The sequence below is a fragment of the Pseudarthrobacter sp. 902506025 genome (genome assembly GCF_040702325.1).
Classification (GTDB): Bacteria; Actinomycetota; Actinomycetes; order Actinomycetales; family Micrococcaceae; genus Arthrobacter.
Window position 1 is genome coordinate 281,971 of the sequence record NZ_JBFBKW010000002.1, and the last position, 109,009, is coordinate 390,979.

A 109,009-nucleotide genomic window follows, 5' to 3' on the forward strand; every position below is an offset into this window, starting at 1 on the left:
GAAGCCCTGGATAAGCCGCAGGAGCACCAGGAGGATGGGAGCCATGACCCCGATCTGGGCAAACGTGGGCAAAAGACCCATTCCCAGAGTGGCGATCCCCATCATTCCCACGGTTATGACCAGGACGGATTTCCGCCCGTATTTATCCCCAAGGTAGCCGAAATAGACCCCGCCCAGGGGCCGGACGAGGAATCCGGAACCAAAAGCGGCAAAGCTGGCGAGCAAGGCCATGGCAGGGTCTGTATTGGGGAAGAACAGCGGCCCGAAAACGAGCGCCGCCGCCAGGGTATAAAGCGTGAAGTCCATGTATTCCAACGCGGAACCAAGGAAGGACGAAACTGAGGTGCGGCGCAGTTCAGCAGGCGACACCTTCAGTTCCGACGCGGGCCCCTGGAGGCCAGCGTCGACGTATTTCAGGTTTGAGTTTTCTGTGCTCATGGGGTTTCTCCCTCGGAAAGGGCCTGCAGGCAGGCCCAGCCGTAACGTCGTTGTTCGGATGGTGGTGCAAGGTCTTCAGGAGCAGCTCAGCTCGGGAGCAGGGAGACAGTCTCCGCTATGCAGGCAGGCTTTCGCGAGCCTTCCAGCTCGATCAGGTGATGGAACTGCAGCTGCCGTCCGCTGGCTGTCTCGCTCACTGAGGCCAGCGTCAGCCGGTCCCTGATGCGTGAGTTGACCCTGGCCGGGGCAGGGAACCGTACCTTGTTCAGGCCGTAGTTGATGATCATCGCAGCCCCATCAACGCGATACACCTGGCCAGCCAGGTACGGCAGCATCGACAAGCTGAGGTAACCGTGCGCGACGGTGGTGCCGAACGGTCCGTCGGCGGCCCGCTCCGGGTCCGTGTGTATCCACTGTTGGTCCAGTGTGGCGTTGGCGAAGGCCTGAATCTGGGATTGGTCCAGAGTGTGCCACCCACTGACCCCGATTTCCTGTCCCGTCATGCTGGCCAGCTCGGCGGCGTCCTTGAACAGTCTCATTTAGACCCTCTCCAGCAGCATGGCGACGCCCTGGCCCAGGCCGACGCACATGGTGGCCAGGCCGCGGTTGGCGTCTTCGCGTTCCATCCGCCCCAGCAGCGTGACGACGATCCGTGAACCGGAGGAACCCAGGGGATGCCCCAAGGCGATTGCACCGCCGTCGTTGTTGACAGTTCCTGCATCCATACCAAGCAGCCGCATGCAGGCCAGCGCCTGCGCTGCGAACGCCTCATTGAGCTCGACGGCGCCCACGTCCGCCAGGCCCCAGCCAGCCTTGGCCAGTGCCTTTTGAGTCGCAGGCACCGGGCCGATGCCCATCACTTCCGGCGCCACACCGGCCGCTTGGCTGGTGACGATGCGGGCCCGCGGGGTGAGCCCGTAGCGCTCCACGGCCTCGCCGCTGGCGACTACTACTGCGGATGCACCGTCGTTGAGGGAGCTTGAGTTGCCGGCGGTGACCACTCCACCGGGCGCCACGATGGGCCGGAGGGCGGCGAGGGCATCAGCGCTTGACCCCCGCCTGGGCCCTTCATCGGTCTCCACCAGCGAGACTTCCCCCCGCCTGCCCTTGACCGGAACAGGGACTATCTCATCTTTGAAACGGCCCGCGTCGATCGCCGCCACAGCCGAGTTGTGCGAGCGCAGTGCAAAGCTGTCCGCGTCCGCACGCGAAATGTTCTCCCGGCCAGCCACTTCTTCTGCCGTTTCGGGCATGGAAAACAGCGCCCCGGACTCCATCCGCGGGTTAGTGAACCGTGCACCGATTGAGGTGTCCGCGACTTCACCCGGTTTGCCGTACGGCTTCTCCGGTTTGGCCATGACCCACGGCGCGCGGGTCATGGATTCCACGCCGCCAGCCACTACAAGGTCGGCGTCACCGTTGCGCACCGATTGCGCCGCCATGCCGATGGCGGTTAGCCCGGAGGCACACAGCCGGTTGACCGTCACGGCCGGAACGGCATGCGGGAAGCCGGCCAGCAGCGCGGCCATCCGGGCAACGTTTCGGTTGTCCTCCCCGGCCTGGTTGACGCAGCCGAGGATTACTTCGTCGACGGCGGCAGGATCGACGCTGGCGCGGTCCACGGCGGCCTGCAGCACCAGGGCGGCCAAGTCGTCGGGGCGGACCGTCGCGAGCGCGCCGCCGTGACGGCCCACGGGCGTGCGGACACCTCCGACGAGGAATGCCTCGGGCATCAGCGCGCCCCGCCGTTGATGTAGAGGGTCTGACCGGAGATGTAGGAGGAGTCGTCACCGGCGAAGAAAGCGACTGCAGCGGCGACTTCCTCCGGTTGGCCGACGCGTCCCAGCGGGGTGCGCTCCGCGACCGCCTGCTGGTGTTCGGCCGGGCTGGCCCCGACACGCTCGGCAGTGGCGGCAGTCATCGACGTGGCGATGTAACCCGGTGCCACGGCGTTGACCGTGATGTTGAACGGACCAAGTTCGATGGCGAGCGTCGCCGTCAGACCCTGGATGCCGGCTTTTGCCGCAGCGTAGTTGGCTTGGCCACGATTGCCCAGTGCGCTGCGGCTGCTGAGCGAGACGATCTTTCCGTACTTGGCCGGAACCATGTACCGCTGGGCAGCGCGCGAGCAGAGGTAGGCGCTGGTGAGGTTGGTGGTCAGGACGGAGTCCCAGTCCGGCCGCTCCATCTTGAAGAACATATTGTCGCGGGTAATGCCGGCGTTGTTTACCAGGATGTCCAGGCGGCCGAACTCCCTGTGGATGTCATCGAACACCCGGTCCACGGCTTCCTCATCCGTGACATCGCAGCAGGCGGCAACGGCTTTTCCACCTGCCGCCAGGACGTCCGGGTGGTCCGAGATGCGCTGTGCGGTGTCCTTGGCGCGGTCCTCATTGAGGTCAAGGACGACGACGGTGGCACCCCCTGCGGCCAGTTTCAGCGCGGTGGCAGCACCGATGCCCTGCGCCCCTCCGGTGACCGCGGCCACCCGGTTCGTGAAGTTGCTCATGACTATTCCTTTGCGTATATGGATTTCGTTAATGTCGTGCTGCCGAAGCCCAGCGGGCATCTAGCTGAAGGCGGAGAGGCCGGTGATCTCCCGGCCTACGAGCAGGGACTGGATGGAGTCTGTGCCTTCGTAAGTGGAGACAACCTCCATGTCGGTCATGTGCCTCGCCACGTGGTTCTCCAGCAGTACGCCGTTGCCGCCGAGCATGTCCCGCGCTTCGGAACAGATCCAGCGGGCTTTCCGTGCCGTATGCATCTTGGCGAGTGACGCCATGGGCCCGGTCATCCGGTCGTCTTCGGCGAGTTCGGCCAGCCGGAAGCAGATCAGCTGCATGGCGGTCAGTTCGGCGAGCATGTTGGCCAGTTTGTTCTGCACGAGCTGGAAACTGCCGATGGGTTTGCCGAACTGCTGGCGGGTCTTCGCGTAGTCCAGTGCGATCTCGTAGGCAGCCATTGCGTGGCCGTAGGACTCCCAGGACGCGCCGCTTCGCGTTGAGGTCAGTACGCGGGTGACGTCCTTGAACGAGTGGCATTCCGGGAGCCGGTTGGCGGCCGGGATCCGGAGGTTATCGAGGGTGATATCCGGCTGGAGGATCGCCCGCTTGCCGATCTTGCCGGTGATGACTTCGGTGGAGTATCCGTCCGGAAAGCTGCCGTCCCCGTTCCGCTCCATCACGAACGCCTTTACCTTCGCGTCTGCTTCGTCGCGGGCAAAGATGATGACGACGTCGGCCATGCTGGCGTTGCCGATCCAGCGCTTGCGTCCATTGATGATGTAGCTGTCCCCATCCCGGCGCGCGCTGGTTTCGAGTGCCACCGAATCAGATCCGTGCTCGGGTTCGGTCAGGGCGAAGGCGCCGATCTTGCCAAGGGCTGCCATGCCGGGGAGCCACCGCTGTTTTTGCTCCTCGCTGCCGAGCATGTTGATGGTTCCCATCGCCAGTCCGGACTGGACGCCGAGGAAGGTGTTAACGGAACCATCGCCGCGGGAGATCTCCGCGGCAACAATCCCGGCGGCAAGCCGGCTTAGCCCAGGACATCCGTAACCCTGAATGGTTGTTCCGACGATGCCGAGCCCGGCAAGCTTGGGAACAAGGTCGACGGGAAATTCGGCACGTTCCCAGTAGCCATTAATGACGGGCAGCAGGTCTTTGTCCACGAAGGCGCGGACTTTGAGCCGGAGCGCCCGGTCCTCAGCGCTGAGGAAATCGTCCATAAGGTAAAAATCGGTGCCGTTCGCGGCGGTTTCCGGTGTCATCGAGAGAACTCCAGTGGTGTGTGATCGGGAACCCGCTTACGCTGCGGGTCCGTGTTTCCTTGTGAAGGTTGGAAAAGGGTGAGCCAGTGGCGCTCGTGTTCGGCCAACGGCCGGGACTTGCCAGTGTCCCGATGGACTGAAACCAGCACGGTCCGGCCGTCTACGGCGACTGCGCCGTGTTGGCTGCCCCTGAATTCCAGGCTGAATGAACTCGTGCCGATCCTGATCACGGTCAGTTCAACCTCCAGGTCTTCGCCGTGATGCACCGGCCGCCGGTAGTTCACGTCGAGGCTGGCCACCACCGTGGGGGTTGCCTCGGCTTGACGTATTCCTGGCATCGAGGATCGCCACTTGATTCTTGACTCCTCCAGGAGGGTGACGACGGCGGCGTGGTTGACGTGCCCATTGAGGTCCTGGTCGGACCACCGGGGGCAGACGCGGGTCCGGTAGGTTTCAGGCATCGACCAGGGCTTTCCGGTTCAGCAGCCAGTCCCGCACCAGCCCGGAGCTTGCGTTCAACTCGGGCGGTGCGAGTGAGTAGTCCACCGGGGTGAGGGAATACTCGACAGGGTGTCGGACCGTGGGGATCTTCCGTTCCCCTTCGCCCGCCATCACTACCGGGCTTAGCCCCAGCTGTTCAGCCAGCTCGACGCCGCCGCGGACATCCTGGATCGGAGCGCAGGGCAGCCCTGCCGACGAGAGCTCGCGGAACCATTCGTCAGCTGATTGGGCAGCCAACTGGGCGTGGAGGATGCCCCGCAGCTCGTCGCGGTTGGCGTTGCGCTGCAGCGTCGTCGCAAACTTCGGATCCCTCGCTACGTCGGGAATCCCCAGCGCCCCGCACAGCCGGACGAACTGGGCGTCATTGCCCGTCGCGATGATGATGGTGCCGTCTCCGGTCTGCATCGGGGCGTATGGATACATGCTGGGGTGTTCGTTACCCATCCTGGTGGGTACTACACCGCCCGATACGTAGGCCGCAGATTGGTTCACCATGCCGGACAGGGCCGAGGTCAGCAGGTTGAGCTCTACCAGCTGACCTTCGCCGGTCCGGTCCTTGTGGTGCAGCGCCCCCAGGATGCCGATGGCAGCATGCAGGCCTGTGATGACATCGAATAGTGCGATGCCTGCCCGGTACGGCTGGGTGTCCTGGTCCCCGGTCAGGCTCATCATTCCCGATGCGGCCTGCACCAAAAGGTCGTACCCCGGAATGTGGGCGCCGGCTCCGGTACCGAATCCTGTGATGGAAGCGTAGATGATGTCCGGGTTCAATTCGGCCGCGGCCGCGTAATCCAAGCCCAGCCGTGCCATGTTGCCGGGCTTGAAGTTCTCGATCATGACGTCGGCCGTGCTGATCAGGGAACGTGCTACGTCGAGGTCTTCCGGGTCTTTCAGGTCCAGGGCAATGGAATGTTTGTTGCGGTTGACCGCGAGGAAAAACGTGGCCTCGCCGTCCCGGACGGGGGGCATGTACGTACGGGTGTCGTCACCCTCGGGTCCCTCCACCTTGATCACTGTGGCGCCCATGTCAGCCAGGAGCATGGTGGCGTATGGGCCGGCCAGCACCCTGCTGAAATCTGCGACCACGATGCCGGCGAGGGGCCCGGCGCTTGCCCTGCCCAGGGCATCAAAGCCGTGGTTATCGTTGCCTCCTGCGGGCTGGTCCTGCCGCCTGGAGACCGATTCGTCGATCGGTTGTGTCATCTGAAATCCTCCGCAATGTGGTCTGCATCACCAACCTTTGCAAGCGGACTGATTCACGTCCAATACGTATTTGGTGCTGGACTGATACCCGTCCGTCATCAGCGTCGGCGCGTTCCTTGGGTATCTTGGGCGTATGGACAATGACGTTTACCCGGGCAGGAGCTGAGCGCTGGAGTGGAAATACATCAGATCCGGGCCTTCCTTGCCGTGGCGGAGGAATTGCATTTCGGCCGGGCCGCCCGCCGGCTTCATATGGCCCAGCCGCCGTTGAGCCGTTCCATCCAGCGGCTTGAGCATGAATTGAAGGCGCCCCTCTTTATCCGCAGCACGCGGACAGTCCAGTTGACCGCGGAAGGGCAGGCGTTGGTTGGCCCGGCACGTGACATACTCGAAGGGTGCCGGCGGGGCCGCCTGGCGGTGGCCTCGGTGGGCCGTGGCGAAACCGGGCGCGTGCGCGTCGCCTTTGCCGGTGTTTCCTCGCATGTGATGGTTGGCAGGCTCGCCAAGCGTGTCAGGGAAGTGCACCCCGGAATCGACTTTGAGCTCTCCAGTTCCAACTTCGCGCTACCGGCCATGGACAAGGTCATGGGCGGGGCCATGGAAGTCGGCCTGGGCCGCTGGAACTTCATTCCCGCTGTCCTCGACTCCCGGATCGTGGCCAACGAGCGGCTCGTTGTGGCGCTGTATGAAAGCCACCCGTTGAGTGGACAGGCTTCGCTGCGCATGGCTGACCTTGCGGGGCAGCCCTTCGTTACGTTGCCTGAGCATCCTGGCGCCATCCTCCATGACCACCTTCGGCGGCTCTCCAGTGCCGCGGGGTACGTCGTGGAGATTGCCCAGGTGGCGCCGGATTCACAGACGCTCATGGCGCTGGTGGCGGCGGAAATCGGCGTCGCGCTGACGGTTTCTTCAGTGCCTGAAAACTTCAGCCACCCGGGCGTCGTCTTTCTCCCCCTGGAAGACCCGGCAGATGCCATCCAACTGCGGCTGGTTTGGCGGAAGGACAACGCCAGTCCGGCCCTGCGGGAAGTCCTTCGGCTCTCGGAAGAGGTCCTCCCGTCACCGGCCTGAACCGCACATTGATGCAGTTGGAGCATCAGCGGATTCACTATTAGGTATTGGATCTGACGGCAATCTGACTGGCACAGTGGTGGAGATCACGGCGGACGCACACCACGCCACCGCCGCCGCCAACCTGTCCCCTTACCTGCCAGGAGAACCACCGTGACCGTAACCGCAACCGCACCCGCCCGGGTCTTCGACGACGTTCTCAACCTCGATACCCTCCTGACCCCCGGGGAACTGGAACTGCGCAGCACTGTCCGGGACTTTGTGGATGAACGGATCAGGCCCAACATTGCGGGCTGGTACGAAGATGCCCACTTCCCGCTCGAGCTTGTTCCCGAGCTTGGCAAGCTTGGGGTCCTCGGGATGCACCTGAAGGGCTACGGATGCCCCGGCCGCAGCGCCGTCGAGTACGGCCTCGCCGCCATGGAACTGGAAGCCGGCGACTCAGGGCTTCGGACCTTTGTCAGCGTCCAGGGTTCCCTGGCCATGACCGCCATTCACAAGTGGGGGTCCGAGGAGCAGCGGAACGAGCACCTGCCGGCCATGGCGCGGGGTGAAAAGATCGGCTGCTTCGGGCTTACCGAGCCGACCGCCGGCTCCGACCCTTCCAGCATGGCGACTTTTGCGGCACCTGACGGAGCCGGCGGGTGGGTCATTAACGGGGCAAAGCGCTGGATCGGGCTTGCTTCCGTGGCGCAGATCGCGGTCATCTGGGCCAACACCGCCGAAGGGATCCGCGGGTTCATCGTGCCGACGGACACCCCCGGCTTCACCGCGACGCCCATCAGTGCAAAGCTCTCCATGCGCGCCTCCATCCAGTGCGACATCACTCTTGATGACGTCCGGTTGCCTGCCAACGCACTCCTGCCGGGCGCGCACGGACTCAGGGGTCCGTTCTCCTGCCTCAACGAAGCCCGCTACGGAATCATCTGGGGCGCCATGGGTGCTGCCCGGGACTCCTACGAAGCCGCGCTGGCCTATGCCGGGGACCGTCTCCAGTTCGGCAAGCCCCTTGCCGGCTACCAGCTCACGCAGGAAAAGCTGGTAAATATGCTGCTGGAAATCCAGAAGGGAACGCTGTTGGCGCTCCATACGGGGCGCCTCAAGGACGCCGGGACGCTGGAGCCGGTACAGATCTCCGTGGGAAAACTGAACAATGTACGGGAGGCTATTGCCATCTGCCGCGAAGCGCGCACAATCCTGGGGGGAAACGGAATCACCTTGGACTACTCGCCGCTGCGGCATGCCAACAACCTTGAATCAGTGCGCACGTATGAAGGTACTGACGAGGTCCACACCCTTATCCTGGGCCAGCGGATCACCGGCATCTCGGCGTTCCGCCAGGAGTAACGGTATGGCGCCGTCTATGCCGATGTGTGCCATACCTTTCACCCGTCCTTAGGGCCCTCTCGACGGCGGGAGCCGCCCACCGTCACCCGGTCCGCCAGCAGGCCGCCTGCCAGTAAGCCAGTGCCAGTGCCGGAAGTCTGCGGGAACTCCGCTGTCCCCGTGGACAGCAGGAACGAAGATGCGATGGCAAATCGGTCCGCAGAAGCGGCGGTCAACGGCCGACGCGGGTGTGTTGCGGCGCCGAACTCAAAATGTCAGACCCCCGTGACAGGCTTTGGGTATGGAAACCGGAGCGGTTGTGGATGCGAAAGGTACGGCCGGACTCGCCGGTGCCGTCGCATCCCTGACCGGGCTGGTGGACGAACTAACAGGAGCCCTGAGCGGTTCGTCGGATGCTGCGGATAATGCTCACGGCGTCGACAGTCATGATCCGCTTCGGGACGTTGCCGAGTCCTGTCTGGACGGCCTCGGCCTCGTGGCCCGAATCGAAGCTGCTACTGCAGCCGTGAAAGTGCGGCTGCTCGCAGAGTATTCGGGGGCCGCAGCCGCCATGGAAGCGCCGGCGGAAAGCGCGTCTGAATCATCGGCGCGGGACATGAGTGTCGTCGCCGAAGTCGCCTGCGCGCTCACCATCGGCGAAGGAGCCGCATCCGCGCTGCTGCAGGACGCCCATGCGATCACCACTTCTCTTCCGGCGACGCTCAAAGCCATGGAGGCCGGCGCCGTCTCCTGGCGGCATGCCCAGATCATGGTCGACGAAACCAGCAGCCTGGACGCTGCAGCTGCAACAGCCTTGGAAGCTCACTTCCTGGACCCGGAAGCGCCTAACGCCGCCAGGGGTGCATCTGCCGGAGAGCTGGTCCCGGGCCGTTTCCGTCGGAAAGTGCGCGCCTGGCGGGAACGCCATCACCCCGAGTCCTTGACAATCAGGCATGTGAAGTCCGTCGCGGATCGGCGGATGGAGTACTCGCCGGACCGGGACGGTATGGCCTGGGTTTCGCTTTACATGGCTGCGGACAAGGCCTGTGCTGTCTGGAACAGGACGTCTGCCCTGGCCCGCGGGTTGCAGGGACCTGAGGAGCCGAGAACCCTTACCCAGCTCAGGGCAGACCTGGCCGCAAAGTTGCTGCTCGGTGACACCGGGGACCTCGCCGGGCCTGGGCCGTCCCTCAAAGCTGACGTGCTGGTCACGGTACCGGTCTGTTCCCTCCTCGGTGCCACGGACGAGCCCGGAGACCTGGACAATTACGGACCCATCCCCGCATCGATGGCGCGAAAACTCGTCGCGGAAGGTGCCAACTCGTTCTACCGGGTTTTGGTGGACCCACGCGACGGAGCCCCGCTTGAACTTGGCCGGACCAGCTACCGGCTCCCGGAATCGCTAAAGCGGTGGTTGCGGATGCGGGATGGAAAGTGCACCTTTCCCGGCTGCAGCAACCACAGCCAGGACAATGAGGCGGACCACCTCACGGCCTGGGAGCGCGGAGGCAGCACCGGAATCAGCAACCTGGGACAGTTGTGCCCCAAACATCACCGGCTCAAGCACCGAACCGGCTGGAGGCCTGGTCCGGCTTCCAGGAATGAGCCGCCGGGCTGGACTTCTCCACGTGGCCGTCAGTACAACGCAGAGCAGCCGGACCGGGCACCCACACTCTGGCCGCCGGGCTGCCTTCCGGAAGAGGCCAGCGTGCTGGAGGCATTGGTTGTGGATTATCTCGCGGTCTCCTAACCAGCGGTTAGTTGGGCTGCCCGCAGGACACACGCCCCAGCTCCATCACGGCTGCGGAACTCACGCCAGCCCCGATGTTGATGTTCCCCGCCGTTCACCACGATGCAACCAAGACGCCCTGAACCGTTTCGCCAGGCCAAGCAGTCTTTTCACGCACCCTCACGCCCGGAACACCCCATCACCGGGCGGACATCCCCGAGGTACCAGGAGTACTCCCGTGTTCGTGAAAAGCACCCTCGCCGCCGTCGCTGTCTTCGCCTCCCTGGCCGGGACAGCCGTAGCCCCCGCCCAAGCCGGGGCCGAGGCACCCAATCCGACGCCCGTCGTCGTCGGCCAACCCCTTGCCGGCACCCATGCCCACAACGACTACGAGCACGACCGCCCCCTGTTCGACGCACTGGAGCACGGTTTCACCAGCGTCGAGGCGGACGTATGGCTGGTCGACGGTGAACTGCGCGTGGCCCACGACCTCGCTGACGCCAAACAGGGCGTCACGCTCGAGAGCCTCTACCTCGACCCACTCCAGGACCTGGTCCGCAGCCAGCCCGGCCACAGCGTCTACCCCAAGTGGGACGGCAGCCTGCAGCTTCTGATCGACATCAAGAGCGAGGGCGAGGCCACCTACGCCGCCATCGAGCAGGAATTGGCCGAACACCGCGACATCATGAGCCGCTACACCAACGGCAACGTCAAGACCGGCCCGGTCACCGCAGTCGTCAGCGGCAACCGCCCGCTGGCCACCATGCTGGCCCAGGACAAGCGCTTCAGCTTCTACGACGGCCGCTCCACCGACCTCGCCTCCGGCCTGCCCGCCGCCCTGATGCCGCTGGTCAGCGACAACTGGACCAAGCTCTTCACCTGGCAGGGCGTTGGCCCCATGCCGGAGGCCGAGCGCGCCAAGCTGCGCGCCTTCGTGGCCACCGCACACGCCAACGGCTACCGCGTCCGCTTCTGGGCCACCCCGGACCAGCCCGGTACCGCCCGCGACGCCGTCTGGACCGAACTCGCCGACGCCGGCGTGGACCACATCAACACCGACGACCTCGCCGGCCTCCAGCAGTTCCTCACCGCCCGCGGCGCCTGAGCCCCCACTCCAGCCCACAACAGAAGCAGGACCCCCATGCCTTCAAAGACTTTGACAATCACGACGGCGGCGCTCACCTTGGCATTCGGCCTCCTGGCGTCCCAGCCCGCCTTCGCCGAAACAGCCCAGGCGGACAGCACCAGCGACGGCAACCAGGCCTTCACCTTCGCCGCCATCGGCGACATCCCCTACGGCGCCGCCGAGATCGCCAAGTTTCCGTCCCACATCCAGGATCTCAACGCGGACAAGGAACTGAAGTTTGTAGCACACGTGGGCGATATAAAGAACGGTTCGTCCGTCTGCTCGGACGAGTATTTCTCCTACATCCGCACCCAGTTCGACACCTTCGCCCACCCGCTGGTCTACACGCCCGGCGACAACGAATGGGTGGACTGCCACCGCACCAACAACGGGGCCTACAACCCGCTGGAGCGCCTGGACAAGATCCGGGAGGTCTTCTTCAACCAGCCCGGCAAGACCCTGGGCGCCACCATGCCGGTGAAGTCGCAGGAGAACCTGGGCCTCCCGGAGGACGTCCGCTTCGAGAAGAACCGGGTGGCCTTCTCGGTGCTGAACGTCCAGGGCAGCAACAACTCCCTCCTGCCGTGGACCGGACTGGGCAAGACGGCCGCCACGCCCGAGCAGCTCGCCGAGGTGGAACACCGCACGGACGCGGTCATCGCCCAGATCCACCAGACCTTCGCCGAGGCCAGGCGCAGTAACGACCGCGCCGTGGTGCTCATGCAGCAGGCCGACATGTTCGATCCGTCGCTCCTGGCCGACGCCACCGCAAACCCGGCGACCGTCTCCGGCTTCCGCGGGATCGTCCAGGCCATCGTCGAGGAAACCAACAACTTCGACGCCCCGGTCTACCTGGTCAACGGCGACAGCCACGTCTTCGCCGCAAACCAGCCCCTCGCCGCGGGCGCACCCTGGCTGGACATCTACGGTTCACCCGCCGCGGACAACCTGCAGCGGGTCACGGTGGACGGCGCCAACAACGCAGTGGATTACGTCCGCTTCACGGTGGCCGGCAACAGCGCCAAAGGCGCCGACGTGCTGAGCTGGGAAAAGGTCCCCTTCAGCCAGTAGCAGCGCAGAAGAAGCGGACGACGGCGGGCGCCCACCCGTCGTCGTCCGCTTTCGTTTTAGGTCTGGACACGGGTAGTCGCCGGATTTATCGTGCAAAGGTGGCGGCTGCCCGACTGGCAGGATGGCCCATGCTGCCAGTCCGCCATTGCGGCCGTCCGTCATGAGGAGGAAGCAGATGGCACACGTTGAAGAGGTTGAAGAGACGGTGGAAGTCGCTGTTCCGGTGCGGACCGCGTACAACCAGTGGACCCAGTTCGAATCGTTTCCGCAGTTCATGTCCGGCGTCGAGTCGGTGACGCAGCTGACCGACACCACCAACCACTGGGTTACCAAGGTGGGCGGCGTCCAGAGGGAGTTCGACACCGAAATCGTTGATCAGGCGCCTGATGACCGGATCGCCTGGCGCAGCACCGACGGCAAGTCGCATGCCGGCATCATCAGGTTCACGCCCCTGGATGCCACCCACACCAAGGTCAAAGTCCATTTCGAATGGGCACCGGAAACCGCAACTGAAAAGGCCGGCGCCGCGCTGAAGATCGACAACATGCAGGTCAAGGCCGACATGCGGAAGTTCAAGGACTTCATCGAATCGCGCGGCAGCGAGACCGGCGGCTGGCGCGGCGAGGTTTAGGACAGCGGCACGGTCCTTCACGAACAAACAGGAGCGGACGACGGCGGGGGCCCACCCGCCGTCGACCGCTTTCCTTGTGTGGGACTACAGGCGGTGCTGCTGCCCGGACGTTTCACTCCCGTCCCAGCCGGACCGTCCTCTTCCAGTTGGTCCCGTACTTTTGCATGTGCACCCGGGTGCGGTCGGCGCGGAAAAAGTCACGGGCATACTCCACGGGCGCGCCCTGCACGTCCCAAGCGAGCCGCCGGATCTCCAGGAGGGCCGCCGCGGCTGGAACGCCGAGGACGTCCGCCTGCTCGGCGGAGGCGGGAACGGCTTCCACTGTTTCGTCGGCGCGGTCCAGCTCGAGCCCGTACTCCGAGGTCAGGAGGTGGTACAGCGAACCCTCCAGCGGATGGTTCAGCAGGCCGGAGAACCGGGCGGCAGGCAGCACGGACAAATCCAGCGACCAAGACAGGCCGTCCACAAGCCGTAATCTTTGGATGCGCAGCACCGCGTCTCCGCCGTCCAGGCGCAGGTTGCGCCGCTCGTCCGGCTGCGGGAGCCCCATCTCTGCGCGCAGGACGTGGGTGGCGATGGCCCGCCCCTGGTGGAGGACCATTTGGGGAACCCCCTCCACCGTGTTCAGGTGGCGCTGGATGCGTCCGTCATTGAAGAACACGCCCCCGGAACGGCCCAGCACACGGCGGACCGTGCCCTCCGCCTCCATCCGCTCAATCGCCTGCCGCAGCACCGCCCGGCCAATCCCCAGCCGTTCGGCCAACGCCCGTTCGCTCCCCATCAGCTCGCCCGGGTTGAACCTCTCCATCCTGGCGTACCGGGTGAGAGCGGCATGGGCGGCGTCTGCCGGAGTCGATGCCGAGGGCTGCCCGTCTGTTCCTGTTGCCATGGATCAAATGTACGGATTACGCGCCCAATGCTGTCAGTGAGTCATCCAGGGCACCCACGAGCCAATCGATATCGGACGCCTGGAAGGCCAGCGGCGGGCGCAGTTTCAGGACATTCCCGTGCGGGCCCGCCACCGAGGTCAGCACGCCGCGTTCGCGCAGCTGCTCCAGCACGGCGAGCGCGAGGTCACGATCCGGTTCCCGGGTGCCGCGGTCCTTCACGAGCTCGAAGCCGATGAACAGTCCTGCACCGCGGACATCGCCCACCGACCCGTGCGTGGCACTAAGACCGGACAGGGCGGAAAGCAGCGCCGCCCCAACACGCCGGCTATGCTCCTGCAGGCCTTCCGCGCGGATGGTGGAAAGCACTGCCTGCGCCGCTGCCATGGAGACGGGATTGCCGCCGAAGGTGTTGAAGTAGGGGATGGTGTCACTGAAGGTGGCCAGGACGTCGGCCTTGGCCACCAGCCCGGACACCGGAATTCCGTTGCCCATCGGCTTGCCCAGGGTGACAACGTCGGGGACGATCCCGTGGCGCTGGAATCCCCAAAACGCCTCGCCGGTACGGCCGAAACCGGGCTGGACCTCGTCGGCAATGATGATGCCGCCGGCGCGGTGGATGACGTCCGCAGCCTCGCGCAGGTACCCTGCGGGGCCCGGGAGGACGCCGTCGGAGGAGAAGATCGAGTCCGCGATGAAGCCGGCGAAGCGTATGCCGTTCGCCTCCATGTCCGCGATGGCCGCGCGGATCCGGTTGGCGAACCAGGTGCCCAGGCCGGCACCGTCGGGCCCGGCTTCGGCGCCGAGCCTGTAGGCGTCGGGCGCGTCCACCAGGCGTGCGGTGGGTGCCAGCGGCTGTCCGGTGCCCAGTGCCGGCGATACCCCGGAGGTCAGTTCACTGGTGCCGTGGTACGCCTCCCTGGTGGCGATGATGCCTTCGCCTCCGCTGTATGCCTTGGCTACCCGGATGGCGAGGTCGTTCGCTTCGGAGCCCGTGCACATGTACATGGCCTTGTTCAGCCCGGCCGGCATGGTGGACAGGAGGTCGTCCGTGTAGTTCAGGATGTTCTCGTGCAAGTACCGGGTGTGCGTATTAAGCTGCTGCATCTGGGCCGTCACCGCCGCGGTAACAGCAGGATGGCAATGACCCAGGCTGGCCACATTGTTGTACGCGTCCAGGTATTTCCGCCCGGCAGCGTCCCACAGGTACTGTCCTTCGCCGCGGACCAGGTGGACGGGGTTCCGGTAGAAGAGCCGGTAGGAGGCTCCCAGCACGGTGTCGCGGCGCTCGGTCAGCCGGCGGGTTTCAGGGTCCAATCCATCGGCATGCTCTGCGCGAAAGCTGTTGGTGTCCATGATGGTGGAACGGATGACCATGGTGGGTTCCTTGCTGTTTGTGGCGTTTCGACGATGTCCGGACGGGCCCAACCCTCGGATCAATTTCGGTACTTCAAGTATGTTTGGGCGCGCTTGGCCTGATCGGCCCGGACGTGAATCCGGCGTTACGAAAAGCCTGCCAAATTTGAACGGTTTGTTTCCGTGTCGCGGGTTTGTTTCGGGACCGTAAATTCCTCCGGACGGAGGCGGCCTGCGGCGGCCGCCCATGCCATACTCGCTACCGGAGCCCAACCCTCCTCGCCCTCCGAGGAGCATCCATGAACACCATGACAGATACTTCCCCGCTCGCCGTCTTCAATAATCTTCGACGCGGGGAGCCGGCACCTGAGTGGATTGCCGGTGAAGTTACTTCAGCCTGGGGCCTGGATCCCCAGCGCACCGTCATCACCCTGATTGCCGTATCCGAGAACGCCACCTTCCGGATAACAGTCGACGGCGTCCCCGTCTCCGTTCTGCGGGTACACCGCCCCGGGCATGTGGGGGATGCCCGCCAGATCGCCGGTGAGCTGACCTGGGTCCGGCGTCTTGCCGAAGAAGCGGAAGTGCGGGTGCCCGACGTCGTTCCTACCGCCGACGGCCAGCTCCTGCATACCTTCACGGACGGGGGCGGCTCCCAATGGCACTGTGTCGCGTTTGCCTTCGTTTCGGGGGACATCCTGGAGGATTTCGCCGACCCGAGGCCCTATTACGCGGAAATCGGCGCCACCACAGCCCGTCTGCATCAGCAGGTGAAGCGCTGGCAGTTGCCGGATGGATTCACCCGCTTTTCCTGGCAGCTGACAGACATGCTGGGCGCGTCCAGCAGATGGGGTGACTGGCGGGGTGCGAACCTCACCCCTGAACAGGCCTCACTTCTGGCGCAGGCAGAATTCGCCGCAGTTGCGGCGCTCGACGGTCTTCCGGTGTCAGGTGACGCCTGGGGCCTGGTGCACGCCGACCTGAGGCCCTCCAACATCATGATCCACGGCGGCGCGCTCACCGTGATCGACTTCGACGATTGCGGCTTCTCCTGGCTGCTCTACGACTTCGCCTCGGCACTGTCCTTCATCGAACACGAGACATACGCGCCGGACATCGCCAAGAGCTGGGTGGCGGGCTACCGCACCGTCCGCAGGCTCTCGGAGTCCGACCTGAAGCACGCCGCGGCGCTCAGCATGATCCGCCGCCTGACGATGCTCGGCTGGACCACTACCCACCGCTCCGATGCATTGCCTGCTGACCTGTGGGCCGCCCAGATCCCCGGCACGGTGGCTGTCGCCGAGCGCTACCTCGCGTCGCCCACCTGGCTGTTCGACTGACCTGCCCAAGCCGTCCGTTTCGCGCCATTTCCGGCTGCAGCCACCCTCTTCCTCTACTTTCCTGGAGACTCCCATGACTCAAACCCTTCCGGCCGCGGACCAGCGGGCCGTGGACAAGGCCTATTTTGAACAGCGGTCCCTCAGGCGGGGCGCCGCAGGCTGGCTGCTCCTTGCCGGCCTTGGCATTTCGTACGTGATTTCCGGCGATTTTTCGGGCTGGAACTTCGGCCTGGAGGCCGGGGGATGGGGCGGCCTGCTGATCGCCTTCGTCCTGATGGGCGTCATGTACGCCTGCATGGTCTTCGGTCTTGCAGAAATGTCCTCTGCGCTGCCCGTGGCCGGTGCCGGGTACGGCTTTGCCCGCCGCGCGGTCGGCCGTTTGGGCGGATTCGCCACCGGGCTCGCCATCCTCATCGAGTATTCGATAGCGCCTGCGGCGATTGCTGTCTTTATCGGCGGCTATGTGGAAAGCCTGGGACTGTTCGGCATCACGGACGGCTGGCCGGTGTACCTCGTGTGCTTCGCGCTGTTCATCGGTATCCACCTGGTTGGCGTCGGCGAGGCGCTTAAGGCAATGTTCGCCATCACGGGAATCGCCGTGGTGGCGCTGATCGCCTTCGTCATCGGCATGGTGCCGCACTTTGATCCCGCAAAGCTGTTCGATATTCCGGTCACTGACGCCGCCGGTGCCAGCGCGTTCCTGCCCAATGGTGCCGGCGGCATCCTCGGCGCGCTGGTCTTCGCCATCTGGTTCTTCCTGGCTGTTGAGGGCGTGCCCCTGGCGGCCGAGGAGGCCGAAAATCCGCAGCGGGACATGCCCCGCGCCATCATCGTCGCAATGGCCGTACTGGCGTTCACCGGCCTGTCCGTCCTGGTTCTTGCTCCGGGCGGAGCCGGGGCGGCGGCGATGAGCACGTCCTCGAGCCCGCTCCCTGACGCCCTGCGCGCTGTCGGCAATGACGGCCTGGCCGTGTTCGTCAACTACGCAGGCCTCGCCGGACTCGTGGCCAGCTTCTTCTCCATCGTCTACGCCTACTCCCGCCAGCTCTTCGCACTGTCCCGCGCAGGCTACCTTCCCACCTGGCTCAGCCGCACCAGCTCACGAAAAACACCCACCTGGGCGCTGATCGTCCCCGGCGCCATCGGCTTCATCCTCGCGGCCGCCGTCGCCGACGGAGACAAACTCATCAACATCGCAGTGTTCGGCGCAGCCGTGTCCTACGTGCTGCTCAACCTCTCCCACATCGTGCTCCGCAGGCGTGAACCGGAGCTGCACCGCCCCTACCGGACCCCTGGCGGCACACTGACCACCGCCGTCGGACTCGTCCTCGCAGTCATCGCGGTCGTGGCCACCTTCGTCGTGGACGTCCAGGCCGCCGCGATCACTGCGGCAATATTCGTCATCGGCCTGCTCTACTTCGCCTTCTACAGCCGCCACCGCCTGGTGGCCGGTGCCCCGGAGGAGGAATTCGCCCGGCTTCGGGCGTCGGAGGCAGAGCTTCGGTGACCGGAGGCGGAAGCTGAATCGAGCGCTGCTTCAGGAGCGGACGACGGCGGGGGCCCACCCGCCGTCGTCCGCTTTCCTTGTGTGGGACTACAGGCGGAGTTCCATAAACACGCTGTGGGGGTCCAGCACGTAGTCGGCGAACGGCGGGCACTCCGTGAACCCGTGCCGGGCGTAGAGCCGCCGCGCGGGCGCAAAGTAGTCCTCCGTTCCGGTTTCCAGGCAGACGCGCTCGAGGTTCCGCGTCCGGGCGGCATCAAGGATGTGCCCGAGCAGGAGGGTGGCCACGCCGCGTCCCCGGGCGGTTGCTGTAGTGCGCATGGACTTGATCTCGCCATGCCTCGCCGGGCCGGCGGGGGAGTCCAGCAGCTTAAGCGCGCCGCACCCCAAAAGGGCTCCGTCCTCGCGGGCCGTCCAGAACGTAATGGACGGGGTGGACAGGGCGGAGTGGTCCAGGGCGTGCACGCTTTCGGCGGGCGAGGTGGCGAACATGTCGGCCAGGTGTTCGCTCAGGAGCATGTGGACGTCATCGCGCGTGGGGCTGTCCCGGTCAATCGAAATCATCGCTTCAAATTTACCCGTTGCGAATATCAGCGGCCGTGTGACAGGATTCCCCTGATCGTGACCCGGCTCCAGGAGGTGAGACCCATGAATGCTGTATCCGTAATGGGTGCTCCCCCGCAGTCGACGATCAGCGGCTGACCCAGCCGCCACCGGGAGCGCCGCACAGGCACATTCGCGAAAGGCGACTCCCATGAACACAACACCTTCTTCCGTCCCGCACGCCGCTCCGACGGGAAGATCCAAACGTGCCCTGGTCCTTGGAGGCGGTGGCTCCACCGGCAACGCGTGGCTGATCGGCGTCCTCGCCGGGCTGGCAGACGCCGGGGTGGACGTGACCGGCGCCGACCGGGTCATAGGAACATCGGCGGGGTCCACGGCAGCCGCGCAGATTGCCGGCGCCCGGGCCGCCGAACTCTATGCCGCCGTCCTTGACGCTCCGCTTCCGCAGCGGACGCGTCCCACGGGAACGTCCGGCAGTCCGGTGTCCGGCCATCTGGAGCGGACCAGCAGGATCATCGCCGCCTCCGTGGATGCGCCGGACATGCGCCGCAGGATGGGCGCAACGGCACTGGACCTGGCGGCGGCCTACGACGCCTCGGAGCGGTGGCGGGCCACGGTCGCGGCCCGGCTGCCCACGGAAGAATGGCCAGAGCATGAACTGCTGATCACAGCCGTCGATGCGGCTACCGGGGACCCGGCAGTGTTCGACCGCACCAGCGGCATCGACCTGGTTGACGCCGTCGCCGCCAGTTGCTCCAGCGGCTCGGCGTACCGGATTGGGGACAGGAGCTATATCGACGGCGGCTACCGGCGCAACGAGAACGCCGACCTGGCGGCCGGGTGCGGGTGTGTCCTGGTTCTGTCGCCTTTCGGTGGCAGAACGCGGATGCCACTGGAATGGGGCATGCAGTTGGCGGCGCAGGTGGAAGAGCTGCGGGCAGGGGGCAGCAGGGTCGAAGTCATCTTCCCGGACAGCGGGGCCGGGCACATGTTCGGAGCCAACGCAATGGATGTGTCACTCCGTCCCGCAGCAGCCCAGTCCGGATACAACGAAGGAAAAACCCGCGCCGCGATGCTCACAGAATTCTGGCGGCAATGAAATAAGCGAATTTGCGGTTGTTTTCCTGGTGCGCGCAAAGTTTCCGGCTGCTTTCTTGAGGCAAAGCAAAAGAAACGCAAATCCCTGGGGCCCGGCAAAATTTGAAAAACCCTCCCCGCTCCGACCCATCCTGCGCACCCGGCAGTGTGCGCCATCAGCCGCGTTCTGACGGGCATCCGCAGGACTGGATAAAAAAATAAAAGTAGGTATGGTATCGGGTAACGCAAAGCAAAGAAAGGCGTGATTCCGATGTCCGGAAAATCCCCCAAAAGCGGCGCCGCGAAAAAAGCCGGCAAGTCCATCCTGGAAAAACGCGCCGACAAAAGAGCGAAAAACGAAAATAACGAACTGAATTTTGTAAAACCGCGCAAAAACCAGCGCTGATCATGCCGGCGCGCGGCCGCCCGGGACTCCTAGCCCGCGGCCGCCCGCGCCAACCCGGCAAGCTCCACCGCGCCCAAAGCCGGGCGATCAGCCGAAGGACACCACCGTGATGACCTCCCACAACGCTTTAGTCGTCCCCACCCGACTCACCCAGCCAGTCCACCTCCGGCCGATCGACCTTGATGAGACGGCCTTCCAGAAGATCGCCGCCGGCGGCATCGGCCACATCGCCGGCATCGATTGGCGCGCCTATCTGGACAGCGCCACCCATACGCTGGCCACGAATCCCCGCGCCGAGGTGCTCATCCGCGAGGCCGGAATCGATCTCGACGGAACCATCCAGGGGACGGCCCTGTTCCTGGGCCGCCGCCCGTTGGACGGAGAGTGCGACGCTCCCCGCCACCTCATCAGGCTTGCTGAGCAGTTGTTCGACCTGCCGCTCGCGGCTTAGCCGGCCCGGCACTCAATGATGCGTGCCGGGCCACATTGTTGGAGGGAGCGGACGACGGCGGACAAGTATCCGCCGTCGTCCGCTTCACACGGCCTGTCAGGCCTCGATGGTGACGCCTCGCCAGAACGCAACCCGATCCTCAATATGCTTCGCACGCGGCTTGGGCTCCGGGTAGTACCAGGCCGCGGCCTCGTTCAGCTCGCCGTCAACATCCAGCGTGTGGTAGCTGGCCGTGCCCTTCCACGGGCAAAAGGTGTTCTTGTCGCTGTCCCGCAAATACGCGGCATTGACGGCTTCCCGCGGAAAATAGTGGTTCCCCTCCACCACCACCGTGTCCGCGGATTCGGCGATGACTTTTCCGTTCCAGACAGCCCTGACCATGAAATCCCTTCCGTCGCTCCCACCGCATCGGGATGCGGTACGTGTACGGATGCCAACGGGCCGCGCACCGGGCTTGTTCCCGGGATGCCGGGGCCCGTCCTACCGTGGACTCTTGTCAATGACGCAGAACCGGTTCCCGTCCGGATCCTCCAGGACCACGAAGTCGGGGTCCTCCGGGTACGAGTCCCAGTCCACGCGCCGGGCGCCGAGCGCGACCAGGCGCTCCACCTCCGCCGACTGGTCGTCCGCATACAGGTCCAGGTGGATCCGCGGGTGGTCCTGGACCGGGGTTTCGCTGAGCATGAGGGACAGTTCCGCGCCCGGGCCCGACGACGGCACAAGGGTCACCCACGTCTCGTCGCCGGCCTCCCGGGGGACATAGCTGATGGCGTCGTTCCAGAACTTGGTAGCGGCGGCGACGTCGTTGACGCCGAGGACAATGGTTCCTATAGTCAACATCCGGCCAGCCTAGACCCGATCCGCCGGGCCCGGTAGGTACCGGAAAGCGGGGCACCGCTAGACTCGCGGGCATGGGGGAAGACAACACACCTGAAGAAGACCGGCCGTCAAAGCACGCCAAAGTTCCTGCCGCCGCGATGCCTTTGCTGGGAATTGCGGCAGTGCTGGCGGGCGTCCTGATCGCCTACCTGAACCGCGACTTCAATGGCTGGTTCGCCTACGCGCCGCTCAGCAATAAGCCGTTCGTTGCCAACGGGGCCGCCTTCGTCACGCAAGGCACTCAGATCGGGTTGGCTGTCATGGTGGCCGGACTGCTGGTGCTCGCGTTCTGGGCGGGGTACAGGCTGGGCCGCAAGGGAAGATCCGGCCAGGAGTGAGGGGCCGGGGCTAGGCGGCGGGGATGCCCAGCGCCCGGATTCCCGGCAGGGCCTCGAATTCCGGTTTGGCGAACCAGTAGCCCTGGAACAAGCGGACTCCACCGGCTTTCAGGACCCGGAACTCCTCCTCGGTTTCCACGCCCTCCGCAAGCACCGTGATTCCCAGCTCCTTTGCGATGCCGCCGATGCCGGCCACAACTGCCTGCCGTGCCGGGCTGGCGTCAATGCCACGGATCAGCTTCATGTCGATCTTCAACAAGTCCGGCTGGAAGTCCACCAACAGACCCAGCCCCGCATGGCCGGCACCGAAATCGTCGATGGCTGTGGTGAAGCCCTGTTTACGGTACTCGGTGATGATGCTGGTCAGGTGGGCGGTGTCGGTGACTTCTTCGTTTTCCGTGAACTCGAACAGGATGGACGATGTCGGAAAGCCACAGCGCTTTGCGGCATGGAGGGTGGCGCGGAGGCAGGCCGCTGGCTCATAGACCGCATTGGGCATGAAGTTGATGGACAGCACCAGCTCCTCATCCGCCGGGAACAGCCGTGATGCCAGCTCGATGGCCTTAACCCGGCAGTCCTGGTCGAAACGGTACCGCTGCTCCGGCAGCACTTTTCCCAGGACCTCGTAGGCGCCCTCGCCGGACAAGCCCCTGACCAGGGCCTCATAACCCCAGACGCGGTGCGCCCCAGCGTCGAAAATCGGCTGGAAGGCCATGCTGAAGTCAAAGTCCAGTCGTGAAGAAGTGGTGCAGCCGTCACACGCCAATGTCGGGTCCTCTCTCGGGTTTCTCAAGAGTAGGTCACCACGCCACCTGCTGGGAGAGATCCCGGACAGGGAGGAGCGGAGGTCAGGGACTGGGTTTGTTGATGGGCTTGTCGAGCGCCAGGCTGATGGTCTGGCCCGGTAACAATTCGCCGCTGGGCAGGTCGGCGAAGTCATACCAAGCCCCGGCCGTGCCCGTGCTCGGACGGTTGGCCGAGCGCAGCTGGTCGACGCCGAAGCGGAAGGCAACTTGCCGCTCGATGTCGCCCGGCGCGGTGGTGTAAGTCAGCGGAATCCCGTTGGCGTCTGCGGTGAACGTTCCCTGGGCACCCTCGATCTTCAGCTCGCCCGGAATCAGGCGAACCTTCGTACCCGCAGGAATGGGCTGGTCCGCCGCCATGGACGGGTTGTACAGCAGGATCTGTGCCGTGGTTGAGCGGAACTTGTAGCCAAGGCTGTCGAACGAGTCGCCGTCCACCGTGGTGTAGAAGACCGTCTGGCCGAACGAGTTGTTGACCTCTGCGCCGGACCCCGAGCGGCTGTCCACTGGGTTTTTTTGCAGGCGGATGGCCCTTCCGGCCTGGATGAAGAAGACGTTTCCCTTTTCGTAGGCGAACGGAACCTTATTGGCTTCCGCCAACTGCTCCTCGGTCAGGTTGAACCGGTAGGTGATGCCAGCCAGGCTGTCGTCGGGTTCCACTGTGTAGTCCATTGGAATGCCGTTTACGTCGCCCGTGGCAGCGCCCATTGCGCCCCGCGTTGGACCGGCCGGCATCAGCCGGAGCTTCGTGCCCGCAGGGATGACGGCTCCGGGCTGGAGTCCGTTGAACCCGGCTACCTTCGCCTCCGAAAGCTTATAGGCCTTCGCCACTGCTGCGAGCGTGTCGCCCGCTGCCGTGGTGTAGAAGTCCACATTGCCAAACGAGTCCCGCACGGTTTCCCCGCTGAGGCCGGGCTTGGCGGCGGAGGACGTGGTGGGGACGGATGTGGACTGGACAGCGGCCGCCGGCTCTGCCGCGTGATCGGCGTAGGTACATCCCGCCAACCCGGCCAGCAGCAGGACAATTACCCCGGTATGCGGCCAGGCCACGCGCTTGGACGGCGTCTTTGATGTAGTGCCAGTTCCCACCATGGATATGTCCCCCAATACTTCCGGCGCAGCCGGTCAAGGTCCACAACGGACCAAAAGCGAGCCTAGTGGATGAACCGTGGGCGTGCCGCAGCAGCCGTCAAAAAAGCCAAGCGGACGACGGCGCGACCCGGCCGCCGTCGTCCGCTCAGCCCAGTGCGCGGCTGATTCAGTCCTCGTAGACCGCGATAAAGCGGCCCACCACGCCGCCCTTGCGCAGCTTGTCGATGGCGCCGGGGATATCGGCCTGCTGGATGAGGTTCATCGGCGGGTTCAGTTCGCCCGACTTCATGAGGGCGTAGAGGTTCTCGAGGTCCTCCTTGGTGCCCGACTTGGATCCCTTGATGGACAGCTGGTTGATGATCAGCGGGTAGGTGTTGATGGTCGCCTCAAGGCGTCCCATGCCCACCTGGACCAGCGTGCCGAACTCGGCGAGGGTCTCAAGTGCCGCGGAGGTGGTGGTGCCGAACCCGGCGTAATCAACGATCAGGTCCAGGTTCTTGTCCTTGAATTCGGTGATGGAGTCAGCCACTCCGGCCAGGCCGATCTCATCCGCGAGCTTCTGCGTCTCGGGGTTCACCTCGGCGCCATATACTTCTGCGCCTGACAGTGCTGCGACGCGGGCGCCGATGTAGCCCAGTCCGCCCAGCCCGATCACGCCAACCTTCATGCCCGCCTTGGCCCCGCCCACGGCCATGATGGCGTGGTAGGCGGTAAGTCCGGCATCGGTGGCCATCGCACCCAGCTCGAAGGAGACCTCATCGGGCAGCTTCACCAGGTTGTCGTCGGTGGCGAGCAGTTGGGGGCCGAAACCGCCGTCCCATTTGCCGTAACCCAACGCGTCGCCGTCCTTCATGACGGGGGAGAGGCCAACCCGGTCGCCAACTTTCCAGTGCTCCATGCCGGGGCCCACTTCGGTGATGACGCCGGCATTTTCGTGGCCCATGGTGCGGGGGAGTTCCGGGAACAGCGGCATCCAGCCGGCGTCGTCGAGGGCGGTCACGTCCGAGTGGCACACCCCGGCGGCTTTGACGCTGACCACTACCTGGCCCGGACCGGCACTGGGTTCAGCCACTTCGTTGAGGGTGAGGGGGTTGTTGGTGCCGGTGAACTGCCATGCCTTCATGGGGCATTTTCCTTCGGTCCGTTAGGTAAGTTCATGCATTTGCATGCAATTACAGCGTACGCTCGTTTCGGCCCAGCGTAGCCCTGATGTGACGGGGGGAACATGGGCCCCTTCTGCCCTTTTCGGATAGGTCGGAAATTTCCGACGTATACTGAAAATGTGCTTCCCGATATCTTCGCCGCCGTGTCCAACCCGGCGCGGCGGATAATCCTGGACGAGCTGCGCCAGGGACCCAGGACCGCTGGTGAACTCACCGGACTGCTGGACCTCAGCCGTCCGGCAGCGTCGGAGCACCTCGCCGTGCTCCGGGATGCAGGGCTGGTGCGGGAGGAACGGCAGGGGCGGAACAGGGTGTACCACCTCCAGCCGGCGCCCCTCGCCGAGGTTGGCACCTGGGTGAAGCACTTCGAGCACTACTGGAACCAGCGGCTGGATGCGCTGGCAGACCTTCTGGACGAGGAGAAACCGACATGACCGACAACGCGATCAGGCTGGAACGCCGCTACCCGCACCCCGCCGCCGCCGTCTGGGCCGCCCTGACAACCCCGGAACTGCTGGCCCGCTGGTGGGCGCCAGGCAACATCGCACCCGTTGCAGGGCACCGCTTCACCATGGACATGGACGCCTGGGGCCAGCAGCAGTGCGAGGTCCTTGCCGTAGACCCCGGAAAGTCCATCAGCTTCCTGTTCTCCGAAGGCCAGCTGGACACCACCATCGCCTGGCGCCTTGAGCCCGTCGAGGGCGGCACCGTCCTCCACTTTGAACACGCCGGCTTCCAGCTCGACACACCCATGGGCCGCCACGCCATTGAAGGCATGGGCAACGGCTGGCCGGGGCTGCTGACCCGCATCGACGGGCTTCTCGCCGAAGCAGCCTGACGTTGCAGGGGAGCGGACGACGGCGGGACGCGGCCGCCGTCGTCCCTTCCCCTGGGATCCTTCCGCCCGTTTACTGCCGGGAGGAGAAGGGTAACGATGGAGTATGACTGATTCCGGAGCGGGCGGCGCCAACGATCCCTTTGACGGCAACGACGGGATTGTGGCCGGCAGCGGACACGTTGAGACGCCTGAGAGCATTGCCGAGGATGTCCGCCACGACATCCAACTGGGCCAGGTCCAGGACGACGTAGCCCACGTCCTTGAAGAACGGTTCGAGGAAGCGGGCATTGAGGCGCGCCCCGAAGAAGTGGATGACCTCGCCGAGGAAATCGAGCGGGACGCGTCCAGCTGAACATCAGCCGGGCGGGCCTGAAACGGCGGGTAACAACCTGGACCAGTGCGCTGGCCGTGTTGGGCGCATGGCTCTGAGGAGTCATACCGGTGGTCCAGGTGGCCCGTCCCGTCAGCCCGGCAAGCGAGGTTAGGGCCAGTCTGCCCGGGTGAACCTGACGGGGCTGTGCAACGTCAGGAGACAGTCAGACGTCCATTCCGCCAGCTTCTGCTGTACGTCCAGTGAATCCGCCACAGCGACCTGCTGCGCATCCTGGTCCGTGGCGTCCTGAAGACCTTCGACTGAGCTTTTCACTTATCCCCCTTGCAAGCGTGTGCCCACACTAGGCACCCCCGAATGCCAAGGGAAGAGGGTTAATCCACCAGCCGGATAAACTGCGCAAATCTTGAGGAAGGCTGCCAGCGGAGATGGACCGGTGGCACATTCACTTTCCTGCACGGGAGAAAACAGCGTCGAAGAAAGATGCCAGTGCGTCGGCCCTGGACTGTGCCTCGGCCTGGGAAGCCGTACCGCTGGCCGCCTCGATGGACAGTGTTCCCCGGCGCGCCCCGCACCGCACGTGCCATTGGCCTGTGCCGTCGCTGAGCTGATAGGCCACGGCGTAGCTCGAATCAGCGGTGATGGCGGTGGCCAATGCGGCAACAGGGGACCACGTCCGGCTCGTGCCCTCGAACAGGATTTCCTGCACAGAGGTACAGCTGCGGAGCCGTTCCGCTCTGGCGTCGAACGGGTAGGGCGGCTGCGCAGTCGACGGCATATTGACGGCGGTGAAGTCGGTGTAGTCCATCTTGGTCGCACCCTGGATCTGCCCCTGCCCGGAGACGGAACCAGCCAGCGACGCGGTGTACGCCTGGTCATCGAAGGTGCAGGGGGAGTCGGCCGGCGGCGTCAGGACTGTGGGCGTGGAGCCTTGGGGAGGCCCAATGATCCCCGCCTGCGGCAGGCTCACCGTTTCCCCGCCGGGGGCGGTCATGCCCTTGAACAGCGCCACCATCTGTTCAGGCGTCATTGAGTTTGGAGCGCTTGGTTCCGCTGGTGCTTGGGGGCCGCCCGCTTCGCTGATGAGCTCCTTCGCCAGTTCCGCCATCGAATCCAGGGCCGGTTTGGCGTCGGCTTCAGAGTTCCGGGTGGCAACAGAAAGCGCCAACGTGATGGACAGGGTGCCGTCCAGGACACGCAGCCCCACTGAACCGAAGTCTCCCGGGCCCTTCGGGCTGGTGACCTGCGTGAACGCATGCTGCCTGTCGGCGATGGGGGGAGCGGCCAGCAACTGGAGGGCGTAGGTGGAGGTCCGGCCCGACTCGGTGTAGGCCAGATCGAACTGGCTGCAGCGGGACAATAGGTCGTCCGTATAGCCAAAATCGGCCTTTGCGAGGACGTCCTGGTCCGCAGACCGCAACACGATCATGATGGTGCTGGTGGGGCCGGACTGCCCGCCGGCCGGCGGCATCGCGCCCTCGGCAAAATTGATGTCCTTGTCCGCCCAGCGGGTGAACGGGTCCTGGGGAACCAAGGCAGCGCAGTCAGCCGGGGTGGTCTCCGTCCGGGTTTGCGGGAGGGACCCGCTTGCCGCACCCGAGCGCAGGCGGGTTGAGTCCTGGGCCGTAGGATGCGGCAGGTTGCGCGACCGTCCCACGCCGTCGATGATGGCTGCAAGTTCCGCGTCCGAGAAGGGCTTGGACGGTGACACTGCCGGCCCCGGGATGGAAGGGGAGGCGGTGGGGGGAGACGCCGAACTGGCGGATGGGCCGTTTGGTGGGGGCGTACCGCCGGGTGAGCACGCGGCCAAGGCGAGGAGGACGGCCGCCAGGCATCCGAGGCCGCGCCTGCTGTTCCGTCCCGGGGTGGCACCACCATGCTTCACGGGTCCACGAACAGCCATCGCCGGCCTCCTTTGCCATCACGCTAGGCTCCGGCTTTCGCGCCAGCTAGGGCCGTAGGACCCGGCCAGGCGCGTGGCCATCAAGGGCGGGACGGCCGTCAAGGACTGCAGCGCCACCAACGCCGACCAACGGGATGACCTCCAGCCGGTTCCCCGGGCCTGCAACGACCAGGATCTGCTGCGTTGTGGCGCCCTCCAGTGCCGCCGTCACCTGCCGGATGAGATCCCCGGCCACGGGTGAAGGCTCAGTCGACGGCGGAAGTCCGGGGCCGCCGTCGTCCGCCCGCAGCCAGGTGGTCACCTTGGCGCCGGTGCCGTCAGCGATGCCGCGGGCCAATGCCTCGGGATCCACGGAACCTGCCGGGTATCCGCTGACCAGGGTGACCCGCTCAACGACGCGCTTGTGCGCGGGCGCCGCGGCGGCAAGGAGTGCGCGGTCATGCCGCCAGAGCGCGAAGTGGTATCCCGCAACGAGACCTGCCGCCACGAGGAGGCCGAGGGGTGCGCGGATGCGGTCCAGGAGGCTTCCGCCGGTGACGTCGCCCAGCAGGAATTCGAAGAGCCGGTAGCCGATGACCAGCAGCGTAATCAGGGCCACCACGGCACTGACGCCGAAGAATGCCACCAGGTAGACGCGCCGGCCGGGCGGAATGTCCCCAGCGGTGCGCGGCTGGTGCCTCGGCTTCCAGGCCAGCCACCAGACCGGTGCCCCCACCGCCAGCGAACTGATGCCGCCCAGAAGCAGTGTGCGGGTGGCGCCGCCGGCCAAGGGTGAGACGGCGGCGGCCAGCAGGGCATTGACCACAACGCCGATGCCGGAAGCTGCCGCAGCGAGGGCTACAGCGGACGTCACCAGGACGCTGGCGCGGCGGGTCCTTGTGGAACGGGTGACGGACGTGGTGCGGTGGTAGCGCCAGACCAGGGCCCCGATGACAGCGGACGCGGTGGCTGGGGCGAGTGGCTCGAGCAGGTCGTTGAGGGGGTCGCTCCGGTCGAACGCCAGCCGCAGGAGGACGAACAGGATGACCCCGAGGCCGCCCAGGGCGGTGATGCCGGCGACGAAGATGCCCACGGCGATGATGGTGACGTCCACCAGCCCTGTCTGGAACCGCCGGCCCCCCTCCCGGAACCAGTGCCACCACCAGACCACAGCCCCACCGGCGGCCCATACCAGGGACCGCAGGACAGGAAACCACCACGGCTCAAAGGCTGCCGCTGCCGTGAAACCGCGAATTGCCACGTCCAGCAGGGTGCCCAGCGCGGCGATGGCGGCTCCGGCGCCCAGCAGCAACCCAAAAACGGAGCCGGCGACGGCCCGCACGTCCTCGAGATGTGATGACGGTTTGCGGGGGTGCTTCCACATCCACCGGTGCCACCACCAGATAGCCGACCACACGATCCCGTTGGCCAGCGGGGACGGCCATTGGCTTTCCTGCGTATCAATGAAGGAGGTGGCCAGGTTCAACAGTGACGTGGTGGCGATGATCAGCGAGACCGCGTACATCCCGGTCAGGTAGAGGCCCCACCCGGGCGCCCGGCGTTCCAACTCGTCGTCAAGGCGCCTCCACACGAACCACCACAGCAGCAGCGCCAGCGGGCCGCCGATCAGGGTGAAGGCCAGGGACAGCGCCAGGCCGGCCACATCACCGGAGACCAGGGTGGATGCCGTCCTGAAAAGCCGCTCCAGCAGCCCCTGGAGCCCGGAGGCTGCGATCACCATCAGGGCAAACAGCAGGACGTACAGGATCAGCCGGCGCAGGGTTGCCAGCCCACCCGCCGGGGCAGGGACTGTGGTTGCTGCCGGCGCCGTCATGGCTTCACCGGCACAACGGTGCAGTCCACCAGTGGGTACGGTGGCTGGTCGATCAGCCATTTCCCGTTCACCTTGAGGAGCGAGAAGGCGTCCTCCATTTCGTACTCCGACGGGCCAAACGGTCCACCCTGGGACGATCGGACAATCGAAACTTTCACCGTGGCTGAATCGGTGCGTTCCGTCGTCGAAACCAAGACAACCCGGGCGGGGGCCGGCTCGCTGACGTAGGCGCCCCGGCACCGGCTCTTGGCACCCTCGGTGAGGTACGACTGGGCAGCGGTGCTGTCGCCGTCGATCACTGCCTTGCTGTACCGCTGGACCACCCCGGCCGGGCTCACCTCATCAAGGGGAGCGGGCTCACTGCGGGTGAAGACCACTGCGAGCGCAACCACCACCAGCAGAACCACCACCCCCACCAGCGCGAGCAGGATCCGGTCCGGTCTTCGCGCAGTGCGCTCCCTGGCGGCAGTCTCGTCCATGGCGCCAGTATGGGGCAGGTCAGGGCGATTCACTCGTGTCTTTTGGCCCGCCTTTGCCGCGCCGAGGCGAAATGCCGTGCAGACAGTGGGTGCAGCTTACTCGAGGATCACCCGCAGATTCCCCCCCCAAAGTCAACTAGGTTGTTGGTGATGCAACAGATATCCAGATGGGTCTCGGTTTCCAGTCGACTACGTAAGCCCCTGATTAGCAAAATATCGCTGCGTAATGCTTGGGAAACCCTTGACTGTGCTGCGCGTCACGGCCTATCTTGAAACAACCACGTTGCAAGCAATGCAACTCTAACTTTCATTGGTGGTTTCATGAGTACCCAACAAAACTCACCCGAGGCAGGGATGGTTGCCGCTGACGCCAACGCTCCTGCCGGGGCTGGTGGCGGCATGGACAACGCCGTTGCCAGCAAGGACGTTCGACGCCGGGTGGTCACTGCGAGCTTCATCGGCAACTTTGTCGAATGGTTCGACTACGCGGTGTACGGCTATCTGGCCGCAGTAATTTCCTCAGTGTTCTTCCCTGAGGCCGATCGGCAGACCGCGCTGCTGGCTACCTTCGCCGTCTTTGCCATCTCGTTCTTCGTCCGTCCCCTGGGTGGCTTCTTCTGGGGTCACATCGGCGACAAGCTCGGCCGGCGCAAGGCGCTGTCCCTGTCCATCGTCATCATGTCCGTCTCCACGTTCTGCATCGCCCTCATCCCGGGCTACGGAACCATCGGACTGCTGGCCCCGCTCCTTCTGCTCCTGGTCCGCGTGGTTCAGGGCTTCTCGGCGGCCGGCGAATACGCCGGAGCATCAGCCTTCCTGGTGGAATACGCGCCGGCCAACCGCCGCGGACTCTATGCCGCCGTCGTTCCCGCCAGTACCGCCGCCGGCCTGCTCCTGGGGTCACTGATCGCGGCGCTCCTCAGCTCGGTACTCAGCACTGACCAGCTGCACGAATGGGGATGGCGGCTGCCGTTCCTGCTGGCCGCCCCCATGGGACTGATCGGCCGCTACATCCGCACCAAGCTGGAGGACACCCCGGCCTTCCGCGCACTGGCCGACCAGGAGGAATCCGCCCCCAAAGCCCCGGCCCTGGACATGTTCCGCACCTATCGCAAGCAGCTCATCATCGCCTGCGGGGCAGTGCTGCTCAACGCCGTCGGCTTCTACGTCATCCTCAGCTACATGCCCACCTACCTGTCCGAGGAACTGGGCTTCGGCCCCACCGAGTCCTTCCTGGCCACCACCATCGCCCTGGCCAGCTACATCGGCTTCATTTTCCTGACAGGACTCGCCTCGGACCGGTTCGGCCGCAAGCGCATGCTGATCACCGCGTCTGTCCTGTTCATGCTCCTGACCGTCCCCGCGTTCATGCTGCTGGATACCGGCAACTTCCTGGTGATTGTCCTGGTCCAGATCCTGCTGGGCGGCATGCTCACGCTGAACGACGGAACGCTCCCCAGTTTCCTGGCCGAACTGTTCCCCACCAAGGTCCGCTACAGCGGCTTCGCCGTCAGCTTCAACCTCTCCAATGCCCTGTTCGGCGGCACCGCCCCGTTCATGGCCACCCTGCTCATCGGCATGACGCAAAGCAAGCTGGCGCCGGGCTGGTACCTCGTGGCCGCATCCGCCGTGTCCCTCATGGCCGTGCTGTTCGCCACCGAAACCTCGCGGAAGCCCCTCAAGCACCTCTGACCAACCAGAGGCCCCTGACCCATCCGGGTCCACAGACCAACCTCATTACGCACACCAACACCAACTGCGCCAACAGCAGCTGGCACCCACTAGAAAGGCACCACCCGTGACTATCACTGCCGACAACGCCTCCTCCATCGCCGAACTCGAGCGCCTCAAGGTCCTGCACAACGGCACCAAGGGCAAGCTCACGTTCTCCGACGCAGAGTTCGAGCGCCGCCTTGGCGGCCTCCGCAAGATCATGGCCGCCAAGGAGCTGGACGCGGTTATCCTCACCAGCTACCACGGCATCAAGTACTACTCCGACTTCCTGTACACCACGTTCGGCCGCAACTACGCCCTGGTGGTCACCGCCAACGACTCCGTCACCGTCACCGCCAACATCGACGCCGGCATGCCGTGGCGCACCTCCTACGGCGAGAACATCGTCTACACCGACTGGCGCCGCGACAACTTCTACTTCGGCCTCCAGGAAGCCCTGCGCCAGCGCGGCGTCAAGGCCACCCGGCTGGGCGTCGAGGACGACTTCCTCCCGGGCCTGACCCGCGAAAAGATCGCCGCCGCGTTCCCCGGCGCCCAGCTCCTGGACGTCTCCCAGGACGCCATGCGCCAGCGCATGATCAAGTCCGCCGAGGAAATCGAAGTCATCAAGCACGGCGCCCGCATCGGCGACCTGGGCGGCGAAGCCATCCGCAACGCCATCCGCGAAGGCATCTCCGAGTACGAAGTGGCCCTGATCGGCACCGAGGCCATGGTGCACGAGATCGCCAGGACCTTCCCGGACCGCGAGGTCCGAGACACCTGGGTGTGGTTCCAGTCCGGCATCAACACCGACGGCGCCCACAACTGGGCCACCACCCGCAAGCTGCAGCAGGGCGACATCCTCTCGCTCAACTGCTTCCCCATGACCTCCGGTTACTACACCGCCCTGGAGCGCACCCTCTTCCTGGGCCAGCCGGACGAGCGCTCGCTGGAGCTGTGGAACATCAACGTCGAGGTGCACGAGCGCGGCCTGGAATTGATCAAGCCCGGCGCCGTCTGCAAGGACATCGCCGCCGAGCTCAATGAGATCTACATCAGCCACGGCCTGCTGGCTAACCGCACCTTCGGTTACGGCCACTCCTTCGGCGTCCTGAGCCACTACTACGGCCGCGAAGCCGGGCTGGAGCTGCGCGAGGACATCGACACCGTCCTCGAGCCGGGCATGGTGGTTTCCATGGAGCCGATGATCACGGTGGCGGACGGCCTGCCGGGCGCGGGCGGCTACCGCGAGCACGACATCCTGGTGATCGGCGAGGACAACACGGTGGAAAACATCACCAAGTTCCCGTTCGGCCCGGAACACAACATCGTCCAGGGATAACCATCTGAACAGCAGAAGCGGCGCCGTGCACCACGGCGCCGCTTTCGGCGTCCAGCCCCGACCATAGGGAAAGATGGTGTCCACCATGACTCCTGCGAAAACCCCAGACAGCAACGGCAGCGGAACCGGCACCAACGGCGGGACGGACGCCAAAGGAGCCTCCGTCGTCGTCAATGCCATCGCCGTCCTGCGCACCTTCACCGCGGACGAACCCCTGCTGGGCGTCACGGAAATCGCCAACCGCGTGGGCATGCACAAATCCAGCGTGTCCCGGATCCTGGCCACCTTCGAGCAGGAAAACCTGGTGGAACGCGACCCGGAAACAAAGCGGTTCCGGCTGGGCCTGGGGCTCATCGCCGTCGCCGGACCGCTGCTGGCCGAGATGGAGGAACGGCGCGTTGCCTACCCCGTCCTGCGGCAGCTGACCGAGCAGACCGGCGAAACCAGTGCCCTCATGCTGTGGAACGGTGACGAGGCCATCTGCGTGGAGCAGATCGCGAGCCACCACCAGATCAAGCACACCACGCCCCTGGGCGCCCGCTACCGTGACGCGATGAGCGCCTCCGTCCAGGTGTTCCTGTCCACGCTGCCGGCCGAACGGGTGCGTGAACTGTTGCGCAGCGGAACCATCACCTTTCCGGGACTGGACGACGACGGACTGGCAGCGTACGAAGCCCGGCTCCAGGATGTTGCGCAGCGGGGATGGGCGGGGAACTATGGCGAATCGTCCATGGACGAGGTGGGCGTGGCCGCGCCCGTCCGCGACCACCGCGGCGACGTTGTGGCGGCCGTCCTGATTCCGGCGCCGCGGTTCCGGGTGTCTAAGGAACAGTTCGAGAGCCTGGGGGAGGCCTGCGTCGCCGCCGCCGCCAAGGTGACCACCCGGCTGGGTGGCCGCCCGGGAAGCTGACGCTGCCTGGTCAGGCCCGTGCCGGCGGCGTGCCGGTTTGCTCCGTGACCGCGCTGACCGCGACCACACCGCCCCAGGGGTCGCTGATCACGGCGCTCCTGAACCCGGGGGTATCCATGGGTGCCATGACAATGCCGCCGCCCAGGGCCACGGCCCGGTCGGCGGTCCTGTCTGCATCGGTGACCCCGAAGTTCACACTCCAATGGGGAGGAACAGTCACGCCGTCGGTGGGCGTAACCACGGCCACCAGTTGGTCTTCGAGGAGCCACAGTGAAAACGGGGCGTCCGGCGGCGACGTCAGTTCCCAGTTGAACAATGCCCTGTAGAACTCCTGGGCCTTTCCAAGATCCGGGGTGTGCAGCGAACTCATGGCCCAGCTATTGGGCTGGTCTGCCAGCTCAACGCCGTCATTGACGCCCGCCTGCCGCAGGCCGAACAGCACGCCGGAGGAATCGGCAACCAGTTGCGAACGGGTCCCGGCGCCGATGGCCCCGAGCTGCCGGCCGCCCGCCTGTTCCGCCAGCGCTGAAGCCTTCCCGGCGTCGCCCACCCGGATATGGGTCAGCCATCCCGCTGGTGACCCCGGCGGGGCCTGCCCCACGCCGCCTACGGAGCGGCCGTCAAGGCGCGCCAGACAGTACCCGCCCTCGAATCCCGGCACCTGTATCGGCTCGTCGAACGTCCAGCCGAACAGTCCGCCATAGAACTCTTTGGCACCCTGGGGGTCCGGTTGCCAGGTGTCGACCCAGCACGGCGCACCCACTAAGGAAGTATTCCGCTTTGCCATCCGCCGCGCCCTTTCCATCCGAGCTGCCCGGACCTGGGGGCCGGCCACAGGGCAATGCCAGGCAAGCATACGTCCGGAAGCAGGGGCCCCGCAGGAGGTCAGGGCAGCCCGGCCATCCTCGCCGCCAGGTGCAGCGCCGCGAGCCGCCCCGTCCCGCGCGGATCCCCTCCGCAGAGCTCGAAAATCCGCTGCAGCCGGTGGTGCATCGACTGCCGCTCCAGGTGCAGTTCGCGCGCCGACTGCGCGGTATTGCAGCCGGAGTCCAGCCACACCTGCAGGGTCTCCAGCAGCTGGGACTGCCGCTGCGCATCATGCTCCAGGACCGCCCGCAACTGCCGGCTCACGAACGCCTCCCTGGACGAGGCATCCAGGCAGGTCAGGGCGAGGCTTTCCACGGCGGTGTCCTGGGCGTCAACCACAACCAGGCCCCGGGACGGGGGCCGCCTGCGGGCGGACGCATTCCGTCGGCGGATCTGCCGTACCTCCAGGGCGCGCCGGGCTTCCGCCAGTGACCAGGCTGCGTCCGCCACCCCGTCTGCCAGCGGCCCGACGGCGATCACGGCATCGTGGTCCCCCTCCAGTCCCTGCAGTGATTCCAGGAGCTGCCGCCGCTCGCCGGCCGTCTCGGTGCACGGCAGGCCGATCATCACCACCAGCTCGGTGTCATCCAGGTACGCGGCACAGGGAATCCGCTGCGAGCTCAGGAAGTTTTCGACGGCGCCGCGCAGCTCCTGCGGCGCCGCCGCGTGGATCGCGGCCACCACGGCGGGGGAGTCCGTTGGAAAGCCGGCGCCGGGGGCCAGCTGCTCGAGGCGCCACTCCGGTGCGGAATTCAGCACGGCGCGCATCAGTTCAGCACCGGCCAGGGCGTGCAGTCCCGGAGGCGTGTGCTGCAGCAGCGCCAGGCCCAGGATGTCCACGGCGCGCTCGCCCGCCACCTGGGCCAGCGCCGTGTCCGCGACATCCGGCACGTGCACCTCGAGCCGCCCCATGAGGACCCCGCGCACGGGGATGTCCACGGTGATGACCGTTCCGCCGGCCACCGGGTAAAAGCCGCCGTGCCCGCCTGGCCCCGTGCCGTCGTCGTCCGCCGTTCCATCTCCGGCTTCCGCGTCCACCCCGTTGCTCCAACCCTCCGGCGCCGCGCTGCCCATGGTCACTCCCCACGGGGAGGTGAGCTTCACGGCCGAGCCGGTAATGCCTGCCAGCACGCCCAGGATCTTGTCCAGTGAAGCGCCATGCGCCAGCTCGGCAGCCATGGCGCGCGTGGCGGCATCCGCCTGCTGCAGGTGCCCCACCGACTCGCTGACCAGCATGGAGTTGATGGCCTGCATGACGCCGACGAACGGCACCACCTTGCGCAGTTCCACCACGGGAAGGCCGTATTCCTCAGCCTTCTGCAGCATGTCGGCAGGAATCTCCGGGAGTGCACCGCCGGTCTCGATGGCCAGCGCAGCGACGCCGCGCTGCGCCAGCTCACGGACGTAGTCCCCGCGTCTGGCCGGGGTGGCGGTGGCCAGCGTGATCCCGCCGCAGAGCAGCAGTTCACCGCCACGGAGCAGGGGAGCGATGTCCAACACCTCACTGGAGTGGACCCAGCGGACCGGCTGCGCATCAGCCACCACGCCCTGGGGGTGGACCACGGGATCGGCGGCGGCGAGGGCGGGGTGGGCGAGTATTTCGCCAAGAAACACTGACACGACAGTCCGTAACGTAGCAGGAGGATTTGTTCGACACATTGTATCTTGTTGCTTGTGATGGGGGCCACATAGCCTAGTTGGTACTTATCCACCTCACGGAGGCCCCCATGCAAGAAAAGCTTTCTACAGCCACGCACGGCCAACCTGACCAGGCCACGCAGGACCACAGCGCCGTGGACCACGAAGCCTGGCTGCAGCCCATCCCCGAATCAGCACGAACACGCAAAGTATCCGGCCAGTTCTGGATCTGGGCGGGCGCCAACCTGGCACCCATCAACTGGGTGCTGGGGGCACTCGGTATCCAGCTGGGACTCGGAGTCGCGGACACCATCACCGTCCTGGTGCTGGGCAACCTGATCGGCATGCTGCTCTTTGGCTGCTTTGTCCTTTTGGGCCAGAAGACCGGAGCCACCGGCATGGTCCTGGCCCGGGCGGCATTCGGACGGCGCGGCAACTACCTGCCGGCCGCCATCCAGGCCCTGCTGGTCATCGGCTGGTGCGCGGTGAACACCTGGATCATCCTGGACCTGGTCATGGCGCTCTTCGGAACCCTTGGCTGGGTTGACCCGGAAGCGCCCAACTACGGCTGGAAGATCGGCGTCGCCACGTTCATCATGGCCCTCCAGGTTGCCATCGCCTGGTTCGGCTACAAGGCCATCGCCGCCTTCGAGAAATGGACCGTGCCGCCCACCATCCTCATCCTGGCCGTCATGTCCGCGGTGGCCTGGTTCGGCATGGACATCAACTGGAGCTACGCCGGTCCCGCCGGCGCCGTCCTGGAAGGCTCAGAGCGGATCGCGGCCATGAGCGCCGTCATGACCGCCATCGGCATTGGCTGGGGCATCACCTGGTTCACCTACGCCGCGGACTACTCCCGGTTCGTCAGCACCAGCGTCCCCAAGAAGAAGGTCTACCTCGCCTCGGTGCTGGGCCAGTTCATCCCCGTAGTGTGGCTCGGCGTCCTGGGTGCCAGCCTGGCCACCAACAGTGGCGAGATCGATCCCGGCAAGCTCATCGTCATGAACTTCGGCGCCATGGCCCTGCCCGTACTGCTCATGGTGCTCCATGGCCCCATCGCCACCAACATCCTGAACATCTACACCTTCTCCGTGGCCACCCAGGCCCTGGACATCTCCATCAGCCGCCGCAAACTCAACCTGTTCGTCGGCGTCTTCTCGCTCGGCGCCGTCGTCTTCTTCATCTTCCAGGAGGACTTCGCAGCGGTACTCGACGCCTGGCTGATCGGCCTGGTGGCCTGGGTGGCGGCCTGGGGCGGCATCATGCTGGTGCACTACTTCTGGCTGGAGAAGCGCTGGCCGGGCGGCACCGACCGTCTGTTCGACGGGGTGGGCACCAAGCGGCTGCCCGGCGTCAACTGGGCCGGGGTCATCTCCCTCCTGGCCGGCATCTTCGCCACCTGGCTGTTCATGTACGGCCTGATCCCCATCATGCAGGGCCCCATCGCCGTGGCCCTGGGCGGCTGGGACCTGTCCTGGCTGGCCGGCGGACTGACCAGCGCCGGGGTGTACGCCATCCTCGGCCCGCGCCAGCACATCCGCTACCTGGCCCTCGAGCCCCGCGCCGCACAGAAGGTGGACGCCACCCCTGGAGCGACCGCCCCTGAAGCAGGGAGCGCGGAGAGCACGCCCGCCCTTCCCGCCCTCTAAGCTCACGATCCCGTAGAACCTGGCGGGAGCCCACAGGGCCCGCCGAAAGGATTTCCCGTGAACAACCCCGCCATCGCGGACCCCCTGCACCCCATCACCTGGCCCGAAGGCTTCAAAGCTGCAGCTTCCTTCACTTTCGACGTGGACGCCGAATCCTGCACCATCGCCCACGATCCCACCAGCACCCGGCGCATGTCGCTGATGAGCCACCAGTCCTACGGCCCCAAGATCGCGGTGCCCCGGCTCCTGGCCATCCTGGCCCGCCAGGACATCCAGGCCACCTTCTTCATCCCGGGTTTCACCGCCGAGTCCTACCCGGACGTGGTCCGGCAGATCGTTGACGGCGGCCACGAAGTGGCGCACCACGGCTACCTGCACGAACCCATGCAGGGCATCGACGCCGCCACCGAGGCCAGTTACATTGACCGCGGCCTGGAGGCGCTGGCCAAAGTCGCAGGCGTCCGACCCGTGGGCTACCGCGCACCGTGGTGGGAACTGAACTGGCACTCCCCGGGCCTCCTGGCGGACCGCGGCTTCCTCTACGATTCCAGCCTGCTCGACGGCGATGCCCCCTACCGCTTCGCCGTCGCCGCCGATGATCCCCGGGACATCGTTGAGATCCCGGTGGACTGGACCCTGGACGACTGGGAGCAGTACGCCTTCTACCCGGGCGTTACGGGCAGCGGCGTGATCGAGAGCCCGGCCAAGGTCCTGGAAATGTGGACGCTTGAAGCCGAGGCCCACCATTCCCAGGGCAGCTGCTTCGTCCTCACCAACCACCCGTTCATCTCCGGGCGGCCATCCAAGGCCGTGGCGCTGGAGCAGATCATGGAGCGGGTGAAGGCAATGGACGGCATGTGGGTGACCACCATGGAGAACATTGCCCGGCACACCAAGGCCACGGTCACCGAGGTCCACACCCACGCGCGGATCGAGGTGCCGGTATTCCCGGGCGCGGGTGCACAGTTCAAGCCCGCCGTGGTGCGGCAGGGGGTGCTGGCTTAGCGTCCGTGGGCAAGAAGCGGCCGGCGGCGGGATTTCCCGCCGCCGGCCGCTTTTTTGGTTGCCCATGGACACCATCCGTTGGTGCTGCCTATGGTGGCCGGAAAGGCCGGCGCCACCGGCCGGGAGGAGCCTTCGATGGATTTTGCGAACAGCGCTGCGGACGGGATCGAGCAGGAGCTGGCCTGGCAGGTCCCGCTCTACGAACAGCTCCACCGGAATCCGGAGCTCGGCCTCGCCGAACACCAGACCTCCGCTGCTGTTACGGCGAAGCTGGCGGCCTGGGGCTTCGTCGTCCGGCACTTTGGCGGCACCGGCGTAGTGGGCGTCCTGGCCAACGGACCCGGCCCAGGCGTCCTGGCCCGGGCCGACATGGACGCCCTCCCGGTCACCGAGGCAACCGGGGCACGCTACGCCTCCGCCGTCCCGGGGGTGATGCACGCGTGCGCTCACGACATGCACGTGGTGGCGCTGCTGGGCGCGGCAAAGTACCTGGCAGACCACCGGGATGCCTGGCGGGGAACCTACACCGCCCTGTTCCAGCCGGCAGAGGAGACTGCGGCGGGCTCGCAGGCAATGCTCGACGACGGCCTGGCCGCCGGGATCCCGCAGCCGGACGTAGCGCTGGCCCAGCACGTCATGCCCACCGAGGCGGGAACCATCGGCACCACGCCGGGCCCGGTGCTCTCGGCCGGCGACTCTGTACGGATTACCGTCCACGGCCGCGGCGCCCACGGCTCCATGCCGCACAAGTCCGTGGATCCGGTGGTGCTCGCCGCCTCGATCGTCCTCCGCCTGCAGACCGTGGTGTCCCGCGAAACGATTCCAGGGGAGTTCGCAGTGCTGACTGTTGGCTCGGTGAGCGCCGGAGCCACGGCCAACATCATCCCGGACCGGGCGGAGCTGCTGCTCAACCTCCGCACGTACGACCTTGCCGTCCGGGCCGCCATGGTGGCCGCCATCGAGCGGATCGTTCGGGGCGAGTGCGCAGCCGCCGGCTCGCCGCAGGAACCGGAGTTTGAGTATTACGACCAGTACCCGCTGACCAGCAACGATGCGGAGGCCAACGCCCGGGTCACTGCAGCCTTCACCAGGACCTTCGGCGCGGACGCTGTGTACCGCACCGCCCCGCAGACGGCGTCAGAGGACTTCAGCCGCATCCCTGACGCTTTCGGCATCCCGTACGTCTACTGGATCGTCGGCTCCGTGCCCCCGGAAACCTACCGGCGGGCCGTGGCGAATGGCACGGTGGACGCCGACATCCCTGCCAACCACTCGCCGTCGTTCCTGCCCGCCGTCGACCCCACCCTCCGCGTGGCCACCCGGGCCCAGGCGGCCGCCGCGCTCGCCTACCTCGGCGCCGACGAAGCCTAGCCGGCCACGGACAGCAGGGACTTCATCTGCGCTGCGGCGTCGCTGCCCGGGGCCGGTGTGTACACCACGAGGTGCAGGTCCGGCCGGTCCGACGGGGACACCTGGTGGTGTTCCAGTTGCAGCACCCCCACGGCCGGATGGTGGAAGAGGCGCTCGCGGGACTCGAAACCCAGGATGTCGTACAGGTCCCAGCCCTGCCGGAACTCCGGGCTTGCTTCCTTGAGCCGTTCCACCTGGTACTGGATGTCCGGATCGCCCAGCCGCTGCCCGGTTTCGGCCCGGAACTCCGCAAGGAACCGCTTGCTGGTGGTGTCCCAGTCCGGCAGCAGGTTCCGGACGTAGGGATCCGTGAACACCAGCCACAGCAGGTTCCGGTCCGCCGCCGGCACCGTGGCAATGTTGGGGTACAGCGCCGCGTAGGCCCTGTTCCACCCTGCCACGCCCCAGTCCGGAAACAGGGCGAAGGACGGATTGGGGTCCAGGGCATCCAGGAGGCGCTGGATGTGGGGCGGGGCGGTATCGGCTGCCGGCCCAGCAGGGGCTGCTGAGGCGTAGCCGCCCAGCGACAGGACGTAGCCCAGGCCGGTGCTGGACAGATGCAGTGCGCGGCTGATGGCCTCCAGAACCTGCCGGGACGGGCTGATATCCCGGCCCTGCTCCAGCCACGTGTACCAGGTGACGCTGACGCCGGAAAGGAACGCCACCTCCTCGCGGCGGAGCCCCCGCTCCCGCGTGCGGCCCACGGGCGGCAGGCCGTAATCGGCCCGCAGCGCCTGGTCGCGCCGGGCCCGGAGGAAGAGCCCCAGTTCTTTGCGGCGGCCGGGATTGTTCACCTCAAAATACTATTACTCTGGTACTCCTACTACTAGTAGCAGCGCTGTCTTCCACCCAGCCCTGCAAGGCAAGAGGATGGTAAGCATGCCTGCACTCCGCTCTAAAACAGTCACCCATGGCCGCAACATGGCCGGCGCCCGCGCACTGCTGCGCGCCTCCGGCGTCGCCAACTCCGATATCGGCAAGCCGATCATCGCGGTGGCCAACTCCTTCACCGAATTCGTCCCGGGGCACACCCACCTGGCCCCGGTGGGTCGGATCGTCTCGGACGCGATCCTCGCCGCCGGCGCCGTGCCGCGCGAGTTCAACACCATCGCCGTGGATGACGGCATCGCCATGGGCCACTCCGGCATGCTCTACTCGCTGCCGTCCCGCGACCTGATCGCCGACTCCGTGGAGTACATGGTCAACGCCCACTGCGCCGACGCCCTGGTGTGCATTTCCAACTGCGACAAGATCACCCCGGGCATGCTCATGGCAGCCCTGCGCCTGAACATCCCCGTGGTCTTTGTCTCCGGCGGCCCCATGGAAGCCGGCCGCGTGACCCTGACCGACGGCTCCGTCCGCTCCCTGGACCTGGTCAACGCGATCGCCGACGCCGTGGATGAGTCCATCTCCGACGCGGACATCAACCTCATCGAAGAGAACGCCTGCCCCACCTGCGGTTCCTGCTCTGGCATGTTCACCGCCAACTCCATGAACTGCCTCACCGAGGCCATCGGCCTCTCCCTGCCGGGCAACGGCTCCGTGCTGGCCACCCACACCGCCCGCAAGGCGCTGTACGAGAAGGCGGGCGCCACCGTCGTCGAGCTGGTGAAGCGCTACTACGACGGCGACGACGACTCCGTGCTGCCCCGCTCCATCGCCACCGCCAAGGCCTTCGACAACGCCATGGCGCTGGACATCTCCATGGGCGGCTCCACCAACACCATCCTGCACCTGTTGGCCGCGGCCCAGGAGGCCGGCGTGGACTACGGCCTGGCCGAGATGGACGCCAAGTCCCGCCAGGTGCCCTGCCTGGCCAAGGTGGCCCCGAACGTGGCCAAGGACAAGACCTACTACATGGAGGACGTGCACCGCGCCGGCGGCATCCCTGCCCTGCTGGGCGAACTGAACCGCGGCGGCCTCCTGCACAAGGACGTCCACTCCGTGCACTCCAACGACCTGGACGGCTGGCTGGATGACTGGGACATCCGCGGCGGCAAGGCCACCGACGAGGCGCAGGCCCTGTGGCACGCGGCTCCCGGCGGCGTCCGGTCCTCCACCGCGTTCTCGCAGTCGAACGAGTGGACCTCCCTGGACACCGACGCTGAAGGTGGCTGCATCCGCTCCGTGGAGCACGCCTACTCCAAGGACGGCGGCCTGGCCGTGCTGCGCGGCAACATTGCCGTGGACGGCGCCGTGGTGAAGACCGCCGGCGTGGACGAATCCATCTGGACCTTCTCCGGCCCGGCTGTGGTCTGCGAATCCCAGGACGAAGCCGTGGAGAAGATCCTGAACAAGCAGATCAAGGAAGGCGACGTGGTGGTGATCCGCTACGAAGGCCCCAAGGGTGGTCCGGGCATGCAGGAGATGCTCTACCCCACGTCCTTCCTCAAGGGCCGCGGCCTGGGCAAGAAGTGCGCGCTCATCACGGACGGCCGCTTCTCCGGCGGGACCTCCGGCCTGTCGATCGGCCACATCTCCCCGGAGGCTGCGTCAGGGGGAACCATCGCGCTGGTGGAGGACGGCGACATCGTCAGCATCAACATCTCCCAGCGCTCCATGGAGCTGGAGGTCTCTGACGAAATCCTGGCCGAACGCCGCGAGAAACTGCTGGTCAACGGCGGGTACAAGCCCAAGGACCGGGACCGCCAGGTTTCCGCTGCCCTGCGCGCCTACGCCGCAATGGCCACCTCTGCGGACAAGGGCGCCGTCCGGGACGTGTCCCTCCTGGAGCGCTGACGCCCACACCCGGGCAGGGGAGGAGGCAGGACAGGTCCTGCGGCCCTCCTCTGCCCGGGCACAACGGGCCAAAGGGCCCGTCCTGATGTCCTGCCCCTCCGGTACCCTGTTCACATGGTGCAGGGAGAGGCCGATTTCCGGGCTGAAGGCATCCTGCTCGCCGGGGCAGGACGGGCCATTCTGCTGCAGCTTGCCAACCCCGCGATCGGCCGCGGCGTGGCGGCGCACAGCACGTTCACCCAACGCCCGGTAAACCGTCTCAAGGGCACTCTCACGTACGTCTACGGCATCGTGTACGGAACGGAGGAGCAGGCCAAGGAAGTCCGGCGCAGGGTGAACCATGCGCACGTTCCGGTACGCCGCACGGCGGCCGAACCGTCCGCCGGCTACAACGCCTTCGATCCGGCACTGCAGCTCTGGGTGGCAGCAACGCTCTATGACACCGCGCTGACCATCGTCGAGAAGATCCGCGGCCCGCTCGGCGACGAGGCGGCCGACGCAATGTACCGTGACTACGCACGGATTGGGACCGCCCTGCAGCTTCCACCGGACATGTGGCCGAAGGACCGGGCGGCGTTCAGACGCTACTGGGATGAGCAGCTTTCAACCCTCCGTGCCGAGGAGGAAGGCGTGCGCGTGGGGCGCGGCCTGCTGTTCCCCAAGCACACCGCACTCTGGTACCGCGCCATCATGCCGTCCGCGAGGTTCCTCACCGCCGGGCTCCTCCCGGAGCAACTGCGGAAGGACTACGGCCTCGCATGGAGCGACCGCCACCAGCACCGCTTCGACCGGACATGGCGCGTCCTTGCGGTGGCCTACCCCATGCTGCCGCTGCGCATCAGGCACTGGTTCAAGGACTACTGCCTGGCAGAACTGGAAAAAGACCTGCGGAAGAGCCCGCACAACATGCAGCGGCAAGGAACCTCTGCATAGTTCCACGGCAGCCTTGCCCTAAAGGGGGTCTGCCAGAACCGGTTTCAGCAGGGCCCTCGCTAGGGCTCCGGGAGCACGGTTTGATGGAAGGCATGGCCCCCGAAACAACTGTCACCAGCACCCGTGCGCCCCAAGAACCAGGCGTGCAGCACCACGCGCACTGGGGAGGCGTCTTCGCGATGTCCCTGTGCGTCTTCGCCCTGATCGCCTCCGAATTCATGCCGGTCAGCCTGCTCACCCCAATGGCCGCCGAACTCCGGGTTTCCGAGGGGATGGTGGGGCAGGGCATCGCCATCTCCGGCCTGTTCGCCGTCGCCACCAGCCTGTCGGTGTCCACGCTGGCCGGCAGCATGAACCGCAAGACCCTGCTGCTGGGCCTGACCACGGTGATGGCTGTCTCCGGTGCCCTGGTCGCCATGGCCCCGGGCTACCTGCTCTTCATGGTGGGCCGTGCCCTCATTGGCGTGGTCATCGGCGGTTTCTGGTCCATGTCCGCAGCCACCGCCATGCGGCTGGTGCCGGCCTACCAGGTGCCGCGCGCCCTGGCGGTCTTCAATGGCGGCAACGCCCTGGCCACCGTGCTGGCTGCGCCGCTGGGCAGCTACCTGGGCTCATTTATCGGGTGGCGTGGAGCGTTCTTCTGCCTGGTTCCCGTGGCGGTGCTCGCCCTGGTCTGGCAGTGGATCAGCCTTCCTTCCATGCCGGTGGAAAAGCGGGCGTCCGGAAACATCCTCGGAATTTTCGCCGCCTTCAAGAGCCCGGCTGTCGCCTGGGGGATGGCCGCCTGCGGCACCTTCTTCATGGGCCAGTTCGTCCTGTTCACCTACGTCCGTCCGTTCTTGGAGCGGGTGACCGGCGTGGAGGTGGCCACTGTGTCGCTCGTACTGCTGGTGATGGGTGTGGCAGGGTTTGCCGGCACCATGCTGATTGGCCGGTTCCTGGGGAAGAGCCTGTACCGGACACTGGTCACCATCCCGGCCCTTATGGCGCTCATCGCCGCCGCCTTGGTCCCCACCGGCGGCTGGCTCGCCGTCGTCATGGTCCTCCTGGGCGTTTGGGGGCTGCTGTCCACGGCCGCCCCGGTGGGCTGGTGGAGCTGGATCGCAGAGGCCATGCCCCACGACGCCGAGGGCGGTGGGGGCCTGATGGTGGCCGTCGTCCAGACCTCGATCGCCGTCGGATCAACGCTGGGTGGCGTCCTGTTCGACTCCGCCGGCCACGGCGGCGCCTTCCTGGTGGCCGCCGCTGCCCTCGCGGTCTCGTCGGTCCTGGCGTTCGTGACGGCACGGATCACAAGCCGGACCGCCTGACCCGCCAACAAACTTTCCAGTCAACCGAACTCACAGGAGGAGAACATGAAGTACACCAAGAGCGGCGGCCAGACAGGAGCCGGACCGAAGGAATGGTTCACCGGCACCGTGCAGATTGACGGCATCCGCAACCCCGATGAACAGTCAGCGGTCGGGTGCGCCCATGTCCGATTCGCCCCCGGGGCCCGCACCGCCTGGCACCACCACCCCAAGGGCCAGACCCTTTATGTCACGGACGGCATCGGGCTGGTGGCGCGGCGCGGCGGGCAGGTCCAGGAAATCCGTCCCGGCGACGTGGTCTTCATCGAGCCGGGGGAGGAGCACTGGCACGGTGCGACCCCGGAGCGCTTCATGGCCCACGTCGCCATGCAGGAAGCGGACGAAAACGGGCAGGTGGTTACCTGGCTCCAGCATGTCACCGATGAGGAATACGGGGCCTAAGAACCCTTAACGACGGTGGGCGGACGACGGCGGGAAGTCCCGCCGTCGTCCGCCCACTACCTTGCGGGGCAGCTTAGTCCTCGTAGGTGTTCGCGATGTAGACGTCGCACGGGGCGTTGTGCGCCACGCTGTTGGCGACGCTGCCCAGGAGCCGGCCGATGCCGCGCATCCTCCGGTTACCCACCACGATCACCCGGGCATCCAGCCGGATGGCTTCCTTGATCAGCGAATCCGCCGGCTTGCCGCGGGCGGCGAAGTGGGTGATCTGCACTCCCGGCCGCGATGCGCCCAGGGATTTTGCCACCATCTCCGAGCTGTCCGCGTTGGAGATCCTCACCTTGTCCGAGCCCACCCCAAAGGTTTCGGCGTTCTCGATCTCAAAGGCGGTCACTACGTGGAGGGACGCTCCCAGTGACTCCGCCAGGTCCAGCGCCACTTCTGCGGCCTTCCGTGCGGACGGGCTGGCATCCACACCTACTACAACTACTCCACTCATCGTTTCGCTCCTTCGTCATTCCCGGCATACAACGTCCATTGGCCAGTCTAAGGACTACCCGCCCGGAGCCCGCCTAACCGTAGACTCTGCAGGGGAGGTCATGACTGGGTTGATGGGGGAACATGGACGAGCTTTCCAAGCAGGCTGCACAGGATCGGACGGGCCTGGCACCCGTCTATGTGGACGTGCCGGATAAGTCAGGAATGCCCGGTGCAGGTACCAGCAGACTCCTGAACACCGGCCTGACCGAGGCTGAGGCAACCGTGGCCGCGGAACCGGCACCGGTCCTCCACCCCTCCAGGAAACAGGAACGCCGGACCACTGTCGTGCGCGCCACCTGGATCCTGGGGTGCATCACCGCGGGAGTGATGCTGGGACTCTACAAGGATGCGGTCCAGGACCGGGATGCCGGACAAGCTGGCTGGGTGTTGACAGCGCTGGCCGTCCTCGTCCCGTGCCTCCTCGTGCTGGGCGCCTACCCGACGTGGAAGAGACGGAAGTTCCTCAAGGACTATAAGCAGCGGCACCAGGCATGGGTGGCCCGTTTCATTGGCAACTGGCCGCTCCGGGAGCGGCTGACCGATGTGGATGCCATCGCCGATGTCTGGCAGCGGGTCAGCACCCGGACCATGGCGGACACTTTGGAAGCAGGCCGGGACACCATCCTGGCCCAAGGGTCCCCGGGGGACCGTCCCGCCAGGCTGTTGGCCGAGGCACTCGCGGCCGTGGATGCCTGGGCGCGGGCACCCTGGCCGGATCCGGCCCTGTACCGTGCTGCCCAGGATGCCGTCGACCGGTTCGGCGAACTGGCAGGCCGGCGGCGTGCGGACGCCGTGCCGCCCGCACCGCCGCCGAACTTTCCCTGACAATCACCGCCGCCGGTCAAACCGAGGCGGCGTCCAGTTGCCTGCCGTTCCGGGTTTCGGGCCGCGCCAACCCATAGTGCTCCCGCAGGGTCCGTCCGGTGTACTCGGTGCGGAACAGTCCGCGTTCCTGCAGGATGGGCACCACCTGGTCCACGAACGCCTCCAGCCCGGAGGGGAGCACCGGCGGCATGATGTTGAAGCCGTCCGCGGCCCCGCCGTCGAACCATTCCTGGATGGCATCCGCCACCTGCACGGGCGTGCCGGTGAAGGTGCGGTGCCCGCGGCCGCCGCCAAGCCTGCCGATCAGCTGGCGAACGGTGAGCTGTTCGCGCCGGGCCAGTTGCACGATCAGGGTGTAGCGGCTCTTGGCGCCTTCGATTTCGTCCTCGCTGGGCAGGTTGTCCGGCAGTTGGCGGTCCAGCGGCAGGTCCACGGGGTCCACGCGGAGGGTCCGGGCCAGCTGGATCCGGGCGTATTCGGGCTTGATCAGCCGGTCCAGTTCGCGCTCCAGCTCCAGCGCCTCTTCCTCGGTGGCACCGATCACGGGGACGATGCCCGGGAGGATCTTGATGGTTTCCGGATCCCGGCCGGCAGCCGCGGTGCGGGCCTTCAGGTCGCGGTAGAACTCCTGCGCGTCGGCCAGGGTCTGGTGCGCGGTGAAGACGGCATCCGCGTACCGGGCGGCGAGGTCCTTCCCGTCCTCCGAAGAACCTGCCTGGACGATCAGCGGGTGCCCCTGCGGCGAACGCGGAACATTGAGCGGGCCGCGGACCTTGAAATGCCTGCCCTGATGGTCAATAGTCCGGATCCTGTCCGCATCACCCCACACGCCTCCGGCCTTGTCCGCCAGTACGGCGTCGTCCTGCCAGCTGTCCCACAGCTTCTGGGCCACTTCGATGAATTCCGCGGCGCGCTCGTAGCGGACGGCGTGGGCGGGCTGGTCGTCGACGCCGAAGTTCCGCGCGGCGTCCGGGCCTGCCGTGGTCACCACGTTCCAACCGGCGCGCCCGCCGCTGGCCCAGTCCACCGAGGCGAAGCGGCGGGCCAGGTTGAACGGTTCGTTGTAGGTTGTGGAGGCCGTGGCGATCAACCCGATGCGCTCGGTGGCGCCCGCGATGGCGGTGAGCAGCACCGTGGGCTCCAGCTTGCCGGCGGGGCGGCGGCCCACCTCGCCGAACAGGACAGGGGAGTCGGCGAAGAAGATGGAGTCCAGCTTGCCGCGCTCTGCAGTGCGGGCGAGCTGCTGGTAATGCTCCACCTTGGTTCCCGCATAGGGATCGCTTTCCGGCAGTCGCCACGACGCCTCGTGGTGGCCGGTGCTCATGAGGAAGGCGTTGAGGTGGAGTTGGCGCTGGGATGGGTACTTCGATGTCATGACGTGCTCCTTGCAGCTTGGGTTAGCGGCCGACGGCGGCCGGTTCAGTAGTGCGCGCGGCCTCGACGCCCAGCGCCGTGAGGAGGTCGCGGCGCAGGGATTCGTGCCCCGCGGCATCGGCGGAAGAGCGGATTGCGGGTGGCACCGGGCGGACGGTGGCGATGCGCCCGCGGTCCAGGACCACGATCCGGTCCGCCAGCGCGATGGCCTCGTCCACGTCGTGGGTGACCAGCAGGACGGCTGGCCGGTGGGCCGCCACCAGGTCCTGGAGCAGCCCGTGCATCCTGATCCGGGTCAGGGCGTCCAGCGCGCCGAACGGCTCGTCGGCCAGCAGCAGCTGCGGTTCCCGGACCAGCGACCGGGCCAGCGCCAAGCGTTGCTGCTCACCGCCGGAAAGCTGGTGCGGCCACGCCTTTTCACGTCCGGCGAGTCCCACTTCGGCGAGGGCCTTGCGGGCCCGGGCATCGGCGTCGTGCTCCCGGACGCCCAGGGTGACGTTGCCCAGGACCGTGTCCCACGGCAGCAGCCGGGAATCCTGGAAGACCACGGACACGCGGTCCGGAACGCTGATCACGCCGCCGCCGCGGACCTCGTGGTCCAGGCCGGCCAAAGCCCGCAGCAGGGTGCTTTTGCCGCAGCCGCTGGGGCCAAGCAGCGCCACGAATTCGCCGGGCGCGATGTCCAGGTCCACACCGTCCAGGACACTCTTGGTGCCGAAGCTGCGGACCAGCTTTCGCACGGAAACGGCGGACGGTGCTGCTGGTGCAGATGCGGCGGCGGTCAGGCCGCCAGGGTGCGCTGCCATGACAGGGCCTTTCGTTCGATGAAGCGGACAATCCCGTCGGAGAGGAGGCCCAGGATGCCGTAGACGGCCAGGCCCAGGACGATGATGTTGGTCTGGCCGTAGGTGCGCGCGAGCTCCATCATGTAGCCGATGCCGCTGGTGGCGTTGATCTGCTCCACCACCACCAGGGACACCCAGGCGCCGGTGACCGCGAAGCGCAGGCCCAGGAAGAACCCGGGCAGTGCGCCGGGGAGGACGACCTTGCGGATGAAGCCGGCCCGGCTTAGCCCTACGGTCTGGGCGAGTTCCACGAAGCGCAGGTCGATGCCGCGCAGCCCTGCGTGTGTCTGCAGGTAGACGGGAACGAAGACGCCAAGGGTGATGGTGAGGACCTTCATGGTCTCGTCGATGCCGAACCAGAGGATCAGCAGCGGGATCAACGCCAGGCCCGGTATGGCGCGCTTGATCTGCACCGGGCCGTCGATCAGCGCCTCGCCCACCCGGCTCAGTCCGGACAGGAGCGCCAGCACGGCGCCCACCACGATTCCGAAGAACAGCCCCAGGCCTGCGCGCTGGGCCGAGATGGCGAGGTTCTCCTGGAGGCGGCCGTCCGTGATGAGCTCACCGGCGGTGGCCACCACGGTCCACGGCTCGGACAGGATCCGCGGGTCAAGCAGCCCTGTGGCGGAAGAGGCGGTCCAGAGCAGGAGCAGGGCCAGCGGGCCCACCCAGGCGAGCCGCCGGCGTCGTCCGGGCCCAAGCCTCTTCCCTGTGGGCCGCACGTCGGGCTGTTCAGCCAGTGCCGGGTCCGGGCGTGCCGCCGCCACGGGACGTTCCAGCACGGCGCTCATGCGGCACCCGCCTTTCCGGCGGAAGCGAAGGCAGTGCCTGCGATGGCTTCGAAGCGGGTGTCGTAGAGGTCGGCCGCCGTCAGCTGCGGCTTCTTCTGTTCACGGGCCAGGAGATCGATGGTTTCCTGGTGCCGGGCGATGGCTTCCGTCCAGGACGTTGGGATGTCCCGCTTGCCGGTGGCGTCGATCAGGTACTGGCCGTCCTCGCGGGACAGGCCCTGGTCCTTGACGTAGTAGCCCTCCAGCCACTCGGCCGGGTGGTCTTCGATCCAGCGCTGGGCCTTGCCCCAGACCTTCACGTAGGTGGCCAGTGCGGCGGCCTTCGCGGGATCCGCCAGGACTTTGGCGGGGGAGTAGAGGAGGCTGGGATCGTCCCGCAGCCCGTGGCGGATGGTGGTCCCGCCGTCGGCCTTGTACTTGGCCAGGTACCGCTTGATCTGGACGCCGCCCAGGGGAGCTGCGTCCACCTGCCTGCTGGCCAGCGCCGTGGCATAGGCATCCCCGGTGCTGGGCAGTTCAACGAGCTTGACGTCCTCCTGCTTGAGCCCGGCCTTGTCCATGATTCGCAGGACCAACGCGCCCTGGGCCTGGCCGGGGCTGTAGGCAATCTTCCTGCCGCGGAGGTCCTCGAGCCGGGTGATGCCTGCTCCCGGGGCCACGCCGAGTTCATAGATGGGATGGCCCACGGCGTCCTGCCGGTACCCGGCGGCGATGATGCGGACGTCCAATCCGGTCCAGGTGGCGTGGATGGGCGGGATGTCCGCCACGGAACCGGTGTCCAGCGCATTGGCCCGGAACGCCTCGGTGGTTTGCGGGCCGCCGGAGATGTTGGCGAACTCCACGGTGAAGCCGTCCAGTTCCTTGATCAGGCCGGACAGTTCCAGCGCCACCTTGATGCTGGGGTCGCCCACCTTGATGGTCGTGCCGGCAGGGACGCTGGCCGCCAGTGGCTCCAGGGCGCCCTGGCTGATCCGCTCACTGCCGGCCGTCGCCGCTCCGCCGCAGGCTGAGAGCAGCCCGACGGCGGGCACCGCCAGGAGCGCGCCCAGGGCACGGCGGCGGGAAAAGGCGGGGATGCCCAGGGCGGGATTGGGTGGTGATGCTGGGAAGGACATGGTGTTCCTTTCGGGAAGTTTCCGGGTACGACGACGGCGCCCGGGGTGGGTGCCCGGCGGGCGTAAAGGGGTGGATGGGTCCGCCCGTGCGGCGGGATGAGGGTGCTTGAAGAGCTGCGTTTGGGTGATGTTCCTGAATGCTGCGTTCGGCCTGGCCGGTGCCGTGCAAACACCTAAACATGGCCCGGAGGGTGTTGGCCAGCGTCAAGCAACGCAGGCTAAACGCGGCGAAACGGCGCTACTCATGGCGCCATCCTTGAGACAAAACAGGCAATGCTGCGCCACGAACCGAAACCTGCGTTAAGGAAACCGCAACGGCAGTTCATGTGACTGGACGTGGATTCCGGGCCGCCGGATGGTGCGGCGGGTGCCGCCCCAGGCAGGCTTCTAGCCGCCCACCTTCGCCTGCACCGTTTCCACGATGTTCTCGGTGACGGCCCAGGAGGCCAGGAGCTTGAGGGCTTCCTCGGACGGGCTGCCGGGGGTGGCGGGATAAACGGTGAGGGTATGCCCCGGGTCCTCTTCCAGGCCCAGCACCTGGTAGTTCAGCTCGAGGAGCCCCACCACGGGATGCTGGAAGAACTTGGTGCCCGCGTAGTGGCGGCGGACGTTGTGCGCTGCCCACAGCGTGCGGAATTCGTCGCTGCGCATCGAGAGTTCACCAATGAGTTCGGCAATGCCCTTGTCATGGGGATTGCGGCCGGCCTCCCGTCGCAGGATGGCCACGTTGGTGTTGGCCGCCCGGTCCCAGTCCGTGTAGAAGTTGTGCGCGCGGGGGTCCAGGAAGATGAACCGGGAGTGGTTGGCCGGCCGTGACGGAGTGCGGTACATGTCCGAATACAGGGCATAGCCCAGGGTGTTGGCGGCCACGATGTCCAGGCGGTTGTTGCCGATGAAAGCCGGCGCCTCCGTGATGGCATCCAGCAGGTATTGCAGCTCCGGCCGGACCTTGGACGGGGCGGAACCGCCGGTACCCGCAGCCCGCTTGCGGCCCGAGGTGTTGGCTGCCCGGGCCAGGTCATAGAGGTGGTCATGCTCGGCGCGGTCCAGTTCCAGGGCACCGGCGATGGCATCAAGGACGCTGTCAGAAACGCCGTGCAGGTTTCCCCGTTCCAGCCGCGTGTAGTAGTCCACGCTGACTCCGGCCAGCCGCGCCACTTCCTCGCGCCGGAGCCCAGGTACACGGCGGCGGCCGCCATAGGGTTCGATGCCGGCCTGCTCGGGGGTAATCCGCCCACGGCGTGAAGACAGGAACTGCCGTACCTCGGCTCGGTTATCCATAGGGAACACGTTACGACGGATGGCAGGACCCTAAGGAGGTTCTGCCAGAACCAGTTACAGCAGGGCCCTCGCCAACGGTGCCGGGGCCGGGTTTGATGGGACTGTCCTATTCAGCCGTTTCACCATGTGGAGGACCCAGCATGCGCGCAACCATCATGCACGCGCCCGGAGACGTCCGGGTCGAGGATCGTGACAAACCAGCCGTCCGGCAGCCCACGGATGCGGTCATCAAACTCGTTGCCGCCTGCGTCTGCGGATCGGACCTGTGGCCCTACCGGGGCGCCGACAAAATTTCCAAGCCCGCGCCGATGGGCCACGAGTACGTCGGAATCGTCGAGGAAGTCGGTGCCGGGGTCAGGAATGTCCGCCCTGGACAGTTCGTCGTCGGGTCATTTTTCGCCTCGGACAACACCTGCGACATCTGCCGCTCCGGCTACCAGAGCGCGTGTGTCCACCGCCAGGGCGTGGGCGGTGCACAGGCGGAATACATGCGCGTCCCGCTCGCAGACGGCACCCTGGTGGCAACACCCGGCATGCCCGACGCCGCCAAGGTTCCGTCGCTGCTTGCAGCCTCCGACGTCCTGGGGACAGGATGGTTCGCCGCGAAGGCGGCCGAGGTGGGCCCGGGCAAGACAGTGGCAGTAGTGGGCGACGGCGCCGTGGGACTTTTGGGGGTCCTCGCAGCGCAGCAGATGGGCGCTGAACGGATCATCGCCATGTCCCGCCACGCGGACCGGCAGGCGCTGGCACGCGAGTTTGGCGCCACGGACATCGTGGAGGAGCGCGGGGACGAGGGCGTGAAGAAGATCAAGGAACTCACCGGCGGCCTCGGCGCGCACTCCGTCCTCGAAGCCGTGGGCACGCAGGAATCGATGCTGCAGGCCATCCACGCCACCAGGGCAGGCGGCCATGTGGGCTTTGTGGGAGTCTCCCACGATGTGGCGCTGCCCGGGCGGGACCTGTTCTACTCGCATGTGCACCTGCACGGCGGCCCTGCTCCGGTCCGGCAATACCTGCCCGAGCTGATCGACCTGATCCTCGGCGGCACGATCAATCCCGGAAAAGTGTTTGACCTGGAACTCCCGCTCGAGCAGGCCGCGGACGCGTATAAGGCCATGGACGAACGCCGCGCCATCAAGGTGCTGCTGCGCCCCTAGCGCATCCTTGCCCCGATGGCCCACACGGGCCCAAAGGGTAGGACTCTCAAGACCAGTCACAACAGGGCCACCTTGGTGCCCCCTTTTCCCGGGTTTGCTCCGAACAACCCCGGTAGCATTTATACGTCCCCCCAACAGATCACAGGAGAACCATGACTACCGTCAAGGCTTATGCATCCCCGTCCGCCACGGAGGACCTGGTGGCTACCACCATTGAGCGCCGCGAAGTGGGTCCTCACGACGTCCTGATCGACATTAAGTTCGCCGGCATCTGCCACTCGGACATCCACACCGTCCGCGGTGACTGGGGCCCGCAGCAGTACCCGCTGGTGCCCGGCCACGAGATTGCCGGCATCGTCACCGAGGTGGGGGCCGAGGTGACCAAGCACAAAGTGGGCGACCGCGTTGGTGTTGGCTGCATGGTCAACTCCTGCCGGGAATGCGTCAACTGCCAGAAGGGCGAGGAGCAGTACTGCCTCAAGGGCAACACCGGCACCTACGGCGCCGTTGACCGCGATGGCACCATCACGCAGGGTGGCTACTCCACCCACGTTGTGGTCACCGAAGACTTCGTCGTCACCATCCCCGAGGGCATCGACCTCGACGTCGCCGCACCGCTGCTGTGCGCCGGCATCACCACCTACTCACCGCTGCGGCACTGGGGTGCCGGCCCCGGCAAGAACGTTGCCGTCGTCGGCCTCGGCGGCCTGGGCCACATGGCCGTCAAGCTGGCCCACGCCATGGGAGCCGAGGTGACCGTCCTGTCACAGTCGCTGAAGAAGCAGGAGGACGGCCTGAAGCTCGGCGCCGACCACTACTTCGCCACGAGCGACGAGAACACCTTCTCCGAACTCGCCGGCTCCTTCGACCTGATCATCAACACGGTCAGCGCCTCGATCGACATCAGCTCCTACCTGGGCCTGCTGAAGCTCGACGGCGCCCTGGTCAACGTGGGTGCCCCCGCGGAACCGCTTCCCGTCAACGCCTTCGCGCTGATCGGCGGACGCCGTTCCTTCGCCGGTTCCATGATCGGCGGCATCCGCGAGACCCAGGAGATGTTGAACTTCTGCGCCGAGCACGGGCTTGGTGCCGAGATCGAAGTTATCCCGGCTGAGAAGATCAACGACGCCTACGAGCGCGTGCTGGCATCGGATGTCCGGTACCGCTTCGTGATCGACACCGCCACCTTCTAAAGCACCACCCCCGCTTTCACGGCGCGCGGCGGGCCGGCTCCCACAAGGGGCCGGGCCGCCGTCGGGCTTTAAACAGCGGACGACGGCGGCCCAAGCCTTACGGCGCGAGGCTTTCCAGGATGGCAACCGCGGAGCCTTCCCTCGTGTCCCGGTAATTGATGCCGGCCCACAGGTTCAGCCACTCCGGCTCCCCTGCTGCCGCGGCAGCGGCGCGCAGGGGAGTGGTGAGGTGGTGGATCTCGGGGTAGCCGTACGGGGCGTCGCCGTCGTGGCGGCGCATGAATCCGTTGTAGAGGCCGCGCGCGTTGCGGCCGGAAAAGGCACGTGTGACGGCGGTGGTGGTGAAATGGTCCGACGCCGACAAGGCAGCCCGGTGCGTGGGCTTGGTCCCCGCTTCATCAGCGCGGAGGAACGCGGTGCCGGCCTGGACTGCAACCGCTCCGACGGCCAGCGCAGCCCGGGTGTGCTCCGACGAGGCAATGCCACCCGCCGCGATGAGGGGCACCTCCAGATCAGACAGCCCGCCCAGGATCCCGTGGAGGGGAACCAGGGGAGCAGGCGCGTCAGGTTTGAATGTTCCGCGGTGGCCTCCGGCTTCCGGACCCTGGACGCACACGGCGTCGGCGCCTGCCGCGAGCGCCTGCAGCGCTTCTTCACGGTCCGTGACCGTGGCAATGACGTACATCCCGCGGTGCTGCAGTGCTTCCACCACGCTGGTTTCCGGAATATCGAAGGTGAATGAAACCACCGCCGGTGCCAGGTCCAGCAAGGCCTCGAGCTTTTGGTCCCAGTCGTCATCGTCATGCCGGGGCTCGCCGAGGCTCACGCCGAAGCGCTCAGCATCCGGGGCCAGCGAATCGGCGTATTGCTGCAGGGACGCAGGACTGATGACGGACGCCTGGGGTACAAAGAGGTTCACGCCGAACGGCTTGTCCGTTTGGCTCCTGACGGCCTCGATCTCGGCGCGCATGGCCGCGGCAGTCTTGTAGCCAGCCGCAACGAAGCCCAGGCCGCCGGCCCCGCTGACGGCCGCTGCCAGCTGCGGGGTGGACGGTCCCCCGGCCATGGGCGCCTGGATGACGGGCAGCGCCAGCGACTCGAGCCTGAACCTGGTGCTTTTCCGGTGCGCAGCCATATGCCCTTCCCGTCGTTTGGGTGTACCTGACGAATGCTACGCCGGTTGGTGACTGGACGCGGTCAGCCCTCCCGGCCTGCCGGGCGGCGGACCGGCCGCGATGCGTACCACCGTGACCTGGACGGCGACGTTGCCCGGCGCCAAATGGCTCCGAACGGCGGCAGCCACGGCGCGGACCACCTCCGGCGTCCGGGCATCCGCGCTGACGCCGATCCGGACAGTTGCCTCGATGCGGCCGCCGTCTTCCCGGACCTCGACCAGGGGAGGGGCATCGGCGTTGTTCCGCTGCAGCAGGGATGCCGCCTGGCCGGGAAGCCGCTGCCACAGGGTCCGGGCGGGAAAGACTTCCGTGACGCCGTCGACCGCCATGATGGCCTGCTGCAGAGCGGTGGTCACGATTCCTCCCGTGGTGCGTCGATGACGTCGGTAATGGTGATGTCGATGGCCGAAATGTTCAGCTCGGTGTGGCGGGCCAGCGCCTCGGCCAGATCCTGCCGGAGCGACGCCGCGCTGGCCATGAGCGCATGGCCGAACAGGACCGCCAGGTCCAGCCGGACCGCCACAGGGCTGCCCGGAACGGTGACGTCTCCCTCCAGCCGGACCTTGCCGGCCACTGCTCCCGGCTGGCTGTCCGCCACGGACCGGACCAGGGCAACGATGGAACCCTCGGTTTCGGACAAGGTGTCCGCGGGATCGTCAGAGCGCAGCGGGATGCTCCGTCCCGGCCGCAGTTCCAGCGCCAGGTTTGCCAGGATGTCCTTCAGCCAGTCGTCGGTGCCGCTGCCGGCAGCTGCCAGGTCACTGGCGAAGAGTTCGTCGCCGGCCGCGGAGAGCCGCCGGAGGGAGTCGAGGCCGTTGCGGCACTCCGGGCAGGATTCCAGGTGGGGCGGATCGGGGAATTCACCGGTGTCCAGGTAGAGGCTGAGTTCCTCGAGCGTGTGGCCGCACTCGAACGTGTCGTTGGGCATGCTCATCGCCAATCTTCCATTTCGCGGACCAGTGTAATCCGGGCCCGGGCGAGCCGCCCCCGGACACTGGCTGGGCTGATGTTCAGGGTCCGGGCAATCTCTTCGTAGCTTTGGCCGTTGATTTCCTTCAGGATCCAGCAGCGCCGCTGCTCTTCGGGCAACGCAGCCAGGGCAGCCTTAAGGGAGTCAATGCCGGCACCGGCCACGACCGCTGTCTCCGGCCCTGCGCCCGGGGACACAGTATCCACCGGCGCCTCCCCGTCCGCCGTGGTGAGGCTGGCGTGGTTCCGGCGCCTGCGCAGCAGGTCGATGCTGCGGCTGCCGGTGAGCCGCAGCAGCCAGCCCTTCACTGCGGCGGGTTCGCGCAGTGTGTCCAGCTGCTGCCACGCCTGGACCAGCACTTCCTGCACCACGTCATCCGCGTCCGCATACGAACCCGTCAGGCGCCGGGCGGCTGCCCGCATGTGTGGACCATAGCGGCGGGCCAGGGACTCGAAAGCCGCCGTGTCGCCGTCGGCTGCCCTGCCTGCCAGAATGGCATCGGGGACCACGTCCAACTGGTCCCGCACCAAGGGTAAACCTGTCACCGGTTTCTGCTTTCACTATCGGCGCGAGCGCCTGACGGGCGGCAGGACGGCCCACCCACCTCGGAGGTGGAGCGGGCCTGCCGCAGGGGGACTGCCTACTCTTTGCTGAAGCCCTCTTTGACCTTGGCCGCCGCGTCCTTGAGGTTGCTGCCGATGCCCTTGGCGGCGTCCTTGACCTTTTCGCCGGCCTCCTGCAGCTTGGCCTGGGCCTGGTCCCGCTGGCGCTCCCGCTGCAGTTCCTCGTTGCCGGTCAGCTTCCCTGCACCTTCCTTGGCTACGCCGAGGTGGTTGGTGGCTGCGTTGTTGAGCTTGTCGTCGAGTCCCATGGTGATTCCTTCCGTTGTGTTTCCTGTTTCTGCTCAGCCGGCGCGGTGTGCGCGGGCCAGCTTTGTCCTGGTTCCACTTCCTATTCGGACCAGAACAGTGGGGTGATGACCCAGGAGCGCGTCAATCGCGCCAACCAGGTCCTCCGCCAGGTCCGCGACCTCCCGGGGGGAGGCGCCGTTGCGGGCCTGCAGGGTGAGCCGGAGGGCAGGGGCTGTGTTCCGTTTGGTGCGGCCCCGCCAGGCTGTCAGGGAGCTTCCGACGACGGCCCGGTTGCCTTTCAGGGCCTCGTCCACCGCTGCGGCCAGGTAGGAGACGTCCACTGCCGTGTCCCCGGACTCCGGATCCTGTTCGCTGGCGGCAGTGCCGGTGCGGCCGCCGCCCTGCCGCGTCAACCAGAAGATGCTTGCCGCCGCACCCAGGAGCAGCAGCGCGGGCAGGGCAAGGGACCACCAACTGCCCAGGGGCTCCGGTGCCGGTGCGGTGGGAAGCAAGGCCTGCCACCGTTCCAGCAGGCCAGTGGCAACGGCATTCCACTGTTCCCGGACAGCAGGAACCAGTCCCGCTCCCGCGGCCAGCAGGCCCGCCGCCAGCAGCACCAGCCCGGCGGTGGCCAGGAGGAGCCTGTTCATGGCCCTGTTGGTGCTGTTCATCGCCCCACCGCTCCTTCCGTGGCAACCCGGACCTGTGCCGGGATGGTTTTGCGAAGGCGCAGGGATGCCAGTTCCTCGGCTGCCGCCGCCGTGAGGACGGCCGGGTCCAGGGTCATGCCCGACGTCGGGTGGACGTGGACCATAGCGCGGTTGCGGGTCACGGTGGTGGCCACCTGGCCGGGGGCCAGGTTGGCGGCCAGCCGCACCTTGCGTGAGATGGCGGCAGCGATTGTTTCGTCGTCCACCACCAAGGCGCTGCGGCCGCTGAGCATGGCACGGCGGCCGCGGCGCCCGCCCCTGACCGCCGCGAGCAGCAGGGCGGCACCGGCCAGGGCAACGACGGTTCCGCCGGCCACCAGGCCCGCGGGCAGGACGGCCTCTGGAACAGCTGGCACGAGCGATGCGAGATGGCCTGGGGAGGCCAGCAGCGCAGGTTGCCCCAGCAGCGACAGGACGCTTTCGGTTCCCAGCCACAGGCAGGCCACCAGCAGCAGGACTGCGGTAAGGACGGATAATCCGGTGCGCGATGAGTGCGTTTCCCGGCGGATGATCCGGTTGGTGATGCGTCCCTGGTTCACGGTTTCCTCCTGTCCAATCTGCGGTCTGAACGGTCTGAACGGTCTGAACGGTCTGCCTGGTCCACCCGCTGGTCCACCCGGTCCTCGCGGACGGCCCGGCCTCCCGCTCCAAGGCGGATGTTGATGCGGCCGCACTGCAGCCCGGTGATCTGCTGGCCCAGGGAGGAAATCCTCAGCCGGGCGATGCTTGCGCGCTCCAGCACTGGGAGCTGTCCCTGTTCCGGCGGTCCCTGCAGTGCGGACGGTCCGGGCAACGGGGGCGGCGGGAGCCGCACCAGGAGGTCCACACCCAGCTTTCCCGCATCGTCCTGCAGTGTGGCTGACACGTCCTCCGGCCGGACCCTGAAGGCACCGGCCGCCACCGCTTCCAGGGCGTGGCGCAGCGCTGCCTGCTCAATCCGGGTGTGGCCCCGGCGGGTGTGCGCCTGCGTGGTCACGTTGACGAGCGGCGGCCGCGCAGGGCATCCAGCACGGCGCCGAGGTCCAGCCGGCCTTCAGCGGCCCTTCCCAGTACGGCTCCTGTTCCCATAAAGAGCGCCGTCAGCAGGAAGCCCCAGAATCCGAAGGCCAGGGCGGCCAGCGCCAGGACGGCTCCGGCGGCCGTCCCGGCAACCACCGGGGTCATGCAACCCTCGGTTCGCGGTCGGCGTCGTCCGTGTCCTCACCATCGGACGGAACATGGATGTCCGTGATGGTGATGTTGACTTCGGTGACCTCCATGCCCACAAGGTCCTCCACGGCGGAGTAGACGGCGTCGCGGGCGTTGTCCGCCACCTGCTGGAGGGGGTGCGGGTACTCCACCACGAGGGTCACATCAACGGCAACCTGGGTCTGGCCCACCTCGACGTTGACGCCCTGGGTCAGGTCCTTCTGGCCAACCTTTTCGCGAAGGTTGCCCAGGGCCCGGGCTGCGCCGCCGCCCAGGGCGTGCACACCGTCAATCTCCTGGATGGCGATGCCGGCGATCTTGGCCACCACGCCGTCCGCCACCGTGGTGCGTCCGCGTCCGTCTTGGCCGGCGGCGGAGGAAAGTTCATGGGCAGGGGCGGCAGCCGTCTTCTTCTGCTGGACAGTTGCGGGGGTTTGCGTCTGCGTGGTCATTGCGTCGCTCCTTCTTGTTCTGGAACTGGATTCCAGGCGCCTCGTGCGCCCTCACAAGTAAGACGCAGCGGGAGCGGAAAACCTCACGCAGGTTCTGGTGTGATCGTCGTCACTTTCGGATCCGGGCAGCAAAAAGGGCGTTGACGACGGCGGGTGGGGCCCGCCGTCGTCAACGCCCTGTGCGGGTGGGCCGCTTAGAGGGCCAGTGCCGGCTCGTTCCCGCGGACGCTCAAGGTGAAGGTGTTGGGTCCGCTGCAGGTGACGGCGATGCGGCAGGTGGTGGTGTTGTGGCGCGCGGAGAGGTCGGAGACCGCGGAATCGAGGGTCTCGTGGAGGGAAGTCCGGTCCCAGATCTTCAGCGTCACGGATTCGGCAGTGTTAAACGTCATTGTTCAGTACTTTCCTGTGTCAAGCCGGTTGTGTCCCCGGCAATGGCCTGTCCGCGCTCGGAGGGTCGGCGGCCTGCGCTCACCGGTGGGCCTCGTTGCGTCACCAGGATGTCAAGGGCGGATGTTTCCGGCCCTGCCCATCCATAGTGCCCATGGCGGACGGGCCTGCTCAACCAAATCACGCATTTGTTGCGAGTGAATCTCATCACGTGTGACCGGCGCCACAGCTACTCGTCGAAGTAGGCGGTAATCCTCTCTTCCCCTGAAATCGAGGTAATGACCGTGGCGGCCACGTCCCGCAGCTTGATGTTCCTGGTGCTCGAGGCCCGCGTGAGGATGCTGAAGGCGGTATCCCGGTCGCAGCGGTTCTGGGCCATGATCGCGCCTACGGCCATGTCGATCACGGTGCGTGACTGCATTGCGGCGGTGAGGTCATTCCTGGCTTCCCTGAGCTGCGAAATCCGCAGGATCAGCCGCAGGGAACTGGCTGCCTGGGCCGCGAACGACTCCACGGTGGCGACGTCCTCGCCGGAGAACCCGTTGCTGCGGCCCGAGTAGAGGTTCAGCACCGCTTCTGCATCCCCGCCAGGTCCAGCGGGACGGCGAGGATGGAGGACACGCCGTGCGCTGCAGCCGTCCGGATATAGGGTCGCCAGCGGTCCTCGGCGGACAGGTCCGGCACAAGGAGGGTGGTTCCCTGCCGGAGCGCGGTGAGGCAGGGGCCCTGGCCGAATCCGTTCTGCAGCTCGTCGAGGGCCCGTGCCGCAGCGTCACTTGCCGCTACGGCCTGGGGCCGCTTGTGCCGCAGCACCGTGACGCCGCTGTGGATCGTGTTCCCGGGGCCGGACAGCCGGGTACTGGCCAGGATTGCCAGTTCAGTGAGGAACGCCTTGATGTCCGGGCTTTCCAGCACCAGTTTCTGCAAGGACAGCTCTGCTGCCTCCAGCGGCAGTTCGTCGGGGTCCGGGAAGGGCTGCTCGTCACTGCCGGTCATTGGTCCTCGTCCGCTGACAGTTCCCTCATGGCCGTGGCAATCAATCCCACTTGGGACGCCGGAAGGTGGAGCGCTTCGTTGAGGTAGGCGTCGAATGACATTTCGTCAGCGTCGCCGCCGAGGCCGTAGTAGTACGTCCACAGTTTCAGCATCGGTAGCTGCGTCTCGCGGAAACGCCGGGCCACATCCCTTCGCTGCTCGTCGGCTTCCAGCAGTTGGTCAGGGTCCCCGGTCCAGTCGGCGTTCATGCTTGCGGTCCCATTGGCCCGGCGGTGGTCAGCGCATTGTTCCCGGCCATCTGGCCTCGATCCATAGTTGCGCCAGGTATTGCTTTTCCTGGCTGGCGGCCGCCCGCTCTTGGCGCGTTCGGCCCGTGCATTCAACCTCCGGATCCTGGTGCCCATCCCGAAATCTCCTACGTTTGACACTACGCCCTTGGGGGTCCTTCTGGTATAGCGGCCGGTTGCCTTCGCGCGACCCGGCCGCCTATGGGCCGGGTGTCGTCGTCCCCGGCCCCGCGCCGCCGTCGCTGTCGTGTTCTGCGTCCGGCAGGAAGCTGCGGCCGTTCCCATCTCCCCGGCCGGAGGCATCCTCTGCCTGGCCTGTGTCCGATGACTGGCCTGTGTCCGATGACTGGCCCGTATCTGACCGCCCGGCAGGGGAACCACCTGGTTGGCGGGAGAAGTCATCGGAATACGGGGCGCGGGGGCGTGGCAGGTCCTCTATGAGTTCGTTCGCTGCCAGTGCCAGGAGGTCGCGCTGGCTTGCCGGCAACGAGAGGAGCCCCTGCAGATAGGCCTCCACTTCATATTCGCCCGCGTCCCCGGACAAGCCAAAGTACTTCAGCCACAACGCCGAAATGGAGATGTCGGCGGCTTTCATGGCCGCCCGGAGCCGGCGCCGTTGTTCCGGCTCGTTTGGATCGAAGCCCACAGGCTGGTTCCTAGTTCGGGCCTGCCGGCGACCCGGCAGGCGTCGAGGCGCTGGCGGACTGCAGCGGGCTGCCCGTTTGGCGTGCCTTCCCCATAAGTTGCTGAAGCCTTTCGTCGTGCGTAAGTCCAAGCGGATCCCTGAGACTTCAGCTTAAGCCCCCGTAAATGCCCGCTCCGCTGCCGCGCGGGGGCCGGGCGACCGTAAGATGAACCCCATGCTGAATCCTGCCGACGATGTGACCGTCCAGAACCTCCAGGAGGTCCTGGTGGGTGCTGAAAATGCCGTGGAGTTCCTGTCCGGACTCTCGGGAATGGCGGCAGCGGCAGTATCCGCGGCTGCCGGTGACGACATTGAGTGCGCGGTGACCCTGAAGCTCCGGCGCCGGCCCACCACTGCGGCCGGCAGCAGTGCCCGGGCCCTGGAACTGGACCTCATCGAGCAGGCGCTGGGGGACGGTCCGTGTATCCGTGCGTTGCGTGAGATGGCACCTGTGCTGATCGACGACGTCGCGCGGGACCCCCGGTGGACCAAGTACAACCAGGAACTGGCAGGCCGGGGCGTACAGAGCACCCTGGGCGTGCCACTGGAAATCAGCAGCGAAGCCAGTGCTGCCTTGAACTTCTTCGCCACCAAGCCGGGCGTGTTCACGGCAGACGTCTACGACAAAGCGGCGGGATTCGCCGCCGCCGCCCACAACACATTGCACCTCTCGGTCCGCATCCACACCGCGCAGAACCGGGCAGACGACCTCGAAGCTGCCCTGGAGAGCAGGACCGCCATCAACCTGGCCTGCGGCGTCATCATGGCGCAGAACCGTTGTTCCCAGGAAGAAGCGATGGAGATCCTCACCAAGGTCTCCAGCAACCGCAACCGGAAGCTGCGGGACGTGGCCAAGGAACTGATTGAACAGCTGTCCGGAAGCAGCATCCAGACGCACTTCGAGGCCTAGGCCGGCGCCCCAGGCTCCCTGCCGTCCACCAGCGGTCCCCGTCCGGTCAACGGGCGGTCCGCACGGACACCGCCGCCCCGCCTTCTGCCGTGCGGATGTCCCAGCAGTTGCCGCTGCCAATGACCTCGTAGTCCCTGGCTCCGACTGATTCCAGCACCACTGCCGTGCCCTCATCGATGGCAACCGCCCATTCCACCAGGCCTGCTGCCACGGCGCCCACCGCGCGGCTCAATGTCCCGGCCTGGGCGGCGTGGACGTCCACCGCGAACGGGACCAGCCCCAGGCCCTCCCGAACGTCCACTGCGTCCAGGCCCTCCGAGCACTCCTCCCCGCACACATCCACCCCGTTGATCCGGCAGCCACCAATCAGCGCGCGGGCTGGTGCCACCATGGCTCCGGCGGAGAACCCCAGATAGGGGGCGCCCCCTGCCACCAGCCCGGAGATGGCGGTGGCCGCCGGGAAGAGGCCACTCCAGTACGCCGGCGTCAATCCGCCGCCCACCACCACGCCGTCCACACTGCTGAACCCGGCCGGATCCGCCGTCCTGCCTTCTGCCAGCGGCACCGCCACCACCTCACAGTCAAGCCTGGGCCGGAGCGGGCCTGCGCAGGCCTCCACCAGATCCTGCAGGCTTCCGCCGTGATGATGCACGGCAACGGCGACCCGGGCAGCCCGGCCCGGCGCGGCATGCCGCCGGATATCCTCCACGAACCGGTCAAAGACGTCCGGAAAACCCAGCGGATCCGGGCCGGCCCCGGCAAGGAAAATGCTCATGGGCTCCAAGGTACCGGCCGGCGCTGCCGGGCTGCCGGAGGAAGGAAAAACGCTTGACCTGCCGTCAGTGCGGGACTAACGTACAACCAAATGGTTGTAGAAAAGCTAAGCGAGACCGAAACGGACCGCCTCTTCCAGGCATTCGCCGACTCCACCCGGCGGGACATCGTCCGCCGGGTCACCGTGCGCGAGTACTCCGTGTCCGGTCTGGCAGCCCTGTACGCCATGAGTTTCGCCGCCGTCCAAAAACATGTGGCGGTGCTGGAACGCGCATCACTGGTCACCAAGGAAAAGCGCGGAAGGGAGCAGATCGTGCGGGGCGATCACGAAGGACTGCACAACGCCCGGCGGCTGCTCGATGACTTTGAACAGATCTGGCGGCAGCGGGCCGCCCGGATGGCCGACATTCTCGCTGAAGGTTAGGAAGGCATTGCCATGACAGTCATCAGTACGGATAAGAACCCGGAGGCCCTGAGCCTCACCCTCGTCGCCGAGTTCGACGCCGGCGTGGAGCGGGTCTGGCAGCTCTTCGAGGATCCGCGCCGGCTGGAGCGCTGGTGGGGACCGCCCACCTATCCCGCCACTTTCTACAAGCATGACTTTGTTCCCGGCGGCCGGGCCAGCTACTACATGACAGGACCTGGCGGGGACAAGGCGCACGGCTGGTGGGAGTTCACCAACATCGAGTCCCCGCGGGAGCTGCAGTTCGACGACGGGTTCGCGGACAGCGACGGCAACCCCACGGGGGAGTTCGGCATCAGCCACGCCACGGTGACCCTGGAGCCGCTGGGGGAGCGGACCCGGATGACCATGCTGTCCACCTTCGAGTCCGAGGAACAGCTGGAGCAGATGATGCAGATGGGGATGGAGGAAGGACTCAAGGAGGCGGTCGGCCAGATGGACGGCATCCTCGCCGAGCACGCCAACGCCTGACAGCGCACCTACCACCACCCTTTGCCACAGCGCCGGGTGGGCGGACGACGGCGGGACGCGCCGCCGTCGTCCGCCCACCTTGGGCGTTGAACGCCCAAGCCCACCGTTGAATACTGGAAGATGGGGGCCAAGCGAGGAGAGGCGGTGGTGGCAATGAGCGGCGGCGCAGGGGATTTCCGCAAGCGCTTGGAGCGTGCGGCCGAAGCCCGGTCATACCGTGGTGCCGGCATCAGTGCCGAGGAGGAAGCCGCGCTGGACGCCCTCGACGCGCAGGAGCGGGAGAAGCGCAAAAAAGTCAGCGATGCTGCCCGGGCGGAATACCTGGTCCGCGACGCCATGGCGCAAGGCAAGTTCGACAACCTGAAGTACGCGGGCAAGCCGATCCCGGGCCTGGGCGAATCGTACGATCCCGACTGGTGGGTGAAGGGGCTGATCCAGCGGGAGAACATCAGCGGCCTGGGCCCGGCGGCCATCCTGCTCCGCACTGAGGACGCCGAACTCGACGCCAGGCTGGACGCCCAGTACACCGAGCAGCAGGTCCGCGACATCCTGCAGGATTTCAACCGGCGCGTGATCGACGCCCGCCGCCAGCTCCAGGGCGGCCCGCCGGTGGTCACCAGGACCCGGGACGTGGAGGACGAAGTGGAGCGCTGGCGCAGCCGCCGGACCGCGCGCGCGGTGGAGGCGCCTGCTGAGCCGGAGCCGGAGCGGTCCTGGTGGAAGCGCCTCTGGAAGGGCACGGGCTAGGCGAAAGGGTTTGTGCTCCCGAACAGCTCGCACAAGGCGTTGTAGTACTTGCCGGTCTGGCCCCGGTGGGCCAGGCCAATCCTTCTGCACACCTGCTGCGACGCGGCATTGGCCGGGTGCGTCACTGCCACCACCTCCGGCAGGCCGCTTGCGAACGCGTAGTTGAGAACCGTCCGGGCTGCCTCCGTGGCGTAGCCGTTGCCCCAGTGGTCCGGATGGAAGTGCCACCCGATCTCCGTATCACCTGAGGGCTGCAGCGGCAGTTCAGCGCCCGACGCCGGGATGGACTTCAGGAGCAAAGTTCCAACAGGTGGGGCCGCAGCCTGGTGATCGTCCGGGCCTGCCGTCTTGGGCTGGACTGCCCAAACCCCGTGGACGGGATGGTCCATGGCCCGCCACGTGGCGATGCGCTCCCGGGCCTCCGCCATGCTGGTCATGATCCGGGGGTGGTTGCCGATGAAGCGCTGCACCTCCCAGCGGGAGTACAGGTCAAGCACGAACGCGGCGTCGGCCGGCTCCCAGGGGCGCAGGATGAGCCGCTCAGTCTCAAGGATCCTCACGTTCCCATCGTGCCAGAGCAGTGCGGTCCTTACCGGCTGCGTTGAGGACCATCCCCGGCTACGGCCTGTAGTTGGGATTGGGCCCAATCATCGAAGCGGGCGGCGGCGCAAATGGACCCGCCGGATAGAGGGGTGCCACCTTGAGCATGTAGTTGGCCCACTGCGGCCCGGCAATCATGTACCCGTCAAGGCGGGGGTAGAACGTGCCGTTGATGGTGACGTTCTGCCCTGCCCGCTTTTGGCCTTCCAGGGCATCGCCGAAGAAGGACGCCGTGACCAGGCCGGTGGTGTAGCCAACCACCCAGGTGGACCCGTTGTTGTTCGAGGTTCCGGTCTTGGCGGCTGTCGGAACCTTGTCCTGCACCTTCGGGTTGATCCAGACGCCGGAACCCTTCTTCAGCACGTCCTGCAGTACCGAGTTGACGCCGCGGGCCACATCGGGTTTGACGGCGTCGTGGCAGTCGGGTGCCTGCGCGGGCAGTTTTGCCCCGGCGGGATCAGTGACATCAACCAGGGCGATGGGAGCACAATAGCGGCCCTCCGTGGCGAAGGTGGCAAAGGCATTTGCCAGGGTGAGGGGTGCCACACCGGTGCCGCCGAGGAGGTTGCCCAGCTGATGCATGTTGACCGGGGTGCTGTCCAGGCCGCTGTGCAGCCCTACGGCGTCCACCATCTTCTGGATGCCGCAAAAGTCGAGCTGGGATGCCGAAGCGAAGGTGGCCGTGTTGATCGAGTTGTACAGGCCGTAATTGACGGGCATCGGGCGGTAAAAGCCGTCCTCCGCATTCTGCAGGTCATCGGCAGCGCCGAGGGCAGGGTTGGCCTGGGCCGTGCTGTACGCTCCCAGCACCTTCCCGCAGCTGTCCTTCCACGGGAACCCCAGCGGATAGACCCGCCGTGAGGCGTCCACTTCGGCGGTGAGCGACTTTCCCTCGTTCAGCCACTCCGCAAAGGTAAAGGGCTTCATGGTGGACCCGGGCTGGAACCCGCCGGCGCCGTTCAGGTCGTTGCCCTGGGCGTCCTTGGCATCCACGTTGAAATTCAGGTTGGTGTCGAACTTGCCTGGTTGCGGGAGGAAGACCGTGTTCTGGGCCATGGCCAGGATCTTGCCGCTGCCCGGTTGCAGGGTCAGCAGCGAGGCCGCCCACCGGTCCGGGTTCGCGCCCGCCGTTTCGTCCACCTGGGCCTGGGCGGCTGCCTGGAGCCTGCTGTCCAGTGTGGTGGTGATGGTGAGGCCGCCGCGGTAAAGCTTCCGTTCGCGGTCAGCCTCGGTGGGCCCGTAGGCGGGATTGTTCAGGATCAGATGGGAGATGTAGTCGCAGAAGTACGGCGCCATGGCAGCGTTGGCGCAGCCCTGCTGCTGCGGCGTGATCTTCAGCTGGATCGGGGTGGCTACGGCGGCATCGTACTGGGCCTGCGTGATCTTGCGCAGGCGCAGCATCTCGGACAGGACCTGGTTCCTGCGCACGATCGACTTATCAGGATTGGTGGCCGGGTTGTAGAGGGTGGGGCTGTTGACCACCCCGGCCAGCAAGGCGGCCTGGGGGAGGGTAAGGTCCTTCGCGGTGGTGCTGAAGAAGTAGCGTGCCGCCGCTTCAATCCCGTACGCGTTGCTGCTGAAGAACACAATATTGAGGTACCCCTCAAGGATTTGGTCCTTGGTGTACTTCTTCTCCAGTGTGACGGCCAGCTTCATTTCGCGCAGTTTGTCGCCCAGGTTCTTCTGCCCGTTCAGCACCACCGCGTCCGGCCTGTCCTGTGAAAGCTGCGCTTCGTTCAGGACGTTGGTGACGTACTGCTGCGTGATGGTGGACGCGCCCTGCTCGCCGCCCTTGGTCAGGTTGGACACCAGCGCCCGCAGTATCCCCTGCGGGTCCACACCGGCGTGCTCGTAGAACCTGCTGTCCTCGATGGCGACAATGCCTTCCTTGATGAAGGGCGACATCTGGTCCAGCGGCACCTTCACGCGGTTTTCCGCGTAAAAGGTGGCGATTTGCTGCCCGTCGGAAGTGAGGACTTTGGTGGCCTGCGATGGCGGCTGCACGGTCAGTTCAGCGGGCAGGCTGTCGAAGAATCCGATCGAGGAACTGACCCCCATGCCCGCGGCTGCCACGGCCGGCACCACCAGGCTGGCCGCCAGCACGCCGCACATGACACTCGCTGCGAGGAATCCCAGGATCCGTCCCAGAACTGTCCCAAAACCGGGCCTGCGCTTCCGCTTCCTTGCCATTCCTCAGCCCCCGCGCTCGAAGGTGGGATCAGGATACGCTCCCGCCGGGGAGCGAACCAGAGCCGGAAAGGTCAGGATTTGATCACACCAGACCTTTGACCAGCGATAGTTACCGACATATCGTTAACTATCGCTGAATCCACAGCGAACACGACAGTATGAAAGGACGATGCCACCATGAAAGGCATATTCGACGACAAACAACCGGGCCCTGAGTTCGGCAGGGGCCGCTTCGAGCGGGGGAGGGGCCACCGCGGCCCCCATGGGCACCGCGGTCCAGGCTTTGGTCCGGGGTTCGGGCCTGGTTTTGGCCCCGGATTCGGGCCGGGTTTTGGTCCGGGGTTCGGCCCCGGCTTTGGACGCGGCGGACGGCGGGCCAGCCGCGGTGATGTGCGCGCGGCCATCCTGTCACTCCTGGCAGAGGCGCCGTCCAATGGTTACGGACTGATCAAGACCATTGCCGCCAAGACCGGCGGCGTGTGGCGGCCCAGCCCGGGATCCATCTATCCCACGCTCCAGCAGCTGGTGGACGAGGGCCTGATTGAGGCGCTCAGCGAAGGCCGCGGGACTGAGTTTGCCCTCACCGATGCAGGCCGCGCCTACGTGGCGGAACACGCGGAGGAAATGGAGAACGCGTGGAACGCTGAACCGGACAGCGCGGACAGGGACTTCCATCAGAGCATCGCCAAGCTCATGGGTGCCATCCACCAGTTCCGCGCCGGAGTGACCGGGGAACAGCGGGCTGCCGCCGTCGAAAAGATGGACGAACTGCGCCGCGCGCTCTACAAGATCCTTGCGGACTAGAACGCAGACCTACGCGAAGGAGTCTTCCTTGGCGTGCCGTTCAGCCGGGGCAGCTGCGGTCGGGATGTGGGCCGCGGCGAGGCGCAGGGGATTGAATCCTGCTCCGATCTCACCGAACGCGTAGGCAGTCTCTGCGTGCTCGGACAGGTCCACGCCGGCGGTCTCGGCCTCGTGGCTGACCCGGAAGCCCACCGTCTTGTTGATGATCCGGGCAATGACCGCGGTTCCAACACCGGACAACAGGAGGGTGATGATGACGGCGGCTGTCTGGGCAATGAGCTGCTGGACTCCGCCGCCGTAGAAGAGGCCGCCGCCCTGGCCGTTCACGGGAAGGGCGATCAAGCCCAGGGACAGGGTGCCGATGAGGCCGGCGCCCAGGTGGACACCCACCACGTCCAGGGAGTCGTCGAGGCCAAAGCGGTATTTGAGGTCCACGAATACGCAGCAGGCCGCGCCGGCCACCAGGCCCAGGCCGATAGCGGCCACGGGGCTGATGTTGGCGCAGGAAGGGGTGATGGCCACCAGGCCGGCAACCACGCCGGAGGCGGCGCCCAGGGATGTGGGGTGTCCGTGGCGGACCTTCTCCGTGACCAGCCAGCTGAGCATGGCGGCCGCGGGTGCCACCAGGGTGTTGATCCAAATGAGGCCGGCCTGTTCGACGCTGGTGGCGGCCCCCCCATTGAAGCCAAACCAGCCGAACCACAGGATCGCGGCGCCGAGCATGATGAAAGGCAGGTTGTGGGGGCGGTGGTTGGGGTCCTTCGCGAACCCGTGGCGCTGGCCAACGATCACGGCCAGCGCCAGGGCAGCCGTTCCCGAACTGATTTCCACCACGGCACCGCCGGCGAAATCGATGACCTGGCCGAAGATTTCCGTGACGGCACCCCCTGCGCTCATCAGCCCGCCGCCCCAGATCATGTACGCGAGCGGGCAGTAGATCACCGTGATCCACACCGGCACGAACAGGGCCCAGGCCCCGAACTTGGCGCGGTCGGCGATGGCGCCGCTGATCAGGGCAACGGTGATGATGGCGAATGTTGCGCTGTACCCGGCCTTGAGGAGGTCCGGTGAACCCATGAGGTTCTGCAGGCCAAAGCTGGTGAAGGGATTGCCGAAGAGGCCCAGCACGCCGTCGCCGGTGGTCATCGAGTAGCCCCACAGAACCCAGACCACGCCAACAATCCCTGCCGAGATGAAGCTCATCATGATCATGTTGAGGGCGGCCTTGGCGCGGGTCATGCCGCCGTAGAAGAGGCCAAGGCCCGGGGTCATCAGCAGGACCATGGCTGCCGAGATCATCAGCCAGACGTGTTGGGCAGTGATTTCCACCGGTGGGTCCCTTCGCAACGTGAACGTGGTGCAGGGGCCCGATTGGCCCCGTGGCATTTCCCCCGGGTTCCATTTTTGGCGGTGTGTGTTTCAGCCAATGCCGCTTAAAGTTGCGGCCACGTTACACAAACAGCCCGTGCGTGAAGTTCACGTATCGGCTATGTTTCGGGCATGTAAACGGCGCCTCTTCCGGCGCCGGCCTCCGGACGCCCCGGCCCCGCCCGATGCCTGCCACCACGGGTGCCCGCGGGGCGCCCCAGGTGAGACCCGGCGTCGTCCGCTCTTTTGCCGTCTGTTTCGAAGCTATGAACGGCGCCTCACGCGATCAGAACGTGCGGGCGTTGGCCAGGACGGGCAGCTTGGTCCGGACGTCGTCCACCGTTGAGGGATCAATGTCGACGACGGCGAGTTCCGGCTTGCCGCCCAGCGCCACCACCGTTTTGCCCAGGGGGGTGATCACGGCGCTGTGCCCGATGCCGGTGGGTGCTGTGCCCGCCGGGCCGGCGCCCACTGTTTCGGGGTCGCCCTGGCCGCAGGCGACCACAAAAGTGGTGCTGTCCAGCGCCCGGGCGCGCACCAGCAGGTCCCACTGCTCCGCCTTGCCCTCACCGGCACCCCAGGAGGCACACACGATGTTCACCTGGGCACCCGCGTTGGCGTTGGCGGTGAACAGGCCCGGGAAACGGACGTCGTAGCAGGTCGCCAGGCCGAACACGGTCCCGTCCAGCTCGAACGTCACCGGCGCTTCCCCGGCGTCCACTGTCGTGGACTCCGTAAAGCCAAAGGCGTCAAAGAGGTGGACTTTGTCATAGGACGCCTCCACCCCGGGCCCGGTGACCAGCAGTGTGTTACGGACCCGGCCGTCCTTTCCCGGAGTGAACATGCCGGCCACGATCGTGAGGTCCAGCTCCTTCGCCATCCTGCGGACTTCGCTGGCCCACGGGCCGTCAACGGGCTCGGCAATGTCCTTCAGGGAGTGGCCGAAGGCGCGCATCGTCGCTTCGGGGAAAACCACCAGCTGGGCGCCGGCGTTGCTGGCCTGGGCAGCGTACTCCCACACCAGCTCAAGGTTGGCTGCTGTGTCGGCACTGCTGATGATCTGGGCTACGGCGATACGCATGGAAGAAACTCAATCTGTGGGTAACGGAAAAGGGGTGCCCGGGTAGGTTGACCCGGGCACCCAAGGCGGTCCGGCGACGGCTACTGCCTGTAACCTTCGACCTCGCTGATGGGGCGGGCTTCGGCGTCGTTCGGGTTCTCGCCCGAATCCTTCTTGGCCCGCCGTTGACGCAGCAGGTCCCAGCACTGGTCCAGGCTTTCTTCCACATACTTGAGCCGTGCCTGGTCCGGGGCCTGCCCGCCCCCCGAGCCCTCACGCAGTGAGTGCTCCTCCTCCACGAGGGCCTGGATGTGCGTCAAAATGTCCTGATCATTCATGGCTTCCCCTTACTCCGGTCCGGTCTCCTTCAGCGTACGTATCAGGTGCTGAAGGAGCCAGCCCCTGAGCTGTACCATCAACTTCATGCCCACTGCGCTCGATATGGCAGGTCCCATCCTGGAAGTGCTCACCTGGTTGTGCCTGCCCGCCGGGCTGGGACTGCTCTTCTACACCGGATTCCTCCGCCGCTTCGTGCACCCGTGGGACATGGCCGAGGCCGTGGTGTACTCCGATTCCACCGGTGTTGGCTTCCGCTGGTTTGACCGGAAGCACCAGGTGCACAACGCCCCGATGTCCCCGTACGACATCAAGGACATGGCCGCGGGAGACACCCTGCCCATCTATTACCACCCCAAGCGTCCAACGCAGTGGCAGACCACCAGGCCGGAGGAAGCCGGGAGAACGGCCTCGGTCCTGGGCCGGTGCCTGACGGCGATCGGCGCCGTGGCCCTGCTGGCCGGCTTCGTCCTGCCCATGTTCTAGCTGGCCGGTACGGGTCCAGCTGGCCGGAACCGTTCTAGCTGACCAGCACCACCACAATGCCCAGGCACCCCAGGGCGAGCCCGGCGAAGGCGGTCCAGAGCACAGCGGGCAGGTCGGCCTCGATGCTTTCGCCAGCCAGCCCGTGCGACCTCGCCTGGTAGCGGCGGCGCTGCGTGAGGTAAATGGCCAGGGCGGCGCCGCCGGAAATCACCGGCAACATCAGGATGGGCGGCCCATAGGTGGGAAGCCAGCGCAGGAAGAAGGCGCTGGCCGTCACCAGCGCCAGCATGGTCCGGCCCCAGGCGAGGGCCGTCCGCTCCGGCTGGAGGCCGGGATCGCCGTGGGGGCTGGGGCCGCTGGATGCCACGGAATCAGCGCCAGAGAATAAAGACCAGTACGACGGCGGCAGCCAGCGCGCCTGCCCCGGCCAGCAGGGGCACAAAGAGCGGCAGCGGCAACGGCGCCTTGTTCCGCATGCTGCGCTCCACCCGGAGCCACCGCATGGCGGCCCCGCCACTGAGCATCATGCCCAGCAGAAGCAGCAGGACGGCCAGGCCTTTCCGGACAGGCTCAATGAAAAGGCCCGAAGTGAACGCCTCGATGGCAATGCCACCCGCCAGCAGCGCAAGCGACGTCCGGATCCAGGCCAGGAAGGTGCGTTCGTTCGCCAGCGTGAAGCGCGGGTCCGGTTCCTCGCCGCCGGGCAGCAGCCGTTCCGCCATCCTCCCGCGCGACGGCGGGACCGTTGGCCGGGGCGGCTGCTCACTGTTGATCACCGGGCCAGTTTAGCCGTGGCCGGTGCCGCCCTGCCGGTCAGGACGCGGGGTGCAGCACGGCTTTGCCGGCCAGGTGTTCCCCGATGGGCAGGGCGGCGGTTGCGGCCGGGGAGGGGGCGTTCAGGACGTGGATCATCCTGTCCGTCTCCGCCAGCAGGAAATCGTGCAGGAGCGTTCCGTCCCGGCGCACCGCCTGTGCCCGGATGCCTGCCTCGTACGGCAGCAGGTCCGCCTTGGACAGGCCGGGGGCGTATTTGCGGCATTCCTGGAGGTAGCTGCCCTTGAACAGCGAGTTCCGGACTTCGCGCACTGCGGTGGCGGCGTTGGACCTTGCCACGTGCCACAGCCCGGGAAAGCGCAGATAGCGGCCCACGTCCTTGAGGTCCACGGAGAATTTGGGGTAGCCCTCCCGGGCCAGGCCCAGGACCGCATTGGGTCCCACAGTGATGCTGCCGTTGATGGTGGGAGTGAGGTGCACCCCCAGGAAGGGCAGGTCCGGATCCGGTACGGGGTAGATCAGGTGGGTCACATAGTCCCACTTGGATTCCGGGAGCTCGAAGTACTCCCCGCGGAAAGGAATGATCTGGACATCAATCTTCATGCCGGCCATTTCCGCCACGCGGTCCGACTGCAGGCCCGCACACGCCACCAGGCGGCGGCACGAGTAGGCGGCCTGGCCCGTGGCAACCTCCACGCGGTCCGAATGCTCCACGATCGAGCCCACGGTGGCTCCGGTGATGACCCGCCCGCCGGCAGCGGAGATGAGGTCGGCCAGCTTCCGCGCCACTTCCCCGTAGTCCACGATGCCGGTGCTCGGAATGAACAGCGCGCCCAGTCCCGAAACGTTGGGCTCGCGCCTATTGAGTTCCGCCTGGTCGAGGCGCTCGCAGTCCAGCCCATGGACGGCCGCGCGTTCCTCCAGCCGGCCCAGCCGGTCCAGCTCCACGGCCGAGGTGGCCACGAGCAGCTTGCCCGGCTCGGCGAACCTGATCCCGTGCTCCCGGCAGAACTCCTTGGTTTGTTGCGCTCCGGCCTTGCTGAACCGGGCCTTGAGGCTGTCCGGGGCGTAGTAGATGCCGGAATGGATGACGCCGCTGTTGTGCCCGGTCTGGTGCGAAGCCAGGGAACCCGCGGCCTCGAGCAGGACCAGGGAAGCTCCCGGTTGCCTCTGCAGCAGCTGGTAGGCAGTTGCAAGGCCTACGATGCCGCCACCAATAACGCAGTAGTCCACCCGCTCCACAGGACCCGCCTTTCGTCGTGGCTAGATTTTAGCCACGCTCCCGCTGCTTTAACCGCCGCTGCGGGGTGCAAACATGATCACGGCGACGCCCAGCAGGCAGACCAGGGATCCGGCGACGTCCCACCGGTCCGGGCGGAAGCCGTCAAATGCCATGCCCCACACCAGGGAGCCGGCAACGAACACTCCGCCGTAGGCTGCCAGGATCCGCCCGAAATGGGCGTCCGGCTGGAGTGTGGCCACGAAGCCATAGACGCCCAGCGCGATCACGCCGAGCCCCGCCCACCACCAGTCCCTGCCCTCGCGCACGGCCTGCCACACCAGCCAGGCGCCCCCGATCTCAGCGGCAGCGGCCAGCACGAACAGCACGATGGTCTTGAAGACAGCGACAGTTTCACCCGGAGTACCCACCCAGCCATCATCCCAGCCGGGAATGCAGCTGCCGGCAGCACCGTTGGGGGAGGTATGGAGCGCATCGGATTCCTTTCATTCGGCCACTGGGGCCCCGGCCAGGGTTCCCAAACCAGGACGGCGGCGGATGCCCTTCTCCAGGGCATCGAACTGGCGGTCGCCGCCGAAGAACTCGGAGTGGACGGGGCGTTCTTCCGTGTCCACCACTTCGCCCGGCAGCAGGCATCGCCCTTCCCCCTCCTGTCAGCCATCGCGGCCCGCACCAGCCGCATCGAAATTGGCACGGGTGTGATCGACATGCGCTACGAAAACCCGCTGTACATGGCAGAGGAAGCGGCCGCGGCAGACCTGATCAGCGGCGGCAGGCTGCAGCTTGGCATCAGCCGTGGTTCACCCGAGCCCGCCCTGCAGGGCGCGTCCGCGTTCGGCTACCGGCCGCAGCCGGGGGAGACCGATGCGGACATGGCCCGCCGCCACACCGACGCCTTCCGCAAAGCCATTACCGGCGCCGGGGTTGCCCAGGCCGATCCACGCTACGCCGGCGGGGCCATCGGCCTCCTCCCGGTCCAGCCCCAGTCCCCGGGGCTGGCGGAACGGATCTGGTGGGGTGCCGGCAGCCGGAAGACCGCCGTATGGGCCGCGGAACTCGGGATGAACCTGATGAGCTCCACCCTGCTCACGGAGGACACCGGGGTCCCGTTCCATGAACTCCAGGCCGAGCAGATCCAGCTGTTCAGGGACGCATGGGCGGCCGCAGGCCACCCCCATCAGCCGCGGGTTTCGGTGAGCCGCAGTGTCCTGCCCATCGTGGATGATGAGGACAACTACTACTTCGCCGGAAGCGCGCTCCGGGACGGCCGCGACCAGGTAGGAGTCATCGACGGCCTCACGGCCAGGTTCGGCAAGAGCTACGTGGGAGCGCCGGACCTCCTGGCGGAGCAGCTCGCGGCCGATACCGCGGTGCAGGCTGCGGACACCCTCCTCCTGACCGTTCCCAACCAGCTGGGCGTGGAGTTCAACGCCAAGCTTTTGAGCAACATCGCAAAATACGTGGCTCCTGCCCTGGGATGGAGCCGAAAGGACGCCGGGAACCTTTTGTGAGACCGAACCGTTACTCTTAAGAGTGCGGCGTGGGGGCTTCGCGCCCACCAACTAGCGTGTGACTGCGGAACGGTCATATGACGGAGAGAGAGAAATATGGCTCGCACCGCTCTAGGCTTACCCGTATGATCCGGCTACGACAGCTGGCCCAGGCGGCCTCAGTGCTCACTACCCCTTTGGCGCCCGAAGATATCCTGGCGCTGTTCAACCCTGTCTACTCCGCCCGGCAATTGCGCGGCGTGGTCACCCGGGTGGTCCAGGAGACCGCCCAGTCGGCCACGATCTTCTTCCGCCCGGGCCGTGGCTGGAAGGCGCACCTGGCAGGCCAGTGGGCCCGCATCGGCGTCGAACTCGACGGCGTTCGCCACTGGCGCTCATACTCCCTCAGCGCTCCCGCCGGCAAGGACCCGGCCATCACCGTCACCGATGTCGGTGCCGTGTCCGGCACCCTGGTGCGCACCACGAAGCCCGGGGACGTGCTGTTCCTGGCCCCGCCCCAGGGCGACTTCGTGCTCCCTGAGCACCCGCGCCCCCTGCTCATGGCCACAGCGGGCAGCGGCATCACCCCGGTGATGTCCATGATCCGTACCCTCGTTCCCCGCCGCCCGGATGCCGACGTCGTCCTGGTCCACTCGGCCCGCACCCCGGATGACAGCCTGTTCCGCGAGGAGCTGGCCGAGCTCGCGGACCAGTTCCCCAACTTCCGGCTGGCGCACTGGTACACCGGCGAGCAGGGCCGCATGGACTTCTCCAGCACCAAGGAGCTGGACGCGATCTGCCCCGACTGGAAGGAACGGGCAGCCTACGCCTGCGGTCCGGACAGTTTCCTGGACGACGCAGAGGCGCTCTGGAAGCGGGCACTGACCGCCAAGGCTCCAGGCTCCGACGTCGCCGTGGCGGGCGACCCCGGCAACCTGATGATCGAGCGCTTCAACACCACCTTCAACGCGGGCGTAGGGCACGACGGCGGCCTGGTCACCTTCGAAGCCTCCGACCGCGAGGTGCAGGCCGACGGCGACACCCCCATCCTGGACGTCGGCGAGGACGCCGGGGTGCTGATGCCCAGCGGCTGCCGGATGGGCATCTGCCACAGCTGCCTCACACCGCTGCTTGCCGGGCAGGTCCGGGACCTGCGTACCGGGGAGATCCATGGCGAACCCGGCCAACTGATCCAAACGTGTGTCTCGGCAGCCGCCGGACCCGTAAACCTCGAAATCTGAGGAGCACCACGGAATGTCTGTAATCACCCCTACCAAGGTCACCCCCGCGGGAAGCTCGAGAACGCGTCCCGGGAAGCTCGCCGAATCGGGCAGCCCCACCGTCCGGCCGCCGGCCGCCGCGCACCTCAGCGACGAGCAGGTAGCGGAGCTGGGCCGCGAGCTCGACGCCATCCGGGATGAAGTCCTGGCCAAGCGGGGCGCCGAGGATGCTGCCTACATCCGCCGGATGATCAAGATCCAGCGCGGGCTCGAGATCTCCGGCCGGGCCGCCCTCCTGGTCAGTAAGAACAAGGCTGCCTGGGTCACCGGTACCACCTTGCTGAGCCTGGCCAAGATCCTGGAAAACATGGAACTGGGCCACAACATCCTGCACGGCCAGTGGGACTGGATGCGGGACCCGGACATCCACTCCACCACCTGGGAATGGGACTTCGTCACGCCGTCGCGGTCCTGGCAGCACACCCACAACGACCTGCACCACCGCTGGACCAACGTGGTGGGCAAGGACAACGACGTCGGATACAACCTCCTGCGCATGGATGAGCAGCAGCCGTGGAAGCCCATCAACCTGGCCAACCCGCTGTTCAACGCCATCCTGGCCCCGGTCTTCGAGTGGGGCATTGCCATCTACGACCTTGAGCTGACCGAGTATAAGGAAGGCACCAAGTCCAAGGAGGCCCTGCACAAGGACCTCAAGGCGCTCGGCAAGAAGGTTGTCACCCAGTTCACCAAGGACTATGCAGCAACCCCGGCGGTCGCCATGCTCACCGGGTCCGCGAAGCAGGCCCTCTTCGGCACGATCGCAGCCAACGCCATCCGCAACGTCTGGGCCCACGCGGTGATCTTCTGCGGCCACTTCCCGGAGGGAACCGACACCTTCACGGAAGAGATGGTGGACGGCGAAACCCGCGGTGACTGGTATGTCCGCCAGATGATCGGCTCAGCCAACATCTCGGGCTCGAAGTTCATGCACCTCATGACGGGCAACCTCTCACACCAGATCGAGCACCACCTCTTCCCGGACCTGCCCTCGAACCGGTACGCCGAGGTGGCGCCCAGGGTCCGCGAGATCTGCCAGCGGTACGGCCTGAAGTACACCACCGGGCCGCTGCTGAAGCAGGTCGGCTCCTCCTGGGCAAAGGTCTTCAAGCTCGCGCTGCCTGGAAAGGCTGCCCGCGCCTAGGTCCGGAATCCCCGCAACGCAGAAGTGACCCGGCCAGGCCGGGTCACTTCTGCGTTAAGCGCCCGCTACCGCCGGGTGCCGGGAGCCAGGAGCATGTGGTCCAGCTTGGGCAGTGCCTGCCGAAGCCGGTGGTCGGCGCGGTCAAGGACCTCCTCGGCGTGCGACAGCTCCGTGTCTGCCAGTTCGATGCGTGCCGAGCCCTGCAGCCGGTGGCCCGACCACCGCAGCTGCAGGTGCTGGACGCCGAGGACGCCCGTCGTCCCCTCCAGCGCGGACTGGGCACGCGACACCAGCTCCGGTTCGATGCCATCCATAAGCCGCCGTCCGATACTCCGAATGGTGCCCCACAGCAGCACCATGATGGCTGCGGAGATGATCAGCCCAACGATCGGGTCCGCCAGCGGAAAACCGAGCATGACGCCGACGGCGCCGATCACCACGGCCAGCGAGGTGAAGCCGTCCGTCCGGGCGTGCACACCGTCTGCCACCAGCGCGGCGGAACCGATCCTGCGGCCCACCCGGATGCGGTAGATGGCCACGGCTTCGTTTCCTGCAAAGCCGATCAGGCCCGCGGCCATGACCCAGCCCAGGTTCTGCAGCGGCTGGGGATGGATCAGCCGGTCCACTGACTGCCAGCCGGCAACGACGGCGGAAAGGGCCACCACGGCCACGATGAACAGGCCTGCCAGGTCCTCCGCCCTTCCGTAGCCGTACGTGTACCGGCGGTTGGCGGCCCTGCGCCCCAGGATGAAGGCAACCCACAGGGGTACCGCGGTCAGGGCGTCGGAAAAGTTGTGGATGGTGTCCGCCAGCAGGGCCACCGAGCTGCTGAACAGGACCACCAGGAATTGCAGCACGGTCGTGGCCAGCAGGACGAACATGCTGATCTTCAGCGCCCGGATGCCCTCGCTGCTGGCCTCCATGGCGTCGTCAATGGAATCGGCGGCATCGTGCGTGTGCGGAACGAACAGTTCGAACAGCCAGCCCTTGAAGCCGGAGTGGTGGTGGTGGCCGTGCCCGTCGTGGTCATGATCGTGCGGGTGGTCGTGGTGGTGCTCATGACCGTGGTCGTGCGGGTGGTCATGACCGTGGTCGTGCGGGTGGTCATGACCGTGGTCGTGTCCGCCTTGCCCCTCCTCATGGGGGTGGCTGTGCGTGTGTGTCGACTCCTGGTGGGGCCCGCTCATGAGGCACTCCTTTGCGCAGAATGGTTGGTGATGCGGTGGTGTGCCGGATCTCCGCCAAGGGCGTGTTCGGCCTGGAAGATCGCATCCGCCACCAGTTGCCGTGCATGCTCGTTTTCCAGCCGGTAGAGCACACGCGTCCCGTCCTGCCGCGTGGACACCATCCGGGCCAAGCGCATTTTCGCCAGGTGCTGCGAAACCGCGGCAGGGGACTTGCCCACGACGTCCGCCAGGGCGCCCACCGCCATCTCGCCGTCCCGGAGCGCCAAAATAATCCGCACCCTGGTAGCGTCGGCCAGCATGGCGAAGACCTCCACCGCCAACTCCACGTATTGGCTGTCCGCGCCCAGCGAGCAAGCATTCTTATCTGCATTCATGCGCATATATTGTCACAGCTGCCGCCGCAACGCACTTTGGCAACGTCCGCCGTCGCCGCAAAGCGCTCCCCGCCCGGAGCCGGCCGCCCTAGAGTAGGAGATGCGTGGCACGGCGCTCTGCCTGCCGCCTGGCCAGTCTCGAAAGGAATTCATCCCCGATGGCTTTAATCACCGTTGGCACTGAGAACAGCACTGATATCGAGATCTACTACGAGGACCACGGCTCAGGACAGCCCGTGGTGCTGATCCATGGCTACCCCCTGGACGGGTCATCCTGGGAAAAGCAGGCTGCTGCCCTGCTGGGTGCCGGCTACCGGGTCATCACTTATGACCGCCGCGGTTTCGGCAAATCCAGCAAGCCCGCCGGGGGATACGACTACGACACCTTCGCGGCGGACCTCAACACCCTGCTGACCACCCTGGACCTGAACGACGTGGTGCTGGTGGGCTTCTCCATGGGCACCGGCGAAGTCGGCCGCTACCTGGGCACCTACGGCTCCGCACGCGTGGCCCGGGCAGCGTTCCTCGGATCCCTGGAGCCCTACCTGCTCAAGGCCGACGACAATCCCGACGGCGTCCCCCATGAGGTGTTCGACGGCCTTCTGGAAGCAGTCACGGCCGACCGCTACGCCTTCTTCACCGAATTCTTCAAGAATTTCTACAACTCCGACACCTTCCTGGGCACGCCCCGCCTGAGCCAGGAAGTCATGAATGCGGGCTGGAACCTTGCCGTCGGCTCGGGTGCAACGGCTTCCGTTGCCGCCCAACCCACGTGGCTCACGGACTTCCGCCAGGACATCCCCAAGATCGATGTCCCGGCCCTGATCGTGCACGGCACCGCGGACAACATCCTGCCCATTGACTCCACCGGCCGCCTGTTCGCCAAGGCGCTGCCCAGCGCTGAGTACGTGGAGATCGAGGGTGCCCCGCACGGCCTGCTGTGGACGCACGCCGCGGAGGTCAACGAGGCCCTGCTGGACTTCCTGTCGAAGTAGCGCCAGTGCGCGTCCGACGGCGGCACGGGCCGCCGCCGGACGCGTCACCGCTGCCGGGGGCGCCGGGAGTTACGGCTCGATTCCCGGCGGCCGGCTCAGCAGTGGGATTTGCCCGGTATCTGGGGCTCCTGTGAAACAGCCGCCGCCGGGCACAGCTGCCCGGCAAGGGCCTTCAGTTCCTTCGGATGGAAAGGTTTGGTGAGGTAGCCGGCAGCCCCTGACGCCATACCGGCCAGCACGTCGTCTTCCTCGGAGCGGGCCGTCAGGAAGAGCAAGGGTGCGGTGGTGAGGACGCGGATGGCGCGGGCCACCACGTGCCCGTCCATGTCGGGAAGCCCAAGGTCCAGGGTGACCAGGGCGATGGCGGGATCAGACGCCGCGGCGATGCCCTCCGCACCTGTTCCCACCGCGGTGACCTTGAACCCCGCGCGGGACAGGACCACCGAGATCAGGCCCCGGATGTCGTCGTCATCCTCCACGACAAGGCAAACACGCTGCTGTTCCATTTGAGCCCCCCGGCGAAAAGTTGGCACCAGTCTACTGGTGGCAGGACACGTTGGCGCAGACCGCCGCCCTAGCCGTCGTAATGGGTGCGCGCCGGGCCCTGGCCCAGGGCATTCACCACGGCAGCAGCAACATCGTGCAGCTTGGTGTTGCGGGTGCTCGACGCGGTCTTCAGGATGGCAAAAGCGTCCTGCTGGCTGCATCGGTTCTGGGCCATGATGATGCCCACCGCCATATCGATGACCGTGCGGGACTCCAGCGTGGCACGGAGGTTCGCCGCCGTCTCGCTGTAATGCGCAAAGCGCACTGCAAGGCGGAGTGCCAGCGAGGTCTGGCTGACGAAATCTTCGGCGAACTTGAGCACACGGCCTTCAAAGCGGTGGGCGCGGCCGGAGTACAGCAGCAGCGCTGCCTTGGTTTCGCCTTCAAGCCGGAAGGGAAGAGCCGCGACCGACCTGACTCCCTGTGCCACAACAGCCGTGGAGTATTCCGGCCAGCGGCCGTCCCCTTCGAGGTCCGGAGCGTGGACTGTCTCCTGGACGGTGAATGCCGTCAGGCTGGGGGTCTCGGCGAAGCTGTGCTCAAGGCGTCCGATGGACTTTGCTTCCCGGCTGCTGCTGGCTACGGTGGCGGTTTTCCGCTGCCGGAGCAGGGTGATGGCGCATAGCATCTCATCGCCTGGCTCCGAGAGGTTACGCGCGGACACCTGTGCCAGTTCATTGAGGAAGTCCTCAACATCGGAGCTGTTGAGGACCAGTTCATGCAGGTGCTCTGTGATGGATGTATCGGTTTTTGCTGTTGACTCGCTGGCCACGGTTTTCTGGTGCCATTCGTTCAGGTCAAAACGAGCCTGCAACACACAAGCACCCCGCAACAAGGCGGGGAACCGGTGATGGTCGCTGGATCGACGAACTTTCCAACGGCCTGCTGCTAAACCGATAACCAGAGTATATACATCCCCGGCCGGGGCGAAGCCCATGTGCTTCCGGGCCGCGACAGCGCTTGCTGGCGCCCGGCAAGGTCCAACCGGCACAATGAAGCGGGAGCCGGTGCTGCCTCTGCCCGCCCGTTGACTGTGGTCCCGCCGCGGAAGGACAGGAACATGACCAGGCTTCTCATCATCGGCCCACCGGGCTCCGGCAAGGGAACCCAGGCCGAACACCTGGCGCGCCACTTCCAGGTCCCTGCCGTGTCCACCGGCGACATCTTCCGGAGCAACGTAAGCCGGAAGACAGACCTGGGGAACCAGGCTGCGCAGTATTTGGACGGCGGCCACTTCGTACCTGACCACCTCACCAACGCACTGGTCAAGGACCGGCTCCTTGAAGGCGACGCGAGGCACGGGTTCGTGCTGGACGGCTACCCCCGCACGGCGCCGCAGGCCGCCGAACTGGATGCCATGCTCGCCGCCCAGGGCCATGCGCTGGACGCCGTCATCGAACTGCAGGCGCCGGACGCCGAACTGGAGGAGCGGATGCAGCGCCGCGCTGCGGAACAGGGCCGCACGGACGACACCATCGATGTCTTCCGGCGCCGCCTGGACCTCTACCACCGCCAGACCCATGAAGTAGTCTCGGTGTACGCGGGCCGGGGCATCCTGGTGTCCGTCAACGGCAGCGGCGATCAAGGCGGGATCACCGCAGTGGCAATCGCCGCCGTCGAACAGTTCCTCGCAGCCCCGCGGCCCCCGTCCTGACCGAAACACCGCACGGTGAACGCACTCCAACAGAAGGAAACACTGATGAGAATTGCCGTTACAGGCGGAAACGGAAAACTGGGGCGGCACGTGGTGCGCCGGCTCACCGACGATGGCCACCAGGTCCTCACCCTGGACCGCGCTGGCGAGCGCAGCCCGGGGCTCCTGGTAGTGGACCTGCGCAACTACGGGCAGGTGGTGGACGCGCTGCTGGGGGTTGATGACCGGCATGACGGGTTCGACGCCGTGGTGCACCTGGGAGCCATTCCCGCCCCGGGCATCCTTCCGGACGCCGCCACGTTCGAGAACAACATGCTGTCCACCTACAACGTCTTCCAGGCCGCGCGGCGCGCCGGCATCAAAAAGGTGGTGTACGCGTCCAGCGAGACCGTGCTGGGGCTGCCGTTCGACATCGACCCGCCCTACATCCCGGTGGACGAGGAATACCCGCCGCGGCCGGAAAGCACCTACTCCCTGGTGAAGACGCTGGAGGAGCAGATGGCCGTGGAGATGACGCGGTGGGACCCGGAGCTGAGCATTACGGGGCTGCGGTTCTCCAACGTGATGGACGAGGCCGACTACGAAAAGTTCCCCTCCTTTGATGGGGACGCGATGCTGCGGAAGTGGAACCTGTGGGGCTACATCGACGGCAGGGACGGCGCGCAGGCCGTGGCGCGGGCGCTGGAGAACGCCAAGCCAGGATTCGAGGCCTTCATCATTGCCAATGCCGATACCGTCATGAGCCGGTCAAGTGCCGGCCTCGCAGCTGAGGTGTTCCCCGGCGTCAAGGTCACCAAGGAACTGGGCGAGCACGAAACGATGCTTTCCATCGACAAGGCACGGCGGCTGCTGGGCTTCGAGCCCGAGCACAGCTGGCGGAACCATGCTGCAGCCGGCTCCGGCTCTGGAGGAGGCCAGGGCTAAAACCGGGCCTGCAGTAACCGGGCCGCAGGAAACGCCAAAGGTTGGCACAGGATCATCCAAGGAGCCGGAAGCCGTGCGCTTCCGGCTCCTATCCTTTTGGTACCGCCAACCGCCACCGCAAGGACCCCACATGCGTACCCGTTTCTTCGTGCTGCCTGCGCTCACGGCGATGCTCTCCGCCGTCGTCCTTTCCACGGCAGCCCTGCCCGCCGCCGCCGTTCCTGCCGCGGCTGCTGTCACTGTCCAACCCCCCGCAGCCGGACGCTACATCGTCCAGTACGCCCCCACTGCGGACGTCGCCGCAGAGACGGCCGGACTGCGCGGCCAGGGCCTCGCCGTCGGCCGCACGTTTGAGCATGCAATCCATGGCGCCGTTGTCACCGCAACCCCCGCCCAGGCGGCAGCCCTTGCCAGGTCGGGGAAGGTGCTGTCGGTGGAACCGGACGCCCCCCTCACGGTTTCCGGGAACGAGCAGCCGGCCCCCTGGGGCCTGGACCGTGCCGACCAACGGGCGTTGCCGCTCTCCGGCAGCTACTCGTGGACCGGGTCCGGCGCCGGTGTGACGGCCTACGTGGTGGACACCGGCATCCTGGCCTCGCACAGCGACTTTGGCGGCCGGGTGGCGGCGGGCTGGACCGCCGTGGCGGATGGCAACGGCACCACTGACTGCAACGGCCACGGCACCCACGTAGCCGGAACGGTGGCAGGGTCCACGTACGGCGTCGCCAAGAGCGCCACCCTGGTGCCGGTCAGGGTGCTGGACTGCAGCGGGTCGGGCTACAACTCGGACGTGGTGGCCGGCCTGGACTGGATCGCCGCAAACCATGCAGCCGGAACACCGGCCGTGGCCAACCTCAGCCTGGGTGGAGCGGCCAGCAGCACGGTGGACAGCGCCGTCCAGGCCGTCCTGGCTGACGGCGTCACCACTGTGGTGGCCGCGGGCAACTCCGCTGTGGACGCCTGCACGGGCTCACCTGCCCGCGTGCCCGGCGCCGTCACCGTGGCGGCCAGCGATGCAACCGACAAGCAGGCATCGTTCTCCAACTTTGGGTCCTGCGTTGACCTGTATGCTCCCGGCGTCGGCATCACCTCCGACTACTACACCTCCACCACGGCCACGGCGTCCATGTCCGGAACGTCCATGGCGGCTCCGCACACCGCCGGCGCCGCTGCCCTGCTGCTCTCGCAGAACCCCGCCCTGGCACCGGCGGACGTGGCCGCGGCACTGGCAGCCAATGCCACCTCCGGGGTGGTCACCGGCGCCACCGCGGGTACCCCGAACCGCCTGCTGTTTACCGGTGCGGACGCCACGGCTCCTGCCCCTGCTCCTGCCCCGACCGTCACCTCGGTTTCGCCGGCCGCCAAGGCCACCGCCGTGGCCGCGGGCACGAACGTGGCGGCCACCTTCAGCGCCGCCGTCCAGGGCGTGTCCGCCACGACCTTCGTGCTCAAAAACGCCGCAGGGGCCAGCATTGCCGCCACCGTCACGTACAACGCAACCACCAGGACCGCCACCCTTGACCCGGCCGCAAGCCTCGCCGCGGACACCACCTACACGGCCACCCTGGCCGGCGGAACCTCTGCCATCCGCGACACGGCAGGCACGCCACTGGCCACCACCAGCTGGAGTTTCACCACCGGCCCCGCGCCCACCCTCACCAGCTACACCCCGGGCAGCAATGCGCTCTTGGTCCGCAGGAACAGCAACGTCAGCGCCACCTTCAGCGAAGCCGTCCAGGGCGCCGGCACCGCCACATTCACTTTGAAGAACGCTTCCACCGGTGCCTTGGTGGCAGCCTCTGTCTACCGCAACGGCACCACCAACCAGTGGATCCTCGATCCCCAGGAACCCCTGGCCGCCAAGGCCCGGTATACGGTGACCCTGGTTGGAGGGGCCGCCGGGATCCGCGACCTCGCCGGCAATCCGCTGGCCGGCCGGAGCTGGCAGTTCACCACCGGGTCGTACTAGTCGCCCGGACCGGCCCTGCCGTTGGCCGTGGCGGCCGCCCTGGCGCCCTACCTGGCCGGGGCCGGCTCCATGGCCGGTGACCCGGTGATGGAGTGAATGGCCAATCATGGGGATAATCTTCAGCCTAGGCATTCAACAACACGCATACATGGCGTGCATTCAACAGGGCGCAGGGACGGGCAGCACATTGGCACAAAAATCAGCAGGTTCCGCAGTCACGCAGAGAAACTCGGGCAGGTGGCACACCTTCCATGAGAAGTTCGTGGTGGAGGAGCGCTACATCGATCCTGCCGACCGGCGCCGCCTTTACCGTGCATCGGTCATCCTGGCGGTGGTGGGGCTGGCACTCTTTATCGCCACGCTGATCAGCGTGGTGCAGGGTGTCGGCCTTACCGTTGCAGACCAGCCGGTGCACGACTGGCTGCTGACAACCCGTTCAGGGGCACTTACCGCGTTCATGATCTTCCTGGCCGTGTTCTTCGGCCCCATCGCCCTGCCCATCATCGTGCTGGTGGTGATCCTCGTCTGGGGCTTCGCGGCCAAACACGCCTGGCGCCCCATCCTGCTGGCGTCCGCGATGCTGACCGGGGTGATCATCTCCCAGATCATCCTGCACATCGTCCAGCGCTCGCGGCCTCCCGTTGACCAGATGCTGTTCGGTGCGGACCAGACCTTCTCGTACCCGTCCGGGCACGTCCTGGGAGCCTGCGACTTCCTGCTGGTGGGCGCCTACCTGATCTTCTCCCGGCGCCGGAACCCCCGCTCAGCGGTGTTCGGTTTCATCGGGGCCGGAATCGGAATCATCCTCGCCATCGGCAGCCGGCTCTACCTGGGCTACCACTGGCCCACCGATACCCTTGCATCGTTTTCCCTCTCGCTGCTCATCCTGGGCGGAGTCATCGCGCTGGACACCTGGCGGACAGCGCGAATCCCCGGGGAGCCGGTCACGGGAGAGCTGTCGAAGGAAGAATCCGCCCGGGAGTAGCGCCCTCCCCGGCAGGCTAATTCACTGCAGTTACGTCACCGCGGCTGCTTGATTCCGGTTGCGTCGCTCGGCTGATTCGCTGCAGCCAGGTCCCGGCTGCATCACTGCGGCCGGGACCTGGCGCGCTTCAGGGCCCTGTGCAATTTCACGTTCGCCGCCTCCAGCTCCAGGACCTTGGCAACGCCTGCCAGGTTCAGCCCCTCCTCGAGGAGCTCGCCGATCCGCTGCAGTACGGCAATGTCGTCATCGCTGTATTGGCGGGTGCCGCCTGCCGTCCTCGACGGCGTCAGCAGCCCCTTGGTTTCGTACAGCCTGATGTTCTGCTGCCCGGTTCCCGTGAGCTCCGCGGCCACCGAGATGGCGTACAGGGCCCGTGAGCCGGCGGAGCGCGCAGGCCGTCCCGCATCAGGTTCTGCCATGTGTACTCCCAAAAATCGCTGCGGCCCGTGTCTTGCTTCAGTTTCCCACGAGTGCTATAAAAAATCTATATCCACCACCATAGATTAGGTGATGGTGGAGCAGACGCAGATCAACACTTGGAAGCTGAAGGAGTGGGAAATGATGTTGATGCGTACGGACCCGTTCCGTGAGCTGGACCGGCTCACGCAGCAGGTCTTTGGGACTGCCGCCCGTCCGGCCGCCATGCCCATGGACGCCTGGCAGGAGGACGGCGAGTTCGTGGTGGCGTTCGACCTTCCCGGAGTGAAGGTGGATTCGCTGGACCTGAACGTCGAGCGAAACGTCCTGACTGTGCGGGCCGAGCGCCAGGACCCCACGCAGCCCAATGTGGAACTGGTGGCCTCTGAGCGCCCCCGCGGCGTGTTCAGCCGCCAGCTGATCCTGGGCGACACCCTGGACACCGACAAGATCAAGGCCAGCTACGACCAGGGCGTCCTGACCCTGCGGATACCGGTTGCAGAACAGGCCAAGCCGCGCAGGATCGAAATCCAGACCCAGCAGGGCGGGATGCAGCAGATCAACACGTAGGGCTTTCCTTCGCGTGCCCCTGCCGGCCCGGCAGGGGCACCGGCGGAGCAGGAGGCTGGCATGAATGACGTCCCCGATTACTACACCATCCTCGGCGTGGGCCGGGATGCCACCCGGCAGGAAATCTCCCATGCGTACCGGGCCCTCATGCGCAGCCACCATCCGGACATGGACGGCGCGCAGGCGGACGGGAACAATCAGCCAGGGGGGAGCCGGCCGGCGGTGGCGCGCAACCCCGGGCAGCGTGACGAACTCCTGAGGATCATGCAGGCGTTCAACGTGCTGCGTGACCCCGGGCGCCGGGCCGAGTACGACCGGAGGCTGACGGCGGCGGTGCCCACCATCGTTCCGGTCCGGAAAGTCCGCAGCACCGGCGGCCCGTCCGGGCCTCCCATCCGTGTCACCCCCGTGCGGTGGGAGAGCGGGCCCTGGGCCTGAAAACGGCCCCGGCCCTAAAGCTGGTCCTGAATCCGGCCCTGAAGCGGGCCCTGAACCCCGGAAAACCAACCAACGCAGTGCCATTCATCCAAGGAGGCGGAAAGCTGCATGAGCGACTGGCGGCGCTACGATTCACACCTCATTCCCGCATTCCATGAGCGCTTTGAGCAGCGCTGGGGTCCGGGAACCGCGCCCTTCCTGGACCCCGAGGCGCACGAACAGCCGCTGCCGCGCGCGCAGTGGATCAACCCTGCCACCGGTGCGGCCTTGGCGGTGGTCCCGGTCTGGACGGCCGACGAGAGGCAGCAGCGTTCCTTTGGCGTGTTCTACCTGCCCCCGGCGGGGGACATCTGGGTCCTGCGGCCCGGGTACACCGGCTACCTGGAACCGTCCGACGGCGATTCCGAGCACCTGGTGACCCTGCGCAACGACGCCTTCCGCAAGGCAGTGGCGCACGCCAAGGAGTTCCTTTTCGGTTCACAGTAGCCGCCGGTGCCCGCCGCGGAGTTGCTGCTCGTCAGCCGTCCTGCGCTGTGACATTCTGGGACGTACCCAAACCACCGTGACCAAAAGGCTGGACCCCAATGCACATCACCGCCAAGGACCTCGCAGCGCTCATCCCCCCGGGGTTCACGCTTGGCGTCGCAACCGCAGCATTCCAGATTGAAGGGGCGCTGGATGAGGATGGCCGCGGGCCCTCGGGGTGGGACAGGTTCGCGGCCAGGCCCGGCGCCATCGTGGAGGACCACAGCCCCGTGGTGGCCACGGACCATTACCACCGGATGCCGCAGGACGTGGCCCTCCTGAAGCAGTTGGGCGTCGATTCCTACCGGTTCTCCTTCTCCTGGCCGCGCATCCAGCCCGGCGGGACCGGGCCGGCCAACCGCGCAGGGCTGGCGTTCTATGACCGGCTCCTGGACGAGCTCCTGGCCAACGGCATCTCGCCCATGGCCACCATCTACCACTGGGACACGCCCCTGGAACTGGATGAAGCAGGCGGCTGGATGAACCGGGACACCGCCTACCGGCTGGGGGAGTACGCCGCGATCGTGGCTGAGTCGTTCGGGGACCGGGTGGCACGCTGGGTCACCATCAACGAACCGGCCACCGTGAGCGCGAATGGCTATGCATTCGGCCTGCACTCACCCGGCAAGGAGCTGGCCCTGGGCGCCTTCCCCACCGTCCACCACCAGCTGCTGGGCCACGGGCTCGCCGTCCAGGCCCTGCGCGCTGCCAAGGTGCCGGGCGAAATCGGGATGACCAACGTCTACTCGCCCATGGTGCCGAACTCGATCAACCCGCTGGACAAGATCAGCGCCGGGGTCATGGACCTGGGCCAGAACCGGCTCTACGCGGACCCGGTCCTGACGGGAAAATACCCCGACCTGATCCGCGCCGCAAAGTTCTTCAGCTCCTTCGAACACCCCGACGAGGACATGGAGATCATTTCCCAGCCCCTGGACTTCTACGGGCTCAACTACTACATGCCCACCAAGGTGGCGGCGGGGCCAGGCAGCGGTACAGTGCCGTCAAGCATGGCGGAAGCCATGGGCAGCGACCTCAACGCCACGGGCAGCGGTGCCACGCCATTCCACGTGGAAGCCTGGCCGGAAGCGGACATCACCGCCTACGGGTGGCCGGTCAAGCCGGAGTACATGGCCGTGGCCCTGAAGGAGATGGCGGACCGGTATCCCAACCTGCCGCCGGTGATCATCACCGAAGGCGGGGCCAGCTTCGAGGACATCATCGTCCGGGACAAGTCCACCAACACCCGGTTCATCCCGGACGAGCGGCGGCTGAAGTACATCTCCGACCACCTTGAAACCGCACTGCGGGCCACGGCCCCCGGCGGCGTGGCAGAGTCCGTTGACCTGCGTGGCTACTACGTGTGGTCCTTCCTGGACAACTTCGAGTGGTCCGCCGGCTACAAGCAGCCCTTTGGCCTGCTGCACGTCGACTTTGAAACACTGGACCGCACGCCCAAGGCATCCTACTTCTGGTACCAGGAGCTCATCGAGGAACGTGACCTGGCTGCCGCTGCTGACGCCACCATCGCCCAGGCCGTGGTTCCGGATCTGCTCGGCAGTGAGGATGTGCTGGACCGTGAGGATTTGCTCGACAACGGGGAGTTGTTGGGCAATGAAGCGCCCGACGACGGCGCACCCCTGGGTGCCGGGGCGTAGGACGCAACGGGGCCGGCCCCGGAATGGTTAGCCCCGGAGCAGGTCCAGCATGGCGAGCTGCTTGGCGATGCCGGCGCCGTCCGGGGAGTAGATCCACGGCACCCGGGAGGTGGTGTGGTCGCCGTCCTCGGAGTGGCCGCCGGCGAAGACCGATTCGCTGACGGACAGCTGCCGGATGGCGATGGCCGCAACCTTTTCCGGGTTCCCGGCGGCGAAGGCGGAGTAGATGGCCTCATCATGCTGGCCGTTGTCGCCGATCAGGAGCCACCGCATGTCCGGGAATTCCTCGGCAAGCCGCTCCAGGTTGCGGTGCTTGTGGTCCTGGCCGCTGCGGAACCAGCGGTCCTGGGTAAGGCCCCAGTCCGTCAACAGCAGCGCACCCTTGGGGTACATGTTGCGGGTCAGGAAGCGCCCCAGCGTGGGGGCGGCGTTCCAGGGGCCGGTGGACAGGTAGATAACGGGGGCCTCGGGATGCTCAATGGTCAGCCGGTCCAGCAGCACGGCCATTCCCGGCGTGGCCATGCGCGCCCGTTCGCTGAGCACGAAGGTGTTCCACAGCGCCAGGAATGGCCGGGGCAGGGCGGTCACCATGACGGTGTCGTCAATGTCGGAGACGATGCCGAACTGCACGCCGGGCGCGATGACCTGGATCAGTGCTTCCGCCGGCTCGGTTCCCTCGGCGCGCAGGACTGCCGTATGCCAGCCGGGGGACAGCTGGACATCCACCTCGGTGTCTATGAGTCCGCCCCGGTCCGCCGTGACGTGGGTGACCACGTCGCCGATGGTGATTTCGACGTCGGTAAACTGCAGCGGCACCCCGGTGAAGGCGCGCCAGCCCCGGATGTTCTGGTTCCCGTTTTTCGCTTCGTGCTCGGCTTTGCTTCCCGGTAACGGCTTCTGGGTCAGCAGCACCCGCCCCAGCACCCGTACCCGGGTGGTGGAACCGTAGCCCTGGTAGGCGATGGTCTGCGGCACGAAGTCCCACCGTTTGGCGAGGGTGATCCGGACATCGTTGACCGCATCAGAAAGCCTGTGCGCCAGCCGGAAGAACTGGCTTCCCGACAGTGCGTACTGGCCTTTTTTGTTCTGCCGCGGTGTGTGTGCCGTGTCCTGGGCTGGGTTCTGCGGAGCCGTGTCCATGCCCTAACTCTGCCACAGGGCGGCAGCAGGCATCAGCTGACGCCCAGGAAAGCCCGCAGGGTCTCGGCGTTCCGCACAGCGTTCCCGCCGCCGTCGTTGTTGAAGTAGGCGTACACGTCGATGCCCGCGCCGTCCCACTCGCGGATCCGGTCTGCCCACCAGTGCATGTCGGCGTCCGAGTAGGAGCCGCCGTACAGGTGCTCGTGATCCGGCCCGTGAAGCCGGACGTAGGCGAACGGCGCGGTGGTGCGCAGGATGCAGGGGAGGTTGGCGCCGCTCATGATGCAGTAGGCCGCCTGGTGCCGCTCCAGCAGGGCGAACACTTCGGGGCAATCCCAGCTGGGGTGCCTGAACTCCACGGCCACCCTGATCCAGGAGGGGAGCGCGGCCAGGAAATAATCCAGCCGGGCGTCGTCGCGCTCCAGCTGCGGCGGCAGCTGGACCAGGAGCACGGCCCGTTTGTCCCCCAGCTCATGCCAGCACCTGGTGATGCGCTCAATCCACACCTCCGGTGAATAGAGCTTGCGTGCGTGGGTCAGCCCGCGGGGTGCCTTGACGGACATGCTGAATCCGGGCGGGAGGCGCCTGTTCCAGCCTGCGAAGGTGGTGTCCCTGGGCCACCGGTAGAAACTGGCGTTCAGTTCAACCGTGCTGAACCTGGCGACGTAGCACTGGAGCCTGTCCCGGACGGGCAGCCCGGGCGGGTACAGGACGTTCTCCCAGTGGTCGTAGCTCCAGCCGGAGGTGCCGATGTGGATAGCCATTTGCCTCAGGCTACACCTGCACATTCCCCTTCCCTTCGGAGCCCTGTGTGGCAGGGTAATGTCATGGCGCGAATCGAAGACTATGCGGTAGTTGGCGACCTTCAAACAGGGGCGCTGGTCAGCAAGGAAGGCTCCATTGACTGGCTCTGCCTCCCGCGGTTCGATTCCCCGGCGTGCTTCAACGCCCTGCTGGACACCCCTGACTCGGGTCGCTGGCTGCTGGCGCCGGAGGGCGGCGGACCGTGCACCCGGCGGAGCTACCGCGACGGCAGCCTGGTGCTGGATACGGAGTGGGAGACGCCGGACGGAACGGTGCGGGTCACGGACTTCATGCCGCCCAGGGATTCCGTTGCTGACATTGTCCGCATCGTGGAGGGCATCAGCGGCACAGTCAAGATGCACGGGGAGCTGGTCCTGAGGTTCGACTACGGCCACATCGTGCCATGGGTCCGCAAGGACAAGCGCGGGCTGCACGCCATTGCCGGCCCGGACGCCGTCTACCTGGTCACCCCTGCGCCCCTGCACGGCGAGAACATGCACACCATCAGCGACTTCACCGTGAGCGCCGGCGAGAAGGTGCCGTTCGTGCTCACCTGGGCACCAAGCCATGTGGGCCGGCCGGTCAGTGTTGATGCCGAGGACGTCCTTGACAGCACCTACGCATTCTGGCGGGGCTGGTCCTCGCAGTGCACCGTCAAGGGAAAATACCAGGACGCGGTGGTCCGATCCCTGGTGACGCTCAAGGCGCTCACCTATGCCCCCACCGGGGGCATCGTCGCCGCCGTCACCACATCCCTTCCGGAGCAGCCGGGCGGCCAGCGGAACTGGGACTACCGCTACTGCTGGCTGCGGGATGCCGCCATGACCCTGCAGGCCCTGCTGGCCGCCGGATACACCGCCGAGGCGGCCGCCTGGCGGGACTGGCTGCTCCGGGCCGTGGCCGGCGACCCCGCCGACCTGCAGATCATGTACGGAATCCATGGCGAGCGGCGGCTGCCCGAGATGGAGCTGCCCTGGCTGAAGGGCTACGAAAACTCGTCACCTGTGCGGATCGGAAACGCGGCTGCGGAACAGTTCCAGCTGGATGTGTGGGGCGAGGTCCTTGACTGCCTCGCGCTGACCCGGAACTCGCTGCTGAAGCACACGGATGAGGCCTGGGACGTGCAGATCGCCCTGATGGAGCACCTGGAAACCATCTGGGACCAGCCGGACAACGGGCTCTGGGAGATGCGGGGGCCGCGCCGGCACTTCACCCACTCCAAGGTCATGGCGTGGGTGGCCGCGGACCGGATGGTGAAGGGCGTGCGGGAGTCCGGGCTGCCGGGTCCGGTGGAGCGCTGGGAGGCGCTGCGGGAGCAGATCCGCGGGGACATCATGGCCAACGGGTTCGATGCCCGGCGCAATACGTTTGTGCAGTCCTACGGCCGGCCGGAGCTCGATGCCAGCCTGCTGCTGATTCCGAGGGTGGGTTTCCTGCCGAACGACGACCCCAAGGTCATAGGAACCATCGACGCCATTCAGCGGGAGCTGACCCAGGACGGTTTCGTGCTGCGGTACAAGCCGGAAGAGAGCGACGACGGCCTGCCGGGCGACGAGGGCGTCTTCCTGGCGTGCTCATTCTGGATGGTGGAGGCGCTCCTGGGGGCGGGGCGCCACGAGGAATCGCGCGAGCTCTTCGAACGCCTGCTGGAACTGCGCAACGACGTGGGGCTCCTGAGCGAGGAGTGGGCGGTGAAAGCCGGGCGCCAACTGGGTAACACACCGCAGGCATTCAGCCACTTCGCCCTTGTGACTAGCGCCCTGGAGCTTCATCAGGATACGGTTCGGCGCAGTGACACCCCCCTTCCGTCTGCACAGGCGGATACGCGCTGAGGCGGCGCGGACGGGGCCGGAACTTCTCCTTCGCAGGATAGATAAGTATACTTACTAACACCTCATGGAGTGCTCCCAAGCACAGTGCCGTGATTGACGGAGGAGTGATAGTTATGGCCGGATTTTTTGAACTCGTGGATGCCCCTGACGGCGGTTACCGGATCAGGATGATGGACGGAAGCGGGAACCTGATGGCCATCTCGGTTACCTTCCCCACCAAGCGGGCCGCTGTGGCGGGCGTTGCGATGGCCCGGGAAATTGCCGGCACGGGCCTGATCCGGGACAAGAGCCTGGACGGCGCCGGATCCGTCATCCGGGAACGCGTCCGGCCGGTCAGTTCTCCCAAGGAGGAAGCGGCCAAGCTGAAAAAGGCCCCCGGCGCCCGACGGGCAGCGGTGGGCTGATGGCCGAATCCACCACACCCCCTGGCGGCCCCCGCCGGGGGGTCCTGTTTGACGTCGACGGTACGCTGATCGACTCGTCGTACATCCATACCATCGCCTGGTGGAATGCCTTCCGCCAGTATGGCCACGACGTCCCCATGGCAGCCATCCACCAGCTCGTGGGCATGGGCGGCGCCCGGCTGGTGGACACCCTCCTTCCGGATGGCCGGAACCGGGATGAGGATGAGGACATCATGGCCAGCCATGGCGCGCTGTATGCCTCGCACTGGCCCTCGCTCCGCACCCTTGATGGCGCCAAGGACCTGCTGGGCCAGTGCCATGCCGGAGGCCTGGCCGTGGCCCTGGCGTCCTCGGCGCGGGAAAGGGACCTGCAGGTCATGCGCTCCGTGCTGGACGCCGACTCCTTCATTGATGCCGCCACCAGCGCCAACGACGCGGAGGAGAGCAAGCCTGCACCGGACATCCTGGAAGCCGCCCTGGAGGCCGTGGGTGTCGAGGCTGCCAATGCCGTTTACGTGGGCGACGCTGTATGGGACATGAAGGCGGCGGGCGCGCTGGGCATTCCTGCCATCGGACTTACCTGCGGTGGAATCCAGGCGGCACAGCTCCGCGAAGCGGGTGCCGTTGAGGTCTTCGACGGGCCGCGCCAGTTGCTCCAGAACCTGGGCTCAAGCGCCATCGGCCGGCTGCTTGCGCTGCAGCCGCACCGCCAGGAAGGCTGACCGGCCTACAGTGGCTGCCCTCCCGGCACGGAATCCTCGTCGCCGGCGATGGCGGGCTTTGTCCACGACACCACCACCTTCACCGAGCCGTCGTCGTTCCGCTCGATGTCGGTGGCCACCTCTGTGGCCGGCGCCCCCATTTCCCGGACGCGCGTGCGGTAGGTGCTGACCAGTTCCGCCAGGCTTTCTTCCGTCCATTCACCCGGACGCATGCGGGTGGAGATCTCGACCGGTTCCGGCTGGTACAACGACATGGCGTTCCTCTTTCACGTGGTCTTCCCTTGGTCCCTTCCTACGCTATGAGCAGCCGACGGCGGCCACAAGCTTTTAATCAGCATGCTTACTTTTTTCGCCCAAAACAGATAGCGTCGAAGAAAGGGTGCCGCGGGTGCCCTGCCCCGCCCCGGGAGAACCCCAGGGGCACAGCAGACGAAAGGGAGACTGTGAAAGCACTGACGTGGCAAGGAAAGCGGTCGGTAAGCGTTGAAGAAGTGCCCGATCCCGTCATCCAGGAACCCACGGACGCGATCGTCCGGATCACCTCCACCGCGATCTGCGGCTCCGACCTGCACCTCTACGAGGTCCTGGGCCCCTACATGCACAAGGGCGACGTCATTGGCCACGAGCCGATGGGCATCGTGGAGGAAGTAGGCAGTGGCGTTTCGAACCTCCGCAAGGGCGACCGCGTGGTGGTTCCGTTCAATATTTCCTGCGGCTCCTGTTACATGTGCAAGCAGGGCCTGCAGTCCCAGTGTGAGACCACCCAGGTCAAGGAAAAGGGATCCGGTGCCGCCCTCTTCGGCTACTCCGAGCTGTACGGGTCAGTCCCCGGCGGCCAGGCCGAGTACCTGCGCGTGCCGCACGCCGATTACGGGCCCGTGAAGGTGGGCAGCGAGCTTCCGGACGAACGCTACCTGTTCCTTTCCGACATCCTCCCCACCGCCTGGCAGGCCGTGGAATACGCGGACGTCCCGGCGGGCGGCACGCTCGCAGTGTTCGGCCTGGGGCCGGTTGGCCAGTTCGCCAGCCGCATCGGGGTGCACCGCGGTTTCCGGGTTATTGGCATCGACCCCGTCGTTGAACGGCGGGAAATGGCGGCACGGCACGGCGTGGAAACGCTCGATTACAGCAAGACCATTGGAGACGAACTCCGGGACATGACCGCCGGGCGCGGCCCGGACGCGGTGGTTGACGCCGTCGGCATGGAAGCCCATGGATCCCCGGTGGCAGGATTTGCCCACCAGGCGCTGGGCCTCCTGCCCGACAAGCTGGCCCAGAAGGCGATGGAGACCGGCGGCGTGGACCGACTCGCGGCCCTGCACGCCTCCATCGACGCGGTACGCCGCGGCGGCACGCTGTCCCTGAGCGGCGTGTACGGCGGACAGGCCAGCCCCATGCCGATGCTCACCATGTTCGACAAGCAGCTCCAGGTGCGCATGGGCCAGTGCAACGTGCGTCGCTGGACCGATGACATCCTCCCGCTCGTGGAGGACGACGGCGATCCGCTGGGTGTCATGGACCTGGTCACCCACCGTTCGGGCCTGGACGGGGCGCCTGCCCTGTACGAGAAGTTCCAGAAGAAGGAAGACGGCTGCATCAAGGTGGTCCTGAACCCCGGCGCCTGACCAACAGCATCAACAGCAGAGGCCGTTATGGACATTCCATAACGGCCTCTGCTGTCTGCCCGGATGGGTCAGGGGCGCTTAGGTGAGCTTCACCTGGCGGTTCATGTCCTTGTAGAGCAGGTAGCGGAATTCACCGGGGCCACCGGCATAGCAGGCCTGCGGGCAGAAGGCGCGCAGCCACATGAAGTCGCCCGCCTCCACCTCCACCCAGTCGTTGTTCAGCAGGTACATGGCCTTGCCTTCCAGCACGTACAGGCCGTGTTCCATCACATGCGTTTCGGGGAACGGGATGACCCCGCCGGGCTGGAACGTCACGATGTTCACCTGCATGTCATGGGCGAGGTCGTTCGAGTCCGTGAACCGCGTGGTCTTCCAGACGTCATTGGTGTCCGGCATGGACGTGGGCTCCACGTCCTTTTCGTTGGTGACGAAGGACTTGGCCTCGTACCCTTCCAGGCGCTCGTAGGCCTTGCGGATCCAGTGGAAGGACACGACATCGTCAGAGACGTTTTCCAGGCCCCATTCCGAACCTGCAGCCAGGTAGGCGTAGCCGCCCTCCTCCAGCGGGTGCAGTTCGCCGTCCAGGGTGAGGTTGACCTTGCCCCGCGTCACGAAAAGGACGCCCTCCACCCCGGCCTCGAATTCGGCCTTCGGGGCCCCGCCACCCGGGCCGATCTCGACGATCAGCTGGGAGAAGGTGGTGGCGAAACCCGAGATGGGACGGGCGATGATCCACGACCGGGTGTTCGAAAAACCCGGCAGGTTGGACGTGACGATGTCCGTCATGACGCCCTTGGGGATCACCGTGTAGGCCTCGGTGACGATGGCCCGTTCGGTGGTGAGGTGGGTCTGCGGCGGGAGTCCGCCGCTGGGGGAGTAGTACTTGCCCATGAAAGGAATCCTTTGCTTAGGAGTTGGAAGTAGTGGCAAGCCGCGGATGGGCCAGCGCCGTGAGCTGCGGAAGTCCGACGCCGGCAAGCGCCTGGACTTCCTCCGCACCCACTGCGCCGCACTGGACGCCGCGAAGGACGAAGGCGGCCAGGGCGCGGGCGGTGGCGGGCTCGTCCATCACGCCGCCTTCGGTCCGCTCCACGTAGTTGCGCAGGCGGGCGGCGGCGGCCGGCAGGCCCTCGCGGTAGAAGGCATAGGTGGCGGCGAAGCGGCTGGGCAGCTGGGCCGGGTGCAGGTCCCAGCCCTGGTAGTAGCCCCGTTCCAGCGACCTTCGGACCAGGCGCCCGTGCAGCTGCCAGGCGTTCTCCACGTTGTCGCCCACCGGGATGATGTTGGTGGACCCGTCGGAGAGCCGGATGCCGGTGCCTGCCACGGCGAGCTGCATGACTTCCTTGGCGAAGTCGGCAACCGGGTGCTCCATGGACTGGTATTCGGCGGAGATCTGCAGCGACGCCGAGTAGTCGTAGGTGCCGTAGTGCAGGCCGCTGATCCTGCCGGGGACGGCGTGCGGGAGCTGCGCCACCGGTGACGTGCCGTCCGGGCCCAGGATCAGCTGCGGCGTTTCCACCTGCACCTCGAACCGGAGTCGGCCGGCGGCCAGCCCGTGGATCTCCTCGAGCCGGGAGACCGCATAGTCCATGGCCTGGACCTGGGCCACCGTGGTGACCTTGGGCAGGGTGAGGACCAGGCCGTCCGGCAGTTCGCCGGCTGCGGCCAGGCCGGACACGAACAGGTCGAGCGTCCGCAGGCCACGGGCCCGGGTGGGAGCCTCAAAGCACTTGAAGCGGATGCCGATGAACGGGGGAGCGGACCCCGCCGCCACGGCCTGGGCCACCACGGACGCTGCCGCAACCGCTGCGGCGTCCTCGGCGTCGTCGCCCCGGTCCCCGAACCCGTCCTCGAAGTCCAGGCGCAGGTCTTCGATCGGCTCATTGGTGAGCTTGGCTTCGACGCGGCCCGCGACGGCCTGGGCGAGGCCCGCGTCCTGGCCCAGTAGCCGCCCCAGGTTTTCGAGGCCGCCGTGTGCTTCCGCCGTCGCCGTTGCCTGGGCGCCCCAGTCGGCCGCGAACGACGCCGTGAAACGGTCCGCGGGGACGTACACCGTGTGCACGGGTTGGCGGGAGCCGTCGTCGCCCGGGTAGTTCTGTTCCAGCAGCCGGTCCGTGGCGGCAAGCTGCCCGTCGATGTGCGCGAGGTCCCCCGCGGAGAGCGAGGACTTGAGTGCTGCCATCTCAGCCCACCAGCTCGTAGGCGGGCGTGGTGAGGAAGTCGGTGTAATCATCCGACAGGCAGATGTCTGCGATCAGTTCGCTGGCCGGCTGGTAGTAGCGGCGGAACGCCTCGTCCCCGAATTCGGTGCGCAGCCGCTCGGTTTCCTCCGCCAGGATCTTTTCCACCAGCTCCCTGGTGACCGTGTTGCCGGTGTCCGCGAGGATGGACTTGTTGCGGATTTGCTGCCACACCTGCGAGCGGGAAATCTCGGCCGTGGCGGCGTCCTCCATGAGGTTGTGGATGGCCACGGCGCCGTTCCCGGACAGCCACACGGCCGTGTAGGCAACGGCCACGTAGAGGTTCAGGCGCAGGCCGGCCTCGGTGACCTGGCCGCCGGCGGACTGGACGTCCAGCAGCTGCTCCGCGGTGACCGACACCTCGGGCCGCTGCTTGTCCACCTGGTTGGGCTTGTCGCCGAGCACGGAGTCGAAGACTTCGCGGCAGGTGGGCACCAGGTCCGGGTGGGCAACCCAGGAGCCGTCAAACCCGTCATTGGCCTCGCGGGTCTTGTCCGCGCGGACCTTCTCGAAGGCGGCCTCCGTGACTTCGGGGTGGCGCCGGTTGGGGATGACCGCGGCCATGCCGCCCATGGCGAAGGCGCCGCGCCGGTGGCAGGTCTTGACCAGGAGTTCGGTATAGGCGCGCATGAACGGGGCGGTCATCGCCACGGACGCGCGGTCCGGCAGGACGAATTCCTCGCCGGCGTCCCGGAAGTACTTGATGATGCTGAACAGGTAGTCCCAGCGCCCGGCATTGAGGCCGGAGGCGTGGTCCCGCAGTTCATAGAGGATCTCGTCCATCTCGAACGCCGCCGGGATGGTCTCGATCAGCACCGTGGCGCGGATGGTGCCCTGGTGCAGTCCGAGGAAGTCCTGGGCGAAAACGAACACGTCGTTCCACAGCCGCGCTTCGAGGTGGCTTTCCATCTTCGGCAGGTAGTAGTACGGGCCCTGCCCGTTGAGGACCAGTTGTTTGGCGATGTGGAAGAAGTGCAGGCCGAAGTCCACCAATGCGCCCACGGCGGGTTCGCCGTTGACCAGGAGGTGCTTCTCCTGCATGTGCCAGCCGCGCGGGCGGGCCACCACGACGGCGAGCGGCGCGTCGGTGCGGAGCCGGTATTCCTTGCCTTCCTCCGAGGTGTAGCTGAGCGTGCCCTGGGCGGCGTCGCGGAGGTTCAGGATGGCGTCGATGACGTTGGCCCAGGTGGGCGTGCTGGCGTCCTCGAGGTCCGCCAGCCACACCTTGGCGCCGGAGTTCAGGGCATTGATGGCCATCTTCGCCGGCGAGGCGGGTCCGGTCATCTCCACCCGGCGGTCCTGCAAAGCTGCCGGTGCGGGCGCAACCTTCCAGTCGCCGTCGCGCACGTCCTGGGTCTCCGGCAGGAAGTCCAGCTTGCCCGTTTCCGCCACGCGCTGCCGCTTGACGGCGCGGGCTGCCAGGAGCTCGTTGCGGGTGCCGGCGAACCGGTTGTGGAGCTCCTCAACGAAGGCCAGCGCCTTGGGCGTGAGGATCTCCTCTGCGCGGTTGATCGGACGGGGATCGGTGACGGTGATGGCCATTTCTGGTCCTTTCCTTTGGCTGGAAGTCGGGCGGTCAGGCGGAGGCCAGTGCAGGCTCCGCGGCGGAATCGGCCGGTTCGGCAGCCGTTGCCACATTTGAGGCGTGTGCCGCGGCGGCCACTGCTGCCGCGACGTCGGCGGTCACGTGCGGATCGAAGATGCTGGGGATGATGTAGCTCGCATTGAGCTCATTATCATTCACCCGGTTGGCGATTGCCTCGGCAGCGGCCACCAGCATGTCCGGGGTGATGTCGCTCGCCCCCACGTCAAGGAGCCCGCGGAACAGGCCGGGGAAGGCCAGGACGTTGTTGATCTGGTTGGGGAAGTCGCTCCGGCCCGTGGCCACCACGGCGGCGTGCCGGGAGGCGATGGCCGGATCCACCTCCGGAGTGGGGTTGGCCATGGCGAACACAATGGCGTCGTTCGCCATGGACGCGATGTGCTCTTCTTCCAGGATGTTCGGGGCGGAGACGCCGATGAAGACATCAGCGCCCACCAGGGCCTCGTGCAGGCTGCCGGAGAAGCCTTCCTGGTTGGTGTTTTCCGCAATCCAGGTGCGGTGCGGATCGTTGTACGCCTCACCCTTGTGGATGGCACCGGAGCGGCCCGCGGCCACGATGTGCCGGGCACCCTGGGCCTTCAGCAGCTGGATGATGGCAGAGCCGGCGGCACCCACCCCGGACACCACGATCTTGACGTCCGCGATCTTCTTGTCCACCACGCGCAGGGCGTTGACCAGGGCGGCGAGGGTCACGATTGCCGTGCCGTGCTGGTCGTCGTGGAACACCGGGATGTCCAGTTCCTCGCGCAGGCGGGCCTCGATCTCGAAGCAGCGGGGCGCGGCGATGTCCTCCAGGTTTACGCCGCCGAAGACCGGTGCCAGGAGCTTGACGGTGCGGATGATTTCCTCCGTGTCCTGGGTGTCCAGGCAGACGGGCCAGGCGTCGACGTTGGCGAACTGCTTGAACAGGGCGGCTTTGCCCTCCATGACCGGAAGGGCCGCGGCGGGGCCGATGTTGCCCAGGCCCAGCACCGCCGATCCGTCGGTGACCACGGCCACCGTGTTGCGCTTGACGGTCAGGTTCCGCGCGGCTGCGGGGTCCTCGGCGATGGCCAGGCAGACGCGGGCGACGCCGGGGGTGTAGGCCCGGGAGAGGTCGTCACGGTTGCGCAGGGGGACCTTGGGGACCACCTCGAGCTTGCCGCCCAGGTGCATCAGGAAGGTGCGGTCCGAGACGTGCTGGACCGTGACGCCGTCGAGCGCGTTGAGGGCGTCCTTGACGCGGGCGGCGTGCGCGTCATCGGTGGTATTGCAGGTGACGTCAACCACCAGGGTCTCGTGGTGGGACTCGGTGACGTCAAGGGCGGTGATCGCGGCGCCGGCAGCTCCCACGGCTGCGGCGAGCTCGCTGGTGGCGCTGAAGCTTGACGGTGCTTCCACGCGCAGGGTGATCGAATTTCCGGGGCTGGGGTTCGCCATTGAATGTCCTCCTGATTGGGCCGGGTCCGGCTTCTGCTCTGATCCGAATGTTTTCGTATTATGGATATTATTATCTACTTTATGGAAACACAACCCCTCCGAATGCGACTGTACGCCCGCATCGCCGTGGGGACGGCCGTGCTGTATCTTGGGTGTTCTAAGCAACTCTTTTCACGATGCGGATAAGAGTTGTCGGATTCCGAGCCACAGGAGACAACGGAATGGCAGAAAAAGCGTCCGGTGGGGTGCAGTCGGTGGAGCGCGTCTTCGAACTGCTGGAGCTCATCACTGATGCCGGGGGCGACGTCACCCTCAGCGAGCTCTCGTCCTCAACCGACCTGCCGCTGCCCACCATCCACCGCCTGCTCCGCACCCTGGTGTCGCTGGGCTACATCCGCCAGCTGCCCAACCGGCGCTACGCGCTGGGCCCCCGGCTCATCCGTTTGGGTGAGGGGGCCAACAAGCAGCTCGGTGCGCTGGCGCAGCCCCAGCTGAAGATCCTGGTGGACCGGTTGGGGGAGACCTCCAACATGGCGGTGCTGGATTCCGACATGGTGATCTACGTGGCGCAGGTGCCTTCGCTGCACTCCATGCGCATGTTCACCGAAGTTGGCCGGCGCGCCCACACCCACGCCACCGGCGTCGGGAAGGCCATCCTGGCCCAGCTCGACGACGACACCGTCCGGGGCATCGTTGCCCGCGCCGGGATGCCCACGCCCACCCCCAAGAGCATCGGCGACGTGGAGGAACTCCTGGCCGACCTCAAGCTCATCCGCGAGCGGGGCTATTCGATCGACGAGGAGGAGCAGGAGCTCGGCGTCCGCTGCTTCGCCATGGCAGTGCCCAACGCCCCCACACCCACCGCGATCTCGGTCTCCGGCCCGGTGTCCCGGGTGGATGAAAACTTCGCCGACAAGGCCGTGCCGATCCTCCGGGAAGCGGCCGAGGCAATCTCCCGCGAGCTCAACCGCACCTGACGCGTCACAACAGCGGACGACGGCGGCCCGCACCTTCGCTGGAAGGTGCGGGCCGCCGTCGTTCGCGGTGTCCTTGCTAATGTTCTGGCGCCTTTTCGGCTGACTGGACGGGGACTTCCTTGCCGTCGCAGTCGATCAGCTTGCCGTTCTCGAACCGGTCACCTTCTGCCAGGCAGTGGAGGTCCTCGGCGCGCACCAGCCGTTCGGTGCCGGCCACGAAGACGGACTGGTTGTCCGAATTGCCGGCCCGGAGGTGGTTGAACAGCAGGTTAAGCAGGATGGCCATCACGGCGGCGGAGCTGATGCCGGAGTGGAAGATGGTGCCGAACCACGTGGGGAACTGGTCGTAGAAGGTCGGGGCGGCGATGGGGATCATCCCGAAGCCGATGGAGGCCGCCACCACGATCAGGTTCATGTTGTTCTTGTAGTCCACCTTGGACAGGGTCCGGATGCCGCTCGCCGCGACCGTCCCGAAGAGTACGACGCCGGCGCCGCCCAGGACGGGGGTGGGCACCGCTGCGACCACACGGCCCAGGACGGGAAGCAGGCCGAGGACCACCAGGATCACGCCGCCGGCGCTGACCACGAAGCGGCTCTTGACGCCGGTGATGGCCACCAGGCCGACGTTTTGGGCGAAGGCGCTCTGGGTGAAGGAGTTGAAGAGCGGGGAGACGGCGCTGGAGAGCATGTCCGCGCGCAGGCCGTTGCCGATCCGCTTGGAGTCCACCTTGGTGCCCACGATCTCTCCCACTGCAATGATGTCCGCGGAGGTCTCCGTGAGGGTGACCAGGATGACGATCAGCATGGAGATGATGGCGGCGAGTTCGAACGTGGGCGGCCCGAAGGCGAAGGGGGTGGGGAAGGCGACGATTTCGCCCTGGCCCACCTTGGAAAAATCGGCCATGCCGAAAACGACGGCGATCAGCGTGCCGAGGACCATGGCCAGCAGGATCGACAGGCGGGAAATCGCTGCGCTGCCCACCTTGCTCAGGAGCAGGACGATGCCCATGGTGGCTGCGGCCAGGCCGATGTTTGCCACGCTGCCGTAGTTGGGTGCCTTGTTGTTTCCGCCCATGGCCCAGTTGGCTGCGACCGGCATCAGCGTCAGGCCGATGGTGGTGATCACTGTGCCGGTGACGACCGGTGGGAAGAACCGGATGATCTTCGAGAACAGCGGTGTGATCAGCAGCCCGATCAGGGACGCTGCGATGACAGAGCCGAAGACAGCCTGGATTCCGCCGCCGCCGTGGACGATGGCCACCATGGTGGAAACGCCTGCGAAGGACACGCCCTGCACCAGGGGCAGCTGGGAACCGAAGAAGGGGACGCCGACGGTCTGCAGGATGGTGGCCAGGCCGCCAACGAAAAGGCAGGCAGCAATGAGCAGTCCGATGTCCTGGGAATTCATCCCCGCGGCGGCACCGATGATCAGGGGCGGGGCGATGATGCCGCCGTACATGGTGAGGACGTGCTGGAAGCCGTAGGCAAACATGCTTCCGATCGGGAGCCGCTGGTCTTCCGGACGGGCCGGCCGGGCGCCTCGCTGGGCGGCGGAAGGGGCCAGTTTCTTCTTGATGTTCATGGCAGACTTTCTTGGTTCATGGCAGACGTCATCGTCTGGCTAACTGGTGTCTGGCTAACAGGTAAGGCTGTGGGAGGTGCTTCAGGGTTTGGCGGTTGAGCCTGCGGGTCGCGAAAACCCGGCAGGCTCAACCACCTGGTGGAGTGCTTTAGCAGAAGCCGGCGATGCCGGACCAGGCCGCCGGGGCTGCCGCGGCATCGTCGCGCTGGACGGTGGCCTCGATCAGGCCGTACGGACGATCGGCCGCGAAGAAGACCTCGTTGGGGTTGTCCAGGCCGAACGGCGAGAGGTCAACCAGGAAGTGGTGCTTGTTGGGCATGGAGAACTTGATCTCGTCGATTTCGCTGTGCGCCTCAAGCACCTTGGTTCCCATGTCGAACAATGTCTGCTGCAGGGCGTGGGAGTACTTCTCCGTGAAGCCTTCGAGCAGGAGGCCCTTGACGTCGTCGTAGCTCTTGTTGAAGTCCAGCGCGCTGAAATCGGTGCCGGTCTTGAAGCGCCAGCGGGCTGAAACGTCCGTTGCCAGGATGCGGTCGGTGGTCTCGGGGAGGGTGGTGTAGCGGTCCCGGGGGTAGCCGACAAAGCCGGACTGGGTGGACTTGAGGACGGTCAGGTCCTTCAGTCCGGAGATGAGGTGGCTGGTGGCGCCGTCCCGGACCAGGACCGCGGTCCGGACTTCCTGGCCGTTGCGGACGAACGAGTGGTCGTGTTCGCTGCCGTGGGCCTGGATCCGGTCCCAGGCGTAGGACTCGGCTTCCCAGCGTCCGCCGGTGACCCAGTCGAAGCTGGAGGTGAAGTGCTCCCCGAGGCGCAGGAGGAACTCTTCCGGCGAGCCGATGCCTTCGCGGGCAAAGGCGTAGATGGTGTTCTTCTGGGTGTCGGTGGCCACCACGTGGGCGTTGTCGCCCTCCAGGTGGGCCGCTGCAAAGTCGCCGCGCAGCTGCGAGGTGACATTCAGGTCCTCAATCTCGTGGCGGTTCGTGTCGCGGGTGATCTTGACGACCCGCACTTCTGCCTTGCCGTACTGGTTTTCGCCGAGGATGATCTTGCTGCTCATGGTCTTTTCCCAACTTCCGGTAAGTGGAACCTAGGTTCCATCACTGAAATTAAGCGCGCGTTTCATGCGCGTTTCCGATGGAGCCGACCCAACAAAAAAAGAGCCGGCATCCGTTGATGCCAGCTCATTACGACCCTGCCTGCTGCTCCCAGGTTACGTGACCTGCGCCACGAGTTGCATACCAGCGTACCCCTGCAATCCGGTGGTGTACATCACAGACTGAAAATTCCGTTTGTGACCGTCCGGGCGCCGGGAGTGTAGGGCTGACCTCTTGACCGCCTCCCAGTGCCCGCCTATTCTTTTCACATAGCAGAAATCGCTTTCCATAATATGAAAAAGGAGGTTCCGATGTACCAGCAAGACAACCATCCTGTTCCGGCAGCACCGTCCGCAGGGCCCGGTGCGCAGGAGTTCTACCTCCCCCTCGGCGGAGGAGTCGACCCTGATCTGTACGTGCCGGAGGAGCGCCTCCACTCCACCGGGCGCCTGTCCCGGTGGATCCAGTCGCTGCGTACCCCGGCCGTGAAAGCGCGTAAAAGCCGTCCCTAAAGCTGAGTAGCCGCTACTCGGGACTGGCGTGGGAAATTCTTCTAGCCTTGCACGATAGACAGCCGACCGTGGGCTTGGAGGCTTCGTCCTTGGTCTGGCCATCGCCATTACGTGCGAGGGAAGGACAGCGATGCCACAAGCCACAGCCCGCTTACTGCAGGTCCTGTGCTGTGTGCTGGTCGTTGCAGGGCTCTCGGGCAGTGCCATGCTGCAGGCGGGGCAGCCTGATGCCTCACCGCCCGGACAGGAGGCGTCGGTGGCCGGTACCGACCCCGGGCCCGCGCTTTCAGATTCCACCGGTGGCACTGGTGCGGAACAGCCGGCCGCTCCGGGCGGGCCTGACGCGTCCGCTGTCCAGCCGCCGGCGGCGGAGCAGCCCAGCGCGGAAGAACCGGCCAAAGCCCAGGAAGCCCCCGCCGATGGCCCGGTAAGTGAAGCCCTGGTCAAGGGCACCCCCGTTGTGGCCAGCAAGGAGGGCGGTCCGCTCGGCCCTCCGGGAGCGTGGAAGCTGGTGCTCGATGAGGAATTCGACACCCTCAACACCAGTCTTTGGACTCCCTACTGGTTCCGTGACTGCCATCCCGGATCGACAAAGAACGGGGTCAAGACCTGTTCCAGCAATGTCAAAGTGGAGAACGGAAACGCGGTCCTGCAGCTGTCCGACGCAGAATCGGGCGCGCTGCTGTCCACCAATCCCAAGGACGGCGTTCCGGGCCATGTGGGGTTCCAGTACACCACCGGCTACGTTGAGGCCCGGATCTACTTCCCGGGAACCTGCTCGGGCGGTATCTATAACTGGCCGGCCTGGTGGACCACCGGCCAAAAGTTCCCCGCCACCGGCGAGATCGACATTGCAGAACCCCTCGCCGGGACCATGACCACGGTCTATCACTCTGCGGACAGGGATCCCGCAAAATGGTTCATTGGATGCTGGGCGGGCGGCTACCACACCTACGGGGTGCACCGGAAGGCCGGCGTCAACGACGTCTACTTCGATGGGAAGCTTGAGTTTTCCTATCCCACCAGCGACGGCAATGCCCCGCACTACCTACTCCTGAATGTCGGCATCAACCCAGACAAACTGGTCCTGGGCAAAACCGGAGCCATCAAGGTGGACTGGGTGCGGGCCTGGCAGTAGCCCGGAACTTGCCCTCCGGCTGCCAGTACCCCAGTTGCCGGTTCCCCGCGTGCTCGTTCCTCAGTGGCCGGGCCGCCCCGGCCACTGCTTGCCGGCCCAGGGGTCGTAGTCGGCGATGAGCTCCTCCTGCGGCGGCCGCTCGCCGTCGGGGACGTGCTGCAGGTTGACCCGTACCCGGTACCAGAGCGAGCTGGACCCGCGCATCCCGTCGACCAGGATGTCGGCAGGCTGCAGGGAATTCACGACGGCGGCGTGCCGGGACTTCCATTCGTCGAGCGCAGCCAGCGCTTCCGGCTTGGTCCTGGTCCGGGCCACTTCGATGAGCGGCATCAGCGACTGGCGGCGGCCGGAGCCGTTGCCGCTGCGCGGAGCCTTCTCCGCCGGACCCAGTTCCTTCGCCAGGGCCAGCAATCCATCCAACGATCCGGCCGCCCCGTCAATGCCTGCGTGCGGATCGCCGGTTTCTGCAAACCGCTTCAGCATCGTGGGAACAGTGAACTGTCCAGGCCGGGCCGTGCGCATCTCCTCCCACGTCAGCGGCGCTGAAACGCGGGCATCCGGCAGTGGCCTGACTGAGTAGGCGGACGCGACCGTACGGTCCTTGGCATTCTGGTTGAAGTCCACGAAGACGCTCTCGCCGCGCTCCTCCTTCCACCACCGTGCCGTCGCAAGGCCG

At 66.4% G+C, this 109,009-nt stretch carries 121 protein-coding genes (2 of these 121 running past the window's edge); 53 read left to right on the forward strand and 68 right to left on the reverse strand.

Annotation, left to right across the window (positions count from 1 at the left end; all coding sequences use genetic code 11):
* The 7 genes from AB0280_RS05105 to AB0280_RS05135 all read right to left on the reverse strand — a co-directional run.
* Window positions 1–438, reverse strand: partial view of an MFS transporter gene (locus AB0280_RS05105; RefSeq protein ID WP_224023152.1) — the 5' end (the start) only. Its footprint begins 939 nt before the window's first position; only the first 438 of its 1,377 coding nucleotides appear in the window; its start codon is at window positions 436–438; its stop codon lies off the left edge, out of view.
* Window positions 439–524: 86 nt separating this feature from the next.
* Window positions 525–977 (reverse strand): MaoC family dehydratase, encoded by a 453-nt coding sequence (locus tag AB0280_RS05110; protein WP_307491493.1) that lies wholly within the window; start codon window positions 975–977, stop codon window positions 525–527.
* Entirely contained in the window at window positions 978–2,171 is a 1,194-nt protein-coding gene (locus AB0280_RS05115) for a thiolase family protein (protein ID WP_366366355.1), read from the reverse strand.
* Window positions 2,171–2,947 carry a 3-oxoacyl-ACP reductase FabG gene (gene fabG, locus AB0280_RS05120; RefSeq protein WP_224023146.1) on the reverse strand — a complete coding sequence of 259 codons (777 nt, stop codon included), beginning with the start codon at window positions 2,945–2,947 and terminating at the stop codon, window positions 2,171–2,173. The genes AB0280_RS05115 and fabG overlap by 1 nt, the downstream gene beginning before the upstream one ends.
* Window positions 2,948–3,007: 60 nt before the next feature.
* Window positions 3,008–4,204: an acyl-CoA dehydrogenase family protein gene (locus tag AB0280_RS05125; RefSeq protein ID WP_224023144.1), complete on the reverse strand. Its 1,197-nt coding sequence runs from the start codon at window positions 4,202–4,204 to the stop codon at window positions 3,008–3,010.
* Window positions 4,201–4,665 (reverse strand): acyl-CoA thioesterase, encoded by a 465-nt coding sequence (locus AB0280_RS05130; protein ID WP_224023142.1) that lies wholly within the window; start codon window positions 4,663–4,665, stop codon window positions 4,201–4,203. The genes AB0280_RS05125 and AB0280_RS05130 overlap by 4 nt, the downstream gene beginning before the upstream one ends.
* Window positions 4,658–5,908 carry a CaiB/BaiF CoA transferase family protein gene (locus AB0280_RS05135; RefSeq protein ID WP_224023140.1) on the reverse strand — a complete coding sequence of 417 codons (1,251 nt, stop codon included), beginning with the start codon at window positions 5,906–5,908 and terminating at the stop codon, window positions 4,658–4,660. Before AB0280_RS05135 ends, AB0280_RS05130 begins: the two co-directional genes overlap by 8 nt.
* 174 nt (window positions 5,909–6,082) lie before the next feature.
* On the opposite strand from AB0280_RS05135, the gene AB0280_RS05140 reads away from it, so the two are divergent.
* From AB0280_RS05140 to AB0280_RS05165, 6 genes are all read left to right on the forward strand, one after another.
* Window positions 6,083–6,979, forward strand: coding sequence for a LysR substrate-binding domain-containing protein (locus AB0280_RS05140; RefSeq protein WP_224023138.1), 897 nt, complete (start codon window positions 6,083–6,085; stop codon window positions 6,977–6,979).
* Between the two features lie 153 nt (window positions 6,980–7,132).
* Complete coding sequence (locus AB0280_RS05145; protein ID WP_307491505.1) at window positions 7,133–8,326, forward strand: acyl-CoA dehydrogenase family protein; 1,194 nt, start codon at window positions 7,133–7,135, stop codon at window positions 8,324–8,326.
* Between the two features lie 280 nt (window positions 8,327–8,606).
* The gene (locus AB0280_RS05150) at window positions 8,607–10,055 is read left to right on the forward strand and encodes an HNH endonuclease signature motif containing protein (protein WP_366366357.1); all 1,449 of its coding nucleotides are present in this window, start codon (window positions 8,607–8,609) and stop codon (window positions 10,053–10,055) included.
* Window positions 10,056–10,272: 217 nt separating this feature from the next.
* Complete coding sequence (locus AB0280_RS05155; protein ID WP_307491510.1) at window positions 10,273–11,139, forward strand: phosphatidylinositol-specific phospholipase C/glycerophosphodiester phosphodiesterase family protein; 867 nt, start codon at window positions 10,273–10,275, stop codon at window positions 11,137–11,139.
* A 36-nt stretch (window positions 11,140–11,175) separates the two neighbouring features.
* Window positions 11,176–12,231 (forward strand): hypothetical protein, encoded by a 1,056-nt coding sequence (locus AB0280_RS05160; protein WP_307491512.1) that lies wholly within the window; start codon window positions 11,176–11,178, stop codon window positions 12,229–12,231.
* Between the two features lie 175 nt (window positions 12,232–12,406).
* Window positions 12,407–12,862: an SRPBCC family protein gene (locus AB0280_RS05165; RefSeq protein WP_159630441.1), complete on the forward strand. Its 456-nt coding sequence runs from the start codon at window positions 12,407–12,409 to the stop codon at window positions 12,860–12,862.
* Window positions 12,863–12,974: 112 nt separating this feature from the next.
* Here AB0280_RS05165 and AB0280_RS05170 read toward each other — a convergent pair whose 3' ends face one another.
* Window positions 12,975–13,751: a GntR family transcriptional regulator gene (locus AB0280_RS05170; RefSeq protein ID WP_307491515.1), complete on the reverse strand. Its 777-nt coding sequence runs from the start codon at window positions 13,749–13,751 to the stop codon at window positions 12,975–12,977.
* A 16-nt stretch (window positions 13,752–13,767) separates the two neighbouring features.
* Entirely contained in the window at window positions 13,768–15,126 is a 1,359-nt protein-coding gene (locus AB0280_RS05175) for an aspartate aminotransferase family protein (protein WP_366366359.1), read from the reverse strand.
* A gap of 278 nt (window positions 15,127–15,404) precedes the next feature.
* Here AB0280_RS05175 and AB0280_RS05180 point away from each other — a divergent pair, with 278 nt between their 5' ends.
* Together AB0280_RS05180 and eat are read left to right on the forward strand one after the other, a co-directional pair.
* Window positions 15,405–16,445, forward strand: a complete 1,041-nt coding sequence (locus tag AB0280_RS05180; protein WP_307491518.1) for a phosphotransferase enzyme family protein — start codon at window positions 15,405–15,407, stop codon at window positions 16,443–16,445.
* Between the two features lie 73 nt (window positions 16,446–16,518).
* Window positions 16,519–17,952 (forward strand): ethanolamine permease, encoded by a 1,434-nt coding sequence (gene eat / locus AB0280_RS05185; RefSeq protein WP_366366360.1) that lies wholly within the window; start codon window positions 16,519–16,521, stop codon window positions 17,950–17,952.
* 87 nt (window positions 17,953–18,039) lie between these two features.
* On the opposite strand, the gene AB0280_RS05190 is transcribed toward eat, so the two are convergent.
* Window positions 18,040–18,513 (reverse strand): GNAT family N-acetyltransferase, encoded by a 474-nt coding sequence (locus tag AB0280_RS05190; protein WP_159630451.1) that lies wholly within the window; start codon window positions 18,511–18,513, stop codon window positions 18,040–18,042.
* 190 nt (window positions 18,514–18,703) lie between these two features.
* Here AB0280_RS05190 and AB0280_RS05195 point away from each other — a divergent pair, with 190 nt between their 5' ends.
* The 3 genes from AB0280_RS05195 (at window position 18,704) to AB0280_RS05205 (ending at window position 20,447) form a co-directional block, all read left to right on the forward strand.
* Complete coding sequence (locus tag AB0280_RS05195; protein WP_307491521.1) at window positions 18,704–19,612, forward strand: patatin-like phospholipase family protein; 909 nt, start codon at window positions 18,704–18,706, stop codon at window positions 19,610–19,612.
* 249 nt (window positions 19,613–19,861) lie between these two features.
* Window positions 19,862–19,996: a hypothetical protein gene (locus AB0280_RS05200; RefSeq protein WP_307491523.1), complete on the forward strand. Its 135-nt coding sequence runs from the start codon at window positions 19,862–19,864 to the stop codon at window positions 19,994–19,996.
* A gap of 109 nt (window positions 19,997–20,105) precedes the next feature.
* Entirely contained in the window at window positions 20,106–20,447 is a 342-nt protein-coding gene (locus tag AB0280_RS05205; RefSeq protein ID WP_307491525.1) for a hypothetical protein, read from the forward strand.
* Window positions 20,448–20,543: 96 nt separating this feature from the next.
* On the opposite strand, the gene AB0280_RS05210 is transcribed toward AB0280_RS05205, so the two are convergent.
* Both AB0280_RS05210 and AB0280_RS05215 read right to left on the reverse strand, forming a co-directional pair.
* Window positions 20,544–20,828: a DUF427 domain-containing protein gene (locus tag AB0280_RS05210; protein ID WP_307491528.1), complete on the reverse strand. Its 285-nt coding sequence runs from the start codon at window positions 20,826–20,828 to the stop codon at window positions 20,544–20,546.
* Window positions 20,829–20,927: 99 nt separating this feature from the next.
* Window positions 20,928–21,287 carry a VOC family protein gene (locus AB0280_RS05215; protein ID WP_307491530.1) on the reverse strand — a complete coding sequence of 120 codons (360 nt, stop codon included), beginning with the start codon at window positions 21,285–21,287 and terminating at the stop codon, window positions 20,928–20,930.
* A gap of 71 nt (window positions 21,288–21,358) precedes the next feature.
* Here AB0280_RS05215 and AB0280_RS05220 point away from each other — a divergent pair, with 71 nt between their 5' ends.
* On the forward strand, window positions 21,359–21,664 hold the full coding sequence (locus tag AB0280_RS05220; RefSeq protein WP_307491532.1) for a hypothetical protein: 306 nt from the start codon (window positions 21,359–21,361) through the stop codon (window positions 21,662–21,664).
* 10 nt (window positions 21,665–21,674) lie between these two features.
* Here the strand turns inward: AB0280_RS05220 and AB0280_RS05225 are convergent, their stop codons facing one another.
* The 3 genes from AB0280_RS05225 to AB0280_RS05235 form a co-directional block, all read right to left on the reverse strand.
* A complete protein-coding gene (locus AB0280_RS05225) occupies window positions 21,675–22,379 on the reverse strand; it encodes an EAL domain-containing protein (protein ID WP_307491535.1) in 705 nt (234 codons plus the stop codon).
* 133 nt (window positions 22,380–22,512) lie between these two features.
* Window positions 22,513–23,559, reverse strand: coding sequence for a LysM peptidoglycan-binding domain-containing protein (locus tag AB0280_RS05230; RefSeq protein WP_307491537.1), 1,047 nt, complete (start codon window positions 23,557–23,559; stop codon window positions 22,513–22,515).
* Between the two features lie 166 nt (window positions 23,560–23,725).
* Entirely contained in the window at window positions 23,726–24,682 is a 957-nt protein-coding gene (locus AB0280_RS05235; protein ID WP_307491540.1) for a zinc-binding dehydrogenase, read from the reverse strand.
* Between the two features lie 159 nt (window positions 24,683–24,841).
* On the opposite strand from AB0280_RS05235, the gene AB0280_RS05240 reads away from it, so the two are divergent.
* The 3 genes from AB0280_RS05240 to AB0280_RS05250 all read left to right on the forward strand — a co-directional run bounded on the left by AB0280_RS05240 (window position 24,842) and on the right by AB0280_RS05250 (window position 25,912).
* A complete protein-coding gene (locus tag AB0280_RS05240) occupies window positions 24,842–25,156 on the forward strand; it encodes an ArsR/SmtB family transcription factor (protein WP_307491542.1) in 315 nt (104 codons plus the stop codon).
* Window positions 25,153–25,560 carry an SRPBCC family protein gene (locus AB0280_RS05245; protein WP_307491544.1) on the forward strand — a complete coding sequence of 136 codons (408 nt, stop codon included), beginning with the start codon at window positions 25,153–25,155 and terminating at the stop codon, window positions 25,558–25,560. Before AB0280_RS05240 ends, AB0280_RS05245 begins: the two co-directional genes overlap by 4 nt.
* A gap of 103 nt (window positions 25,561–25,663) precedes the next feature.
* A complete protein-coding gene (locus AB0280_RS05250; RefSeq protein ID WP_307491546.1) occupies window positions 25,664–25,912 on the forward strand; it encodes a hypothetical protein in 249 nt (82 codons plus the stop codon).
* A gap of 129 nt (window positions 25,913–26,041) precedes the next feature.
* Here the strand turns inward: AB0280_RS05250 and AB0280_RS05255 are convergent, their stop codons facing one another.
* From AB0280_RS05255 to AB0280_RS05270, 4 genes are all read right to left on the reverse strand, one after another.
* Entirely contained in the window at window positions 26,042–26,206 is a 165-nt protein-coding gene (locus AB0280_RS05255) for a hypothetical protein (protein ID WP_275180786.1), read from the reverse strand.
* Between the two features lie 130 nt (window positions 26,207–26,336).
* Window positions 26,337–27,602 carry a hypothetical protein gene (locus AB0280_RS05260; RefSeq protein ID WP_307491549.1) on the reverse strand — a complete coding sequence of 422 codons (1,266 nt, stop codon included), beginning with the start codon at window positions 27,600–27,602 and terminating at the stop codon, window positions 26,337–26,339.
* Window positions 27,603–27,840: 238 nt separating this feature from the next.
* Window positions 27,841–29,607, reverse strand: a complete 1,767-nt coding sequence (locus AB0280_RS05265) for a DUF5671 domain-containing protein (RefSeq protein WP_307491689.1) — start codon at window positions 29,605–29,607, stop codon at window positions 27,841–27,843.
* The gene (locus AB0280_RS05270) at window positions 29,604–30,086 is read right to left on the reverse strand and encodes a hypothetical protein (protein ID WP_307491551.1); all 483 of its coding nucleotides are present in this window, start codon (window positions 30,084–30,086) and stop codon (window positions 29,604–29,606) included. Before AB0280_RS05270 ends, AB0280_RS05265 begins: the two co-directional genes overlap by 4 nt.
* A 321-nt stretch (window positions 30,087–30,407) precedes the next feature.
* Between AB0280_RS05270 and AB0280_RS05275 the strand changes: the two genes are divergently transcribed.
* The 3 genes from AB0280_RS05275 to AB0280_RS05285 all read left to right on the forward strand — a co-directional run bounded on the left by AB0280_RS05275 (window position 30,408) and on the right by AB0280_RS05285 (window position 34,051).
* Complete coding sequence (locus tag AB0280_RS05275; protein ID WP_370871801.1) at window positions 30,408–31,778, forward strand: MFS transporter; 1,371 nt, start codon at window positions 30,408–30,410, stop codon at window positions 31,776–31,778.
* Between the two features lie 106 nt (window positions 31,779–31,884).
* Window positions 31,885–33,141: an aminopeptidase P family protein gene (locus AB0280_RS05280; RefSeq protein ID WP_159630498.1), complete on the forward strand. Its 1,257-nt coding sequence runs from the start codon at window positions 31,885–31,887 to the stop codon at window positions 33,139–33,141.
* A 73-nt stretch (window positions 33,142–33,214) separates the two neighbouring features.
* Window positions 33,215–34,051, forward strand: coding sequence for an IclR family transcriptional regulator (locus AB0280_RS05285; protein ID WP_159630500.1), 837 nt, complete (start codon window positions 33,215–33,217; stop codon window positions 34,049–34,051).
* Window positions 34,052–34,061: 10 nt separating this feature from the next.
* Here AB0280_RS05285 and AB0280_RS05290 read toward each other — a convergent pair whose 3' ends face one another.
* Complete coding sequence (locus tag AB0280_RS05290) at window positions 34,062–34,814, reverse strand: VOC family protein (RefSeq protein WP_307491556.1); 753 nt, start codon at window positions 34,812–34,814, stop codon at window positions 34,062–34,064.
* 122 nt (window positions 34,815–34,936) lie between these two features.
* Window positions 34,937–36,538, reverse strand: coding sequence for a PucR family transcriptional regulator (locus AB0280_RS05295; RefSeq protein ID WP_307491558.1), 1,602 nt, complete (start codon window positions 36,536–36,538; stop codon window positions 34,937–34,939).
* Window positions 36,539–36,645: 107 nt separating this feature from the next.
* Here AB0280_RS05295 and AB0280_RS05300 point away from each other — a divergent pair, with 107 nt between their 5' ends.
* The 3 genes from AB0280_RS05300 (at window position 36,646) to AB0280_RS05310 (ending at window position 40,581) form a co-directional block, all read left to right on the forward strand.
* Window positions 36,646–38,205 carry a purine-cytosine permease family protein gene (locus AB0280_RS05300; protein WP_366366365.1) on the forward strand — a complete coding sequence of 520 codons (1,560 nt, stop codon included), beginning with the start codon at window positions 36,646–36,648 and terminating at the stop codon, window positions 38,203–38,205.
* 57 nt (window positions 38,206–38,262) lie between these two features.
* Window positions 38,263–39,210, forward strand: coding sequence for a polysaccharide deacetylase family protein (locus AB0280_RS05305; RefSeq protein ID WP_307491562.1), 948 nt, complete (start codon window positions 38,263–38,265; stop codon window positions 39,208–39,210).
* A gap of 135 nt (window positions 39,211–39,345) precedes the next feature.
* Window positions 39,346–40,581 carry an amidohydrolase gene (locus tag AB0280_RS05310; RefSeq protein WP_366366366.1) on the forward strand — a complete coding sequence of 412 codons (1,236 nt, stop codon included), beginning with the start codon at window positions 39,346–39,348 and terminating at the stop codon, window positions 40,579–40,581.
* Here AB0280_RS05310 and AB0280_RS05315 read toward each other — a convergent pair.
* Complete coding sequence (locus AB0280_RS05315) at window positions 40,578–41,414, reverse strand: helix-turn-helix transcriptional regulator (RefSeq protein ID WP_224027115.1); 837 nt, start codon at window positions 41,412–41,414, stop codon at window positions 40,578–40,580. The genes AB0280_RS05310 and AB0280_RS05315 overlap by 4 nt on opposite strands.
* Window positions 41,415–41,499: 85 nt before the next feature.
* On the opposite strand from AB0280_RS05315, the gene ilvD reads away from it, so the two are divergent.
* From ilvD to AB0280_RS05335, 4 genes are all read left to right on the forward strand, one after another.
* Window positions 41,500–43,359: a dihydroxy-acid dehydratase gene (gene ilvD / locus AB0280_RS05320; protein WP_307491567.1), complete on the forward strand. Its 1,860-nt coding sequence runs from the start codon at window positions 41,500–41,502 to the stop codon at window positions 43,357–43,359.
* 114 nt (window positions 43,360–43,473) lie between these two features.
* A complete protein-coding gene (locus AB0280_RS05325; protein ID WP_159630516.1) occupies window positions 43,474–44,292 on the forward strand; it encodes an oxygenase MpaB family protein in 819 nt (272 codons plus the stop codon).
* A 92-nt stretch (window positions 44,293–44,384) separates the two neighbouring features.
* A complete protein-coding gene (locus tag AB0280_RS05330) occupies window positions 44,385–45,602 on the forward strand; it encodes an MFS transporter (protein WP_307491570.1) in 1,218 nt (405 codons plus the stop codon).
* Between the two features lie 45 nt (window positions 45,603–45,647).
* Window positions 45,648–46,043, forward strand: a complete 396-nt coding sequence (locus AB0280_RS05335; RefSeq protein WP_307491573.1) for a (R)-mandelonitrile lyase — start codon at window positions 45,648–45,650, stop codon at window positions 46,041–46,043.
* Between the two features lie 73 nt (window positions 46,044–46,116).
* Here the strand turns inward: AB0280_RS05335 and AB0280_RS05340 are convergent, their stop codons facing one another.
* A complete protein-coding gene (locus AB0280_RS05340) occupies window positions 46,117–46,539 on the reverse strand; it encodes a universal stress protein (protein ID WP_224027112.1) in 423 nt (140 codons plus the stop codon).
* A 122-nt stretch (window positions 46,540–46,661) separates the two neighbouring features.
* Here AB0280_RS05340 and AB0280_RS05345 point away from each other — a divergent pair, with 122 nt between their 5' ends.
* Complete coding sequence (locus tag AB0280_RS05345; protein ID WP_307491576.1) at window positions 46,662–47,405, forward strand: hypothetical protein; 744 nt, start codon at window positions 46,662–46,664, stop codon at window positions 47,403–47,405.
* 16 nt (window positions 47,406–47,421) lie between these two features.
* On the opposite strand, the gene AB0280_RS05350 is transcribed toward AB0280_RS05345, so the two are convergent.
* From AB0280_RS05350 to AB0280_RS05370, 5 genes are all read right to left on the reverse strand, one after another.
* On the reverse strand, window positions 47,422–48,780 hold the full coding sequence (locus AB0280_RS05350; protein ID WP_307491578.1) for an LLM class flavin-dependent oxidoreductase: 1,359 nt from the start codon (window positions 48,778–48,780) through the stop codon (window positions 47,422–47,424).
* 22 nt (window positions 48,781–48,802) lie between these two features.
* Window positions 48,803–49,585, reverse strand: a complete 783-nt coding sequence (locus AB0280_RS05355) for an ABC transporter ATP-binding protein (protein ID WP_307491580.1) — start codon at window positions 49,583–49,585, stop codon at window positions 48,803–48,805.
* On the reverse strand, window positions 49,561–50,415 hold the full coding sequence (locus AB0280_RS05360; RefSeq protein ID WP_307491582.1) for an ABC transporter permease: 855 nt from the start codon (window positions 50,413–50,415) through the stop codon (window positions 49,561–49,563). The genes AB0280_RS05355 and AB0280_RS05360 overlap by 25 nt, the downstream gene beginning before the upstream one ends.
* Window positions 50,412–51,530, reverse strand: coding sequence for an ABC transporter substrate-binding protein (locus tag AB0280_RS05365; RefSeq protein WP_307491584.1), 1,119 nt, complete (start codon window positions 51,528–51,530; stop codon window positions 50,412–50,414). Before AB0280_RS05365 ends, AB0280_RS05360 begins: the two co-directional genes overlap by 4 nt.
* Window positions 51,531–51,917: 387 nt before the next feature.
* Window positions 51,918–52,811: a helix-turn-helix transcriptional regulator gene (locus AB0280_RS05370; RefSeq protein ID WP_159630535.1), complete on the reverse strand. Its 894-nt coding sequence runs from the start codon at window positions 52,809–52,811 to the stop codon at window positions 51,918–51,920.
* Window positions 52,812–52,951: 140 nt separating this feature from the next.
* On the opposite strand from AB0280_RS05370, the gene AB0280_RS05375 reads away from it, so the two are divergent.
* Together AB0280_RS05375 and AB0280_RS05380 are read left to right on the forward strand one after the other, a co-directional pair.
* The gene (locus AB0280_RS05375) at window positions 52,952–53,968 is read left to right on the forward strand and encodes a zinc-dependent alcohol dehydrogenase family protein (RefSeq protein ID WP_224027106.1); all 1,017 of its coding nucleotides are present in this window, start codon (window positions 52,952–52,954) and stop codon (window positions 53,966–53,968) included.
* Window positions 53,969–54,120: 152 nt separating this feature from the next.
* The gene (locus tag AB0280_RS05380; RefSeq protein ID WP_307491587.1) at window positions 54,121–55,161 is read left to right on the forward strand and encodes an NAD(P)-dependent alcohol dehydrogenase; all 1,041 of its coding nucleotides are present in this window, start codon (window positions 54,121–54,123) and stop codon (window positions 55,159–55,161) included.
* 97 nt (window positions 55,162–55,258) lie between these two features.
* On the opposite strand, the gene AB0280_RS05385 is transcribed toward AB0280_RS05380, so the two are convergent.
* The 15 genes from AB0280_RS05385 to AB0280_RS21520 form a co-directional block, all read right to left on the reverse strand.
* Window positions 55,259–56,296 (reverse strand): nitronate monooxygenase, encoded by a 1,038-nt coding sequence (locus AB0280_RS05385; protein WP_307491589.1) that lies wholly within the window; start codon window positions 56,294–56,296, stop codon window positions 55,259–55,261.
* 36 nt (window positions 56,297–56,332) lie between these two features.
* Entirely contained in the window at window positions 56,333–56,692 is a 360-nt protein-coding gene (locus tag AB0280_RS05390) for a hypothetical protein (RefSeq protein WP_307491592.1), read from the reverse strand.
* A complete protein-coding gene (locus AB0280_RS05395; protein WP_307491594.1) occupies window positions 56,689–57,270 on the reverse strand; it encodes an Asp23/Gls24 family envelope stress response protein in 582 nt (193 codons plus the stop codon). The genes AB0280_RS05390 and AB0280_RS05395 overlap by 4 nt, the downstream gene beginning before the upstream one ends.
* A complete protein-coding gene (locus AB0280_RS05400) occupies window positions 57,267–57,833 on the reverse strand; it encodes an RNA polymerase sigma factor (protein WP_370871805.1) in 567 nt (188 codons plus the stop codon). Before AB0280_RS05400 ends, AB0280_RS05395 begins: the two co-directional genes overlap by 4 nt.
* Window positions 57,834–57,946: 113 nt before the next feature.
* A complete protein-coding gene (locus tag AB0280_RS05405; RefSeq protein ID WP_307491598.1) occupies window positions 57,947–58,177 on the reverse strand; it encodes a CsbD family protein in 231 nt (76 codons plus the stop codon).
* A 33-nt stretch (window positions 58,178–58,210) separates the two neighbouring features.
* On the reverse strand, window positions 58,211–58,828 hold the full coding sequence (locus AB0280_RS05410; protein WP_307491600.1) for a hypothetical protein: 618 nt from the start codon (window positions 58,826–58,828) through the stop codon (window positions 58,211–58,213).
* The gene (locus AB0280_RS05415; RefSeq protein ID WP_307491603.1) at window positions 58,825–59,406 is read right to left on the reverse strand and encodes a hypothetical protein; all 582 of its coding nucleotides are present in this window, start codon (window positions 59,404–59,406) and stop codon (window positions 58,825–58,827) included. The genes AB0280_RS05410 and AB0280_RS05415 overlap by 4 nt, the downstream gene beginning before the upstream one ends.
* Window positions 59,403–59,843, reverse strand: coding sequence for a hypothetical protein (locus tag AB0280_RS05420; protein ID WP_307491605.1), 441 nt, complete (start codon window positions 59,841–59,843; stop codon window positions 59,403–59,405). Before AB0280_RS05420 ends, AB0280_RS05415 begins: the two co-directional genes overlap by 4 nt.
* A complete protein-coding gene (locus tag AB0280_RS05425) occupies window positions 59,840–60,031 on the reverse strand; it encodes a DUF2273 domain-containing protein (RefSeq protein ID WP_224027096.1) in 192 nt (63 codons plus the stop codon). The genes AB0280_RS05420 and AB0280_RS05425 overlap by 4 nt, the downstream gene beginning before the upstream one ends.
* Complete coding sequence (locus tag AB0280_RS05430; protein ID WP_307491608.1) at window positions 60,028–60,507, reverse strand: Asp23/Gls24 family envelope stress response protein; 480 nt, start codon at window positions 60,505–60,507, stop codon at window positions 60,028–60,030. Before AB0280_RS05430 ends, AB0280_RS05425 begins: the two co-directional genes overlap by 4 nt.
* 194 nt (window positions 60,508–60,701) lie before the next feature.
* The gene (locus tag AB0280_RS05435) at window positions 60,702–60,896 is read right to left on the reverse strand and encodes a hypothetical protein (protein WP_159630557.1); all 195 of its coding nucleotides are present in this window, start codon (window positions 60,894–60,896) and stop codon (window positions 60,702–60,704) included.
* Window positions 60,897–61,123: 227 nt separating this feature from the next.
* Window positions 61,124–61,465, reverse strand: coding sequence for an ANTAR domain-containing protein (locus tag AB0280_RS05440; protein ID WP_366366369.1), 342 nt, complete (start codon window positions 61,463–61,465; stop codon window positions 61,124–61,126).
* Window positions 61,459–61,890, reverse strand: a complete 432-nt coding sequence (locus AB0280_RS05445; protein ID WP_366366370.1) for a GAF domain-containing protein — start codon at window positions 61,888–61,890, stop codon at window positions 61,459–61,461. Before AB0280_RS05445 ends, AB0280_RS05440 begins: the two co-directional genes overlap by 7 nt.
* Complete coding sequence (locus AB0280_RS05450) at window positions 61,887–62,138, reverse strand: hypothetical protein (RefSeq protein ID WP_307491613.1); 252 nt, start codon at window positions 62,136–62,138, stop codon at window positions 61,887–61,889. The genes AB0280_RS05445 and AB0280_RS05450 overlap by 4 nt, the downstream gene beginning before the upstream one ends.
* A gap of 238 nt (window positions 62,139–62,376) precedes the next feature.
* Entirely contained in the window at window positions 62,377–62,823 is a 447-nt protein-coding gene (locus AB0280_RS21520; RefSeq protein WP_425328580.1) for a hypothetical protein, read from the reverse strand.
* A 214-nt stretch (window positions 62,824–63,037) separates the two neighbouring features.
* Between AB0280_RS21520 and AB0280_RS05460 the strand changes: the two genes are divergently transcribed.
* Window positions 63,038–63,772 (forward strand): GAF and ANTAR domain-containing protein, encoded by a 735-nt coding sequence (locus AB0280_RS05460; protein ID WP_159630563.1) that lies wholly within the window; start codon window positions 63,038–63,040, stop codon window positions 63,770–63,772.
* A gap of 46 nt (window positions 63,773–63,818) precedes the next feature.
* Here the strand turns inward: AB0280_RS05460 and AB0280_RS05465 are convergent, their stop codons facing one another.
* The gene (locus AB0280_RS05465) at window positions 63,819–64,547 is read right to left on the reverse strand and encodes a Type 1 glutamine amidotransferase-like domain-containing protein (RefSeq protein WP_366366372.1); all 729 of its coding nucleotides are present in this window, start codon (window positions 64,545–64,547) and stop codon (window positions 63,819–63,821) included.
* Between the two features lie 90 nt (window positions 64,548–64,637).
* Here AB0280_RS05465 and AB0280_RS05470 point away from each other — a divergent pair, with 90 nt between their 5' ends.
* The 3 genes from AB0280_RS05470 (at window position 64,638) to AB0280_RS05480 (ending at window position 66,227) form a co-directional block, all read left to right on the forward strand.
* A complete protein-coding gene (locus AB0280_RS05470) occupies window positions 64,638–64,970 on the forward strand; it encodes an ArsR/SmtB family transcription factor (protein WP_366366373.1) in 333 nt (110 codons plus the stop codon).
* Window positions 64,971–64,982: 12 nt separating this feature from the next.
* Window positions 64,983–65,480 (forward strand): SRPBCC family protein, encoded by a 498-nt coding sequence (locus tag AB0280_RS05475; protein ID WP_366366375.1) that lies wholly within the window; start codon window positions 64,983–64,985, stop codon window positions 65,478–65,480.
* A gap of 153 nt (window positions 65,481–65,633) precedes the next feature.
* Window positions 65,634–66,227: a DUF1992 domain-containing protein gene (locus AB0280_RS05480; protein WP_366366652.1), complete on the forward strand. Its 594-nt coding sequence runs from the start codon at window positions 65,634–65,636 to the stop codon at window positions 66,225–66,227.
* Here AB0280_RS05480 and AB0280_RS05485 read toward each other — a convergent pair.
* Window positions 66,224–66,787, reverse strand: a complete 564-nt coding sequence (locus AB0280_RS05485) for a GNAT family N-acetyltransferase (protein ID WP_307491623.1) — start codon at window positions 66,785–66,787, stop codon at window positions 66,224–66,226. The genes AB0280_RS05480 and AB0280_RS05485 overlap by 4 nt on opposite strands.
* A 58-nt stretch (window positions 66,788–66,845) precedes the next feature.
* The gene (locus AB0280_RS05490) at window positions 66,846–69,017 is read right to left on the reverse strand and encodes a transglycosylase domain-containing protein (RefSeq protein ID WP_366366376.1); all 2,172 of its coding nucleotides are present in this window, start codon (window positions 69,015–69,017) and stop codon (window positions 66,846–66,848) included.
* Between the two features lie 177 nt (window positions 69,018–69,194).
* Here AB0280_RS05490 and AB0280_RS05495 point away from each other — a divergent pair, with 177 nt between their 5' ends.
* Window positions 69,195–69,821, forward strand: a complete 627-nt coding sequence (locus AB0280_RS05495) for a PadR family transcriptional regulator (protein WP_159630575.1) — start codon at window positions 69,195–69,197, stop codon at window positions 69,819–69,821.
* A gap of 9 nt (window positions 69,822–69,830) precedes the next feature.
* Here the strand turns inward: AB0280_RS05495 and AB0280_RS05500 are convergent, their stop codons facing one another.
* The 3 genes from AB0280_RS05500 to AB0280_RS05510 all read right to left on the reverse strand — a co-directional run bounded on the left by AB0280_RS05500 (window position 69,831) and on the right by AB0280_RS05510 (window position 72,587).
* Window positions 69,831–71,150, reverse strand: coding sequence for an ammonium transporter (locus AB0280_RS05500; RefSeq protein WP_366366378.1), 1,320 nt, complete (start codon window positions 71,148–71,150; stop codon window positions 69,831–69,833).
* Window positions 71,151–71,475: 325 nt separating this feature from the next.
* The gene (locus AB0280_RS05505; RefSeq protein WP_366366380.1) at window positions 71,476–72,270 is read right to left on the reverse strand and encodes a carbon-nitrogen hydrolase family protein; all 795 of its coding nucleotides are present in this window, start codon (window positions 72,268–72,270) and stop codon (window positions 71,476–71,478) included.
* 80 nt (window positions 72,271–72,350) lie between these two features.
* Entirely contained in the window at window positions 72,351–72,587 is a 237-nt protein-coding gene (locus AB0280_RS05510; protein ID WP_159630581.1) for a DUF2630 family protein, read from the reverse strand.
* A gap of 85 nt (window positions 72,588–72,672) precedes the next feature.
* Between AB0280_RS05510 and AB0280_RS05515 the strand changes: the two genes are divergently transcribed.
* Entirely contained in the window at window positions 72,673–73,071 is a 399-nt protein-coding gene (locus tag AB0280_RS05515) for a hypothetical protein (RefSeq protein WP_159630583.1), read from the forward strand.
* Between the two features lie 34 nt (window positions 73,072–73,105).
* On the opposite strand, the gene AB0280_RS05520 is transcribed toward AB0280_RS05515, so the two are convergent.
* The 4 genes from AB0280_RS05520 to AB0280_RS05535 all read right to left on the reverse strand — a co-directional run bounded on the left by AB0280_RS05520 (window position 73,106) and on the right by AB0280_RS05535 (window position 75,495).
* Complete coding sequence (locus AB0280_RS05520; protein WP_159630585.1) at window positions 73,106–73,438, reverse strand: DUF202 domain-containing protein; 333 nt, start codon at window positions 73,436–73,438, stop codon at window positions 73,106–73,108.
* Window positions 73,439–73,442: 4 nt separating this feature from the next.
* Window positions 73,443–73,793 carry a YidH family protein gene (locus AB0280_RS05525; RefSeq protein ID WP_159635145.1) on the reverse strand — a complete coding sequence of 117 codons (351 nt, stop codon included), beginning with the start codon at window positions 73,791–73,793 and terminating at the stop codon, window positions 73,443–73,445.
* Between the two features lie 91 nt (window positions 73,794–73,884).
* Window positions 73,885–75,087: an L-2-hydroxyglutarate oxidase gene (lhgO, locus tag AB0280_RS05530; protein ID WP_307491633.1), complete on the reverse strand. Its 1,203-nt coding sequence runs from the start codon at window positions 75,085–75,087 to the stop codon at window positions 73,885–73,887.
* Window positions 75,088–75,135: 48 nt separating this feature from the next.
* A complete protein-coding gene (locus tag AB0280_RS05535) occupies window positions 75,136–75,495 on the reverse strand; it encodes a YnfA family protein (protein ID WP_224027082.1) in 360 nt (119 codons plus the stop codon).
* 54 nt (window positions 75,496–75,549) lie between these two features.
* Here AB0280_RS05535 and AB0280_RS05540 point away from each other — a divergent pair, with 54 nt between their 5' ends.
* The 3 genes from AB0280_RS05540 (at window position 75,550) to AB0280_RS05550 (ending at window position 78,999) form a co-directional block, all read left to right on the forward strand.
* Window positions 75,550–76,596 carry an LLM class flavin-dependent oxidoreductase gene (locus AB0280_RS05540; RefSeq protein WP_366366382.1) on the forward strand — a complete coding sequence of 349 codons (1,047 nt, stop codon included), beginning with the start codon at window positions 75,550–75,552 and terminating at the stop codon, window positions 76,594–76,596.
* A 125-nt stretch (window positions 76,597–76,721) separates the two neighbouring features.
* Window positions 76,722–77,816 carry a ferredoxin reductase gene (locus AB0280_RS05545; RefSeq protein ID WP_366366384.1) on the forward strand — a complete coding sequence of 365 codons (1,095 nt, stop codon included), beginning with the start codon at window positions 76,722–76,724 and terminating at the stop codon, window positions 77,814–77,816.
* A 13-nt stretch (window positions 77,817–77,829) separates the two neighbouring features.
* Window positions 77,830–78,999 (forward strand): fatty acid desaturase family protein, encoded by a 1,170-nt coding sequence (locus AB0280_RS05550; protein ID WP_224027079.1) that lies wholly within the window; start codon window positions 77,830–77,832, stop codon window positions 78,997–78,999.
* A gap of 65 nt (window positions 79,000–79,064) precedes the next feature.
* On the opposite strand, the gene AB0280_RS05555 is transcribed toward AB0280_RS05550, so the two are convergent.
* A complete protein-coding gene (locus AB0280_RS05555; protein ID WP_366366386.1) occupies window positions 79,065–80,186 on the reverse strand; it encodes a cation diffusion facilitator family transporter in 1,122 nt (373 codons plus the stop codon).
* Window positions 80,183–80,560 carry an ArsR/SmtB family transcription factor gene (locus AB0280_RS05560; RefSeq protein WP_159630597.1) on the reverse strand — a complete coding sequence of 126 codons (378 nt, stop codon included), beginning with the start codon at window positions 80,558–80,560 and terminating at the stop codon, window positions 80,183–80,185. Before AB0280_RS05560 ends, AB0280_RS05555 begins: the two co-directional genes overlap by 4 nt.
* Before the next feature lie 158 nt (window positions 80,561–80,718).
* On the opposite strand from AB0280_RS05560, the gene AB0280_RS05565 reads away from it, so the two are divergent.
* Window positions 80,719–81,555, forward strand: a complete 837-nt coding sequence (locus tag AB0280_RS05565; protein WP_307491641.1) for an alpha/beta fold hydrolase — start codon at window positions 80,719–80,721, stop codon at window positions 81,553–81,555.
* Between the two features lie 95 nt (window positions 81,556–81,650).
* Here AB0280_RS05565 and AB0280_RS05570 read toward each other — a convergent pair whose 3' ends face one another.
* Both AB0280_RS05570 and AB0280_RS05575 read right to left on the reverse strand, forming a co-directional pair.
* Window positions 81,651–82,061, reverse strand: a complete 411-nt coding sequence (locus AB0280_RS05570) for a response regulator transcription factor (protein ID WP_159630601.1) — start codon at window positions 82,059–82,061, stop codon at window positions 81,651–81,653.
* A gap of 68 nt (window positions 82,062–82,129) precedes the next feature.
* Window positions 82,130–82,873 carry a GAF and ANTAR domain-containing protein gene (locus AB0280_RS05575; protein WP_364402331.1) on the reverse strand — a complete coding sequence of 248 codons (744 nt, stop codon included), beginning with the start codon at window positions 82,871–82,873 and terminating at the stop codon, window positions 82,130–82,132.
* Window positions 82,874–83,161: 288 nt separating this feature from the next.
* On the opposite strand from AB0280_RS05575, the gene AB0280_RS05580 reads away from it, so the two are divergent.
* From AB0280_RS05580 to AB0280_RS05595, 4 genes are all read left to right on the forward strand, one after another.
* Window positions 83,162–83,755 carry an adenylate kinase gene (locus tag AB0280_RS05580; RefSeq protein WP_366366388.1) on the forward strand — a complete coding sequence of 198 codons (594 nt, stop codon included), beginning with the start codon at window positions 83,162–83,164 and terminating at the stop codon, window positions 83,753–83,755.
* A gap of 45 nt (window positions 83,756–83,800) precedes the next feature.
* On the forward strand, window positions 83,801–84,679 hold the full coding sequence (locus AB0280_RS05585) for an NAD-dependent epimerase/dehydratase family protein (protein ID WP_224027075.1): 879 nt from the start codon (window positions 83,801–83,803) through the stop codon (window positions 84,677–84,679).
* 130 nt (window positions 84,680–84,809) lie between these two features.
* A complete protein-coding gene (locus AB0280_RS05590) occupies window positions 84,810–86,648 on the forward strand; it encodes a S8 family serine peptidase (protein WP_366366390.1) in 1,839 nt (612 codons plus the stop codon).
* Window positions 86,649–86,835: 187 nt separating this feature from the next.
* A complete protein-coding gene (locus tag AB0280_RS05595) occupies window positions 86,836–87,633 on the forward strand; it encodes a phosphatase PAP2 family protein (protein ID WP_224027073.1) in 798 nt (265 codons plus the stop codon).
* Between the two features lie 101 nt (window positions 87,634–87,734).
* Here AB0280_RS05595 and AB0280_RS05600 read toward each other — a convergent pair whose 3' ends face one another.
* The gene (locus tag AB0280_RS05600; RefSeq protein ID WP_159630611.1) at window positions 87,735–88,052 is read right to left on the reverse strand and encodes a MerR family transcriptional regulator; all 318 of its coding nucleotides are present in this window, start codon (window positions 88,050–88,052) and stop codon (window positions 87,735–87,737) included.
* Between the two features lie 142 nt (window positions 88,053–88,194).
* On the opposite strand from AB0280_RS05600, the gene AB0280_RS05605 reads away from it, so the two are divergent.
* The 4 genes from AB0280_RS05605 to AB0280_RS05620 all read left to right on the forward strand — a co-directional run bounded on the left by AB0280_RS05605 (window position 88,195) and on the right by AB0280_RS05620 (window position 91,241).
* The gene (locus AB0280_RS05605; RefSeq protein WP_159635154.1) at window positions 88,195–88,620 is read left to right on the forward strand and encodes an Hsp20/alpha crystallin family protein; all 426 of its coding nucleotides are present in this window, start codon (window positions 88,195–88,197) and stop codon (window positions 88,618–88,620) included.
* Window positions 88,621–88,680: 60 nt separating this feature from the next.
* Window positions 88,681–89,058: a J domain-containing protein gene (locus tag AB0280_RS05610; RefSeq protein ID WP_307491646.1), complete on the forward strand. Its 378-nt coding sequence runs from the start codon at window positions 88,681–88,683 to the stop codon at window positions 89,056–89,058.
* Window positions 89,059–89,166: 108 nt separating this feature from the next.
* The gene (locus AB0280_RS05615) at window positions 89,167–89,544 is read left to right on the forward strand and encodes a hypothetical protein (RefSeq protein ID WP_224027071.1); all 378 of its coding nucleotides are present in this window, start codon (window positions 89,167–89,169) and stop codon (window positions 89,542–89,544) included.
* A gap of 98 nt (window positions 89,545–89,642) precedes the next feature.
* Window positions 89,643–91,241, forward strand: a complete 1,599-nt coding sequence (locus tag AB0280_RS05620) for a glycoside hydrolase family 1 protein (RefSeq protein ID WP_275182233.1) — start codon at window positions 89,643–89,645, stop codon at window positions 91,239–91,241.
* Between the two features lie 27 nt (window positions 91,242–91,268).
* On the opposite strand, the gene AB0280_RS05625 is transcribed toward AB0280_RS05620, so the two are convergent.
* Complete coding sequence (locus tag AB0280_RS05625) at window positions 91,269–92,381, reverse strand: App1 family protein (protein ID WP_275182234.1); 1,113 nt, start codon at window positions 92,379–92,381, stop codon at window positions 91,269–91,271.
* 32 nt (window positions 92,382–92,413) lie between these two features.
* Entirely contained in the window at window positions 92,414–93,145 is a 732-nt protein-coding gene (locus AB0280_RS05630) for a DUF72 domain-containing protein (protein ID WP_224027068.1), read from the reverse strand.
* Between the two features lie 63 nt (window positions 93,146–93,208).
* Between AB0280_RS05630 and AB0280_RS05635 the strand changes: the two genes are divergently transcribed.
* From AB0280_RS05635 to AB0280_RS05645, 3 genes are all read left to right on the forward strand, one after another.
* A complete protein-coding gene (locus AB0280_RS05635; protein ID WP_224027067.1) occupies window positions 93,209–95,017 on the forward strand; it encodes a glycoside hydrolase family 15 protein in 1,809 nt (602 codons plus the stop codon).
* Between the two features lie 113 nt (window positions 95,018–95,130).
* Complete coding sequence (locus tag AB0280_RS05640; protein WP_141159327.1) at window positions 95,131–95,421, forward strand: ribosomal protein L7/L12; 291 nt, start codon at window positions 95,131–95,133, stop codon at window positions 95,419–95,421.
* Complete coding sequence (locus AB0280_RS05645; RefSeq protein WP_275182235.1) at window positions 95,421–96,143, forward strand: HAD family hydrolase; 723 nt, start codon at window positions 95,421–95,423, stop codon at window positions 96,141–96,143. Before AB0280_RS05640 ends, AB0280_RS05645 begins: the two co-directional genes overlap by 1 nt.
* 5 nt (window positions 96,144–96,148) lie before the next feature.
* On the opposite strand, the gene AB0280_RS05650 is transcribed toward AB0280_RS05645, so the two are convergent.
* Window positions 96,149–96,397, reverse strand: coding sequence for a hypothetical protein (locus AB0280_RS05650; protein ID WP_224027065.1), 249 nt, complete (start codon window positions 96,395–96,397; stop codon window positions 96,149–96,151).
* Window positions 96,398–96,586: 189 nt separating this feature from the next.
* On the opposite strand from AB0280_RS05650, the gene AB0280_RS05655 reads away from it, so the two are divergent.
* Complete coding sequence (locus AB0280_RS05655) at window positions 96,587–97,768, forward strand: zinc-dependent alcohol dehydrogenase (protein ID WP_275182236.1); 1,182 nt, start codon at window positions 96,587–96,589, stop codon at window positions 97,766–97,768.
* Window positions 97,769–97,846: 78 nt separating this feature from the next.
* On the opposite strand, the gene AB0280_RS05660 is transcribed toward AB0280_RS05655, so the two are convergent.
* Genes AB0280_RS05660 through AB0280_RS05675 form a run of 4 tightly spaced genes read right to left on the reverse strand, consistent with a single transcriptional unit; the run spans window position 97,847 to window position 103,030 of the window.
* Entirely contained in the window at window positions 97,847–98,659 is an 813-nt protein-coding gene (locus tag AB0280_RS05660) for a bifunctional allantoicase/(S)-ureidoglycine aminohydrolase (RefSeq protein ID WP_275182237.1), read from the reverse strand.
* Window positions 98,660–98,675: 16 nt separating this feature from the next.
* Entirely contained in the window at window positions 98,676–99,950 is a 1,275-nt protein-coding gene (locus AB0280_RS05665) for a DUF6986 family protein (protein ID WP_366366392.1), read from the reverse strand.
* Between the two features lies 1 nt (window position 99,951).
* A complete protein-coding gene (aceB, locus tag AB0280_RS05670; RefSeq protein WP_224027061.1) occupies window positions 99,952–101,550 on the reverse strand; it encodes a malate synthase A in 1,599 nt (532 codons plus the stop codon).
* Between the two features lie 34 nt (window positions 101,551–101,584).
* The gene (locus tag AB0280_RS05675; RefSeq protein WP_224027060.1) at window positions 101,585–103,030 is read right to left on the reverse strand and encodes an NAD-dependent malic enzyme; all 1,446 of its coding nucleotides are present in this window, start codon (window positions 103,028–103,030) and stop codon (window positions 101,585–101,587) included.
* A 221-nt stretch (window positions 103,031–103,251) separates the two neighbouring features.
* Between AB0280_RS05675 and AB0280_RS05680 the strand changes: the two genes are divergently transcribed.
* Window positions 103,252–104,007, forward strand: a complete 756-nt coding sequence (locus AB0280_RS05680) for an IclR family transcriptional regulator (protein ID WP_224027059.1) — start codon at window positions 103,252–103,254, stop codon at window positions 104,005–104,007.
* Window positions 104,008–104,083: 76 nt separating this feature from the next.
* On the opposite strand, the gene AB0280_RS05685 is transcribed toward AB0280_RS05680, so the two are convergent.
* Both AB0280_RS05685 and pucL read right to left on the reverse strand, forming a co-directional pair.
* Window positions 104,084–105,589: a nucleobase:cation symporter-2 family protein gene (locus tag AB0280_RS05685; RefSeq protein ID WP_366366395.1), complete on the reverse strand. Its 1,506-nt coding sequence runs from the start codon at window positions 105,587–105,589 to the stop codon at window positions 104,084–104,086.
* A gap of 148 nt (window positions 105,590–105,737) precedes the next feature.
* A complete protein-coding gene (gene pucL / locus AB0280_RS05690) occupies window positions 105,738–106,646 on the reverse strand; it encodes a factor-independent urate hydroxylase (RefSeq protein WP_224027057.1) in 909 nt (302 codons plus the stop codon).
* Between the two features lie 348 nt (window positions 106,647–106,994).
* On the opposite strand from pucL, the gene AB0280_RS05695 reads away from it, so the two are divergent.
* Both AB0280_RS05695 and AB0280_RS05700 read left to right on the forward strand, forming a co-directional pair.
* Complete coding sequence (locus tag AB0280_RS05695) at window positions 106,995–107,195, forward strand: hypothetical protein (protein ID WP_159630642.1); 201 nt, start codon at window positions 106,995–106,997, stop codon at window positions 107,193–107,195.
* 130 nt (window positions 107,196–107,325) lie between these two features.
* The gene (locus AB0280_RS05700; protein ID WP_307491667.1) at window positions 107,326–108,333 is read left to right on the forward strand and encodes a glycoside hydrolase family 16 protein; all 1,008 of its coding nucleotides are present in this window, start codon (window positions 107,326–107,328) and stop codon (window positions 108,331–108,333) included.
* A gap of 60 nt (window positions 108,334–108,393) precedes the next feature.
* On the opposite strand, the gene ligD is transcribed toward AB0280_RS05700, so the two are convergent.
* On the reverse strand, window positions 108,394–109,009 hold the final stretch of the coding sequence (ligD, locus tag AB0280_RS05705) for a non-homologous end-joining DNA ligase (protein WP_307491669.1). The gene runs 629 nt beyond the window's last position; 616 of the gene's 1,245 nt are visible here — the last part of the coding sequence; the start codon falls outside the window, past its right edge; its stop codon occupies window positions 108,394–108,396.

Bases quoted from the DNA above. Each gene is read 5' to 3' on its own strand.
- AB0280_RS05325 (WP_159630516.1), top strand. From the start codon at position 43,474: ATGGTGCAGGGAGAGGCCGATTTCCGGGCTGAAGGCATCCTGCTCGCC.
- AB0280_RS05605 (WP_159635154.1), top strand. From the start codon at position 88,195: ATGTTGATGCGTACGGACCCGTTCCGTGAGCTGGACCGGCTCACGCAG.
- AB0280_RS05665 (WP_366366392.1), bottom strand. From the start codon at position 99,950: ATGGCAGCACTCAAGTCCTCGCTCTCCGCGGGGGACCTCGCGCACATC.
- AB0280_RS05250 (WP_307491546.1), top strand. From the start codon at position 25,664: ATGACTGATTCCGGAGCGGGCGGCGCCAACGATCCCTTTGACGGCAAC.
- AB0280_RS05480 (WP_366366652.1), top strand. From the start codon at position 65,634: ATGAGCGGCGGCGCAGGGGATTTCCGCAAGCGCTTGGAGCGTGCGGCC.
- AB0280_RS05545 (WP_366366384.1), top strand. From the start codon at position 76,722: ATGATCCGGCTACGACAGCTGGCCCAGGCGGCCTCAGTGCTCACTACC.
- AB0280_RS05685 (WP_366366395.1), bottom strand. From the start codon at position 105,589: ATGAACATCAAGAAGAAACTGGCCCCTTCCGCCGCCCAGCGAGGCGCC.
- AB0280_RS05510 (WP_159630581.1), bottom strand. From the start codon at position 72,587: ATGAATGATCAGGACATTTTGACGCACATCCAGGCCCTCGTGGAGGAG.
- AB0280_RS05270 (WP_307491551.1), bottom strand. From the start codon at position 30,086: ATGGACGAGACTGCCGCCAGGGAGCGCACTGCGCGAAGACCGGACCGG.
- AB0280_RS05245 (WP_307491544.1), top strand. From the start codon at position 25,153: ATGACCGACAACGCGATCAGGCTGGAACGCCGCTACCCGCACCCCGCC.
- AB0280_RS05470 (WP_366366373.1), top strand. From the start codon at position 64,638: ATGGTTGTAGAAAAGCTAAGCGAGACCGAAACGGACCGCCTCTTCCAG.
- AB0280_RS05285 (WP_159630500.1), top strand. From the start codon at position 33,215: ATGGTGTCCACCATGACTCCTGCGAAAACCCCAGACAGCAACGGCAGC.
- AB0280_RS05330 (WP_307491570.1), top strand. From the start codon at position 44,385: ATGGCCCCCGAAACAACTGTCACCAGCACCCGTGCGCCCCAAGAACCA.
- AB0280_RS05225 (WP_307491535.1), bottom strand. From the start codon at position 22,379: ATGGCCTTCCAGCCGATTTTCGACGCTGGGGCGCACCGCGTCTGGGGT.
- AB0280_RS05615 (WP_224027071.1), top strand. From the start codon at position 89,167: ATGAGCGACTGGCGGCGCTACGATTCACACCTCATTCCCGCATTCCAT.
- ilvD (WP_307491567.1), top strand. From the start codon at position 41,500: ATGCCTGCACTCCGCTCTAAAACAGTCACCCATGGCCGCAACATGGCC.
- AB0280_RS05130 (WP_224023142.1), bottom strand. From the start codon at position 4,665: ATGCCTGAAACCTACCGGACCCGCGTCTGCCCCCGGTGGTCCGACCAG.
- AB0280_RS05235 (WP_307491540.1), bottom strand. From the start codon at position 24,682: ATGAAGGCATGGCAGTTCACCGGCACCAACAACCCCCTCACCCTCAAC.
- AB0280_RS05435 (WP_159630557.1), bottom strand. From the start codon at position 60,896: ATGACGTTTAACACTGCCGAATCCGTGACGCTGAAGATCTGGGACCGG.
- AB0280_RS05460 (WP_159630563.1), top strand. From the start codon at position 63,038: ATGCTGAATCCTGCCGACGATGTGACCGTCCAGAACCTCCAGGAGGTC.
- AB0280_RS05335 (WP_307491573.1), top strand. From the start codon at position 45,648: ATGAAGTACACCAAGAGCGGCGGCCAGACAGGAGCCGGACCGAAGGAA.
- AB0280_RS05675 (WP_224027060.1), bottom strand. From the start codon at position 103,030: ATGGCGAACCCCAGCCCCGGAAATTCGATCACCCTGCGCGTGGAAGCA.
- AB0280_RS05585 (WP_224027075.1), top strand. From the start codon at position 83,801: ATGAGAATTGCCGTTACAGGCGGAAACGGAAAACTGGGGCGGCACGTG.
- AB0280_RS05345 (WP_307491576.1), top strand. From the start codon at position 46,662: ATGGACGAGCTTTCCAAGCAGGCTGCACAGGATCGGACGGGCCTGGCA.
- AB0280_RS05570 (WP_159630601.1), bottom strand. From the start codon at position 82,061: ATGGAACAGCAGCGTGTTTGCCTTGTCGTGGAGGATGACGACGACATC.
- AB0280_RS05375 (WP_224027106.1), top strand. From the start codon at position 52,952: ATGCGCGCAACCATCATGCACGCGCCCGGAGACGTCCGGGTCGAGGAT.
- AB0280_RS05640 (WP_141159327.1), top strand. From the start codon at position 95,131: ATGGCCGGATTTTTTGAACTCGTGGATGCCCCTGACGGCGGTTACCGG.
- AB0280_RS05135 (WP_224023140.1), bottom strand. From the start codon at position 5,908: ATGACACAACCGATCGACGAATCGGTCTCCAGGCGGCAGGACCAGCCC.
- AB0280_RS05220 (WP_307491532.1), top strand. From the start codon at position 21,359: ATGGGGGAAGACAACACACCTGAAGAAGACCGGCCGTCAAAGCACGCC.
- AB0280_RS05525 (WP_159635145.1), bottom strand. From the start codon at position 73,793: ATGGCGGAACGGCTGCTGCCCGGCGGCGAGGAACCGGACCCGCGCTTC.
- AB0280_RS05405 (WP_307491598.1), bottom strand. From the start codon at position 58,177: ATGGGACTCGACGACAAGCTCAACAACGCAGCCACCAACCACCTCGGC.
- AB0280_RS05190 (WP_159630451.1), bottom strand. From the start codon at position 18,513: ATGATTTCGATTGACCGGGACAGCCCCACGCGCGATGACGTCCACATG.
- AB0280_RS05340 (WP_224027112.1), bottom strand. From the start codon at position 46,539: ATGAGTGGAGTAGTTGTAGTAGGTGTGGATGCCAGCCCGTCCGCACGG.
- AB0280_RS05150 (WP_366366357.1), top strand. From the start codon at position 8,607: ATGGAAACCGGAGCGGTTGTGGATGCGAAAGGTACGGCCGGACTCGCC.
- AB0280_RS05350 (WP_307491578.1), bottom strand. From the start codon at position 48,780: ATGACATCGAAGTACCCATCCCAGCGCCAACTCCACCTCAACGCCTTC.
- AB0280_RS05465 (WP_366366372.1), bottom strand. From the start codon at position 64,547: ATGAGCATTTTCCTTGCCGGGGCCGGCCCGGATCCGCTGGGTTTTCCG.
- AB0280_RS05645 (WP_275182235.1), top strand. From the start codon at position 95,421: ATGGCCGAATCCACCACACCCCCTGGCGGCCCCCGCCGGGGGGTCCTG.
- AB0280_RS05430 (WP_307491608.1), bottom strand. From the start codon at position 60,507: ATGACCACGCAGACGCAAACCCCCGCAACTGTCCAGCAGAAGAAGACG.
- AB0280_RS05495 (WP_159630575.1), top strand. From the start codon at position 69,195: ATGAAAGGCATATTCGACGACAAACAACCGGGCCCTGAGTTCGGCAGG.
- AB0280_RS05590 (WP_366366390.1), top strand. From the start codon at position 84,810: ATGCGTACCCGTTTCTTCGTGCTGCCTGCGCTCACGGCGATGCTCTCC.
- AB0280_RS05210 (WP_307491528.1), bottom strand. From the start codon at position 20,828: ATGGTCAGGGCTGTCTGGAACGGAAAAGTCATCGCCGAATCCGCGGAC.
- AB0280_RS05425 (WP_224027096.1), bottom strand. From the start codon at position 60,031: ATGACCCCGGTGGTTGCCGGGACGGCCGCCGGAGCCGTCCTGGCGCTG.
- AB0280_RS05620 (WP_275182233.1), top strand. From the start codon at position 89,643: ATGCACATCACCGCCAAGGACCTCGCAGCGCTCATCCCCCCGGGGTTC.
- AB0280_RS05450 (WP_307491613.1), bottom strand. From the start codon at position 62,138: ATGAACGCCGACTGGACCGGGGACCCTGACCAACTGCTGGAAGCCGAC.
- AB0280_RS05160 (WP_307491512.1), top strand. From the start codon at position 11,176: ATGCCTTCAAAGACTTTGACAATCACGACGGCGGCGCTCACCTTGGCA.
- AB0280_RS05355 (WP_307491580.1), bottom strand. From the start codon at position 49,585: ATGGCAGCGCACCCTGGCGGCCTGACCGCCGCCGCATCTGCACCAGCA.
- AB0280_RS05125 (WP_224023144.1), bottom strand. From the start codon at position 4,204: ATGACACCGGAAACCGCCGCGAACGGCACCGATTTTTACCTTATGGAC.
- AB0280_RS05360 (WP_307491582.1), bottom strand. From the start codon at position 50,415: ATGAGCGCCGTGCTGGAACGTCCCGTGGCGGCGGCACGCCCGGACCCG.
- AB0280_RS05635 (WP_224027067.1), top strand. From the start codon at position 93,209: ATGGCGCGAATCGAAGACTATGCGGTAGTTGGCGACCTTCAAACAGGG.
- AB0280_RS05115 (WP_366366355.1), bottom strand. From the start codon at position 2,171: ATGCCCGAGGCATTCCTCGTCGGAGGTGTCCGCACGCCCGTGGGCCGT.
- AB0280_RS05310 (WP_366366366.1), top strand. From the start codon at position 39,346: ATGGATTTTGCGAACAGCGCTGCGGACGGGATCGAGCAGGAGCTGGCC.
- AB0280_RS05370 (WP_159630535.1), bottom strand. From the start codon at position 52,811: ATGGATAACCGAGCCGAGGTACGGCAGTTCCTGTCTTCACGCCGTGGG.
- AB0280_RS05565 (WP_307491641.1), top strand. From the start codon at position 80,719: ATGGCTTTAATCACCGTTGGCACTGAGAACAGCACTGATATCGAGATC.
- AB0280_RS05445 (WP_366366370.1), bottom strand. From the start codon at position 61,890: ATGACCGGCAGTGACGAGCAGCCCTTCCCGGACCCCGACGAACTGCCG.
- eat (WP_366366360.1), top strand. From the start codon at position 16,519: ATGACTCAAACCCTTCCGGCCGCGGACCAGCGGGCCGTGGACAAGGCC.
- AB0280_RS05550 (WP_224027079.1), top strand. From the start codon at position 77,830: ATGTCTGTAATCACCCCTACCAAGGTCACCCCCGCGGGAAGCTCGAGA.
- AB0280_RS05560 (WP_159630597.1), bottom strand. From the start codon at position 80,560: ATGAATGCAGATAAGAATGCTTGCTCGCTGGGCGCGGACAGCCAATAC.
- AB0280_RS05385 (WP_307491589.1), bottom strand. From the start codon at position 56,296: ATGGCTGCGCACCGGAAAAGCACCAGGTTCAGGCTCGAGTCGCTGGCG.
- AB0280_RS05395 (WP_307491594.1), bottom strand. From the start codon at position 57,270: ATGAGCATGCCCAACGACACGTTCGAGTGCGGCCACACGCTCGAGGAA.
- AB0280_RS05205 (WP_307491525.1), top strand. From the start codon at position 20,106: ATGACCTCCCACAACGCTTTAGTCGTCCCCACCCGACTCACCCAGCCA.
- AB0280_RS05600 (WP_159630611.1), bottom strand. From the start codon at position 88,052: ATGGCAGAACCTGATGCGGGACGGCCTGCGCGCTCCGCCGGCTCACGG.
- fabG (WP_224023146.1), bottom strand. From the start codon at position 2,947: ATGAGCAACTTCACGAACCGGGTGGCCGCGGTCACCGGAGGGGCGCAG.
- AB0280_RS05660 (WP_275182237.1), bottom strand. From the start codon at position 98,659: ATGGGCAAGTACTACTCCCCCAGCGGCGGACTCCCGCCGCAGACCCAC.
- AB0280_RS05680 (WP_224027059.1), top strand. From the start codon at position 103,252: ATGGCAGAAAAAGCGTCCGGTGGGGTGCAGTCGGTGGAGCGCGTCTTC.
- AB0280_RS05165 (WP_159630441.1), top strand. From the start codon at position 12,407: ATGGCACACGTTGAAGAGGTTGAAGAGACGGTGGAAGTCGCTGTTCCG.
- AB0280_RS05195 (WP_307491521.1), top strand. From the start codon at position 18,704: ATGAACACAACACCTTCTTCCGTCCCGCACGCCGCTCCGACGGGAAGA.
- AB0280_RS05230 (WP_307491537.1), bottom strand. From the start codon at position 23,559: ATGGTGGGAACTGGCACTACATCAAAGACGCCGTCCAAGCGCGTGGCC.
- AB0280_RS05540 (WP_366366382.1), top strand. From the start codon at position 75,550: ATGGAGCGCATCGGATTCCTTTCATTCGGCCACTGGGGCCCCGGCCAG.
- AB0280_RS05300 (WP_366366365.1), top strand. From the start codon at position 36,646: ATGCAAGAAAAGCTTTCTACAGCCACGCACGGCCAACCTGACCAGGCC.
- AB0280_RS05695 (WP_159630642.1), top strand. From the start codon at position 106,995: ATGTACCAGCAAGACAACCATCCTGTTCCGGCAGCACCGTCCGCAGGG.
- AB0280_RS05365 (WP_307491584.1), bottom strand. From the start codon at position 51,530: ATGTCCTTCCCAGCATCACCACCCAATCCCGCCCTGGGCATCCCCGCC.
- AB0280_RS05555 (WP_366366386.1), bottom strand. From the start codon at position 80,186: ATGAGCGGGCCCCACCAGGAGTCGACACACACGCACAGCCACCCCCAT.
- AB0280_RS05505 (WP_366366380.1), bottom strand. From the start codon at position 72,270: ATGCGTATCGCCGTAGCCCAGATCATCAGCAGTGCCGACACAGCAGCC.
- AB0280_RS05515 (WP_159630583.1), top strand. From the start codon at position 72,673: ATGCCCACTGCGCTCGATATGGCAGGTCCCATCCTGGAAGTGCTCACC.
- AB0280_RS05265 (WP_307491689.1), bottom strand. From the start codon at position 29,607: ATGACGGCGCCGGCAGCAACCACAGTCCCTGCCCCGGCGGGTGGGCTG.
- AB0280_RS05580 (WP_366366388.1), top strand. From the start codon at position 83,162: ATGACCAGGCTTCTCATCATCGGCCCACCGGGCTCCGGCAAGGGAACC.
- AB0280_RS05175 (WP_366366359.1), bottom strand. From the start codon at position 15,126: ATGGTCATCCGTTCCACCATCATGGACACCAACAGCTTTCGCGCAGAG.
- AB0280_RS05200 (WP_307491523.1), top strand. From the start codon at position 19,862: ATGTCCGGAAAATCCCCCAAAAGCGGCGCCGCGAAAAAAGCCGGCAAG.
- AB0280_RS05625 (WP_275182234.1), bottom strand. From the start codon at position 92,381: ATGGACACGGCTCCGCAGAACCCAGCCCAGGACACGGCACACACACCG.
- AB0280_RS05700 (WP_307491667.1), top strand. From the start codon at position 107,326: ATGCCACAAGCCACAGCCCGCTTACTGCAGGTCCTGTGCTGTGTGCTG.
- AB0280_RS05380 (WP_307491587.1), top strand. From the start codon at position 54,121: ATGACTACCGTCAAGGCTTATGCATCCCCGTCCGCCACGGAGGACCTG.
- AB0280_RS05275 (WP_370871801.1), top strand. From the start codon at position 30,408: ATGAGTACCCAACAAAACTCACCCGAGGCAGGGATGGTTGCCGCTGAC.
- AB0280_RS05110 (WP_307491493.1), bottom strand. From the start codon at position 977: ATGAGACTGTTCAAGGACGCCGCCGAGCTGGCCAGCATGACGGGACAG.
- AB0280_RS05170 (WP_307491515.1), bottom strand. From the start codon at position 13,751: ATGGCAACAGGAACAGACGGGCAGCCCTCGGCATCGACTCCGGCAGAC.
- AB0280_RS05610 (WP_307491646.1), top strand. From the start codon at position 88,681: ATGAATGACGTCCCCGATTACTACACCATCCTCGGCGTGGGCCGGGAT.
- AB0280_RS05215 (WP_307491530.1), bottom strand. From the start codon at position 21,287: ATGTTGACTATAGGAACCATTGTCCTCGGCGTCAACGACGTCGCCGCC.
- aceB (WP_224027061.1), bottom strand. From the start codon at position 101,550: ATGGCCATCACCGTCACCGATCCCCGTCCGATCAACCGCGCAGAGGAG.
- AB0280_RS05180 (WP_307491518.1), top strand. From the start codon at position 15,405: ATGAACACCATGACAGATACTTCCCCGCTCGCCGTCTTCAATAATCTT.
- AB0280_RS05410 (WP_307491600.1), bottom strand. From the start codon at position 58,828: ATGAACAGCACCAACAGGGCCATGAACAGGCTCCTCCTGGCCACCGCC.
- pucL (WP_224027057.1), bottom strand. From the start codon at position 106,646: ATGAGCAGCAAGATCATCCTCGGCGAAAACCAGTACGGCAAGGCAGAA.
- AB0280_RS05475 (WP_366366375.1), top strand. From the start codon at position 64,983: ATGACAGTCATCAGTACGGATAAGAACCCGGAGGCCCTGAGCCTCACC.
- AB0280_RS05650 (WP_224027065.1), bottom strand. From the start codon at position 96,397: ATGTCGTTGTACCAGCCGGAACCGGTCGAGATCTCCACCCGCATGCGT.
- AB0280_RS05630 (WP_224027068.1), bottom strand. From the start codon at position 93,145: ATGGCTATCCACATCGGCACCTCCGGCTGGAGCTACGACCACTGGGAG.
- AB0280_RS05490 (WP_366366376.1), bottom strand. From the start codon at position 69,017: ATGGCAAGGAAGCGGAAGCGCAGGCCCGGTTTTGGGACAGTTCTGGGA.